At 35.4% G+C, this 108,803-nt stretch carries 94 protein-coding genes, 3 tRNA genes and 5 pseudogenes; 44 read left to right on the top strand and 58 right to left on the bottom strand.

Features of this window, described 5'->3' with window-relative positions:
* Positions 1-296: 296 nt before the first annotated feature.
* From LS64_RS13210 to LS64_RS06500, 3 genes are all read left to right on the top strand, one after another.
* Positions 297-1,706, top strand: a complete 1,410-nt coding sequence (locus LS64_RS13210; protein WP_034569622.1) for a TonB-dependent receptor — start codon at positions 297-299, stop codon at positions 1,704-1,706.
* Positions 1,624-2,679 carry a TonB-dependent receptor gene (locus LS64_RS13205; protein WP_237416246.1) on the top strand — a complete coding sequence of 352 codons (1,056 nt, stop codon included), beginning with the start codon at positions 1,624-1,626 and terminating at the stop codon, positions 2,677-2,679. The genes LS64_RS13210 and LS64_RS13205 overlap by 83 nt, the downstream gene beginning before the upstream one ends.
* Positions 2,680-2,826: 147 nt before the next feature.
* Positions 2,827-3,510 (top strand): acylneuraminate cytidylyltransferase family protein, encoded by a 684-nt coding sequence (locus tag LS64_RS06500; protein WP_034570282.1) that lies wholly within the window; start codon positions 2,827-2,829, stop codon positions 3,508-3,510.
* A gap of 2 nt (positions 3,511-3,512) precedes the next feature.
* On the opposite strand, the gene xseA is transcribed toward LS64_RS06500, so the two are convergent.
* The 10 genes and pseudogenes from xseA to LS64_RS13610 all read right to left on the bottom strand — a co-directional run bounded on the left by xseA (position 3,513) and on the right by LS64_RS13610 (position 12,482).
* The gene (gene xseA, locus LS64_RS06495) at positions 3,513-5,045 is read right to left on the bottom strand and encodes an exodeoxyribonuclease VII large subunit (RefSeq protein ID WP_118949238.1); all 1,533 of its coding nucleotides are present in this window, start codon (positions 5,043-5,045) and stop codon (positions 3,513-3,515) included.
* Between the two features lie 18 nt (positions 5,046-5,063).
* Positions 5,064-5,747: pseudogene (locus LS64_RS13955) on the bottom strand (methyl-accepting chemotaxis protein); the annotation flags it as partial.
* Positions 5,748-6,624: 877 nt separating this feature from the next.
* A tRNA-Asn gene (locus tag LS64_RS06485) sits at positions 6,625-6,699 on the bottom strand.
* 98 nt (positions 6,700-6,797) lie between these two features.
* Entirely contained in the window at positions 6,798-7,559 is a 762-nt protein-coding gene (locus tag LS64_RS06480) for an SDR family NAD(P)-dependent oxidoreductase (RefSeq protein ID WP_118949237.1), read from the bottom strand.
* A 39-nt stretch (positions 7,560-7,598) separates the two neighbouring features.
* Entirely contained in the window at positions 7,599-8,081 is a 483-nt protein-coding gene (locus LS64_RS06475) for a 3-isopropylmalate dehydratase small subunit (RefSeq protein ID WP_193554428.1), read from the bottom strand.
* 35 nt (positions 8,082-8,116) lie between these two features.
* Positions 8,117-9,217, bottom strand: a complete 1,101-nt coding sequence (ychF, locus tag LS64_RS06470; protein WP_034573175.1) for a redox-regulated ATPase YchF — start codon at positions 9,215-9,217, stop codon at positions 8,117-8,119.
* Between the two features lie 16 nt (positions 9,218-9,233).
* Positions 9,234-10,436 (bottom strand): agmatine deiminase family protein, encoded by a 1,203-nt coding sequence (locus LS64_RS06465; RefSeq protein WP_034573173.1) that lies wholly within the window; start codon positions 10,434-10,436, stop codon positions 9,234-9,236.
* A gap of 62 nt (positions 10,437-10,498) precedes the next feature.
* Positions 10,499-11,890: a glycosyltransferase family 9 protein gene (locus LS64_RS06460; RefSeq protein ID WP_052062630.1), complete on the bottom strand. Its 1,392-nt coding sequence runs from the start codon at positions 11,888-11,890 to the stop codon at positions 10,499-10,501.
* Positions 11,891-11,982: 92 nt separating this feature from the next.
* Positions 11,983-12,357: a type II toxin-antitoxin system death-on-curing family toxin gene (locus LS64_RS06455; protein WP_034573171.1), complete on the bottom strand. Its 375-nt coding sequence runs from the start codon at positions 12,355-12,357 to the stop codon at positions 11,983-11,985.
* Positions 12,354-12,482, bottom strand: coding sequence for a hypothetical protein (locus LS64_RS13610; protein ID WP_272916611.1), 129 nt, complete (start codon positions 12,480-12,482; stop codon positions 12,354-12,356). The genes LS64_RS06455 and LS64_RS13610 overlap by 4 nt, the downstream gene beginning before the upstream one ends.
* Positions 12,483-12,621: 139 nt before the next feature.
* Between LS64_RS13610 and LS64_RS06450 the strand changes: the two genes are divergently transcribed.
* The 3 genes from LS64_RS06450 to groL all read left to right on the top strand — a co-directional run bounded on the left by LS64_RS06450 (position 12,622) and on the right by groL (position 16,063).
* A complete protein-coding gene (locus tag LS64_RS06450) occupies positions 12,622-13,995 on the top strand; it encodes an MraY family glycosyltransferase (protein WP_034573169.1) in 1,374 nt (457 codons plus the stop codon).
* A 150-nt stretch (positions 13,996-14,145) separates the two neighbouring features.
* Positions 14,146-14,415: a co-chaperone GroES gene (gene groES / locus LS64_RS06445; RefSeq protein WP_034573167.1), complete on the top strand. Its 270-nt coding sequence runs from the start codon at positions 14,146-14,148 to the stop codon at positions 14,413-14,415.
* Positions 14,416-14,425: 10 nt separating this feature from the next.
* Positions 14,426-16,063, top strand: coding sequence for a chaperonin GroEL (gene groL, locus LS64_RS06440; protein WP_034573165.1), 1,638 nt, complete (start codon positions 14,426-14,428; stop codon positions 16,061-16,063).
* Positions 16,064-16,180: 117 nt separating this feature from the next.
* Here the strand turns inward: groL and LS64_RS13605 are convergent, their stop codons facing one another.
* The 3 genes from LS64_RS13605 to hslV all read right to left on the bottom strand — a co-directional run bounded on the left by LS64_RS13605 (position 16,181) and on the right by hslV (position 18,369).
* Positions 16,181-16,303, bottom strand: coding sequence for a hypothetical protein (locus LS64_RS13605; protein ID WP_272916612.1), 123 nt, complete (start codon positions 16,301-16,303; stop codon positions 16,181-16,183).
* 175 nt (positions 16,304-16,478) lie between these two features.
* Entirely contained in the window at positions 16,479-17,816 is a 1,338-nt protein-coding gene (hslU, locus tag LS64_RS06435; RefSeq protein ID WP_138127279.1) for an HslU--HslV peptidase ATPase subunit, read from the bottom strand.
* Between the two features lies 1 nt (position 17,817).
* Entirely contained in the window at positions 17,818-18,369 is a 552-nt protein-coding gene (hslV, locus tag LS64_RS06430; RefSeq protein ID WP_034573161.1) for an ATP-dependent protease subunit HslV, read from the bottom strand.
* Between the two features lie 171 nt (positions 18,370-18,540).
* Here hslV and LS64_RS06425 point away from each other — a divergent pair, with 171 nt between their 5' ends.
* Positions 18,541-19,113, top strand: a complete 573-nt coding sequence (locus tag LS64_RS06425) for a Crp/Fnr family transcriptional regulator (RefSeq protein WP_034573159.1) — start codon at positions 18,541-18,543, stop codon at positions 19,111-19,113.
* Positions 19,114-19,152: 39 nt separating this feature from the next.
* Here the strand turns inward: LS64_RS06425 and LS64_RS06420 are convergent, their stop codons facing one another.
* The 6 genes from LS64_RS06420 to LS64_RS06395 form a co-directional block, all read right to left on the bottom strand.
* Entirely contained in the window at positions 19,153-19,716 is a 564-nt protein-coding gene (locus LS64_RS06420; RefSeq protein ID WP_034573157.1) for a 2-oxoacid:acceptor oxidoreductase family protein, read from the bottom strand.
* Between the two features lie 110 nt (positions 19,717-19,826).
* Positions 19,827-20,840 (bottom strand): hypothetical protein, encoded by a 1,014-nt coding sequence (locus LS64_RS06415; protein WP_034573155.1) that lies wholly within the window; start codon positions 20,838-20,840, stop codon positions 19,827-19,829.
* The gene (locus LS64_RS06410; RefSeq protein WP_118988385.1) at positions 20,818-21,117 is read right to left on the bottom strand and encodes a hypothetical protein; all 300 of its coding nucleotides are present in this window, start codon (positions 21,115-21,117) and stop codon (positions 20,818-20,820) included. The genes LS64_RS06415 and LS64_RS06410 overlap by 23 nt, the downstream gene beginning before the upstream one ends.
* 92 nt (positions 21,118-21,209) lie before the next feature.
* Positions 21,210-23,045: a hypothetical protein gene (locus LS64_RS06405; RefSeq protein ID WP_034572859.1), complete on the bottom strand. Its 1,836-nt coding sequence runs from the start codon at positions 23,043-23,045 to the stop codon at positions 21,210-21,212.
* A 126-nt stretch (positions 23,046-23,171) separates the two neighbouring features.
* On the bottom strand, positions 23,172-23,756 hold the full coding sequence (locus LS64_RS06400; RefSeq protein ID WP_138127277.1) for a hypothetical protein: 585 nt from the start codon (positions 23,754-23,756) through the stop codon (positions 23,172-23,174).
* A 182-nt stretch (positions 23,757-23,938) separates the two neighbouring features.
* Positions 23,939-24,238: a hypothetical protein gene (locus LS64_RS06395; protein WP_052062585.1), complete on the bottom strand. Its 300-nt coding sequence runs from the start codon at positions 24,236-24,238 to the stop codon at positions 23,939-23,941.
* A 132-nt stretch (positions 24,239-24,370) separates the two neighbouring features.
* On the opposite strand from LS64_RS06395, the gene rpsT reads away from it, so the two are divergent.
* Together rpsT and prfA are read left to right on the top strand one after the other, a co-directional pair.
* Positions 24,371-24,640, top strand: a complete 270-nt coding sequence (rpsT, locus tag LS64_RS06390) for a 30S ribosomal protein S20 (protein ID WP_034572861.1) — start codon at positions 24,371-24,373, stop codon at positions 24,638-24,640.
* A gap of 112 nt (positions 24,641-24,752) precedes the next feature.
* On the top strand, positions 24,753-25,820 hold the full coding sequence (gene prfA, locus LS64_RS06385; protein WP_034572863.1) for a peptide chain release factor 1: 1,068 nt from the start codon (positions 24,753-24,755) through the stop codon (positions 25,818-25,820).
* A 45-nt stretch (positions 25,821-25,865) separates the two neighbouring features.
* On the opposite strand, the gene feoB is transcribed toward prfA, so the two are convergent.
* Positions 25,866-28,910, bottom strand: coding sequence for a ferrous iron transport protein B (gene feoB, locus LS64_RS06380; RefSeq protein WP_052062586.1), 3,045 nt, complete (start codon positions 28,908-28,910; stop codon positions 25,866-25,868).
* Between the two features lie 191 nt (positions 28,911-29,101).
* On the opposite strand from feoB, the gene LS64_RS06375 reads away from it, so the two are divergent.
* On the top strand, positions 29,102-29,896 hold the full coding sequence (locus tag LS64_RS06375; protein WP_202978604.1) for a glycosyltransferase: 795 nt from the start codon (positions 29,102-29,104) through the stop codon (positions 29,894-29,896).
* Positions 29,897-30,324: 428 nt separating this feature from the next.
* Positions 30,325-31,080, top strand: a complete 756-nt coding sequence (locus tag LS64_RS06370) for an amino acid ABC transporter ATP-binding protein (RefSeq protein ID WP_034571521.1) — start codon at positions 30,325-30,327, stop codon at positions 31,078-31,080.
* Positions 31,081-31,102: 22 nt separating this feature from the next.
* On the opposite strand, the gene LS64_RS06365 is transcribed toward LS64_RS06370, so the two are convergent.
* Both LS64_RS06365 and LS64_RS06360 read right to left on the bottom strand, forming a co-directional pair.
* Complete coding sequence (locus LS64_RS06365; protein ID WP_034574243.1) at positions 31,103-32,098, bottom strand: isopenicillin N synthase family dioxygenase; 996 nt, start codon at positions 32,096-32,098, stop codon at positions 31,103-31,105.
* 162 nt (positions 32,099-32,260) lie between these two features.
* Entirely contained in the window at positions 32,261-33,139 is an 879-nt protein-coding gene (locus tag LS64_RS06360) for a transporter substrate-binding domain-containing protein (protein ID WP_052062451.1), read from the bottom strand.
* Between the two features lie 178 nt (positions 33,140-33,317).
* Between LS64_RS06360 and LS64_RS06355 the strand changes: the two genes are divergently transcribed.
* Complete coding sequence (locus LS64_RS06355) at positions 33,318-33,839, top strand: ClbS/DfsB family four-helix bundle protein (protein ID WP_034571524.1); 522 nt, start codon at positions 33,318-33,320, stop codon at positions 33,837-33,839.
* A 53-nt stretch (positions 33,840-33,892) separates the two neighbouring features.
* Positions 33,893-34,414 (top strand): annotated as a pseudogene (gene murI / locus LS64_RS13805) (glutamate racemase); the annotation flags it as partial.
* Positions 34,415-35,441: 1,027 nt separating this feature from the next.
* Here murI and LS64_RS06345 read toward each other — a convergent pair.
* Positions 35,442-36,992, bottom strand: coding sequence for a hypothetical protein (locus tag LS64_RS06345; RefSeq protein ID WP_034571527.1), 1,551 nt, complete (start codon positions 36,990-36,992; stop codon positions 35,442-35,444).
* Between the two features lie 208 nt (positions 36,993-37,200).
* Between LS64_RS06345 and LS64_RS06340 the strand changes: the two genes are divergently transcribed.
* The 5 genes from LS64_RS06340 (at position 37,201) to cysE (ending at position 45,991) form a co-directional block, all read left to right on the top strand.
* Entirely contained in the window at positions 37,201-39,720 is a 2,520-nt protein-coding gene (locus tag LS64_RS06340; RefSeq protein WP_238699471.1) for a TonB-dependent receptor domain-containing protein, read from the top strand.
* A gap of 383 nt (positions 39,721-40,103) precedes the next feature.
* Complete coding sequence (locus LS64_RS06335; protein ID WP_034569546.1) at positions 40,104-42,197, top strand: methyl-accepting chemotaxis protein; 2,094 nt, start codon at positions 40,104-40,106, stop codon at positions 42,195-42,197.
* Between the two features lie 447 nt (positions 42,198-42,644).
* Positions 42,645-43,328, top strand: a complete 684-nt coding sequence (locus LS64_RS06330) for a chemotaxis protein (protein ID WP_034569548.1) — start codon at positions 42,645-42,647, stop codon at positions 43,326-43,328.
* A 149-nt stretch (positions 43,329-43,477) separates the two neighbouring features.
* Positions 43,478-45,181: a bifunctional phosphoribosylaminoimidazolecarboxamide formyltransferase/inosine monophosphate cyclohydrolase gene (locus LS64_RS06325; protein ID WP_237416244.1), complete on the top strand. Its 1,704-nt coding sequence runs from the start codon at positions 43,478-43,480 to the stop codon at positions 45,179-45,181.
* A gap of 9 nt (positions 45,182-45,190) precedes the next feature.
* Positions 45,191-45,991 carry a serine O-acetyltransferase gene (cysE, locus tag LS64_RS06320; protein ID WP_052062432.1) on the top strand — a complete coding sequence of 267 codons (801 nt, stop codon included), beginning with the start codon at positions 45,191-45,193 and terminating at the stop codon, positions 45,989-45,991.
* Positions 45,992-45,994: 3 nt separating this feature from the next.
* Here cysE and LS64_RS06315 read toward each other — a convergent pair whose 3' ends face one another.
* Positions 45,995-46,369 (bottom strand): dihydroneopterin aldolase, encoded by a 375-nt coding sequence (locus tag LS64_RS06315; RefSeq protein ID WP_052062431.1) that lies wholly within the window; start codon positions 46,367-46,369, stop codon positions 45,995-45,997.
* A gap of 91 nt (positions 46,370-46,460) precedes the next feature.
* On the opposite strand from LS64_RS06315, the gene LS64_RS06310 reads away from it, so the two are divergent.
* Positions 46,461-47,708: an argininosuccinate synthase gene (locus LS64_RS06310; RefSeq protein WP_052062430.1), complete on the top strand. Its 1,248-nt coding sequence runs from the start codon at positions 46,461-46,463 to the stop codon at positions 47,706-47,708.
* Positions 47,709-47,720: 12 nt separating this feature from the next.
* On the opposite strand, the gene LS64_RS06305 is transcribed toward LS64_RS06310, so the two are convergent.
* Complete coding sequence (locus LS64_RS06305) at positions 47,721-48,578, bottom strand: fumarylacetoacetate hydrolase family protein (protein ID WP_034571258.1); 858 nt, start codon at positions 48,576-48,578, stop codon at positions 47,721-47,723.
* 81 nt (positions 48,579-48,659) lie between these two features.
* Between LS64_RS06305 and LS64_RS06300 the strand changes: the two genes are divergently transcribed.
* The 4 genes from LS64_RS06300 (at position 48,660) to LS64_RS06285 (ending at position 53,801) form a co-directional block, all read left to right on the top strand.
* Complete coding sequence (locus LS64_RS06300; RefSeq protein WP_034571255.1) at positions 48,660-49,661, top strand: hypothetical protein; 1,002 nt, start codon at positions 48,660-48,662, stop codon at positions 49,659-49,661.
* 3 nt (positions 49,662-49,664) lie between these two features.
* Positions 49,665-50,282 carry a recombination protein RecO gene (gene recO, locus LS64_RS06295; RefSeq protein ID WP_034571252.1) on the top strand — a complete coding sequence of 206 codons (618 nt, stop codon included), beginning with the start codon at positions 49,665-49,667 and terminating at the stop codon, positions 50,280-50,282.
* Positions 50,283-50,355: 73 nt separating this feature from the next.
* On the top strand, positions 50,356-51,036 hold the full coding sequence (gene arsR / locus LS64_RS06290; protein ID WP_034571249.1) for an acid response regulator transcription factor ArsR: 681 nt from the start codon (positions 50,356-50,358) through the stop codon (positions 51,034-51,036).
* A 38-nt stretch (positions 51,037-51,074) separates the two neighbouring features.
* A complete protein-coding gene (locus LS64_RS06285; protein WP_034571246.1) occupies positions 51,075-53,801 on the top strand; it encodes a glycosyltransferase family 9 protein in 2,727 nt (908 codons plus the stop codon).
* Positions 53,802-53,859: 58 nt separating this feature from the next.
* Here the strand turns inward: LS64_RS06285 and LS64_RS06280 are convergent, their stop codons facing one another.
* The 14 genes and pseudogenes from LS64_RS06280 to LS64_RS06225 all read right to left on the bottom strand — a co-directional run bounded on the left by LS64_RS06280 (position 53,860) and on the right by LS64_RS06225 (position 64,594).
* On the bottom strand, positions 53,860-54,744 hold the full coding sequence (locus LS64_RS06280) for a menaquinone biosynthesis family protein (protein ID WP_081948298.1): 885 nt from the start codon (positions 54,742-54,744) through the stop codon (positions 53,860-53,862).
* A 78-nt stretch (positions 54,745-54,822) separates the two neighbouring features.
* The gene (asnB, locus tag LS64_RS06275; protein ID WP_237416243.1) at positions 54,823-57,021 is read right to left on the bottom strand and encodes an asparagine synthase (glutamine-hydrolyzing); all 2,199 of its coding nucleotides are present in this window, start codon (positions 57,019-57,021) and stop codon (positions 54,823-54,825) included.
* Positions 57,022-57,254: 233 nt separating this feature from the next.
* A complete protein-coding gene (locus LS64_RS06270; RefSeq protein WP_034569821.1) occupies positions 57,255-58,199 on the bottom strand; it encodes a thiamine pyrophosphate-dependent enzyme in 945 nt (314 codons plus the stop codon).
* Positions 58,196-58,345, bottom strand: a complete 150-nt coding sequence (locus LS64_RS12430; protein WP_160662249.1) for a hypothetical protein — start codon at positions 58,343-58,345, stop codon at positions 58,196-58,198. Before LS64_RS12430 ends, LS64_RS06270 begins: the two co-directional genes overlap by 4 nt.
* Positions 58,346-58,434: 89 nt before the next feature.
* Positions 58,435-58,584, bottom strand: a complete 150-nt coding sequence (locus LS64_RS12425; RefSeq protein WP_160659321.1) for a hypothetical protein — start codon at positions 58,582-58,584, stop codon at positions 58,435-58,437.
* 22 nt (positions 58,585-58,606) lie between these two features.
* Positions 58,607-59,836, bottom strand: coding sequence for a 2-oxoacid:ferredoxin oxidoreductase subunit alpha (locus LS64_RS06265; RefSeq protein WP_034571331.1), 1,230 nt, complete (start codon positions 59,834-59,836; stop codon positions 58,607-58,609).
* A 3-nt stretch (positions 59,837-59,839) separates the two neighbouring features.
* On the bottom strand, positions 59,840-60,253 hold the full coding sequence (locus LS64_RS06260) for a 4Fe-4S dicluster-binding protein (RefSeq protein ID WP_034571334.1): 414 nt from the start codon (positions 60,251-60,253) through the stop codon (positions 59,840-59,842).
* 37 nt (positions 60,254-60,290) lie between these two features.
* Positions 60,291-60,851 (bottom strand): pyruvate flavodoxin oxidoreductase subunit gamma, encoded by a 561-nt coding sequence (locus LS64_RS06255; RefSeq protein ID WP_034571337.1) that lies wholly within the window; start codon positions 60,849-60,851, stop codon positions 60,291-60,293.
* A 467-nt stretch (positions 60,852-61,318) separates the two neighbouring features.
* The gene (gene rsfS / locus LS64_RS06250; RefSeq protein WP_034571340.1) at positions 61,319-61,684 is read right to left on the bottom strand and encodes a ribosome silencing factor; all 366 of its coding nucleotides are present in this window, start codon (positions 61,682-61,684) and stop codon (positions 61,319-61,321) included.
* Between the two features lie 13 nt (positions 61,685-61,697).
* Positions 61,698-62,804 carry a nicotinate-nicotinamide nucleotide adenylyltransferase gene (locus LS64_RS06245; protein ID WP_034571343.1) on the bottom strand — a complete coding sequence of 369 codons (1,107 nt, stop codon included), beginning with the start codon at positions 62,802-62,804 and terminating at the stop codon, positions 61,698-61,700.
* Positions 62,801-63,058 carry a hypothetical protein gene (locus LS64_RS06240; protein ID WP_034571346.1) on the bottom strand — a complete coding sequence of 86 codons (258 nt, stop codon included), beginning with the start codon at positions 63,056-63,058 and terminating at the stop codon, positions 62,801-62,803. Before LS64_RS06240 ends, LS64_RS06245 begins: the two co-directional genes overlap by 4 nt.
* A 181-nt stretch (positions 63,059-63,239) precedes the next feature.
* Positions 63,240-64,061: pseudogene (lgt, locus tag LS64_RS06235) on the bottom strand (prolipoprotein diacylglyceryl transferase); the annotation flags it as partial.
* Between the two features lie 149 nt (positions 64,062-64,210).
* Positions 64,211-64,287: transfer RNA gene (locus LS64_RS06230), tRNA-Met, on the bottom strand.
* Between the two features lie 232 nt (positions 64,288-64,519).
* Positions 64,520-64,594 (bottom strand) — tRNA-Gln (locus LS64_RS06225).
* 138 nt (positions 64,595-64,732) lie between these two features.
* Between LS64_RS06225 and ribB the strand changes: the two genes are divergently transcribed.
* The 4 genes from ribB (at position 64,733) to LS64_RS06205 (ending at position 69,450) form a co-directional block, all read left to right on the top strand.
* Positions 64,733-65,890, top strand: a complete 1,158-nt coding sequence (gene ribB, locus LS64_RS06220) for a 3,4-dihydroxy-2-butanone-4-phosphate synthase (protein WP_034571349.1) — start codon at positions 64,733-64,735, stop codon at positions 65,888-65,890.
* A 113-nt stretch (positions 65,891-66,003) separates the two neighbouring features.
* The gene (locus LS64_RS06215) at positions 66,004-66,219 is read left to right on the top strand and encodes a 2-hydroxymuconate tautomerase family protein (RefSeq protein ID WP_034571352.1); all 216 of its coding nucleotides are present in this window, start codon (positions 66,004-66,006) and stop codon (positions 66,217-66,219) included.
* A 227-nt stretch (positions 66,220-66,446) separates the two neighbouring features.
* A complete protein-coding gene (locus LS64_RS06210; protein WP_118949230.1) occupies positions 66,447-67,460 on the top strand; it encodes an efflux RND transporter periplasmic adaptor subunit in 1,014 nt (337 codons plus the stop codon).
* 16 nt (positions 67,461-67,476) lie between these two features.
* Entirely contained in the window at positions 67,477-69,450 is a 1,974-nt protein-coding gene (locus tag LS64_RS06205; RefSeq protein WP_034571018.1) for an NAD(P)H-hydrate dehydratase, read from the top strand.
* 52 nt (positions 69,451-69,502) lie between these two features.
* Here the strand turns inward: LS64_RS06205 and nusA are convergent, their stop codons facing one another.
* The 4 genes from nusA to LS64_RS06185 form a co-directional block, all read right to left on the bottom strand.
* Positions 69,503-70,684 carry a transcription termination factor NusA gene (nusA, locus tag LS64_RS06200; protein ID WP_034571021.1) on the bottom strand — a complete coding sequence of 394 codons (1,182 nt, stop codon included), beginning with the start codon at positions 70,682-70,684 and terminating at the stop codon, positions 69,503-69,505.
* 129 nt (positions 70,685-70,813) lie between these two features.
* The gene (locus LS64_RS06195) at positions 70,814-71,344 is read right to left on the bottom strand and encodes a hypothetical protein (RefSeq protein WP_138127275.1); all 531 of its coding nucleotides are present in this window, start codon (positions 71,342-71,344) and stop codon (positions 70,814-70,816) included.
* Positions 71,277-72,008 (bottom strand): glycosyltransferase family 2 protein, encoded by a 732-nt coding sequence (locus LS64_RS06190; protein ID WP_052062396.1) that lies wholly within the window; start codon positions 72,006-72,008, stop codon positions 71,277-71,279. The genes LS64_RS06195 and LS64_RS06190 overlap by 68 nt, the downstream gene beginning before the upstream one ends.
* A gap of 85 nt (positions 72,009-72,093) precedes the next feature.
* Positions 72,094-73,017: a DMT family transporter gene (locus LS64_RS06185; RefSeq protein ID WP_034571026.1), complete on the bottom strand. Its 924-nt coding sequence runs from the start codon at positions 73,015-73,017 to the stop codon at positions 72,094-72,096.
* A gap of 129 nt (positions 73,018-73,146) precedes the next feature.
* Between LS64_RS06185 and LS64_RS06180 the strand changes: the two genes are divergently transcribed.
* Positions 73,147-74,442: a glycosyltransferase family 8 protein gene (locus LS64_RS06180; RefSeq protein ID WP_034571029.1), complete on the top strand. Its 1,296-nt coding sequence runs from the start codon at positions 73,147-73,149 to the stop codon at positions 74,440-74,442.
* 51 nt (positions 74,443-74,493) lie between these two features.
* On the opposite strand, the gene LS64_RS06175 is transcribed toward LS64_RS06180, so the two are convergent.
* The 4 genes from LS64_RS06175 to LS64_RS06160 form a co-directional block, all read right to left on the bottom strand.
* Positions 74,494-76,218 carry a GMC family oxidoreductase gene (locus LS64_RS06175; RefSeq protein WP_118949226.1) on the bottom strand — a complete coding sequence of 575 codons (1,725 nt, stop codon included), beginning with the start codon at positions 76,216-76,218 and terminating at the stop codon, positions 74,494-74,496.
* 186 nt (positions 76,219-76,404) lie between these two features.
* Positions 76,405-76,608: a hypothetical protein gene (locus tag LS64_RS06170; RefSeq protein ID WP_138127273.1), complete on the bottom strand. Its 204-nt coding sequence runs from the start codon at positions 76,606-76,608 to the stop codon at positions 76,405-76,407.
* A gap of 200 nt (positions 76,609-76,808) precedes the next feature.
* Positions 76,809-77,594 (bottom strand): gluconate 2-dehydrogenase subunit 3 family protein, encoded by a 786-nt coding sequence (locus LS64_RS06165; RefSeq protein ID WP_034573266.1) that lies wholly within the window; start codon positions 77,592-77,594, stop codon positions 76,809-76,811.
* A 294-nt stretch (positions 77,595-77,888) separates the two neighbouring features.
* The gene (locus tag LS64_RS06160) at positions 77,889-79,079 is read right to left on the bottom strand and encodes a succinyldiaminopimelate transaminase (protein ID WP_034573268.1); all 1,191 of its coding nucleotides are present in this window, start codon (positions 79,077-79,079) and stop codon (positions 77,889-77,891) included.
* A 328-nt stretch (positions 79,080-79,407) separates the two neighbouring features.
* Here LS64_RS06160 and fliP point away from each other — a divergent pair, with 328 nt between their 5' ends.
* Positions 79,408-80,235 carry a flagellar type III secretion system pore protein FliP gene (gene fliP / locus LS64_RS06155; protein ID WP_081948498.1) on the top strand — a complete coding sequence of 276 codons (828 nt, stop codon included), beginning with the start codon at positions 79,408-79,410 and terminating at the stop codon, positions 80,233-80,235.
* Positions 80,236-80,623: 388 nt separating this feature from the next.
* Here the strand turns inward: fliP and LS64_RS06150 are convergent, their stop codons facing one another.
* Positions 80,624-81,922, bottom strand: a complete 1,299-nt coding sequence (locus LS64_RS06150; RefSeq protein WP_034573270.1) for an RNA polymerase factor sigma-54 — start codon at positions 81,920-81,922, stop codon at positions 80,624-80,626.
* Positions 81,923-82,174: 252 nt separating this feature from the next.
* On the opposite strand from LS64_RS06150, the gene LS64_RS06145 reads away from it, so the two are divergent.
* A complete protein-coding gene (locus LS64_RS06145; protein WP_052062647.1) occupies positions 82,175-82,864 on the top strand; it encodes an RBBP9/YdeN family alpha/beta hydrolase in 690 nt (229 codons plus the stop codon).
* A gap of 4 nt (positions 82,865-82,868) precedes the next feature.
* Here LS64_RS06145 and surE read toward each other — a convergent pair whose 3' ends face one another.
* Positions 82,869-83,843: a 5'/3'-nucleotidase SurE gene (surE, locus tag LS64_RS12420; protein WP_034573272.1), complete on the bottom strand. Its 975-nt coding sequence runs from the start codon at positions 83,841-83,843 to the stop codon at positions 82,869-82,871.
* A gap of 95 nt (positions 83,844-83,938) precedes the next feature.
* Positions 83,939-84,736, bottom strand: a complete 798-nt coding sequence (locus LS64_RS06135) for a formyltransferase family protein (protein ID WP_052062648.1) — start codon at positions 84,734-84,736, stop codon at positions 83,939-83,941.
* A 292-nt stretch (positions 84,737-85,028) separates the two neighbouring features.
* Between LS64_RS06135 and LS64_RS06130 the strand changes: the two genes are divergently transcribed.
* A complete protein-coding gene (locus LS64_RS06130; RefSeq protein ID WP_034573273.1) occupies positions 85,029-86,264 on the top strand; it encodes a porin in 1,236 nt (411 codons plus the stop codon).
* Between the two features lie 49 nt (positions 86,265-86,313).
* On the opposite strand, the gene LS64_RS06125 is transcribed toward LS64_RS06130, so the two are convergent.
* Both LS64_RS06125 and LS64_RS06120 read right to left on the bottom strand, forming a co-directional pair.
* Positions 86,314-87,030, bottom strand: a complete 717-nt coding sequence (locus LS64_RS06125) for a hypothetical protein (protein ID WP_034573275.1) — start codon at positions 87,028-87,030, stop codon at positions 86,314-86,316.
* Positions 87,031-87,061: 31 nt separating this feature from the next.
* On the bottom strand, positions 87,062-88,648 hold the full coding sequence (locus tag LS64_RS06120; RefSeq protein WP_118949223.1) for a methyl-accepting chemotaxis protein: 1,587 nt from the start codon (positions 88,646-88,648) through the stop codon (positions 87,062-87,064).
* Between the two features lie 477 nt (positions 88,649-89,125).
* Between LS64_RS06120 and LS64_RS06115 the strand changes: the two genes are divergently transcribed.
* Positions 89,126-89,782, top strand: coding sequence for a bacteriohemerythrin (locus LS64_RS06115; RefSeq protein ID WP_118949222.1), 657 nt, complete (start codon positions 89,126-89,128; stop codon positions 89,780-89,782).
* A gap of 60 nt (positions 89,783-89,842) precedes the next feature.
* Here the strand turns inward: LS64_RS06115 and dcd are convergent, their stop codons facing one another.
* The 6 genes from dcd to LS64_RS13195 all read right to left on the bottom strand — a co-directional run bounded on the left by dcd (position 89,843) and on the right by LS64_RS13195 (position 96,509).
* Positions 89,843-90,409 (bottom strand): dCTP deaminase, encoded by a 567-nt coding sequence (dcd, locus tag LS64_RS06110; protein WP_034571159.1) that lies wholly within the window; start codon positions 90,407-90,409, stop codon positions 89,843-89,845.
* Between the two features lie 146 nt (positions 90,410-90,555).
* Positions 90,556-90,666, bottom strand: coding sequence for a type II toxin-antitoxin system RelE family toxin (locus LS64_RS13950; RefSeq protein ID WP_419879984.1), 111 nt, complete (start codon positions 90,664-90,666; stop codon positions 90,556-90,558).
* Positions 90,650-90,817: a type II toxin-antitoxin system RelE family toxin gene (locus LS64_RS12925; protein ID WP_202391503.1), complete on the bottom strand. Its 168-nt coding sequence runs from the start codon at positions 90,815-90,817 to the stop codon at positions 90,650-90,652. The genes LS64_RS13950 and LS64_RS12925 overlap by 17 nt, the downstream gene beginning before the upstream one ends.
* A complete protein-coding gene (locus LS64_RS06100; protein WP_034571161.1) occupies positions 90,817-91,038 on the bottom strand; it encodes a hypothetical protein in 222 nt (73 codons plus the stop codon). Before LS64_RS06100 ends, LS64_RS12925 begins: the two co-directional genes overlap by 1 nt.
* Before the next feature lie 39 nt (positions 91,039-91,077).
* Positions 91,078-91,761, bottom strand: a complete 684-nt coding sequence (locus LS64_RS06095) for a TaqI-like C-terminal specificity domain-containing protein (RefSeq protein ID WP_081948293.1) — start codon at positions 91,759-91,761, stop codon at positions 91,078-91,080.
* Between the two features lie 74 nt (positions 91,762-91,835).
* Entirely contained in the window at positions 91,836-96,509 is a 4,674-nt protein-coding gene (locus tag LS64_RS13195; RefSeq protein WP_238699470.1) for a type IIG restriction enzyme/methyltransferase, read from the bottom strand.
* A 146-nt stretch (positions 96,510-96,655) separates the two neighbouring features.
* On the opposite strand from LS64_RS13195, the gene LS64_RS06080 reads away from it, so the two are divergent.
* The 12 genes and pseudogenes from LS64_RS06080 (at position 96,656) to LS64_RS12770 (ending at position 108,432) form a co-directional block, all read left to right on the top strand.
* Positions 96,656-97,825: a glutathionylspermidine synthase family protein gene (locus tag LS64_RS06080; protein WP_034571165.1), complete on the top strand. Its 1,170-nt coding sequence runs from the start codon at positions 96,656-96,658 to the stop codon at positions 97,823-97,825.
* A gap of 113 nt (positions 97,826-97,938) precedes the next feature.
* Positions 97,939-101,739, top strand: coding sequence for a hypothetical protein (locus LS64_RS06075; RefSeq protein WP_118949221.1), 3,801 nt, complete (start codon positions 97,939-97,941; stop codon positions 101,737-101,739).
* 25 nt (positions 101,740-101,764) lie between these two features.
* The gene (locus LS64_RS06070; RefSeq protein ID WP_034573709.1) at positions 101,765-103,111 is read left to right on the top strand and encodes a hypothetical protein; all 1,347 of its coding nucleotides are present in this window, start codon (positions 101,765-101,767) and stop codon (positions 103,109-103,111) included.
* Between the two features lie 23 nt (positions 103,112-103,134).
* Positions 103,135-103,257, top strand: coding sequence for a hypothetical protein (locus tag LS64_RS13600; protein ID WP_272916616.1), 123 nt, complete (start codon positions 103,135-103,137; stop codon positions 103,255-103,257).
* 449 nt (positions 103,258-103,706) lie between these two features.
* Positions 103,707-104,498: pseudogene (locus tag LS64_RS06065) on the top strand (IS1595 family transposase).
* Positions 104,499-104,692: 194 nt separating this feature from the next.
* Positions 104,693-104,941, top strand: coding sequence for a hypothetical protein (locus tag LS64_RS06060; RefSeq protein WP_138127270.1), 249 nt, complete (start codon positions 104,693-104,695; stop codon positions 104,939-104,941).
* A 698-nt stretch (positions 104,942-105,639) separates the two neighbouring features.
* The gene (locus tag LS64_RS06050) at positions 105,640-105,861 is read left to right on the top strand and encodes a hypothetical protein (RefSeq protein WP_052062294.1); all 222 of its coding nucleotides are present in this window, start codon (positions 105,640-105,642) and stop codon (positions 105,859-105,861) included.
* On the top strand, positions 105,854-106,123 hold the full coding sequence (locus LS64_RS06045) for a hypothetical protein (RefSeq protein ID WP_052062293.1): 270 nt from the start codon (positions 105,854-105,856) through the stop codon (positions 106,121-106,123). Before LS64_RS06050 ends, LS64_RS06045 begins: the two co-directional genes overlap by 8 nt.
* Positions 106,117-106,317, top strand: a complete 201-nt coding sequence (locus LS64_RS12780) for a hypothetical protein (protein ID WP_052062292.1) — start codon at positions 106,117-106,119, stop codon at positions 106,315-106,317. Before LS64_RS06045 ends, LS64_RS12780 begins: the two co-directional genes overlap by 7 nt.
* A 413-nt stretch (positions 106,318-106,730) precedes the next feature.
* A pseudogene (locus LS64_RS06040) lies at positions 106,731-107,472 on the top strand (IS1595 family transposase).
* Positions 107,473-107,588: 116 nt separating this feature from the next.
* Positions 107,589-108,227, top strand: a complete 639-nt coding sequence (locus tag LS64_RS12775) for a hypothetical protein (RefSeq protein WP_193554427.1) — start codon at positions 107,589-107,591, stop codon at positions 108,225-108,227.
* Positions 108,228-108,237: 10 nt separating this feature from the next.
* Positions 108,238-108,432 carry a hypothetical protein gene (locus LS64_RS12770; protein ID WP_034570258.1) on the top strand — a complete coding sequence of 65 codons (195 nt, stop codon included), beginning with the start codon at positions 108,238-108,240 and terminating at the stop codon, positions 108,430-108,432.
* Positions 108,433-108,803 lie beyond the last annotated feature (371 nt).

The raw sequence follows: 108,803 nt of genomic DNA, 5'->3' as shown, positions 1-108,803 counted from the left end.
GTAAAGATTCTAAACTCTCAGTAATACTAGCCTTTGTAATAATAAATTCTAAATTATCTATCTTTAGGGTAATAAATGAGTTCATGGGTTTTTCCTTTTTGGTGGTTTTGTGTGAAATTATAACTTGTTTATAAGTAAAATATTTAATTTAAAAATAAGAGTATTTTAAAATATAATCAACTTTTATATTCATTTAAGGTTAAATTAACTATAATTACAAATAATTATCATTTTATATTCTTATTTTATATTTAAAATGATAAAAATTCTATTCATTTCTTACTAAAGGATAAAAAATGAAAATAGCACGATTGACACTAGGCACTTTAAGCATGTCTTTAAGTCTTATCACTTCGCAGATTCTATATGCTTATGATGATACAAGCGATAGAATCTACTATACACCATTAAGTGAAGCAGAAAAAGAGGAGCTAATAAAATCGCAAAAGATGAATGCGGTTGTCACTTCCGCCACCGGCTTTGACTTGCCCTTGAAAGATGAGCCAAAAAATATAATGGTTCTTGATAAAGATGAAATAACTAATAAAGGTTATCAAAGTCTAGACCAAGCCCTGCAATATAGCCCCCTTCTAACTTTCACAAATAGCGGCTTTGGCAATAATATCGACCTGCGTGGGCAAGGTCCAGATGCCAACCGCGCAGTCAAAGTTCTAGTAAATCGCGTCCCCATTTCCCTACTTGACACAAGCCACGGCGTGCCGCCCTACAATAATATCGATATTGAAGATATAGAATCTATCGAGGTTATCCCTGGTGGTGGCGCGGTAGTCTATGGTAATGGCACACGCGGCGGTGTGATTAATATCGTTACGAAAATGCCAAGCCGCGACTTTGCCCGCGTAGTGCTAAAGGGCTATAGTGGGGAAAAGCTAGGGCTGCAAGGGGGCAGTGCGTCTTTAGCCTATGGTAAAAAGGTGAGTGATAATTTGTTTTTACGCGCTGATGTTAGCGGTGGGTATAATGGGGGTGTGAGGAATGCTAAGGCTAATGTTGCAGCCTATACAAACGAGGCTTTTGTCAATGATAATGTTACAAATATTTACGCAGCGTTTCAAACTATTTATCAATTTAATGAAGATTCTAAGCTAGATTTTAATATCAACTATTCGCACCTTTGGACTAGCTATCCGCAACGACGTTTAACCTTAGTCACCACTACAGGCACAGGTAATAACGCAGTAACGACTGATAAATCTCAAGCCACTATAGAATCTGAAAGAAATAATCCAAGCACATATACTACAAAAACGCAAACTGACGCCGTGCAAACATCACTAAACTACACGCAACGATTCAGTGAATCTTTAAATTTTGATGCAATTTTATTTTATCAATTTTCTAAACTAAGATATACACAAGATGCCTATCGTGGCTCAGCCGCGAATCCAACAGGTAACTTTATAAGCTATGGTAGCGATGGCAAGGCTGGTTTTTTTAATCAAGGCGGTGGGCTAAATCTAAAGGTAAAATGGAAAACAGATTCTAATACCTTAATAGCAGGATTAGATAACGTGCTAGAAAATTCAAATCGCACAAACTACACTGACCACGCTCCTATGGGTAATCCAGCACTTTTAAGATATGCAATGGATATTAGAAATAATGCTACAAAATTATCAAATAGTATTTATGCCCTTGATACATATCAATTTAGTGAATCTTTCTCTTTGGGGGGGGGGGGGTAGATTTGAATACTCAAACTACTGGACTACAAACACTCAACAATCAACATATTCTGGGACACTTATCCAAACGGCGAATCTAAATAATCAAAATTTGTCTTTTAACTATCATACACAAAGATTCGGTTATGCTTTAGAATTAACACCAAACTTTAAATATAGTGATACAGGAAATGTGTATGCTAAAGCAGAGCTAGGCTTTATTTCTCCATCAGCTTATCAAATGATAAATGCTTACGACCCAACCATACAAGGAAATTTCGCACAATACATATTAAGAGAAAACACAGCAAATAATATAAAACCCGAACAATATATCACAGGTGAAATCGGTGTAAAAGATGAAATATTGCTAGATTCTATATCACTATTTGGCTCGGCTACTATTTTTTACACACATACATTTAATGAAATCTATGTAAATAATATAACTCACGGCGTATCTTATACTTATGGAAATCTAGGTGAAACGCAAAGAGCCGGTATAGAGCTTATTTCTACACAAAAGTTTTTTGATACAAGTTGGCTAAGACTTAGCGAAAGCGTTTCAGCCCTTTATACAAATGTGCTAAAGACAAATATAAATACCGCTCATTTGCAAGATAAAATGGTGCCTTATGTCCCTTGGCTAAAGGCTACTATTAATTTAGAAGTAGATGTGTTTAAAACAGATTCTATATTTTTAACGCTATTTTGGAATAACGCATATTATAGCCAAAGCATAGATACTACTACAAATGAATTTAGTGCCTTAGAAGGCGGCGGAACAACGACAAGTCAAGCTAGTAGTCATTTAATGAATAAAGGCGGCTACTTTTTAAGCGATGTAGGCTTGCTTTTTGGCATTAGCAACTTTAAAGTGAATCTAGGCGTGCGAAACCTATTTGACAGCTGGTATGCCACATATCAAAAATATCCAAACTACATCCCAGCCCTAGGTCGCTCCTACTACGCGGAACTCCGCTATTCATTCTAACCCCATAGATTTCATAGAATCTACCCCCTTTCTCACACAAATTCTATACCCCACATAGAATCTAATAATCTACTTTATCTTGTCATCTTAATAAAAATACAAAATGATAATGTAAAATTATCTTGTAGATATAACTAAAGGAATTTTATGCTTACACAAACAAAAACCCTAGCCATAATCCCAGCTCGTGCAGGCTCAAAAGGTATAAAAAATAAAAACTTAAGCCTTTTAGGTGGCAACCCACTGCTTTACTACACGATAAAAGCCGCAAAAGATTCTAAAAATATCGATGAAATAGTAGTAAGTAGCGATGGTGATAATATCTTAGAATACGCAAAAACCCAAGATGTTACAACACTAAAACGACCAGCAAAATTAGCCCAAGATGATACTACAAGCGACAAAGTAATATTGCATGTTTTAGAGCATTTTAAGGATTTTTCACATATTATTTTACTGCAACCTACATCGCCTTTTAGAAATGCTAGTCATATTGATAGTGCCTTTGCTAAATTTAGAAGAGATAGGGCTAATGCTTTAATTAGCGTTGTTTCTTGTGATAACAAGATTCTGAAGGCTTTTGTGCTAGATTCTAATAATTATTTAAAGGGCATTTGTAATAATTCTTATCCATTTATGCCACGACAAAAACTGCCAAAAACTTTTATGAGCAATGGTGCGATTTATATAATAGAATCTAAATTATTCTTAAAAAATCCTAACTTTCTACAAGAAAAAACTACATATTTTGAAATGGATATAGAATCTAGCCTTGATATTGACACTTTGCAAGATTTAGAAAATGCAAATAGAATTATAGAATCTAAATAACCCTACTCTACTCTCGCGCCAACGCTACCACTAGCATCCACTAGCTCGATTTTATCGCCACTTTTTAAGTCGCTTACTTGCATGATTTTATTATCACGCAGCACTTGCACGAAGCCTTTTTGGATGCGATTTTGCGGATTTGTGCTTTTTAGAATCTGCTCTAAATTTGTTAATCTCATTTGCTTTTTATCCATAAATGACTTTAACGCGCTATCAATTTCAATGTTTAAAAGCGATTTTTTCTGCGTTAAAAATAGCTTAAAAGTGTGATTTAGACTAGATTCTAAGCTAGAAATTTCTCCCTTTTTATTTCGCAAAAAAGTATTCAAGCAATCTTGCAAATTAGAATTTAGATTCTGTGATTTTAGTCGCATTTTTTCAATATTATTTGTAGGATTTAGCGCGTTTAGCTTTGATTTTAAAAGGCTAATTTCCCCTTTTTTATTAAAAATCATTAAGTTTATAGAATCTAATAAATTATGTTGCAAATTATTTAGCCGCTCTTTTAACATAGAAATTTTTTTAGCTGGGCTTAAAAGCTCGATATTTTTGCTTAAAAATAAAAAACTATCTTTCTTTTTAGCCACTAAATTATTTATATTTTGCCTTAAAAGATTGTCTAAATCTATAAGATTCATAAAAAGCGTATTTTTATCTGGTAAAATCATTTCCATTGCCGCACTAGGCGTAGGCGCGCGCACATCCGCGACAAAATCGCTAAGCATACAATCACTCTGGTGCCCTACCGCACTTACAACAGGCGTCTTACACGCTAAAATCGCATCTAGCACAGGCAACTCACTAAAGCAAAACAAGTCCTCAAAACTCCCGCCACCACGTCCTAAAACGATAATATCCGCCTTAAGATTATCCGCGTAGCTAAGATTTTTTGCGATAGAAAATTTCGCTGATGGTCCTTGCACAAGCGTGTTTATAAGGATAAATTCACAAAGTGGATAACGTTCTTGCGCAATTTTTTTCATATCTTGGATGGCAGCGCCATTTGCGCTAGTTAGAAAAATAATGCGTTTTGGGAATCTTGGCAGGGGCTTTTTTCGCGCGTCATCAAAATAGCCCTTTTTTTGTAGCTCTTCTCTTAGATTTTGATACTGCATATACAAGTCGCCAACGCCGCTATACTCGCAAGATTCTAAGTTTAGCGAATATGTGCCATGCGGTCCATAGATTTTTATAGGACCTTTTGCTATGATTTTATCGCCATTTTTTAAGCTTTTTGCAATGGGGGAATTTTTATATTTAAAACTAAAAAATATGCAAGAGAGTATAGAATCTTCATCTTTTAGCTTAAAATACATATGCCCTTTGCTTATGCCAAAATTAGTAATCTCACCCTCAACCTCGACATATCTAAAATCAGAATCTATAACGCTTTTAAGCTGTGCGGTAAGCTCGCTTACTTTTAGCGCCCTTTTGATTGGAAAGCTCTGAATCTGCGTAGTATGCGTAACGTTTTGTGTAAAATCAATAGAATCTAGCGGATAACTTTCATAATTATCTAGGGAATAATTTCGCATTTTGTGTCCTTTTAGATTCTATGCCACGTCTTTTGTGATGGATTTTGCACTCGTGTCGATTTCATTCACAATCTTTCTGCTTTGCGTTTCCATCTTTTGTAAATTATCTACTATGTAGTCGATGTCTTGTGTGGTAAGTTCTTTTATTTCTAACTTTTTAAGGGCGTTTGTTACACATTCTTGAATTATATGGCTTGCATTTTGTATATCTCGCTCATTTACAATTTTATATAGAATCTCTTTATAATTTTTATCATCAAATAGCGGTGAAATCGCATTTTTACTAAAATCTTGGGCTGGTTTAAATAGCTTAAAGCTAAGATAGGCATTTGATTTATACAAAATATGCTCTAATTTCACGCTATTTAGTAGCAAACTATTCTCAATTTCAATGAAAATTTGCTGCAGCATCGCACTTGATTTGCCAAGATTGCTAAAGACCTCGTTGAAACTGCTAATCTTACTTTGCGTTTCCTTAATAATATTGTAAATTTCTTGCGTGCTGTGCTGGATGTCATTAATTTCTTGCTGCATTGTTTGGATTACTAGCGAGATTTCATCAGTCGCCTTGTGCGTATTTTCGGCTAACTTTCGCACCTCATCGGCGACAACGGCAAAGCCACGCCCATGCTCTCCAGCGCGCGCTGCCTCAATAGCCGCATTTAAGGCAAGGAGATTAGTTTGCGAAGCAATGCCTACAATTAGCTGAATCACATTGCCGATGTCGTTTGAGCGTTGGGCGAAATTATTCACAAAGTCGTTATTATGCGTAATTAGCTCTAGCAAATGGTCGACACTGCTACTGACCTGCGCGATATTTTCGGTATTTTCATCAGCGATTTTTACTAAATCACTCACATTTTTTTGCACACTTTCAACCTCTTTTACATTTTGGGTCAAATCGTGGCTAATGTTTGTCAAATCGTGGTTTTGATTATCAAGGCTCATATTCATAAGTGAGCGCGCTAAGGAGTTTTGAATGCTCTCTTTTGCGCTAGATTCCATATCAGTTAGGCAAAAGTTGATATTATCAATATTTTTCATAAAATCGCCCTTAAGCCCTTCGCCTTGCGCCTTGCGGTAAAAGTCGTGTTTGCGGGACGCATTCACAGAAGTATTTACCTCGCGTAAAAAAGCCTCCAAATTATCAAGCAAAATGTTGATATTTTCGCTAAGTTGAATCAAATTCGCATCGCCTTGCAAGTGGATAATGCGGCTCTCAAAATCACCCTCCCTAGCGTTATTTGTCACATTTAGAATCTTGTCTAAAAACGCCTCTTTTTTGCCATGCAAAATGATGTAGGTTATCTGCAAGATTAGCCCGACAATGGCAATTAAGCCTATGTAAATATTGCCAAATACAAAGCCTAAGATTATTAGAATAAGGAAAATGATTGCATTTGATGTGAGTAGAATATTTTTGAACATTAAAAAACCTTTGATTTAAACATATAAAAATACACATTATAGCATATTTAAATGTGCTAATACGATAAATATTCTTAAAATGATTTTAATTGAATAATGTGTAATTTTTGCGTAATTTATAGAATCTTGTTATTAAAAGGAGTTTTTAGAATGGCTCCGGATGCAGGATTCGAACCTGCGACCAAGTGGTTAACAGCCACCTACTCTACCGCTGAGCTAATCCGGAATAAGAAATAAAAGATGTAATGATACTTTATAATTTCTTAAAAGTCAATGTTTTTTGATGAAAAAAGATAAGATTTAACCATTTTTAAAATCTAGATTCTAATCCTTACACACCGCTAAACCTGCGCTTGCCTGAATTGTCGGCATAACCTCAATCGCGTTAATATTAATGTGCGGTGGGAGAGTGCTAACCCAAAAGATGATTTTTGCGACATCTTGCGCGTGCAAGGGCTTTGTGCCTTGATAAACAGCATCCGCCTTAGCCTTATCCCCGCTAAATCGCGTCAGCGAAAAGTCGCTCCCATCGCAAAGTCCAGGCTCAATATTACTCACACGCACATTTTTATCAAACAAATCCGCACGCAAATTGCGACTAAACTGCTCCACAAACGCCTTGCTTGCGCCATACACATTGCCGCCGCGATAGGCATAATGCCCAGCAATCGAGCCGATATTGATGATATGTCCGCTTTTTTGCGCGACCATTTGTGGCAAGATTTTATGCGTTAGATACACTAGAGCGCTGATATTCACGCTAATCATCCTATCCCAGTCGCCCATTTTGCAGCTCTCCGCAGGCTCAATGCCAAGTGCCAGCCCAGCGTTATTCACCAAAATATCAACCTTAATATCCTGCGTAAATTTATCAATAAATGCCCTATCACACACATCGCCAACGCCCAAAATCACATTAATGTTTTTTTTCTTTTGCTCAATTTGCTCTTTTAGATTCTGTAAATTTTCTTTGCGTCTTGCGATAAGAAAAAGCGTGATATTATCGCAATTTTCCGCAAATTCCAACGCGAGATACTTGCCAAAGCCAGAACTAGCCCCTGTGATTAGGATGTTTTTGTTTGTCATTTTTTCTCCTTTATATATTAAATCATTAAACTCTAGATTCTATAATTTCGCTTTCGCATACGCCATAAGACCGCCGCTTTTTAGCAGTTCTTGCATAAATGGCGGAATTTCTTTAAAGCTATATTGCGTATTTTGCGTTTTATTTATCACGCATTTAGAATCTAAGTCAATTTCTAGCTCATCGCCCTCATTTATGCTAGTAATATCACGCGGCTCAAGCTCCAAAATTAGTAGCCCGGTATTAAACGCATTGCGATAAAAAATACGCGCAAAATAAGGCGCAAGAACCGCAGCCACACCAGCCTCGCGTATCGCTAGCGGCGCATGCTCCCTGCTACTCCCACAACCAAAATTCTCCCCAGCCACGATAATATCGCCCTTTTGTATTTCACTAGCTAAGCCAGCGCGAGCATCCTCAAAGACCTTTTTTGCCAGCTCCTTGCCATCGCTTGTATTAAGATAGCGTGCCGCAATAATCAAATCCGTATCGATATTATCGCCAAATTTCCATGCTTTTCCCATTATTTTCCTTTTGTTGAAAATTAGATTCTATAAATCTACACATTGAATCTAAAGTGCATTATGTCGCCATCTTGGACTATGTAGTCCTTGCCCTCCACACGCATAGCCCCGGCTTCTTTAGCCTTACTCTCGCCGCCATATTTGATAAAATCGCTAAAGCTAATGCACTCAGCGCGGATAAAGCCCTTTTCAAAATCCTTGTGAATAACGCTAGCAGCACGCGGCGCACTATCGCCACGGCGGATAGTCCATGCGCGCACCTCCTTTACCCCAGCCGTAAAGTAGCTAATAAGCCCAAGGTGCGCAAAACACTCACGGATAATCTGCTCTAAGCCGCTCTCTTTCACACCCATAGACTGCAGAAACTCCGCACGTTCGGCGTCTTCTAAGCCCACTAGCTCCTCTTCGATTTTCGCACAAAGTTTTATAGCAATCGCGCCATTAGTTTCCGCAAATTTTCGCACAGATTCTACAAACTTGTTATCGCTCTCTAACCCGCTTTCATCGACATTTGCACCATAAATAATAGGCTTATTTGTAAGAAACCTTAAGTCCTTATTTAACGCCTTAAAATGCTCATTTTCTAGCTTTGCAAAACTTCGCACAGGTTTATTAGTTTCTAAGTGCTTCATAAGCTCGTTAGCAATGTCTAGCTCGGCACTCCCGCCCTTTTTAGCCTTAGAATCTTTTTGCAACTTTTCTATCCTTTTTTGTAGCGAAGAAATGTCGCTAAAAAGCAGCTCTAGCTCGATAATCTCGATGTCTGCAATAGGGTCAATGCGATTTTCCACATGCGTAATGTTGCCATCCTCAAAGCAGCGCACGATGTGCAAAATCATATCGGCTTCCTTAATGTTTGCCAAAAACTGATTGCCAAGCCCCTCGCCTTTACTAGCGCCACGCACAAGCCCGGCAATATCGACAAACTCGATTGTGCTATGCTGGATTTTCTGCGGATTTACGATTTTAGCAAGCTCTTGCAAGCGAGAATCTGGCACAGGTACAATCGCCTTATTTGGCTCAATCGTGCAGAATGGATAGTTCGCCGCCTCCGCGTTTTGCGCCTTTGTTAATGCGTTAAAAGTGGTTGATTTCCCCACATTTGGTAAGCCTACGATGCCGATACTTAGTGCCATTTTTTTACCTTTCTATTTAGTGAATCTGCATGCTAACACAATGCAGGCTGCCATGTTCGCGGATTAGGGCTTCGCAATTTATAGGGATAATCTCATAATTTGGCAGGGCAGCTTTCATAATTTCAATCGCCTTAAAATCACTTGCCTTATTGTAAATAGGCAGCAGCAGGGCATTCTCATTTAAAAAAAGAAAATTCGCATAACTAGCGGGCAAATACACCTTATTATCCTTAGAATCTAAGCTCACCTCGTGCGTATTTAGATATTTTGCAATCTTAAAATACTTCGAATTTATCGCAAACTCGCCCTCATCCTCGCTCTCATCGACCCTAGATTCTAACAAGTCGCTTTTATCAATAGCATAATCGCAAAATGGCAGGGCGACAAGCTTAAAATTATGCTCTTTTGCTAGATTTTTTAGCTCATTTTCCATCGCATTTAAATCGCTAAAATGCGGATTACTCAAGTCATCACACTTGATATAACAAATCGTATTAGGATTAATAAATCGCGCTAAAGTATCTATGTGACTATCGGTATCATCGCCTAGTAACCCGCCATTTTCTAGCCACAAAACACGCTCAATATTTAGACTAGATTTTAGAATCTCTTCAATCTCGCTTTTGCTTAAATGCGGATTGCGATTTGGCTCTAGTAGGCACTTTGTCGTGGTTAGCAAACTGCCACTGCCATTATAATCAATGCTCCCGCCCTCTAGCACAAATCCATAGCTTTTCATAGAATCTAGTAGCCCCATTTTGTTTAAAGTAGCATTAATTTGATTGTCAAAATTTGCCGCAAACTTTAGCCCCCAACCATTAAAAATAAAATTTGCAAATTTATTAGGCTTACTCGCATTAGAATCTTCTTTAATAATATGATTTAAAATAGATTCTAAAATGCCGCTTTGCTCGAGATTTTGTGGGCGTGGTTTAATAGAAATCGCAATGCTATCACGTGCCCATAAATCATTACTTGGAATCTCAAAAATGTTACAATTTTTAGAATTTTCTCCCAAATCTTTTAGCACGTCATTTAGGCGATTTTTCACACTTATATCGCTTGGATGTGCGATAATATAGACATTTTCACGCTTTGCAATCTCGCTAATGATATTGTCATAACAATCACGCACATCATCCAAATTATCACTAAAATCGCAAAAAATATGCGGATAAATTAACACCACGCCCTTTTGCTTTTCCCACTCTGCAAACATTTTTGTCCTTTTTTGCTTTTAGAATCTAGATTCTATAAAATTAAGCTAAAATTATAGCATTTTTACACCAGATTTTTTCGCTCTATTTTGTTTGTATTAATTAGATTCTGTGTTATGTCAAGGACTTGCTGCATTGCGTTTGCGTTTTCTTTTTGGCTAATTTTATTTGTATCTTTGCTTAAAATCACATAACGTTTGTCGCGTGTAGCCCACTTTTTCGTGTCTTTACGCGAGTAGATTCCAAGTGTTGGGACTTGCAAATTTGTGGCGATGTGAATGGGACCAGAGCTTGGGCTAATTAGTAAACTAAGGTGCGAAATAAATTCAACTAAGTTAAAAATATCGTTATTATTTTGTAAAATAATTAGATTTTTTAGAATCTTTTGCGTGTTAGAATCTGTGCCATTTAAAACATTTATAAGATTTTTATGCACATTAGGATAAGTCATCACAAAGACCAAGACGTGCGGAAACTCGCAAAGATTTGCAATGATTTTCACATAATTTTCTAAGGTAAAACTAGCCCATGCGCTATGGTTAAAAGGATTTACACCGATTAGATAATATTTAGATTCTATATTTTGTATATTTTTATTTAAAAAATTAGAAATATTAGAATTTATAAGATTAAAATCTAGCTTAGATATAGAATCTATGCTAAATTCTAAATAGCTATTTTGGGAGATTTTAAAATCATTTGGAATCTTAGAATCTAAGTTAGAATATATTTTAGAATCTATAGAATCTGGCGGCTTAGATTCTATAACTTTTAAATTTTCTATATTAGTATTTTTAGAATCTAATTTACTAAAAATTATATTTTCTATAATATTAGATTCTATAATATTCTCCCCCCCACCGAGATTTTCTAAAATATTTCTAATTAAAAAAATATCACGTACAAGATTAAAAAATTTGCTAATATTTTCCTTATTTTCCGCATTTGTTTGCAACTTAGTTTTAGAATCTATTTCGCTTTGAGAGATGCTTTTAAGCCGCTCATGTGCTAGCTTTGGATTTATTTTTTTCACATATTCACAGATTATATCCACGTCATTAAAACCGCGATAACAAGGCTGATTTATAAAAATCGTCCTGCCCTTTTTTGAAAAAAACGAATTGAGTTTTGTGCGCGTAAAAAAGTGCTTAATGTTGGTAGAATCAAGGACTTTAACGAACTTCGTGCGGCAATTTGTCAGCACCACATAGTCCAAATGATACGAATTAATGAGCGGAATGTCCTTAAAATCAAGGCTTTCAATGTCCTCGCAATAATCGACATAATCCAAATTCCTAGCGATTTTACACATCAAAGCATTGCCAAACACGACAACTTCGGCGTTATAAAGATATTTCAGCAAGAAAAGCGGCTTTAACATACGCACATTATCGCCCACTGCATAATGGTGGATAAAGCCAACTCTTAAAGTTTTATTTTTACTAACTTTTTGCATAAAATACCTTTGAAATTTATAACTTAAGATTCTAAAAAATATGAAAAATTATAGCGAAAATGTTTTAGATTCTGTAAGTTTTAATGATACTTTTATTCATTTAAAAATTTTTCTAATATTTCTCTTAATTCATTTTTGCCTATCTTATCACTTGCCAAATCTACCACGACATTTTCTAAAATCAAGGCAAAATCTTCTTTGTATTTGCCATTTGCTTCCAAAAAACTCATACCTAAAAATATCGCCGTGCGTTTGTTTCCATCGATAAATGGGTGAAATTTCACACACGCAAAAACTATATGTGTCAATTTATCCAAAAAAGTAGGGTAAAAAGTATCAATTTGTGCTTGCTCTAACGCAGATTCTAAATATCCTATGCTTTCTTTATGATAGCCTTTAAGACCACCTATCGTGGCGATAATTTCATCGTGTGCGTTTATCGCCTCGCTAATATGGATGTAAATCACTTGTTTTTTAGCCTTTCAAATACGGCTTTTATTTGTGGTTTTTTAAGTTCATTTGACATTTTTTTCATTGCGTTTTGGACTATTTTTTTGCGTTTGCTTTCGCTTAATTTTGCTTCTTTTGGCATATTTTTCCTTTATTAAAATTATTAAATTCTAGCATATTTTTTTAGATTCTATATTTATTTTAAAAAGATAGAATCTTGCTTTGTGTTTTAGTTTTAGATTCTATAAAGTTATGATATTTGGATGTTTTCAAGGGGAAAAATGAGTGTTTTTGCAATGTTTTCTTTTGTGTTGTTAGGGCTTGTTTGTGGGGTGATTGTGCTTACTTTGACTTATATTTTATCGGTTAGTATGCGGATTTTGCAGGATAAGGCGCGTGGCAATCACTTTAAAATCCACACTATAAATACCACTCGCTGCGGTGGTGTGTGCATTTTTATCGCACTTATTATTATTGTTATGGCGGGGCTTGAAATTGATGTGGGGGATTCTAAAAACTTAGAAAATATAGAATCTAATCGCAAAATAGATTCTATAAATTATAATAATATAGAATCTAAAGTTATGGAATCTAGCAACAAAGATTCTAAAGAATCTACAAAACAAAAAGTAGATGTTTCGCTAAACGCTCAACATGACAAAAATATAGAATCTAACAACAAAGATTCTAAGATTCAAACCACGATAATTGCCACGCTTGCTGGGCTACATTTGTATATCTCTTGCTTTATCATCATTCAAAGCGGTATGCTTAAGGATACGAATAAATCAACTTCTATCACGCTTATTAATCTAATCCAGTGGCTTGGAATCTTGTATTTTAATTTTAGCTTTTTATTCCTTTATATAGATTCTATATATTATAATATTACTTACTTTTTTGCTAGTTTTATTATGATTTATGTAATTATTAATGCGTTTAATATGATTGATGGTATAAATGGTAATGCGATATTTACCGCGATTTTAATAAATATTTCGCTACTTTACACCGCACATTTGCAAGATTCTACATTTATCACATTTGTAGCGGCGATTTTGCTTGGCATAAACGTGGTTTTTGCCGCGTTTAATTTCCCAAAGGGGCTTATGTTTTTAGGCGATAGTGGGGCGTATTTGCTTAGTTTCACACTTGCCGCACTTCTTACTATAGGCATTCTTTACTTTGATTTTCCAAAGCTTTACGCATTTTCACTATTTATTTATCCTATTTGCGAGATTTTTACCTGCTCTTTTATCCGCGCTACAAAGGTGCAGAATTTCTCCATCCGCGAGCTACTTTTGCATTTATACGAGCCAAATAACTACCATTTGCACTACTTTTTATACCTGCGATTTAAGCATTACTCAAGCCTTATAATTGCCCTAATTTACGCACCTTTCATTCTTATAAACACTCTTTTTTATAAAGAAGATTCTATACTTTTCTTAAGCATTATCACATTTTGTGTGATTTATGGAATCTTATTTTACACCTTACGAACAAAAACAATGTATTTATATAATGAAATGCCACTAGATTCTAAAGCGGATTCTAAACTAGATTCTAAAGTAGATTCGAAAATAGATTCTAAAATGGATTTTAAAATAGATTCGAAAATAGATTCTAATAACAAACCAGCAAAAACTAAATAATTTATACAAATAAGCTTAATAAACTTTAGTGTATTTCACTCAAATTTCTTTATACTTTTTCACTTATATATTGACTTATTTACTAAAATTAATGTAATATTCTGTCACTTAAATTTTTAAGTGCTAAAAATTTCAATAAGGAGAAACACGATGGCTTTTAAACCACTAGGTAAAAGAGTATTAGTTGAGCGGGAGCAAGAAGAAAAAAAGACGGCTTCAGGACTTATCATCCCAGATAACGCCACAGAAAAACCAAGCATAGGCGTGGTAAAAGAGATAAGCAAAGAAGTTGAAAAAGCAGGTGAAATCAAAAAGGGCGATAAAGTGCTATTTGGCAAATACAAAGGCAGCGAAGTAAAGCTAGACAACAAAGACTATATCGTGCTAGATGATGAAGATATTTTAGGTGTATTAAAATAAGGAGAAAACTATGGCAAAAGAAATCAAATTCAGCGATGACGCAAGAAACAAAATCTATGAGGGTGTGCAAGCCCTAAGCAACGCGGTAAAAGTAACGATGGGACCAAAGGGGCGAAATGTGCTAATCCAAAAAAGCTATGGTGCGCCAACCATTACAAAAGATGGCGTAAGCGTGGCTAAAGAAATCGAGCTAAAAGACGCCTTGCCAAATATGGGCGCACAGCTTGTAAAAGAAGTGGCAAGTAAGACAGCGGACGCCGCAGGTGATGGGACTACGACTGCTACCGTGCTAGCACATGGAATCTTTAAAGAGGGCTTACGAAATATCACAGCCGGGGCTAATCCTATCGCGGTAAAACGCGGTATGGATAAGGCAAGTAGCCAAATTATCGAGCAGCTAAAAAAGGCAAGTAAGCCTGTGAAAGATAAAGCACAAATCGCCCAAGTAGCGACAATCTCAGCTAATAGCGATGAAAATATCGGCAAACTAATCGCAGATGCTATGGATAAAGTCGGCAAAGATGGCGTTATCACCGTGGAGGAAGCTAAGGGTATCAATGACGAATTGAGCGTGGTTGAGGGAATGCAATTTGACCGCGGATATTTAAGCCCATACTTTATCACAAATGCGGATAAAATGAGCACGGAGCTAGAAAATCCATATATCTTAATCACTGATAAAAAAATCACATCAATGAAAGATATTCTCCCTATCTTAGAATCTACTATGAAAAGTGGCAAACCGCTTTTAATCATAGCTGAAGACTTAGAGGGCGAGGCTTTGACTACTTTGGTAGTAAATAAATTGCGTGGTGTGCTAAATGTAGCGGCGGTAAAAGCACCAGGCTTTGGTGATAGACGCAAGGAAATGTTGCGTGATATTGCAATCTTAACAGGTGGTGAAGTAATAAGCGAGGAAGTGGGCTTAAACCTTGAAACAACTGATGTATCGCATTTAGGTCAAGCCGCAAGAATTGTAATTGACAAAGACAATACAACGATTGTAGATGGCAAGGGCAAGAAAAAGGCGGTAGAAGAGCGTATCGCACAAATCCGCACACAAATCGAGGCTACAACTAGCGACTATGATAAAGAGAAACTCCAAGAGCGTTTGGCGAAACTTAGCGGTGGTGTGGCAGTTATCAAAGTAGGTGCACCAAGCGAAGTGGAAATGAAAGAGAAAAAAGACAGAGTTGATGACGCGTTAAGTGCGACTAAAGCAGCGGTAGAAGAGGGCATCGTAATCGGTGGTGGCGCAGCTTTGATACACGCGGCTAATAAGATTAAGAAAGGTGATTTAAGCGGCGATGAGGCAATCGGCTTTGATATTATCTATCGTGCGATAAAAGCGCCATTAGCACAAATCGCAATCAACGCAGGATATGACGCAGGCGTGGTAATTAATGAAGTTAGCAAGGCAAAAGATAGCAACACAGGCTTTGATGCAAGTAATGGCGAGTATGTGGATATGCTAAAGGCAGGTATCATTGACCCGCTAAAAGTAACGCGTGTAGCACTGCAAAACGCGGTCTCAATCTCAAGCCTACTGCTAACCACAGAAGCGGCTATCACTGATATAAAAGAAGACAAACCAGCCCCTGCAATGCCTGATATGGGCGGCATGGGCGGCATGGGCGGCATGATGTAATTTCATGCCCCCATTATAATCATTGCGTAAGATAAAATAATCTTTACAACGCAACCCTTTGCAAAGATTTGCACTACATAAAATAATTTTTATAATGCAATCTTTATAACGTCCTTTTTATAACGCAGACTTTGTGTTACATAATGTAATCCCCATTTGTTTTATAAAATCTATTTTAGATTCTATATCCTTAAATAACTTTATAGAATCTAACTTGCAAGATTCTAGCTTGTAAACCAACTTTAAATCTTTTGTGAATTGATTTGCGGAAGTAAAGACACATTTAAATTAAAATTATTTTTATTCAATAGTAATGTTATGTAATGATTTTTGGATAATTTAAATACATACTTTATCAAAAATATTTTAAAAAATTTAATAATATTGTTATGGCAATTCAAAATAAACCGCACTTCTACAAAATATACCTAGCTAAGTCCACGTTTTCGACTAAGTTATCTAGGCGTTCTTTTACCATAGATTCTGTGATTACCACCTTTTGCCCTGCATAGTCTTCAGCGCAAAAGCTAATATCTTCTAGCACTTTTTCTATTGTAGTATGAAGTCGTCTAGCGCCGATGTCTTCGGTCTTTTCATTTGCTTGAAAAGATAATTTACTTAAAGCGCGAAGTGCAGAATCTTCAAACTCCAAATCGATTTTTTCCACGCTAAGAAGCGCTTGATACTGCCTTATAATCGAATTTTTTGTCTGCGTTAGAATCTTATAAAGTGATTCTTCATCCAACGTCTGTAGCTCCACACGCAGTGGGAAACGCCCCTGCAGCTCAGGTATCAAATCGCTAGGCTTACTAAAATGAACCGCCCCCGCCGCGATAAATAGTATGTGGTCGGTCTTTATCTGCCCATATCGCGTCTGCACCACGCTACCCTCGACAATAGGCAACAAGTCGCGTTGTACGCCCTCTTTGCTTGGGTCTTGCTTGCTTGAATCTTTGCTCGCCACGGCGATTTTATCGATTTCATCAATGAATATTATGCCGCTTTCTTCGGCTAATTTCAACGCATCAGTCTTGATTGCTTCAGAATCTAAAATCGCGTTTTGGGCTTCTGGTTTCAGGGCTTCTTTGGCTTCTTTGATAGTCATTTCACGCTTTATTTTATCGCCCTTTACATTTAAGGCTTTGATTAAAGATTCTTGCACTTTTATGATTTCAGCTGGCATGCTGTCATCGACTTTTTCGGCTTGTTTGGCGATTTCGATATTGATTTTCACATTATCCATCGCGCCACTTTTGACCTTTTCTTTCATTTTGGCAAAACTTGTCTCATATTCTTGCTTTTTTTGCTCGCTAACACTCGCTGGGAGCGGCGGGAGCAGCTTTTGTGTGATTTTATCTAGGACATAGTTTTCTATCTCTGTCCCTGCCTTTTCTTTCATTGAGTTTTGGAGCAAATTCACACTTGCAGTGACTAAGTCTCGCACCATAGATTCCACATCGCGCCCTACAAAGCCCACTTCTGTGTATTTACTAGCCTCGACCTTTACAAATGGTAAGCCCATAAGACGCGCCATACGCCTTGCAATTTCAGTTTTCCCAACGCCTGTGCTACCTATCATTAGGATATTTTTTGGCGTGACCTCTTCTTGCAATTCCTTGCTTAATTGTAAGCGCCGATAGCGATTTCTCAAAGCGATGGCGACCGCTTTTTTAGCATCGCTTTGCCCGATTATATACTCGTCTAGGTATTTTACGATTTCTCGTGGGGTTTGTGTTATGATTAATTCGCTCATTTTACTCTCCTGTAATTTCCAAAGTTTTGATATTCGTGTTTGTGTAAATGCAAATTTCACCAGCAATCTTTAAAGATTCTATCACTAGCTCTTTTGGCTCTAAATTTGCGTGTTTGTCCAAAGCACGTGCGGCTGAAAGTGCGTAATTACCGCCACTACCTATGGCTACAATCTTGCCATCTTCAGGCTCGACCACATCACCTGTCCCACTCAAAACATATATATTTTTAGAATCTAGCACAATCATCATCGCTTCCAGCCGCCGCAGATACTTATCTTTCCGCCACTCTTTACTAAAATCTATCACGCTTTTTAGCAAATCGCCCTTTTTACCCTCCAAAATCCGCTCAAACATATCAAAAAGGCTAAACGCATCCGCAGTGCTACCGGCAAATCCGCTCAAAATCTTGCCATTATAAAGGCTTCTAATCTTGTTTGCATTGCCTTTCATAATCGTATTGCCAAAGCTAACCTGCCCGTCACCGCCGATAATGCCATAAGGCTTACCATCCTTTTTTCCCACATAGCCCAAAATCGTAGTCGCATGAAACATATCTTTCCCCTTTTGGTTTATTTTATTGTTTGTTTTAGAATCTGGAATTATAGCTTAAAATTATTTATGAAAATTGTGCGTTTAGTATCTAGATTTGAGTTGGTAATTTAAACTTTAAAAATTGAGTATAGAATCTACATTTTAATTTGAGTTTATTTTCAAGGAAAAGCGATGAAAGATTCTAATAATTACATAGAAATCCTGCAAAATTTGGGTGTGAAAAAAAGGTATGATAAGGATGAAATTATCTTTTATGAGGGCGAACGTGCGAATAAGTTTTTTTTATTATTAAGCGGCAGTGTGCGGATTTATAAAAGTTTGGAGCTAGGCAGTGAGAAAACTTTGCATATTTTTAAAGCGCCTTGTTTTATCGCGGAAATGCCTAGTTTCAATAATGCGTTGTATCCTGCAAGTAGCGTGTGTGAGGAGACTTGCGAGATTTTAAGTATAGAATCTAGCGCGTTTAAAAAGGAGCTGGAAAATACGCAGTTTTGCCTTACTTTTATCGCGTCTCTTTTTTCAAAAATCCGCATTTTAGAATCTTGCATTGAGGCGAATAATCAAAGCTTGAGTGAGCGATTCTTGCACTTTGCACGCGAAAATAAAGCCACATTATCCACGCTTACGCAGCGAAAAATCGCTCAAATGCTAAATACAAGTGCGGAATCTCTTTCCCGCGTGCTAAAGGAGCTAAAAAAAGACAATAAAATAACCATTACAAAAGGGAAAATTAGCCTTGTGTAATTTTAGATTCTATAAACCCTGCCATACGCCAAATAAAATTTACGCAGGGATGGCTTTCAAGCACTCTAGGGCGTATTTTTTTCCTAGCTCGTAAGCCTTTTTATTCACATCGGCTACTTTTGCTGGGACTTTGCTTAGCATCGTTTCGATTACCAAGTCCTCTGGCACGCAGTTTGTAAATGTAACGGTTGCAGCCAACGCCACAACGCTTTGGGTTACGACATTTCCTACCTCTTCTTTCGCGATTGTAATAATGGGAATCTCATAAATCTTAAAATGCTCCCTATCCTCGCTTGTAGGCGTGACCAAATTTGGCTCGATAACCATTATACCGCCGGGCTTTACGCCATTTTTGTAAATATCATAGCTGCTCTGGGCAACCGACAACATAAAGTCAATGTCGCCATCCATCGCATACGGATACAAAATCTCCTCGCTATCAAGCAAAATATCCACCTTCGTAGGACCGCCGCGCACCTGGCTTGTGTAAGTGCTGGCTTTGACGCCATAGCCGCCGCCGCGGATTTTCGCCTCCGCTAGAATCTCACCTGCCAAAAGCACGCCCTGCCCGCCGACACCTGTAAATCGTAGTTGATATTCCATAATTTCTCCTTTTTGTTAGCGCATTTCAAAAAGCATATTTTATCAATTTATGCAAGATAGAATCAAGAGTTTTATCAAAATTCGCATAATAATAGTAAGGAATGTGTAAATTAGGGCATATTTTCCACTGCGTTTAAAAATGCAGTTACATCATAGTTTTTTATTTTTTCTTGCATTTTGGCAAAATAAGATTCTATATTTTGGGCGTTTAAAATGTGGCTTTGCGTGGCAATAGCGCGAAGTTGCAACACATTCATTTGCGGACTATAATGCTGGATGTCCTTAAAATTTGCAATATCATCAGCGAAATTTAAATCATCCAAGCCATAGATTCTAACATTTCTTAAATGCCGTGTATGACGCAGAAAAAACCTGATATTTTCCTGCCAAGTGGTAAAAAAAATCTCGCCTTGCAGCGCCCAAAAAAGTCGCGGATAAGTTGGCAAAATAATGTGAAACTGCGTTTGTGGATTAGATTCTAGAATCTTTATAAAGGGCGTGGCGAGTTCTTGCGAGAATTTGTTTGATTTAGTGATATTGCCCATTTCTAAGGGCTTTTCGCGTAAATTTCTTGCTGCAACATTGCCCTTGTTTTTAAGAAAATTTTGCAGCCCACCAAAATATTTCATAGAATCATCGCCCATCCAAGACACAATACTCTCATTAAAAATATCAAATTTTTTGCCCACGCAAGGCTCACTTTTTTCCCAAAGAAACGCGCATTTGATAGTTTTTTCATTAAAATACATTTTAAAAATTTCGCCAAAATTATTTGTGTATAAAAAGTCAAATTTGCTTACATCATTTTCATAGTGGAAAACCCACCAATCCAACGTTGTAATTACATTTTTTATAACTTTTTGCTTAAATAAATATGAAAATACGATATTTCTCTCATTTAATGTTGAACCCCACATTGATAGATTTACAAAAATGTTTTTTGATTGTATAGAATCTAGAATAGAATCTTGCAAATTATTAGGATTTTTAGAATCTAGAATATGATTAGATTCTATATTTTGCAAGTTTTGGTTAGAATCTTTAGTTGAATTTTTTATAGAATCTAGATTCTCATTTTCTATATTATATTGCGAGTATGTATTACCCCCCCCCCCCGTTGTCACTAATTACAGAATCTAGATTCTGTAATATTTTATTTGCATCTTTTGGCAGGGTATTTTCTAGCATTGATGTGCCTAAAATTACGCTATTAAAGTCATAGTTTTTTATTATTCCGGGATTTTGTGAGCGTAAATCATGGAAAAAAGTTTCATCACGCAAAAATGGCTTATGAAAAAGTTGCAAGGAATCGTAAAGATAAAGCAAAATAAATAATGTGACTAAAGCCACACAAGGCACAATTAACGCAAGAAACACAAAATTTTTATAAGTTTTTTGCATACCTTACCTTTAAGATTCTAAAAATTGCATTTAATTTAATTTTGTAATTTAGAACTAGATTAACAATGCAAATTAAAGATTGTTTAGAATCTCTACTGCTGGTTTTTCTCCAAATTGCCGTCTTTGTCAATGCTAACTTCAAACATATCGCTATCTTGCGTGAAAATCTTGCTTTCAATCGGTGGAAAATTGCGTTTCAAAATGATTTGATTATTATCTTTCCAGCTAGATTCTGTCGTTATCCTTGCGGTATTCAATAGCGCTTCAATCTCTTTTCCCTTTTGCGTATTCACATCACGCAGTTCCTGCAGTTTTGTCGCGGTATCTTTTTGCTCTTTTGTCTGCTTCAAAAGCATCACATACATCCCTAACGTCTTTTTAGTCTCAGGGTCTAGCTCGCTGCCATCCTTTTTACTCCTATCAATGACAGGCTTTAGATTCTCAATCACAGGCTTAATCTTATTTAGCCTATCTGCCAACGCCTTGCAAAAGCTCACACGCCCAGAAATCTCATTTTTCAGCAAAAAATCCTTGCTAATAATCGTCTGCAGCTCTTCTCGCTTGTCAAAATCCGCAAACATATCAAAAAATATCTTATTATTATTGCCATGAATCGCCTTTAAATGCAAACTTTCGCAGAATTTCACATCAGTATTTGAATGCAGTTTTGAAATCACAATCTTATTTCCCACGACTTTCGCGCCTTGCGCGTCTAGCACGTTGATATTTTTCCCAAAAACCTTGCCACTTTCTAGCTTGTCAATGTCGGCTTCTTGCGTGTAAAGCACGCCCTTGTGGATATTGATATTTGCCTCCTCAGCGTAAATTACGACACTTGGGTGCGTTTGCCCCTCGATATTTAGCTTTTTAGCACGTATTACGACTTTTTCGCCTACCGCGCCTTTGATATTTACGACTTCAGCCTCGATTACAGCGCCGATTTGCACGGCATCCTTGCTTTTATCAGGGCAGTCGATGGCGACTTCAGCGCCCTTTTCTAAGCCGCCTAAAATGCAGTTTGTCTTGCTAATTTGCTGAAAAGTCCCTATATCAATTAATCGCAACCCGGCTTCGGCAAATTCGACAATTCCTACGCCATCAGCCTCGTATTTTACGACATTTCCCTCTTCTATTTTCTTGATTCCATTTGCGGCTTCTGGCGGGGCTTTGTAGGCGAAAGTCCCACTTACGGCTTCTTTCATATCCGTTTTTCCATCGCTTTTTGGCGAGTTTAAAAAAAGATTTTTCATATCGATAAATTCGCCTTTGAGATTGCGTCCTGATGTAGGAATTGCCTCTTTAAGATAGAATCCGATGGGGTCGCCTTCTTTCACGGCATACAGGGCAGTTGGCAAGGCAGGTAAATTATTTTCCATACACCATTTTTCCTCTAATAAATTAGTAAATCCGCGATTTTTTATCCCAGCTTTAGCGCGCATAAATGTAAATTTCCGCTCCCGCATAACCGTGCAAGGCGGCTTAAAATGATCCGCGATAATCTTTTCAAGCCGCTTAATAATCTCCTCTAAATTCGTAATAACAATATTTTTTTGAATTAGCATAGATGTGACAAAATCCGCCATTTGCGGTAAAAAGTTCTCCCTATCATCAAGCAAAAGCCCCTCGCCAAAGCATATCGTAGCCTCCAAATGCCGATAACTAAAAGAGAAAGTTATCTTGCTAAAATCGTATTCTCTAGGCGTGATTTCCACATCAAAAGTCTGGTAAATTTCATCATTTGTTTGGTTATAAGATTCACGAAAAAAAGTCGGCGGTAACTCTCTGTTGTCCTTTTTGGTAAATGTGTGAATGGCGTTAATATGGATGTTGCAATCATTCAAGTTTAGCTCAGATTTCGTGCAAACTTCCATTAGATTTTTATTCCACTCCCGCACACCCGTTACCTTTTTGGTATTAAAAAAAGTCATCGCACACACCTTATATTTTCTTTAGTTATAAAAAACTAAATATTTTACTATATTTTTGGTTAAAGAATATTAAAAAGTGGAAATTGATTCTATAAAATTGGCGATTTTTTGCAAAATTATATTATTTTAGATTCTATGGATATGCCCACTTAAAGAGCGGAAGTCGTGGCGGAGTTTTTGATTTGGTAATATTTTACCTAAAAATCTTAGTATTTTTGTAACTTTTTGTTGATTATTAAGGCGTGGTAAATCTAGCCCTACTTTATCACGCGTATCAATAATTCCAAACTCAATATTGCTGTGGTCGTGCCTGTGATAATCTTCAAATGTGTAAATATTATGCTTTTTTAGCAGCATACTTAAGATTGTTTGGTCGTGGCGATTTTCGATAAATTCAGGGTAATTTGGAATCTTGCTAGGGCTATCATCGACTAGCTCAAAAAATTGCCAAAAAATCTCAAGCCATTCACGCATAAAAGCGATGGTTTTTTCGCATTTTTTCATAAAAATTGTCCCGCCCTTAGCCGTGCCACCATCGATATATTTTGGATTATCAAGCACGTCAAAGTACGCAAACACATCGCCCTTGCACCACACACGCTCTTTTGTCCAGTGCGATACAAAATTTGCAAGTGGCTCATTTTGCAAAATCTCAAGCTTTTTTAAAAGGCTCTCTTTGCCCGCTGGCACGAAACTACTGCCTATATCCACATAAAGTAAAATATCATTTTCTTGTATTTTATCTAAGCTTTGCAGAATAATCTGTGGCTTCCACGCCCAGTAGCCAAAGCCGCGAGAAAATGTGTAGTTTTTACTCAGCGGCAGGTGCTTTGAAGGGCTTGTATCGATTTTAAAAGTGCTAGATTCTATGTTTTTAGGATTTTTAGAGTGAGTTACCCCCCCCCCCCCGTTATTTGCGATGTTTTAGAATCTAAATTGTTTTTAGAATCTATAATGTTTTTAAAATCTGTTGCGTTTTTAGAATCTAAATTAGTTGCGAAATTTATAGTATTTTTAGAATCTAAATTGTAGATTTTATCCCTAAAATGCACCTTAAAATCACTCGCCAAATTGCACTCATTATAAATGAAAATATCTTCAAAAATGCCCATATCAAGAGCCTGACGATAGAATCTATACGCACTTGGCGCGAGATTAAAACTAGCAAAAGAGCAAAGGTAAATATTTGACATGTGTTTCCTTTTTTTGAAATTTTTTAGATATTTATCCTTATGTCAAAGAAAAAAGATTTTATCATATTTTAACAATTTTTATGCTAAAATTATCGTTTTAATTTTTCAAATTTTTAGAATATGGAGAAAAGAATGGCAAATCATAAGTCGGCTGAAAAGCGAATTAGACAAACTCAAAAACGCGAGGAGCGAAACAGATATTATCGCACTAGGATTAAAAATATCGCAAGAAATGTGCGTGAGGCGGTCGCTAGCAATGATGTGGCTAAGGCAAGCGAGGCGTTTAAAATCGCAAATAAGGAGATTCACAGCTTCGTTAGCAAGGGTATTTTAAAGAAAAATACGGCGGCGCGTAAGGTTAGTAGGCTAAATAGCCTTGTAAAAAAGTTAGCAAAAGCGTAATTTTTTGTGCGAAAAGTTAGAATCTAAAGTCTTAAAAATTAAGCAAAATGCGATTTTAGATTCTAACAAAATGCCCTAAAAAGTTACAAAATTTAGAATCTAAAGTGCAAAAATGCTAATTGATAAACTAAAGCCCATAATCGCTAGAAATGACGAGTTGAGCGAGCTTTTAAGCAAAGAGGAAGTGATAAGCGATGTCGCAAAACTAGCAGCCTTAAGCAAGGAAAAAAGTGAAAGCGATGAAATCGCAAATAAAGCGCGAGAATACTTGCAAACCTTAAGCGACATTGCCGAAAACAAGGGACTTTTGGATGATAAAGAGCTAGGCGAGCTAGCAAAAGAGGAGCTAAAAAATTTAGAATCTAAGCAAAAAGATTTGGAGGGCGAAATAAAGATTCTATTAATCCCAAAAGACCCAAATGACAAAAAAAACATATTTTTGGAAATCCGCGCTGGGACTGGTGGCGATGAGGCAGGGATATTCGTTGGCGACTTGTTTGGCGCATATTGCCGCTATGCAGATTCTAAAAAATGGAAGGTCGAAATCATAAGCAGCAGCGAAAACGCAGTCGGCGGCTACAAAGAAGTAATCGCGTTAGTCAAAGGCGAGGGCGCATACTCAAGATTGAAATACGAGGGCGGCACACACCGGGTGCAACGCGTCCCAAAGACTGAGTCGCAAGGTCGCATCCACACATCCGCTATCACGGTCGCGATTATGCCAGAGGTCGATAGCTTGGAGGTCAATATCAATCCAAATGACTTGCGTATCGATGTCTTTCGCAGCGGCGGTCATGGCGGTCAAAGTGTGAATACAACGGACTCCGCAGTGCGTATCACGCACATCCCAACGGGCATAACCGTATCGATGCAAGATGAAAAATCCCAGCACAAAAATAAGGACAAAGCGTTGAAAATCTTGCAAGCGCGGCTTTATGAAGCCCAAATGGAAGAGCAGGACGCAAAAAATAGGGAGTCGCGTAAAAATCAAGTCGGCAGCGGCGATAGGAGCGAGCGAATCCGCACCTACAACTATCCGCAAAATCGCCTAACTGACCACCGCATAAATCTAACGCTTTATAGTTTGGAGGAAATTATGCTAAATGGCGACTTAGACAAGGTTATCGAGCCACTTATCGCAAACGCCCAAAGCCTAGCATTAAGCGGGGAAAGTGAATAAATAATCTTTTTTCTAACATTAATAATCTTGAGCAATCTTGCGATTTCACATTAAAAGTCGCGTGATTTCATGTGCGATATAGGCAAAAAAGTAAGCCACAGCAGTGGTAAAAAGGAACAAATAAAGCGTGTAAATTTTCTTACCACTCTCATAAGTAAAGGCGATAGTTGCCGCAAAACAGGGAATATAAAGCATAATAAAGACGATAAATGCCACCGCGCTAGGTAAGCTCACATTCTTACGCAAGACCTCTTGCAACGCCTTATTTTCACTCTCAGAATCATTTGCCGCATCACCTAAGGCATACAAAACGCCTAAAGTAGTCACTACCATTTCTTTCGCACTAAAGCCTGTAAGCAAAGCCACAGATAGCCGCCAGTCAAAGCCTAAAGGTGCAAAAAATGGCTGTAAAAAATGCCCTATACGCCCAGCGATGCTATATTCTAGCTGCTCTTGCAACTTTGCATTTTCTAGCGAATTGATTTTAGATTCTATATCATCGTTTGTGGGGTCGGCAGATTCTATATCATTAACAGGGTGAGTGGGCGATAAGTTAGCAGATTCTATACTTTCTTTAGAATCTATATTATTAGATTCCATACTTTCTTTAGAATCTAGTTGCGAATTTTCTAACTTCTCAATCTCCACATCATACTTAGAATCAATCTCCTCGCTATGCGGAAAAGTCGCAATCGCCCAAATAAAAATCGCCCCAAGCAAAATCACGCTCCCAGCCTTTTTAAGAAACATAAAACACTTGCTCCACACGCTAAACCACACGACCTTAGCACTAGGCCAGCGATAACGCGGCATTTCCATTACAAAAGGCTCATTACTGCCCTTAAACGCGGTCATTTTCAAAATCTTCGCACAAATCATCGCAATCACCACGCCACCTAAATAAATAAAAAACAACACGCTACCAGCCGAGCTCGCAGGGAAAAACGCCCCGACAAAAAGCAGATAAATCGGCAGCCTTGCAGAGCAACTCATAAAACCGATAACAAACATCGTAATGAGCCTATCACTCTTATTTTGCAGCGTGCGAGTCGCCATATACGCAGGGACCGAGCAGCCAAAGCCCATCACAAGCGGGATGAAACTCTTGCCATGCAGCCCAAAACGCACGAAAATGCCATCAAGCAGAAACGCCACACGCGCCATATATCCGCTACCCTCCAAAATCGTTAAGCCCAAAAAAAGCGTAGCAATAAGCGGTAAAAAACTAAGTGGCGCACCCACACCCCTAATGATACCATCGCCAACTAAAGACGCCAAAGTCGCATTTGGTATATTTTCCTTCGCAAAAGTCGCCAAAAAATCGATGCCATCCTCAATGTAGCCCTTGAAAAATTCGCCCACAAAAAAGGTGAGCTGAAAGACGCAAAACATCAAAAATAAAAAAATAGGTATGGCTAAATAGCGGTTTAAAAGCACATTGTCGATTTTTTCGCTTAAAGTGTCGCGCGTTTTTGTTAGCGTTTGCACGGAGTTTGCGATTTGCCTTGCGGAAATTGCGATTTTGCTTGACATTTTGATTTTATTTAGCGTGTCAAGGGGGACTTTTTGCCATTTGATTTTTTGTGGTTGTTTGTTGCTATTTTGGGCGTTTATAGAATCTACATTGCCGTCATGTTGAGCCAAAGGCGAAACATCTACTTTGTTTATAGAATCTAGATTCTGTGTTTTATTAGATTCTATAGTTTCATTTGTGTTTTGTGTGTTGATGTTATTCTGGTTTGTGTTTGGGTTATTTTGGGCGTTATTTTGGAAAATTTTTATTTTATTATTATTTTTTGGCTCACATCCGCAATTTATTTTATGCGTTGAAATCTCGCTAAACTCGTCATTGTTTTTTTCTTTTATAGAATCTTGTCTGGAATCTAGATTCTGTAAATTATTAGATTCTGTAATTTCATTTGTGTTTTTAGAATCTAGATTCTGTAAATTTTTAGAATCTTTTTGATTATTTTTTATGGATGTAACATTTGTTACGCCCAAATATTTATCTTTAGAATCTAAATTTTGTAATCCATTAGAAATATCGCTATTTAGGGAATCTTGTTTGGATGTAACACTTGTCACGTCCTTAGAATCTTTAGAATCTTGCAAATTAGATTCTATATTTTCTTTAGAATCTGCAGTTTTCTCAAAATTCGCACTCGCAACATTTGTATCAATTTTACAAGTGGGTGGTTGGGCGGGAATAGATTTATACGAATGTTGCGAGTGCGAATTTTGCGTATTTTTAGAATCTAGATTCTTTAATCCATTAGAAATATCGCTATTTAAGGAATCTTTCTTGTATGTAACATTTGTCACGTCCATAGAATCTTGCATTGTAGATTCTGTATTTTTATTAGAATCTTTAGAATCTTGCAAATTAGATTCTATAATATTTTTAGAATCTTGCGGATTTTCCCACACTTTTATTTTTTTATTGCTAGAATTTGTATCACATGCCGGACAGCTAATTTTATGCTTTGGTAAATCAGCAAACTCACTAGAATTAGAATCTAAACTAGAATCTAAACTAGATTCTAAACTTATAGATTCCATAACTTTATTAGAATCTAAATTCAAACTTTCATAATATTTACACAAAGTCTCCATTAACAAAGAAAGATTCTCATTACTAGCCGAGCTAACCGCGACAACAGGGAAGCCTAGCAGCTTTGAGAGCTTTGAAACATCGATAATCACGCCATCCTTATGCGCCTCATCAATCATATTGAGTGCCAGCATCATCGGTCGCCCAAGCTCTTTAAGCTGCAAAGTTAGCACCAAATTTCGCTCCAAATTCGTGCTATCAAGCACATTCAAAATCACATCATACTCGCCACTTGCAAGAAATTGCTTGCTGATTTTCTCCTCCAGCGTATAGCCATTTAGCGAATATGTGCCGGGCAAATCGATGATATTTATAGCAAAATCGCCATAAAGCAGGCTTGCCTCCGCCTTTTCCACGGTCACACCGCTAAAATTCCCAACCTTCATCCGCGCACCGCTAATCGCGTTAATGAGCGAACTTTTCCCAACATTTGGCTGCCCAACAAGCACAATTCTAAAATTTTTAATTTCGTTTTTCATTGCATTCCCATAAATATAAATAAATAATATTCACTTGCAATTTTACTAAGATTTTGTTAAGTTTTATTTTGTTTTTTTTAAAAAAATGTGCTAGAATTTTGGCTTTATTTTGCGAAATTTAAAGGGTAAAATATGCAAGATTCCACGACAAATACGATAAATAATGGGGGGGGGGGGGTAAAACACTCTCAATTATCATTCCTTGCTATAATGAAAAGGCTACGATTGAAAATATCCTAAATGTCGTTAGTGGCGTGAAAATCAATTATCACAAGGAAATAATTATCATTGATGATTGCAGCAAGGATGGCACACGTGAAATTCTAAAAAGTATCGAAAATACTAACTCCATAGATTCTAAAAACTTACAAAATATAGAACTAAATCATACGAAAAATACAGAATCTAAACAAGAAGATTCTAATAAAATTACCCAAAAAGTTACAGATTTTAGAATAAATATAAAAGTGCTTTACCACGAAGTAAATCAAGGCAAGGGCGCAGCCCTTAGAACAGGCATAAAACACGCTACAGGCGATTATGTAATAATCCAAGACGCCGATTTAGAATACGACCCAAACGAATACGCAAAACTTCTCGCACCCTTTGAAAAGGGCGTAGCTGACGTGGTTTTTGGCTCGCGATTTGTTAGTGGCGATAGCCATCGTGTGCTATATTTTTGGCATAGAATGGGCAATGGGCTGCTGACACTTTTTTCAAATATGATGACAAATCTCAACCTGACTGATATGGAGACCTGCTACAAGGTGTTTAAACGCGATGTGATTCAAAGCGTGGAAATTAGGGAAAATCGCTTTGGTTTTGAGCCTGAAATCACCGCAAAAATCGCCAAAATAAAGGGCATTAGAATCTATGAAGTGGGCATTAGCTACTATGGTCGCACTTATGAAGAAGGCAAGAAAATCGGGGTAAAAGATGGCTTTCGCGCCATCTATGCCATAATAAAATATCGCTTTAAAAATTAGGAAAATTGAAAGTTTTTTATTCTATATTTTGATATTTAAAAAAGCTATATAATGATAATTTGATATTTTAGATTCTATATCCATCAAAACATTTTCGCTTTAAAATGATTAAAATATAGAATCTAATTTTTTTTACACCACTTCTTTTTACATACAAAATTTTGTAAAATTAAAAAATCAAAATATCAATTTACTAGATTTTAATATGTGAGATGAATTTATAAAATCTCATTTTATATGGTAATATAAACTCAAAATCTTATATTAAAGGTTGTGACTTTGGTAACTAAATGGCTTAGATAAACATAAAAGTCTATCAAAATGTAGGGACTAGCATCTAGACTCTAAAAAATACAAAAAATCTTAGATTCTATATTCACACTTTTTTTATACAATCATTTCAAAAATTTAGCCAAAAGATTCTAACAATGCAAGACATAATTTTACAAACCAAAAACCTTAAAAAAAGCTATATAGATTCTAAAAGTAAGAATAAAATGCAGATTTTAAAAGGCATAGATTTTGAGCTAAAAAATGGCGAGGTGGTCGCGATTATCGGTCCTAGTGGCTGCGGGAAAAGCACATTTTTGCGATGTCTAAACGGCTTAGAATCTATTGATAGCGGCGAGATTATTTTTGAGGGGCAGCGGCTAGATTCTAAGAGTAATTGGCGTCATATTCGCCAAAAAATCGGTATGGTTTTTCAAAGTTATGAGCTATTCCCACATTTGAGCGTTATTGAGAATATCACGCTTGCACCCATTAAGATTCTAAAGCAAAGCAAGGATGTTGCGCGGCAAAAGGCGATAGAATGGCTAAAAATCGTTGGCTTAGAATCTAAGATTGATAGCTATCCAAATGATTTGAGTGGCGGGCAAAAGCAGCGTGTGGCAATCGTTCGTAGCCTTTGTATGAGCCCAAAAATTATGCTTTTTGATGAGGTCACAGCGAGCCTTGACCCTGAGATGGTAAAGGAGGTTTTGGAGGTAATCCGCACGCTTGCAAATAACGGGATGAGTATGATTATCGTCACGCACCAGATGCGCTTTGCACAGGCGATTAGCGATAGGAGTGTGTTTTTTGATAATGGGCTGATTGCTGAGAGTGGAGATTCTAAGGAGTTTTTTAGCAATCCGCAAAACCCACGCACAAGGCAGTTTTTGAATATTTTTGATTTTGAGTAAGATTAATTTATAAATTGCAATCTTAAGCAAACTGAAATCTCTTAATCAAATCACTATGATGTCTTGCGGCGACATCTGGGTGTGAACGTATCATTCGCTTAAAATAATTCTCTGCTACATTTCGTAACAACGGATTTTTAGGGTCGGTATCCACGCCCTTTGCATCTTTTGCATACTTCTCTTTAAGCTGGAAAATCGGCACATTTTTATCAAGCTGCACACCTAAGAAATACGCCACTGAAAATCGCTCCTTTTCACTCAAATTCACGCGATGTATCGTAGCTTTCAAATACCCATTTGTCGCCATTTCCAAAAACTCGCCGATATTCACCACAAAGCTACCAGGTAGTGGCACGACATCTTCCCATTTACCATTTATTAACCCTTGTAAGCCTGCCTGCTCCTCTTGCATCACAAATGTGATTAGCCCGCCATCTTTATGCTGCCCCACGCCCTGCGTATTGCCATCAAATGCCGCTGGGTAGCGGATAATCTTTGAGTGCGCATAAGAATTTTGCCCATAAAGCTTATCAAACGCCCCACCATCAAGCTCCAAAGCCCTAGCAAACGCCCTAAGTAACGCCAAAGACGCCACTCCAGCCTGCCGCTGCCACTCGATAAAATTATCCTTTAACTCAGGAAGCGCAGCAGGATACTGATTTAGCCCCTCTAGTCGCTCCCAAAGTGGCGAGTTGCTATCCCATTTTGGCGGCTCTCTGTCGATTCCTAAATCGATTTGCTCGCGATAGTCCTTGCCCCCAGCGGTGTATTCGCCGCCCTCGCTTGAATAACCGCGAAATTGCGCGGAATTTAGCATAGAGATTTTTTCTTTTTCCTCTTTTGGCAGGGCGAAAAACTCACGGGCTAAACGCTGAATCTTCTTGCATAAATCCAAATCAATGCCATGCTCCACAAGGTAAAAAGTCCCTACCTCACGCGAAATCTTACGCAAATCCTCTAAATAATCCTCGTTATTTGGCTCTTGCAACTTTTTAAGGCTAATCTTTGGCAAATCCACTGACATAAATACTCCTTAGATTCTATAAAATTACATTTATTATAATATAAAATTTAATAAATTACAATAATATTTTTAAACATTATAGAATCTAGAATTTATATTATTAAAAATTTCAATTATTATAAAAGCAAATCATATTATAAATTTACAATTTCAAATCTATCTACTCAAATCTTTTCCAAAATATTGAATGCTAAGTTTGCTTAGTTCATTAGAATCTATCGCGGCTTTAAGAGCGGCGGAAACGCGGTCACGCAAGGCTTCATCGCCTTTATTAAATATAAAAAACACAGGCGTTTTATCGATAATTATATCGGTGGCTTTCAAATTGATATTTTGTGCTTTTGCGATGTTTATGGAGCTTATGGGTTCGCCGATTATGGCTTGTATGCGGTTTGAGCCTAAGTCGCTAATTAGCGTTGGCGGGTTTTTGTAGTATTTGATTTCGATTTTCAAATCGGGGCGAGTTTTTAGGTATTTTTCTAGATTCAAAGCGTAGTTTGAGCCAAGTGAGACGCCGATTTTTTTATTATTTAGCTCTTTTATGTCGGTGATTTGGGCGTTTTCTCGCACGATTACCGCGCTAATGTCGTTGAAATATGGGTAGTTTGAGAAAATGTATTTTTCCTCTCGCTCTTTTGTTTTGGTGATTTCGTAAGCTAAAATGTTAAATTTTTTAGAATCTAAGCCTACAAATATCGCATTCCACGGCACAGGATTGAATTTTATATCCAAATTTGAGTCATATTTATTAAGAAGTCTTAGCACATCGACATCATATCCTTTGAGTTCATTATTATCAACATAAGCAAATGGACGATAGGAATTTCCTGTGCCAACTTCTAGCTTTATCTTTTTACTTTTATCGATTTTAGATTCTATGTTTTTAGAATCTGTTTGGGCTATTTTAAAAGCCATTTTAGATTCTATATTTTTAGAATCTCCCCTCGCTGAATCTTTAGAATCTGCGGCATTTGCGATATTTAAAGTCGCAAAACTAAACATAAAAACAAACAAAAAACTAACAAATTTTTTCATAACTTTCTCCTTAAAATTGAATTTTAGAATCTAGATTTCACATTATTGTCACAAAAGAATGGGTAAATCTATTATTATACCACTACCACCCTTAAGCTATAGAATCTAAACGCGTTTCAAAATCGTAATTTTAACAAATAAATTGTAAGATTCTATATTTTTTATTCAAGGCAAAAGCGTGGCAAGGGCGAAAAATAAGGGCGAATTATTAGAATCTACGCAAAATGAGTTTGCAAAACTTTTTAAATTTATAGAATCTATCCCGCCGCGTTCGCAGATTTCGCCTTTTAAAAACGCACTTAAGGGAAATTCACGCGATAAAAACTTGCGTGATGTGCTTATCCACCTTTATGAATGGCACATTTTGCTGCTTAATTTCACGCAAAATATAACGCGGATTACGCCCCTGCCCTTTTTTCCAAATGGCTATAACTGGAAAACTTATCCTAAGCTAAACTGCGAGTTTCACGCAAAACATCAAGGCACGGATTTAGAATCTGCTAAGGCGTTGCTAATTGCTAGTCACGCGGATATAATGCGTAATATTGAGAATCTGAGCGAGATAGAACTTTTTGGCAAAAACTTCGCGTGGTGTGGGAATGTAACGCTTGGTAGCTACTATGTTTCAAGTGGTGCAAGTCATTATATTTGGGCGTTAAAGACGATAAAAGATGGGTTTAAGGGGGATTTAAAATCGTAAATTTAACAAATAAATTGTAAGATTCTATAGATTTTAACTTATGAAGTGAGAAAATGAAAAAAATAAAAAAAATCGGCGTATTTGACAGCGGTGTGGGCGGTTTGAGCGTCCTAAAAAGTTTGATAAATGAGATTAGTTTTGAGAAAATTATTTATTATGGCGACACGGCGCGCGTGCCTTATGGCAACAAGGATAAGGATACGATTGTGCGATTTTGCTTGGAGGCGTTGGAGTTTTTCAATCATTTTAAGCTTGACTTGCTTGTGGTGGCGTGTAATACGGCGTCTGCGTATGCTTTAAAGGCTATGCGTGAGTGCTCGGCTATCCCTATAATAGGCGTGATTGAATCTGGCGTAAAGGCGTTGTCTCGCCACAATTTGAGCTTTGATAGCGAGATTTTAGTCATTGCCACGGAGGCTACGACAAAATCGCGTGTGTATGACATCGCCTTGCGTAACTTAGGATATACAAATATTACAAATATCGCAACTAATTTGTTTGTAAGTTTGGTAGAAGAGAATATCTTTAAAGGCGAAGTTATAGATTCTGTATTTAATCATTATTTTGGTGAGATTTATGGGGTTTGTAGTAATGTTTGTGTGGGGAGTGAAAATGCTTCTTTTGTGAGTAAAAATATTTGTCATGGAGATAAAAATCTTTCTTTTGATGGTGAAAATATTTCTGGCGGAGATAAAAATGTTTCTTTTATGGATAAAAATGCTTCTGTCGGGGATAAAAATCTTTCTTTTGGTGATATAAATGTTTATCGCGCGATTAAAAAGCCAAAGGCGGTGATTTTGGGTTGCACGCATTTTCCCCTACTTTTAGAATCTTTGCGTGAATATTTCGGCAGTGAGACGATTTTTATCCACTCTGGCGAGGCAATCGCAAATTATATGTGTGAAAATTTCGATGTGGATTCTAAGGTTTTAGATTCTAATAATGTGAAAGATTCTATGGAATCTGTGGAATCTAATTCGCAAGATTCTAAAAATTCTATAGATTCTAAAGTTTTTATAGAATCTAAGTTGGGTGATTCTAAGGAATCTGCGGATTTTATAGAATCTAAGTCGCTAGATTCTATAAATTCTATTTTAAAATCTAATTTTTCTAAAGATTCTAAAGATTCTAAAGATTTATCCACTCAAGTTTTAGATTCTATAGAATCTAATCCAAAAGATTCTAAAAATTCATCCACGCATCTTTTAGATTCTATAGAATCTAAAAATTTAGAAAACATTACAAAAGTTGAATTTTTCGCAAGTGACAATGCAGCCAAACTCCGCCACACAGCCAAACTCTGGCTACAAAACACAAATTACAAGGATGTTGAATAATGTGCGAAATAATTACAACAAAAAAACTATATTTTTTAGTATCCCTGCTCTACTCTTATCTAAATAACATCACAGAATCTAAAAATATTACACTTATTTTATTTTTTAAAACTTGTTATATATAATTTACATATTTAGTATTCTTAATTTACTAAGAATATGTATTCGATGTTCTGGCCTAGTGTTGTTGCGTATAATTTAAAGGCAGATTCTATATAATCTAATCTTATGGTAGAAAAAATTAATATTATAGAATCTAAGAATGCTATTTCTCCCTAAAGTTTTGTTTAAACAAATTTGCCAAAGTGTTGCAAAAGTAAGTGTTTATATTTGGCGTGACTATAACATTTTTGGCATTTGGCGGGTTTGGCGGTGTTGCAAGCGTTACACACAGCTTATTATCCGCGATAATATAAAGTTTCACATAATCTGCCTTCTCATTCAAAATCATTGCATTTGTTATTTTCACATCGCTTTTTATATATTTTGACTGAAACGCACTAAAAAGGCACAGATTTTGCGTCCGCACACTTAGCATTGATGGATACTCGCAAGGCAGCCCATCGCTAGATTCTAAAAGGGCTTGCACCTTAGAATCTTCATTCATATTTTCTAGCTGCAAGGCAAAAGCCGCCGCATTAAACGCCTTAAAATAGCCATAAAAAATAAAATCCCTATAATTATTAAGCGGCTCATTTTCCCCCCTAGCACCATTGCCAACATTGTCAAACACATCCGCTAAAACTTCCTTAAGACTTCCGCCTAGCTTTATTTCATCCAAAGCCTCAAAGTGCAGGACTTCATAAATATAGTCATTTTTTATATTGTAAAATTCTTTAAACGCATAGTAGTTATAAAGTGCTAAGGTTACGAGTTTGTTAGGCTTTTTATTTTTAAGATTCAAAACCTTTTGTGTATGCTCTTTTCTCGCACCATCTGGACGCTCAGTCTCCACATTATTTGCAAAAGAAAAAAGCTCACCCCCAAAACTTTGCAATATCTCACTTTGCGAATTAATAAAAAACTCTTGGGCATTTAGGAAGTCTTGCTCACTCTCATAAAATGTATCAATGGAATATCTTTCCTCTTTTTCACGTGCGATTTTCACATTAAAATCTTTTTCAAACTCATTTATGTAAAACTTTATTGCTTCAAACGCCATTATATAGCTTAGAAAATATTTGTAGGCAATGATAAACTGCCTTTGTGTGTCGTCTTTTGTATAAGGGCTTAGCGTGTCAATAAATGTAAGGTTATTGTCCGCAAAGTCTTTTATGGTTAGGAGAATGCGGAGTTGTGGGGCTGTGTTTGTGGGCGTTTCATTCAAAGTAGGGTGGGCTTTTGCGGTATCAATGGTAGGGTGGTGGGCGGGCGAAAGGTTTTTAGATTCTATATTTGTTGGCGTTTGGGTTTTAGAATCTTGAGCGTTTTTGTTAGAATCTTGCGAATTAGATTCTATCTCACTAACGGGGTGGTGGGCGGGCATTTGGGTATTTTGCAAATTAGATTCTATGTTTGTGGGCGTTTGGCGTTTGGAATTTATAGAATCTTGTCTCTCTGTGTTACGCTCGGCATTTAGGTTAGAATCTTTACTTTTAGATTCTATATTTTTCTTAGAATCTTTAGAATCTTGGGCGTTTTTAGATTCTATAATTTTATTAGAATCTTGCAAAGTAGATTCCATAATCTTAGAATATTTTTTAGAATCTATCTTGTAATATCCACTTAAAATCTCATAAACCAAAGGCTTATAATCACGCAAACTCGCCGCATTAATAGCACCAACAAATATCAAAAAAATAACAAAACAACGCATAAAACCCCTTTTCAAAATGTGATAAAATTCTATCTTTATTTTGCAAAAATTATAGAATCTTAAATGCCAGATTTATCCTTGCTTTAAACAAAATTAATAAAAAATTACAACATTTATAGATTTATTAATTAAGAATGTGTATCATATTTAAAAGTATATTTTTTATGCTTGTTAAAATTATCATTTTAATTGATTAAAGGAAAAGGTTATGAAATCTAATAAAATATTGAATATTTCGGTGTTGTCACTTAGTGTTGTTGTGTGTAATTTAAAGGCAGATTCTATAGAATCTATGATTTCCCCCCCCCCCCCGTTGAGTATAGATTCTAAAAATGTAGAATCTAAAAGAGAAGATTCTAAAAATATAGAATCTATAAACTTTGCCTACGATAAAAATATAGAATCTAGCATTCTAACATTAGCCGATGCAGATTCTAATACCACAGCGACCACAGCGACTACAGCGACAAATAACAGCGAAGATGACGAAGTCGAATTTGACACAATTGAGATTAGCGGACAAAAGATTAAAGAAGCCGACAAAGCCTTTGTTACACCCGGGGCGACTAGCTCACGTGGTAAAGAAATCGGCGAGACAACACAAAGCATAGATTCAGTAATTCGTAGTATGCCCGGAACCTACACAAATACTGACCAAAGCCAAGGCAGCGTGCAGGTAAATATCCGCGGTATGACAGGCTTAGGACGTGTAAATACAATGGTAGATGGCGTATCTCAAACTTTTTTTGGGACATCCGCAGACCAAGGGGGCTATCACGCAGGAGGAGGCACTAGTGCGTTTGGGGCGACAATTGACCAGAATTTCTTAGCTGGATTTGATGTATCTCGCGGTAGCTTTAGCGGTGGGGCTGGTGGGAATGCGTTAATGGGTAGTGCTAACTTACGCACGATAAATGTAGATGATATTGCGACTAATACCTTTGGCAACTTTTCAGTGGGCGCATTAGGGCGAGTAGCGTATGGCACAAATGGTATAGGTCCTAGTGGTATGGTTAGTAGCGCATTTAAATTTAAGCCGCATGGAGATTCTAGCTCTCTTGGCTTTCTAATTGCATATAGTGGGCGATATATTACGCAGAATTATCGCGTGGGTGGCGGTGGCAGTATTAATCAAGGGAGTGATTTAGATGGCGATGGTGTAATAGACCCGGATGTAGGCGAGAGTGGTGCGTTTAATCCTAGCACACTAAGCCAAAATCCCCAAAGCGTGCTATTTAAAACCGAGTATAAACCAACGCAAGATTCAAATATCACCTTTCAATATCGCACATATATTAACACTCTTGCAGGGCGAAGAATGTTTAATAGCAATTATCAATTAAACGCAGGTTATAATCCGCATGATTCTAAGTTAGTGAATCTAAATTTTTTAGTAGCCTTTAATGATAGTAGGCAAAAATATAGTGAAAATAACACTATTTTTGGTCGCACTGAATCTAATCTAAGTGCGTTAAATCAAGCAACTACAATTGATTTAAATAACGTGTTTATTTTTAATTTTTTTAATATCAATTATACTTTTACGCCCGGGGTTAATGTGCTTTTAAATGATTATACAAATACAATGACTTCAGCTGGGGCAGATTCTACACCATTTCAACCAAAGGGAACGCAAAATCTAATTACAACATATTTAGATAATACATTAGAATATGATATTTATCGTTTAGATTCTAACCTTAATGTCGTGTGGTATCAGCTAAAAGGCTTTAAGCCTGTGTGTGAGAGCTATGTAACTAGCTGCTTTCCAAAAGAGGCTACGAATATAAATAATAAAAGTGTGTATTTTAACGCCTCAATTATGTTTAGTGCAAAAGTGCATGATTACTTTATGCCATTTATTAGCTATGCAAGGACAAATCGCGCTCCAAACGTGCAAGAAATGTTTTTTACAAATAATCAAGGAAATAGTATAAATCCATATTTAAAGCCAGAGACGGCAGATACGTTTCAAGTAGGATTCAATGGATATAAGCATGGCGTTTTTACGTCTAAAGATACTTTAGGATATAAAGCCGCATATTATTATACAAATGTAAAAAATTATATTTATAACAAAGGCTTTTTTGTAGAAGATGCAACTACAGGAGAAGCACAAAGCTTTATTATGCACTTAAATTGGGAAAATTTAGCTAGATTTCAAGGAATTGAGCTTGAGTTTAACTATGATATAGGCTATTTTTACTCACGTCTAGCGTATAGTTGGCAAGAGTTTAATCAGCCTTTTAGTGAAACGTATGCTGGAGATTCTATAGGCTTTGGCTATTCACGTCCATCAGCCCTGCCTCAAGATTATGGCACATTTGATATAGGGGCTAGATTTTTTAATGAAAGCATTATCATAGGCTCGATTATCAAATACACAGGGAAGGCAAAACGTATTAGCCCAATTAGCGATGATAGAAATAATAATCCAGCCAACCCAGATGATATGTTTCCAGAGATTCCAAGCCAAGATTTACCAAAGATTCCAACAATTTGGGATTTGTATATAGCGTGGAATCCTAGCAATTTCAAATGGGGAAAATATTTTAATGTGCGATTTGAAATACAAAACCTGCTAGATTCTAACTATATGGACGCACTAAATGCCTTTAACTCTTCGCCAAGTCAGGGCGGATATGATGCAAATGGAAATAATATATATCTATTCAATAACGCAGCCCGTGGTCGCACATACATCATCACCGCCCAACTTAGATTCTAATATCTTTTTATAGAATCTTTTTTAGCCCAAATCATAAAAGACTTCAAAAAGATTCTAAATCGATTATAAATTTTATAACTTATATATCACTTTTATTACTACAATACACTAAAATTTATATAATTTTATATTGCAAAAAGTTCTATATATATATATATATATATATATATAGTTATGAAAAATGTAACTTTATCTTGTTTCATTAACTTTTTTTACTTATAATTATTTTCCTTGTTTTTAGAATTAAAAAACAAAATCCTTACAAAATAGATTCTAAAAACAAGGTTTATTTTTTAGAAATCTAAAAACAAGACACAAAATGTCCATTTATATTTCTATAATGTAAGTTATAGAATCTATTTTACAATTCCAAAGGAGAATGAATGAAAATTCGTATAAATCTTGGCACGCGGCTAGTTCTTTGGCTCGTGTCAATTATGGTCGTGTGTATGGCGATTATGACAATAGTCGTGATGAATAGGAGTAGCGCACTCCAGCTAAGCGAGACAAAAAAGCTACTCTCAGCCATCTCAAATCGCTCCGCGGCTATGGTGGAGGGCTATTTCAACGAGGTCTTTGCCGCGCTAAATGCTAGTAAGCAAGGCTTAGAATCTCTAGTCCAAAGCGGCTACAATGACGACCAGCATGTGATGGAAGATTCACTAAAAAGCATTGCTGATGCGACTGAATGGGGAAATTATGTATATTTATACCTAAATGAGCCAACATATATAGGGGGAAATATTGCAAATCCTAAGCACAAATTGCCAAATGGCGAGTTTATGATTATCGTGCGTGATACTACGCCCGGCAAGGTTGGTGGCGTGGAGGTTATGCAGGCGGATATGAATCTTGTCAATTTGCCACTTGTGCAAGAAGCCTTAAAAACAGGTCGTGAGACTATCGGCACTCCACGTGTGGTAAAAATCAATGGAAATGATGTTTTGGGTGCGGCGGTAAATTTGCCCATTGTGGATAATAAGGGTAAGGTTGTAGGTGTGCTTGGCTCGTTTGTGGATTTAGACCAGATGAAAGATAATGTGCTAAGTAGTAAAAATCTAACATTTAAAGATAGCTATCAATTCTTAATGACAGACCAAGGCATAATCGGCATTCATCCAGATTCTAAATATGTAACAAAGCACATTACTGAAGTAAATAATAACGCTAGCACGGCGACTTTGCTTAGTGCGATAGGAAAGCATGAAAGCGGCATTTATGATTATACTAATCGCTTGAATGAAGAGGGCTTTGCAGGGCTTGCGAGCTTTCAAGTCGGCGATAACACAGGCAGCTTTTGGGGCATTGTGGTTACTGCGCCTGAAGAGTCCATTTTAGAATCTGTGCAGGTTTTGCGTTCTATTTTGATTTTGGCGGTGGTTATTTCGCTTATTGTTATCGGTGTGATAATTTATTTTTACATTCAGCTTAAGGTTATAAAGCGTATTAGCCATATTAGAGATGAGCTTTTTGGCTTTTTTAAATATATAAACTATGAGGTGAAAAATCCACCACAACCGCTGCATATCACAGCCTATGATGAGCTAGGGATGATGGCAGAGGCAATTAATACAAATATTGAAAAAACCGCGAAAAATTTGGAGCAAGATTCTAAGATTGTAGCGCAAGTAGCACATATAGTAGATAGTGCAAAGCAGGGGAAATTTGGCGAAAAGATTACAGAATCTAGTTTGAACCCGCAACTTGAAAGCTTGAAAAACTCAATGAATGATATGTCTTTAGCCCTTTATGAGTTAGTAGGGGATAACTTAGCAGAGCCAGGAGAGGTATTTAAGGCGTTTGAGGGCGATGACTTTACCGCGCGTATCAAGGATGCTAAGGGTATGGAAAATAGCATTAACGCGCTAGGAGATTCTATAAGTAGTATGCTACGCACTTCGGCTAGTTATGCTAGAGATTTAAAGTCAAAGTCAGTTGAGCTAGAGGAAGCGGTGAAAACTTTAACAGAATCTACTAATACACAAGCGTCATCTTTGGAGCAAACGGCTACGGCAGTAGAGCAAATTACATCTTCTATGCAATCAGTGAGTGGTCGCACAGGCGAAGTAATAAGCCAAAGTGAAGATATTAAAAATGTTATAGGCATTATCCGCGACATCGCAGACCAGACGAATTTACTAGCTTTAAATGCGGCAATAGAAGCAGCAAGGGCTGGAGAGCATGGTCGTGGCTTTGCGGTTGTGGCTGATGAAGTGCGAAAATTAGCAGAAAGGACGCAAAAGTCACTTGGTGAAATCGAGGCAAATACTAATATTTTGGTGCAGTCAATTAATGATATGGGCGAGTCAATTAAAGAACAAGCCGTTGGCATTAGCCAAATAAATGAAGCCATTTCGCAATTAGAATCTATCACACAAAAAAATGTGGATATAGCAAATCATAGCAAGGATATAAGCGGTAGCGTAGATTCTGTCGCCGCCCAAATCCTAGATGATGTGAATAAGAAAAAATTCTAGATTCTAAAAATGCTTTATCCTTACCCTTAGTGCTAATATATAATTTATTTTTAGCGTATTGTAACCACATAGATACATCTGTGGATGTTTGATATTAGACATAAATATCCATTTTAACTAATAAATTGACTGGATATTCATTGCAAGACAATCGCATATTAGATTCATTTGTCTTTTTATAATAACTTCCGTCATATTCCTTGACTACCGACTAGAATTTTAATGCATAGTCTTTGCATTCTTGATAAGCTAAAGCTCTTGCTTTTTTTTGCATATAATTCTTTATATATAGTCTTTATTTGCATTATATAAATTTTCTTAAAATTTATACACTAAATATTTTGATACGTTTTCATTATAAAGCAAAAATTTAATATTTTTATGTTATAATCATTGCATTTTTTTATATTTATTTAATATCTATTTAAGTTTTAGGTAGGAGTTTTTATGACACAAGATGAGTTAGATTCTATGATGAAAGGGGGCGTTGATAACTTGCCGCTAGATGCCGCAAGTGAGCCTGCACCCGCTGATGAGAATATCAAGCCAGAGTTCGTGGACCCCAATACCTACAAGCCAGAAGCGGATAAAAAGTGGCCACCGCCGCCGCCCACAGAGGAGCATAAAGTCGTCCATCAGCTAGATGATGTGACTAAAGATTCCGAGATTAAGATGTCGGAGGTTTTCGACCAGATTGATTCTATCGGCTCATCTGTGAGTAAAATTGAAAAAGATTCTAAAAAAATTGTGGAATACCTAAAAACGCAAGAGGAAATGCTAGTAATGCTTGTGGATAGCTTCCCTAAAATCAAGGCTTTTGCGACTTCTTTAGAGCAGACAAAGGGCATAAAAGCAGTCGTTGATGACATTAAAAACTTGGCGATGGATTGCAATGACGCGTGTATGCAGGCGATGGATATTATGCAGTATCAAGACATTCATAGGCAAAAGATTGAACGTGTTATTAATGTAATGCGCGCTCTTAGTCAATATATGAACTCGCTATTTGAGGGCAGGGGCGATGATTCTAAACGCGTGGCTTCGGCTACTTATATCGCTGGGGATAATCACGATGAGGTGGCAAGCGAGGGCGATATTGAGGCGTTGATTGCATCTTTTGGGAAAAAATAATAAGAAATAACTTTAATAACTTAAAAATTATGAATTTTAGAATCTAGCTTTTTTGTAAGTTAGATTCTATCAATATTTAGAATCTAAAAATTATTAATTTTAGAATCTTAAAAAGATTAGAATCTTAACAAGATTCTAAAAGGACAACAATGCAAAAATATGCGATTTTGAGCGTTAGTGATAAAAGTGGGATTGTGAATTTCGCGCGTGGGCTAGTCAAACTTGGCTTTAAGATTCTAAGCACCGGCGGGACTTTTAAGACTTTGCAGGATAATAAAATTGAGGCAATTGAGATTAGCGAATACACCGCTAGTCCCGAGATGTTTGATGGGCGTGTGAAAACGCTGCATCCAAAAGTTCATGGCGCAATCTTGCACCGCCGAAATAATGCGGTTGATTTAAGGGAAGTAGAGCAGCATGGGATTTATGACATTTGCCTTGTGTGTGTGAATCTTTATCCATTTAGGGCGACTACAAAAAAGACTGATAGTTTGAGCGAGATTATCGAAAATATCGACATCGGCGGACCTTCTATGATTAGAGCGGCGGCGAAAAATTATAAAGATGTGTATGTGGTCGTGGATAGTAATGATTATAATGCGGTGCTAGAAGTTCTAAATATTGAATATTCTAAGAGTAAAAGTTTTGAAAATTATAGCTTAGAATCTAAAAAGGCAAAAGATTCTAAAAAGTCGCAAACTAAAAAAGATTCTAAAAATACAGAATCTACTTTGTTGCAAAATACAGAATTTAACATTAGAAAAATCGATATAGACACCCCGCTAAACTTCCGCAGAATGCTTATGATTAAGGCATTTGAGCATACTGCAACTTATGATAGCTACATTGCAAATTATATGAATATGCGGCTAAATGCGAGTTTTCCGCGACACATTTTTATCACAGGTAAAAAGGTCATTACGACAAATTATGGGGAAAATCCCCACCAAAATGGCGCACTTTATGAGTTTGATGGCTTTTACACCCAGCATTTTCGCGCCCTTAAAGGCGTGGCAAGTTTTAATAATCTAACTGATATGAATGCCGCTTTGAAAATTGCTACAAGTTTTGGCGATACGCCTGTTGCGTGTATTGTAAAACACGGCAATCCATGCGGTTTTGCCCTGCGTGAGAGCCTGCTAGAATCTTACAAGGACGCGCTGAAATGTGATAGCGTGAGTGCGTATGGTGGCGTTTTGGCGTTAAATGGCGTCCTTAGCAAGGCGTTGAGTGAAGAGATTTTAAAGCATTATATCGAGGTTATTGTCGCGGCAAATGTCACAAAAGACGCACTTGATAGCTTTTCGCATAAGAAACGAATTAAGATTTTTGTGTGCGGAGAAAAGCTAGATTCTAAGGATAAAAGGCTATTTTTCCCGCGTGATATGTATGATTTTAAGCATATCGAGGGCGGCTTTGTGTATCAAAATAGCGATTTTATAGAATCTAGCGAGGTGGCAAATGCGACTTTGATGAGCGAAGTTTCCGCGAGTGATAGCCAGATGAAAGACTTAGAAATCGCCTATAAAATCGCCGCTTTGACAAAATCAAACTGCATAACTTTCGTAAAAGATTCTATGCTAGTCGCAATCGGTATGGGTATGACAAGCCGCGTGGATGCGATATATGCGGCGGTGAAAAAAGCGGATGAAATGGGGCTAGACTTGAAAGGGAGCGTGGTAGCTAGCGAAGCCTTTTTCCCATTCAAAGATAGCATAGAGCTAGTGGCAAAATATGGCGTAGCGGCAGTAATACAGCCAGGTGGTAGCATCCGTGATAAAGAAGTAATAGACGCAGCAAATGAACACAACATCGCCCTTTATTTCAGCCACAAACGCCACTTTTTGCATTAAGGGGCAAAAATGACAATTGATAATGAAAATAATATCATTGACAAAGAAAATCCGCCCTTTTGGACGCAGATTAGGGAAGATTTTAGCGTGCCAAAGGCTAAAGACCCCGCGTATAACGGCTTTTTGGAGCTTTTTTTCAACTATCAGGGGCTAATTGCTCTTTTCCATCATCGCATAGCTCATCGCCTTTACAAGCGTGGTTTTAAGCTGCTTGGGCGTATTATCATGGGCTGGGCGCAGTTTTTGACGAGTATGGATATACATCCGGCGGCGTATATCGGGCGGCGCGTGTTTATCGACCATGGCATAGGCGTGGTTATCGGCGAGACTGCGCAGATTGGCAATGATGTGACGATTTATCAGGGCGTAAGCCTTGGCGGCGTGAGCCTTGAAAAGACAAAGCGCCATCCTACGCTTATGAATAATGTCGTAGTCGGCGCGGGGGCTAAGATTTTGGGTAACATAGTCGTTGGCGAAAATGCCAAAATCGGCTCAAACTCTGTCGTGGTAAAAAATGTGCCAAGTAACGCTACGGCGGTTGGCATTCCAGCGCGAATTATAGGCGAAGATTCTAAAAAAGATTCTATAGAATCTAAGAGTGCTGATTGCAAAGAGCTGGTGACTACGAAGCTGCCTGATATTGATAAAAAAATGTTTGAATATATCCTGTGTCGCCTAAAAATCTTAGAATCTATGCTGCAAGAGCAGAATCTAGATTCTACAAAATGCAAGGAATATGAGAATCTAAAAGAGCAACTTGACAAACTAGATTCTATATATGATGAATTTTTGAAGGCGATAAAGAAGTAGGGCTTATTTTTCCATTGACTTCAACACCAGCGTTTTCGCACTCATTGTGTGCGTAATACTCACATCACACTCCTTAAAAATATCAGGCTTACTAATTGTTAGGCTCATTTTATAAATTGCCTTGTGAGTGTTTAGAAAGTGCGGTAGAATCTCGCTTAATGCGTCTTCTAATAGCTCAAATTTCCGCTCAATTACCATATTTTTTAGCTCATTAATTATCTCGCCATAGTCCAAATATCCACCAAAACTAGCCAAACTTTTATGCTTTGGATTGTAATAAATCTTAGAATCTAGCACCACATTTTGCGCCCTGCTACGCTCACGCGGCAAGATTCCTATGATTGCCTTAAATTTCAAATTTTTAATCTCAAGTAGCATTTTTTCTCCTTTAAACTAAATAAAACGCGAAATTTTATCAAAATTTTATGATAGAATCTAGCTTTTATAGAATCTAAATAAAGGATAACAAATGGCAAAAACCACAAAAAATACAGAATCTAAAACAAATAAAAAAATAAAAAAGGTAGTCCTAGCTTATAGCGGCGGGCTTGATACCAGCGTGATTTTAAAATGGCTAGGCGATACTTATGGCTGCGAGGTCGTCACATTCACAGCCGACATAGGACAGGGCGAGGAGGTCGAACCTGCAAGGGCTAAAGCCCTGAAACTAGGCATAAAAGCACAAAATATTTTTATAGAGGACTTGCGTGAGGAGTTTATCCGCGATTTTGTTTTCCCTATGTTTCGGGCAAACACGATTTATGAGGGCGAATACCTGCTGGGTACTAGCATCGCGCGCCCGCTAATCACAAAGCATTTAGTAGAAATTGCTAAGAAAGTCGGCGCGGACGCCATAGCGCATGGCGCCACAGGCAAGGGAAATGACCAGGTGCGTTTCGAGCTTGGCGCGTATGCGTTAAATCCGGATATTAAAGTGATTGCCCCGTGGCGTGAGTGGGACTTAAATAGCCGTGAGAAGCTCCTAAAATACGCTGAATCTGCGGGGATACCGATTGAAAAAAAGGCGAATAAATCGCCCTATTCAATGGATGCGAATTTGCTGCATATTAGCTATGAGGGGCAGATTTTGGAGGACCCAAATGTCGCGCCAGAGGAGGATATGTGGCGGTGGAGCGTTTCGCCTTTGAATGCGCCTGATAAGCCAGAACGCGTTACAATCGAGTTTAAGAGTGGCGATGGCGTGGCTATAAATGGTAAAAAGCTTAGCCCGGCGGCATTTTGGACGCGACTAAATGAGCTAGGCGGAAAGCATGGCATAGGGCGCTTAGATTTGGTAGAAAATCGATATGTGGGGATGAAGTCGCGTGGGTGCTATGAAACGCCAGGTGGTGCGATATATCTAAAGGCGCACAGGGCGATAGAATCTTTGACGCTTGATAGGGAGGAGGCGCATTTAAAAGATTCTATAATGCCACGTTTCGCGGATTTGATTTATAATGGCTACTGGTTTAGCCCGGAGCGTGAGGCGTTACAGGCGTTAATTGATAAGACACAAGAGCGTGTAAATGGCGTGGTAACTTTGAATCTTTACAAGGGAAATGTGATGGTAGTAGGTCGCAAGTCGCCAAACTCGCTATTTAACGCAGCTTACAGCACTTTTGAGGAAGATTCTGTGTATAATCAAAAAGACGCCGCAGGCTTTATAAAACTAAACGCCTTACGCTTTATCATCGCGGGTAAGGCTAAGGGGAAGTAGATTCTATAGAATCTACTTTATATAAGTAACAATCTCCCCGATGTTTTCAATCTCGCATTTCACCACATCGCCGCTTTGTAGGAACTTTGGCGGATTAAAGCCCATGCCAACGCCACTAGGCGTGCCCATCGAAATAATGCTCCCAGCCTTTAGCGTAAAATAATGCGAGAGCTCGCTAATCACATAATTTATGCCAAAAATCATCTTAGAAGTGTTACTATTTTGCCGCAATTCGCCATTGACATAGCTCCTAATGTTTAGATTCGTAACATCTATGCTATCCCGCAGCACGATAAAAGGACCAAGCGGACACGCACCCTCCAAACTCTTGCCAGCATACCACTGCTTGTGCTTTAGCTGCAAATCACGCGCAGAAATATCATTCATAATGCTATAGCCAAAAATGTGGCTGTGCGTGTCATTTTCACTCACATTTCGCGCATCCGTGCCGATAATCACGGCTAGCTCGACCTCATAATCAAGCTGCTTTGTCAAATTAGTGTTACAAAAAGTATCACCTGAAGCACTAAATTCATTCACCCTTTTACCAAAATACACAGCCTCCTCGCGTTTCCCATCAAAATTTTCCTTTTTAAATTTCATCGATTCCACCGCGTGCTCCATATAATTTATCCCTAAGCAAATCACATCTTGCAAGGGCGATTTTATCGGGGCTAAAAGCCTTACGTCACTAAGTGAAATAAGCGGATTTTGCGTGTTTAAAACCTTTGAAAAGCGCGTAAAATTAACAATAAATTCATTCATATTATTGCTAATATCAAGTGGCATAATGTGGCTCTCATCCTTTATTAGCCCCAAAAATTCCACGCCTTTATCGATATATCTGGCTAATTTTCCCTTCAATTCCATCATTTTCCCTTTATAAATTGCGAATTTTTTAAATCTTAAATAAAATATTTTATAATATTAGAAAAATTTTAGGCTAAATTTATGAATAATTTTGTAAAAATATTAGAAAAAATGAAATATTTGCAAGAATGTAAAAAAGTGTTACCTTTTGAAACTTTAGGACGAAGCCTTGCGTATAATTGTTACACTCCGCGACTAAATTTCGCTGATTTGCAGATTCTAAAATCGTATCAAAAAGTAACAATGAATTTGAATGATATTGAAAATTTGTTACAAAATTCTACAAATATAGAATCTAATGTTTTTGATTTCTTAGAATCTAATAATGTGGATTCTAATAATATTAGCAAAAATGAGAATAAAGTTATTATTTTTTTGCAGGATTCTATATCTCAAAATGATATACAAAATGATAATTTTATAGAATCTAGCAAGGAAGATTCACTAAAATTTATAGAATCTAATCGCACAAATTCGCAAGATTTTTTAGAATCTAAAAATTTAGATTCAGTCAAATTTATAGAATCTAACCCTAATAAAAACCCTATAAATATTATAGATTCTATAAGTATGCTTCGCCGACTAACTCCATATTTTATAACTTTTGATAGCATAATTATCGATTGCTATCAGGTCTTAGAAATCGCCATTGCTGGGGCTGATATGTTTATTTTTGATTATAGAATCTTTAGCGAGTTTTGCGAGATTCTTTGCTATTTAGATTCTAAAAATATGAGTTTAGATTCTATAAATTTAAGCAATTTTAATACGCAGAATTTCAAGCAAGATTCTAAGCAAGATTTTAAACACGCTTTTAACCAAGATTGCCAACACGATTTTAGCCAAAAAATAAAAAACTTTTCCCAAAATAACGAGCTTGAAATAGCAAATCTAACAAGCAATCTTGCAAGTGAAATTTTAAATCTAGCAAATAATCTTGCCCTTATCCCCATTTTTAAAATCCACTCTCAAAGCGACATAGAATCTATTAGCAAAATCTACAACATCGAATGTATTATTTGTGATAAAAAGTTAGAAAATTTAGAACCTTATATTAATTTAAATCAAACCAAAAAGTTATAAAATATGGAAGGTTTCATACTAAAAGTTACAAAAAGTATCAAAGAAGATTTGATTGTAAAAGTGCTGACAAAGAGCCATTTTTACACGCTTTATCGCTTTTATGGGGCGCGTCACAGCATTATTTACACGGGGCGTAAAATTGATTTTGAGATTGAATATCAAGGCGTGTATATGCCTAAATTACGCAACATTATGCACCTTAGCCGCGATTTTGAGCGCGATATTAATCGTGTTTTTATCTGGCAGCAATTCTGCACACTTTTAAGCAAGCATTTGAGTGAAAATATCGATGTGCCTAGCTTTTATTTTGACCTGCTAGATACGCACTCAAGGTCGCTAAATAGGCAGAATCCTAAGCGTGTGGTGATTGAAATGTTTTTGGAAATTTTGGAGTTTGAAGGGCGACTTTATAATGAAAAAACTTGCTTTCTTTGCGGGGCTACTTTGGGGGAAAATGTGGCTTTAACGCAGAGTTTTTTACTTGCATGTCCTGGCTGTGTGCTAGAGCCTGTGATACTAAAAAAAGACAAAATTTTAGAACTTTTTAGCACAAAAACTCTAATAAACATAACTGATGTAGAATCTACACAAATCTATGAAGTGATTTTAAAAGGGCTGTGAAAAGACTTATTATTCATTCTTTACAATTTATATTATAGAATCTAAATTTATTTCAAAATTCAAAGGTTGCGAAATGTTAGAAGTTTTAATGATTGAGGATGATGTCGAGTTGGCGGAGGTTTTGAGCGAATATCTTAGGGAAAATGACATAAATGTAACAAATTATGATGAGCCTTACACTGGGATGAGTGCGTTGGCGACTAAAAATTTCGATTTATTGTTACTAGACTTAACACTGCCGAATTTGGATGGCTTAGATGTGTGTAAAAAAGTAGCAAAACAAAAGAATATTCCCATCATCATCTCGTCTGCTAGAAGCGATGTCAATGACAAGGTCAAAGCCCTAGATTACGGCGCGGACGACTATATCGCAAAGCCTTATGACCCAAAGGAGCTAGTGGCGCGCATTCAATCCTTAATCCGCCGCTATAGCCAGAAAATGGCAGAGGAAAATAGTGCGGATAAGTCGGCGATTTTCCGCATTGATAAGGATACGCGTGAGGTGTATTTTAAGGATAAAAAGCTTGATTTAACGCGCGCTGAATACGAGATTTTAACGCTTTTGATTAGCAAAAAAGGGCATGTTTTTAGCCGTGAGGCGATTGCTATAGAATCTGAGTCGATTAACCCGGAGAGTTCAAATAAAAGCATTGATGTGATTATCGGTCGTTTGCGTAGTAAGATTGAGGAAAATCCTAAAAATCCGCAGTATATCATATCCGTTCGCGGCGTGGGATATAAACTCGAAGCGTAGGTTATAGAATCTACTTTTTTAAATCTTTAAGGATAAAAATGCGTGATTTGAGTTTTGGGATTATTTTGCCTATTGAAAAGTATAATAATGAGTTAGGAAAAGTTATAGATTCTATAATTAATCAAAAATATAGTAATTTTTACGCATTGCTTGTTGGGAATAATTTTTCACAAGAAATGTCGTTAATGTTTGAAAAGTTAGATTCTAGATTTATGTTTTTAGAATCTAAAAGTTTAGAATCTTCTTTTATGGAATCTAGTTCTTTAGATTCTAATGGCGTTTTTGATTATGCAAAGGCAAAAAATGTGGGAATTGAATTTTTTAAATCTACTATAGAATCTAATTTTGTTGAAACAAATATGGAATCTAATTTTTATAAAATAAACTTAGAATCTAGCCCTAATAATACGGGGGGGGGGGGGGCAAACACCCTTTATCACAATACTAGCAAAATCATAGAATCTAATACCAAAGATTCTAAGATTCAAAACATAGAATCTAAAGACACAAATTCCCCCCTCCATTGCGGAGGGGGGTCAGGGGGGTGGGTAAAAAACACTACTATAGAATCTAAAGAATTTAATTTGCAAGATGATAATACAGATTCTAAAAACATAGAATCTAAAATCCACACTTTTAAACTAAACGATAAAAATACGCTCCACACGCACAATAGCCACCTTAAAATCCCAAAAATTGATTATATTTATTTTGCAGATTCTAATATTTCTTTAAGGCAAGATTGTTTAAGCGAATGCAAAAAAATTATAGAATCTAACAACGACCAAGATTCTAATAATCCTAATAAAACACCCATAGAAATTATATATTTCAAAATATTTAATCATTTTAAAGATGTGGAAACTAAAGATTTTATGGAATCTTTGCTTTATAATATTGAGCATGAAGTGTGCGGGTTTAATTTTATTACACACTTGATGACGCAAGAAATACCTGATTTTAGCTTTAGTTATGATATTTTGATTAATTTTAACTTTTTAGTTACTAAAAATATAACTTTTATGGAAAATATATATGATTATATGAAACTTTTTAGCGTTTTAGTTATAGCAAACGCTAGTCGCATTTATATCTTTCCACAGAATCTTGCCTTTCAAATTTCAATGCAAAACATAGATTCTAATAATACCAAAGAAATCATCGCAAAAAGCTATCTAAATATGGCACTTGCTTTAAGTGCATTTTGCGAAGATTCTAAAGAAGATTCTAAAAACACAACAGAATCTAACCCCAAAGATTCCAAAGAAAACATAGAATCTAAAATTCAAGATTCCAAAGAAAACATAGAATCTAAACTCATTAAACAAAACATAACATCACTTTTCACATATCATTACTACACAAAAGCCCTAAAATTATTAGATAATAATCCAAGCGACAAAATTATAAATCAAATAGAATCTTTAAGTCAAAAATTCCAAAATATAAAACCTATCACTTCAAATAACAATAGCATAGAATCTAAACTAGGACAAGCAGTAAGCCAAGCAAAACGCAATATCAAACGCACCTTAAAACTACCATTCACTTTACTAAAAATCATAAAATCCAACAAAAACGCCAAACAACAGCAAGAAAATCAAACCCAAATCATAGAATCTAAAGACTACAAACTAGGCAAAGCCATCTTAGAATCTTACACCAAAAATCCACTAAGCTTTCTAGCATTACCCATAACCCTCCCACTTTTAAATCGAAAAATAAAAAAACAACTCCGCAAAGAAGCAAACAAAATCCATGAAATACAAATAAATCCACCCAACAAAACCAAACCAAAACTAATCATCAATCAAGCCGACGTAGGCGTAGGCGACTACTTAGGACTACGCCCACTTTTCCCACAAATACGAGAATATTACAAAGATTATGAAATCACATTCCTAGCCAGCCACCGCTACATTGACATTGTCAAAGAATATGACAAAGACTACATTGATGTGATAATTTACTGCGATATAAACGATGAGGGCAAGGTTTTTAGCGATTATAAAGCCTTTTTTGAAAGCAGATTCTATGATATTTTGCTATATCCTTACACAATCAATGACTGGTTTGTCCATTTAAGCGAGATTATAAAAGCAAAAGTCAAAATCCTAAACTACACAAATCCACTATTTTTAGGCAAAAATCGATGCGAAGAAAATAAAATCTACTACACAAATCAAATCTACACCACGCAAGATGACATTTTTGAAATCTATCGCTACAAAGAATTTTTCGAATCTCTTTTCGCCAAACCCCTCCAAACCCCAAGCATATCTCTCCCCTTAGACCAAGATAGATTTAGTAAAATCAACTTTGACTTTACCCAAAAATACGCCATTATTTTCCCCGGCACCACCGACATCCACAGAATGTATGACATAAACAACTACGCCGCACTAGCCGCCCATCTCCACCGCAAATATGGCATCATTTCCTACATCTTAGGCGCACCACACGAAGACGCCCTAGCCAGCACCATCACAAACGACTACATCATTAGCCTGTGTGGCAAATACAGCCTTGTGGAGATTCTATACATCCTAAACAAAAGCAAACTAATCCTTTGCAACGACAGCGGCGGATACCACCTAAGTATGTGTGTGGCTAGTAATATCATAGTGATTTCAGGTGGTGGCGTTTGGACTCGCTTTGTAAATTACCCAGATGAATTTAAAGTAGGCAAATTAGTCTCCACACCCCTGCCAAAGATGTCTTTGCTAATCCATACTACGAATATAACTTTAACAACGCCCTACTAAACTCAATCCCTGTCCGCCAAATAATTAAGCTAATCGACACAATCCACGCAAAAAGATTCTAACTATTACGGATTTTTTCATATTCTATTGGGATTAAATATTTCTCCAAATTTTTGCTTAAATCGCGATTGTAGATTCTGGCGTTGTAGCCGATTTCATAGAGTTTTTCAAGGGCATTTTTTTGCACTTCACTCATAGTTACAGAATCTTTATTCGCATAAAGGTCAAGATATTGCGAAAGTTCATTCTCATTTACACGCACAAGATGATTTTGCAATAGCATTTGAGACAAAGTTTTTTTATATTTTAAGCCGATTTCAATCGCTCTTGTTAGAATTTGCTCCAAATTTATCGCACGATTTAGCGGAATGCTTCGCCTTAGTGCCATCCCGCCAAGTGGCAGTGGCAGGGCATTTTCACCACTTAGCTCCTGCCAAATATCCCACAAAAACGCTTCCACCACAAGCTCGCTAGAAAAGTTTAGAATCTCCTCATGGATTAGCACGCCAGCATCGCACTCACCGCTAAGCACCGCCTTTTGTATCTCCATAAAATTCATAAAAACGGGGCGCGCGTTGGGATATTTCAGCAAAAAAAGCAGGGCATTTGTCGTGTATTTTCCACTTAATGCAACCTTAAAATTGCGTTTTAGCTGCGTTTGTTTTTTTTTAATAACTTTAGGTCCATAGCCATTCCCAAAGCTCATCGCCGTCCTAAGCAGTGCGTAACTCTCGCAAATATGCGGATACAGCCCAAATGAAATCGCGCAAATGTCGTATTCACCGCTTAAACACGATTGATTTAAACTCTCAATATCAAGGGCAAAATTTTGCAAAGGATAGGGCGAGCTAACCCAGCCAAATTTAATCGCATAATACATAAAAATGTCGTCCGCATCGGGGCTGTGGGCAATTGTGTAGGCATTGTTTTTCATTGTTTGCATTCTTAGACCTATAAACAAAATTCTAAAACACAAATTATATAAAAATAATTCATATTTGTTATTTGTATTTATAGAATCTTACCTTGCGTATTTTAGGCTTTTTTGCCATAAATATGGGTTTAAATCTATCCAAATATTATCTCCAGCGGTGTAGCTAGATTCTATACCATTGCAAATTTTAATGATAGAATCTTGCAGTTTTTTAGAATCTTTTAGTAAATTACATTGCAAAAAATCCCTTGAGTGAGCAATATCTAAAAACCATTCTTTTAATCCATTGTGATTTTTATCTCGTTGCATCCATTCAATCATAGGTGTGCTAAAGCCCATCTTAGACTTTCGCCACACTACAGAATCTGGCATAATATCACACATAGAATCTCGAATAATTCGCTTTGTATAAGCATAGCCATTTTTGCAAGTGCCTATTTTATATGAAAAAGGTAAGCTAAAAACAAACTCAACTAGCCGATAATCCATAAAAGGCATACGAATTTCCACGCCATTAATCATAGAATATCTATCATAGTTACGCAATAAAGTCGGCAAAACACTCACATCAAAAAGCTCATAAAGCCACTTGCTAAAATAATCTAAGCGTTTATATCCTTTGTGTAACGCATTTTGCCCCACATTTGGCATAGGCATTTTTCCCTTGATTTTACGGCGAAATAGGCGAAATAAAAGCGTCCTTGCTTCCTTTTTTAACTCCTTTTGGCTTAATGGGATAAAACGTGCGTCATTATAAATCTGCAACACTTCCTTTTGCATTTTAGGCGAAAACTTGCAATCCCAAATCGCATTTATCACATGCCCATACCCACAAAATAGCTCATCTGCCCCATGTCCATCAAGCGTAACGCTAACCCCACGCTTTTTTATCGCACCATAAGTGGCAATCATCGGCACAGGACTAGTCATATACACTTCCTCAAACATGTAAAAATATTTCTCTATATTATCCCAAAACTCAAGTGGATTAATCTCTAAAAACTCACCTTTAATGCCAATATAATCGCACACTGCTTTTGCATATTCGCTCTCATCTAGCTTCGTATCCTTAAAACACGCAACGCAAGCGTGCTGCCAGTCTTTACTAGCGCGTTTTGATTCTAAATGGTTTTTTGAAATATATGACATTGAACACATCGTAGCTGATGAATCTACGCCGCCACTTAAAGCCGTACCTATTCGCACGTCGGAACGCATCCTAATTTTTACTGCGTCTAAAAATAAAGCTCTAAATTCTTCTTGGGCGTCCTTATAGCTTGGAATCTTTTGTCGCAAATTATCCAAAATATGATAGTAACGTTGCGGTTTTAAATCGTTTGTAGATTCTATAGAATCTAGATTGAGATAGGCAAAATGGGCGTGTGGGAAACGCTCTATCCCTTCAATCAGGCATTCACTCGTGCTTTCATACTCAAAGATTTTGTAGGCTAGATTTTTGAAATTTTTAGCAGGATTTATAGAATCTAAAAAAGGATAAATCGCTTTCATTTCACTAGCAAAAATAAATGTGTTACTTTTAATATCGCTATTTTTACTAGCATTTTGCGGTGGGATAAAGGCGTAAAAAAGCGGCTTTTTGCCAAATCTATCACGTGAAAGAAAGATTCTATTTTTTCTATAATCAATAATAGCAAACGCCCACATACCATTGAATCTATTTAGACACGCCTCGCCCCACGCATCAAAACTCGCCAAAATCACCTCGCTATCACTATCAGTGTGGAAAATATAGCCCATAGAAATTAGTTCATTTCTTAGTTCTAAAAAATTGTATATTTCACCATTAAAAACTAGGGAATATAGAATCTCGCCTTTGTTTTGGTTATTATTTATGGAATCTTGTGGGTTAGATTCTATGAGTTTATTACTTAAAATATTATTGTTTATTGTAGAATTTATAGAATCTTTAGATTCTATATTTTGCGTATTTTTATGATTTGAATTTATAGAATCTAACCTGCTAGATTCTATCATTTTGTTAGAATCTTTATTCTCATTTTGTATAATATTATGATAAGGTGAGCTTACCCCCCCCCCCGTAACATTAGATTCTATAACCATTTTATTGCTAGCATAAAAGTGCATAGGCTGAGCCGCATTATTGCTTAAATCCACAATGCTAAGACGCGTATGCCCTAGAGAAACTTTGCCATTATGATACACGCCACATCCATCAGGACCGCGATGATTGAGAGTCATTAACGCAGATTCAAACAACTTTTCATTCACACCACCTAGAGTAATGCTACCTAAAATTCCACACATATTTATCTCCTTTGAAATTAGAAATTATAAAGTTGAAATATGAATATTTGCACTAAATTTTATAAGTACACGTATTAATCATTATTTACAACCTAATGTACAACTCACATGATTAAACATAAAAATTTTGTGTAAATTTATAGCTAAGCAATCTTGTAAAATATATTAATACTATATAATTTGTAAGATATTTCAACAACACAAGTGGGAATAAAAAACAGACAAACAACTCTCTATAACTTTGACTCTTCGCGGCGTTGGAGTAGTTCCCATCTATCATTTACATCTTTTTGGAATTGCTCTATTATGTGCTCATTTTCTGGTTTAAATAAATGTTTGAATCTGCCCTGGGCTGCCAAGTATTCACGCACAGGAATGACTTTTTTAGGGCGATAAGTGATACGAAGTTCATGCCCATCGATAATCTCATAAAGCGGAAACACAAGGCTATCCACGGCTAAGTCGCTCATCTCAACGGTGTTATTTGACTGGAATTTCCATTCAGTCGTGCAAGCACTCATCGCGTTTATGAAAGTTGGTCCCTCAGTGTCAATGGCGCGTTTTATCTTAGCATTCATATCTTTCCATTTATTTGGCGCAACTTGCGCGACATAAGGGCTGCCATGCGCTGCCATAATGGCTAGTAAATCTTTCTTTTTTTGCTTTTTACCATAGCTAGTAGAACCAGCAGGTGTGGTGCTAGTGCTAGCTCCAAGCGGCGTGCTACCGCTTCGCTGTCCGCCCGTATTCGCATAGACTTCATTATCCAAGCACACATAAGTAAAGTCATGCCCACGCTCAAAACAACCGCTAATCCACTGAAAGCCGATGTCATAAGTGCTACCATCGCCGCCAAATGCGACAAATTTTGGGCGTTGCCCTTTGTATTTGCCCTTTCGTTCCAACGCCTTATACATTGCCTCTGCACCGCACGCGGCTGTCGAGCCATTTTCAAAGCCTATGTGAATCCACGGCACATCCCAGCTAGTGTGTGGGAAAACTGCCGTTGATACTTCTAAACAACCTGTTGAGTTGCCTATTACAAGGGGACCATCGACTGCGTTTAGCACTTCTCTAATAATCATACCATGTGCGCATCCAGGACACAAAAGGTGCGCGCCTTCGAATTTGTCCGCAGATTTGCTAAATTGTTTTAGGTTTTTAAATTCTTTTGTCATTTTCTATCCTTTTTGCATAAAATTTGTTTTTTAGAATCTTTTTTAGATTCTATAATATATTTCACTTTTCTAAAATATACCCACCCCCTAACCCCCCCCCCCCAAATATTAATATAAATCAGGGAGGGGGGAATCCCACTTACCATTAAGGTAAGGAAAAAATAGGGAGAATAGAATCTAGATTCTAAAAACGCACACTTTTAAAGTGATGGATAGAATCTAGATTCTATAAATGTTAAAGAACGTTAGAATCTAAACAAGCGTTGGTGAGTGTATAGATTCTAGTATTTTGCGTGTAGTTTGGATTTTCCTTTTTCCCTGCGAGTGAGACTAGACTAAAACGTCTGTCGCAACGAGGCAGGGAAAAAGAAAATTCAAAATCCAAACGGAAGACGAATCTCCTTTGGCTAAAAATAGCTAAGTTTTGCGCCTCTAAGCCCTATCCACTGCTGTGCCTTGTGCGTTAGTTTCCCAGCCTTAGCATTAGAATCTAGCTCTTTATAAATATCCATAATCTCGCGAATTGTCAAATCCCGCTCACCCAAACCATAGATATAGTTTGATAAAATAGGCTTCTTATCATTGCCTAGATTTGCTTGATAAATCGCAGTGCCTACTTCATTAAACATATTTCCCATAGCCCCAGCAGGTGAAGATTTATCCATAATTGCCACAGCTTTCACATTTTTCAGTGCATTGCCTAGCTCAATATATGGAAAAGGGCGTAAGACGTGAATTGTTACAACACCAGCTTTTACGCCATTTTCACGCATTTTTTTCGCCGCCACACGCGCAGATTCCGCACTTGTACCGATTGCAAAGATAGCCACATCCGCATCATCCATATCATAAGTCATTACAGGATGATACTCACGCCCCGTTTTATCCTTAAACTCTTTAAACACACGCTCTATAACCTTTATAGATTCCATAATCGCCGCATTTAATTGCGCCTTATGCTCGTAGTGCCAGTCCTCTTCTGCTTGCGCTCCATAAGTGACAGGCTTACTAAAATCTAAAAGCGAATTTTTGACCTTATATTCGCCGATAAAGTTATAGGCATCAGCATCGCTTAAAGGGCGGACATTTTGCGCGGTGTGCGAACTTAGAAAGCCATCTTGATTTACAATAGTAGGAATGCGCACATCATAATCTTCAGCGATTTTAAACGCCATAAGGTTAAAGTCGTAAGCCTCTTGTGGATTACAAGTGCAAAGCTGAATCCACCCAGCATCACGGCAAAGATACATATCAGCGTGGTCGCCATGAATATTTAAAGGCGAAGCAAGGGCGCGATTGACAAGATTTAATACAATCGGCAAACGCATACCACTTGCCTGATAAAGCACCTCAACCATCAAAGCCAACCCTTGAGAGCTAGTCGCAGTCGCCACACGCCCACCAGCTGCTGCCGCACCTACGCAGCCACTCATTGCCGCATGTTCAGATTCCACAAGCACAAACTCACCATCAATATATCCATTGCTAATAAAAGTCCCATAATTTTGCACAATCGGCGTAGATGGCGTGATAGGATATGCCGCTACCACATCGATTTGCGCTTGTCGCAGGGCATGGCTTGCCGCTGTGTTACCATCCCACACTTCCACTTCGTGTAAATCATAAACTTTCGCCATTTTCTACTCCTTTACCTTTTTTTCTTTCGCTGGCCACTCTTTTATGGCGTCTTCAGTCGTCATAAAATCTTGGAACATAATAAGCGACTTAGGATTAGTAGGACACACTTCAGCGCACACGCCACAGCCCTTGCAGTGCTTGTAATCAACGCCCTTCATTTTCTCATCACGCACCAAAATGGAGCTATCAGGGCAATAAACCCAACACTGATAGCAATTTATGCAGTGATTTGTGTTATACACAGGCTTTATCGTTCGCCAGTGCGCGACACTTTGGGTATACATACTGCCATTTGTGTAGGCGCGATTTTCTTGATGATTTGCGACATTTTCCTCGCCATTTACGCTTGATTCAAAGGGGAATACGACAGCCCCGGGTAGTAAGTCATTCCAACCATTATTATTTGTATTTTCCATTATCTATCCTTTAAACACAGAATCTAGATTCTATAAACTATTTTACCTCGTCATACGCACGCTGAATAGCTAGCATATTTGCATCGATAATTTTTTGTGGCAATTTCTTACCCAAAACCTTTTTAAACGCCTCCTTAAAATCCTCAATACCAAGAAGCCCAGAAATCTTTATAAAAGCCCCAAGCATCGGCGCATTTGGTATCGGCTTACCCAAGCAGTCAAGCGAAATCTTAATGCAATCTAGGATATACAACTCGCGGCTTTTAAGCTCAGGCTTTTTTTCAATCAGCTCATCCTTGCTTAAATGCGTGGTGATGATGTATTTTGTCGTAGGCTTCTCATTCTCAAAAATGTCCGCGATAAATGTAAGCCCCGGGTCAATCACTAGCACATAATCAGGCTCCATATACTTCTCGTGATTTAAAATCGGCGTATCATCAAACCTATCAAACGCCGCCATAGTCGCACCACGTTTCGCCGAGCCATAAGTCGCAAACGCCTGCACTTCCTTGCCGATACCAGCAATCACATCAGCCAAGCCCTTAGCGCCGGTTACCGCGCCTTGCCCAGCCCTGCTATGCCATCTAATCTCTAACATATCATCTCCTTTCAACAATGAAATTCGTCTTCCACGTTATCCTTCACAAAAACTTTTCCCCTGCTAGTTGCGACAGCCAAAAAGGCTAGTCTCACGTCGCAGGGAAAAAGGTTTTTGCAAAATATATTTAAAATACTAGAATTTAGAATCCACTTACTACGTTAATTCTAAAGATTCTATATTTCTATAGAATCTAAATCGCATTTTGCATTTTAACATAACCCTAAAATGTATAAAAACTACACATTCTCATTTTTAGCCATAAAAAAGTGTTACAACTTAACAAGATTCATAACTAAATTTCACAAAAATTTTTATATTCATAAGATTATGTTAATTGAAATTCTACCAAACTTTTTACATTTTTGAATGTTTTTAAGAATCTAAACCCCCAAAAAATAATAAATTGTAGAAAAAAGAAACATTTTTTTATAGATTCTATAATTTAGGATATAAAAAAGCGGATTTTAATCATTTTTTATAGAATCTTTAAAATTTTTCTCTAAAAATTCGTCTAAATTGTATTTATTTCGATGATTTTCCGTGAAAATATGCACCATAATTTCGCCCAAATCAATAATTATCCAGTCCTCACTACTATCATCAACGGCGTAAAACTTCGCACCCAGCGGCTTTAAGCCCTCTTTTAAATACTCTAAAAGCGCCAAAGAATGCTTGCCAGCCATAGAAGTGGCAATCACCACAAACTGCGATATATAGCCCTTTCCTTGCAAGTCTAACACATTTATATCACTTGCCTTTTTGCTATCCAAAATCTCGATTATAGAATCTAGAACTTTTTTCGTAAATTGTTGCTCTTTTGTATCGCTCATTTTTGTCCTTTTATCACTTGTTTATTTCTAAAATTACAGAATCTCTAACTTTTTGTGGGATAAAATCAATATTAGATTCTATATTTTTTCTAATTTCAGTAGATGAAATGTTAAAATTAAAATCTAAAAGTGTAATTTTTATATTGTGTTTATTAGCAAAATCGTAATATTTTTTAGAATCTTTTTGATTAGATTCTATATTTTTTTTAGAATCTTGCCTCTTAGATTCTATATGTTGCAAATCTATTTTTTCCCCGCAAGGAGAATTTAAATTTATAGAATCTTTTCGCGTAAAAACTACAAATTCTGTAACTTTTTTAAGTTTCTCAAAATCTTTCCATTTTGGTAATTGAAATAAATTATCGCCACCGATTAAAAAATAAATCTTTTTTGCGTTGTAAAGATTTTTAAAATGCAGTATTGATTCTATACTTGCAACTGCCCTATTTTGTGCTATTTCATAATCGCTTATTAGAATCTTTTTTGCGATAGATTCCAAAAAAACGGGCGTTAGGTTAGAATCTTTGCTATTAGATTCTATATTTTCTAATTTTTTAGAATCTAAATTAGTAATTTCGTTATTTTTATAGAATCTAGATTCTATGTTTTCTTTAGAATCTTTAGTGTCCATAATATTAGAATCTAAAAAAACTTCCTTTACCCATTCTAAGCGAGTTTGTGGGCTAAAAATGCTAGAATCTTTTAAAGGATTTTGAAAAGTTGGCAAGATTATTAGTTTATCAATATCTAGTTTTTTTAAAGCAAGTTTTACCATTTCAATATGTCCATTATGAATGGGAGAAAAGCTACCTCCAAAAATTGCAATTTTTTTATAATTTTTATTAGAAATATCGTAATTTTTAGAATCTAAAGAATTATTAGAAATATTAGAATCTTTAGAATCTAAATTACTAACTTTTTCGCATAAATTATTGCTAATATTAGAATCTAACTTGCTAACTTTTTTGCCAAAATTATTAGAAATATTAGAATCCTTATAAATTTTATAACTTTTAGAATCTTTACTCAAAGTTCTAGATTTTATAACATTATTATTTTTATAACTTTTTTGCATAAAAATTCCATTTTTAGATTCCATAAAAGCCACTATAAAACTCACTTATTATCCTTAGAATCTTTATCTAAATTACCGCTAGATTCCAACCTTTTAGCCTTTTTTGCCAGCCACAAATATATCAAATAAAAGCTCCCGCATATCACAAATGCGCTAGAAAACACTTCAAAATATGAAAATGGGGCGCTAAAATCCCACACTTTTAGCCCAAAGATTTCAAATCCACCAGCAAAGATTCCAAATTTTAAAATATCAAAAAATCTAATAAAATTATAAAAATATTCTAAATATTCAAACATTATTTTTTCCTTTATTATGTTTTTTAGACTTTTTAGATTCTATAACTTGCGAGTTAGATTTTATAGAATCTTGCGACTTAGTTTCCTTAGAAACCAAATTAGAATCCAAATTAGAATCTAACTTAGAATCTCTCATCCCAAATTTCCACGTCCCACATTCAAAATTATTAGAATTTCCATAACTTTTCCTTTTAATAATTACTAATAATATAACTGCAACTAGCATCATAACCACACTTAGAATCTGCCCCATAGATAGATTCAAAAAATACACGCCCATTTGGCTATCTGGCTGCCTAAAATACTCCGCAATAAATCTTGCCACACCATACGCAAAGGCATACACGACTATCAAAAGCCCTTGTGTGCGTACTTTCTTAGCAGCAAAATACACGACAAAAAAGACCACAAAGCCCTCCAAAAAGCCCTCAATTAGCTGACTAGGATAGCGAATCGCGCCCTCAACATAAATTCCCAAAAACTGCCAATTTTCATTCGTAATAACGCGCCCATAAAGCTCCTTATTAAGAAAATTCCCCAGCCGCCCAAAAATATACGCCAGCGGCACGCTAAGGGCAATCAAGTCAAGGAGCGAGAGAATACTCACACGCCGCACATAGCTAAACACAAATGACGCCAGCAAAAAGCCAAAGACCGCGCCATGATAGCTCATCCCAGCGATACCGACAAACTCGCCGTCAATATAAGGATTAAACGCCTGCCAGGGCTGCGTAAGATAGTAAGCCGCATCATCGGTGTAAATTAGCAGATAGCCAAAGCGCGCGCCCACGACAACGCCAATCTCACACCAAAAAAAGTAGCTATCAATCAGCTCGCCTTGCAAATGCTTAAAACGTGGCATAGTGCGGGCAAAATACTTCGCACTAAAATACGCAATGAGCAGCGCAGCAACATACGCCATACCATACCAATGCACCTTGATTCCAAAGATTTCAAAGGCAATGGGACTAAAATGCGAATAAATTTCATTCCAATAATTCATAATGTTTAAAAATCCAAAAATAAAATAAACCAAAATTCTATATAAATTTTGTTGAAGTTTAAGAATCTAAATATAGAAATAATATATTTTTACCCATGAAATTTCAATTTTAAGCAATGCTGTCTATATTTCTTGTAATGTATACATTTTGGTTGCGGAGGAGGGATTTGAACCCACGACCTTTGGGTTATGAGCCCAACGAACTACCTGGCTGTTCTACCCCGCGATATAAAACTCGCTTTAAAACAATTTACAACTACAAAAAGCCACTTTAAACAATCGCAATTATAAAAAGTTACTACAAAAATTGCGATTATAAAAAGCCGCTTTAAACGTCTTTGTAAAACATAAAGCCGCTAAAATATTAGAATCTAATGTTACAAAATCACACAAAAGATTCTAAAAACTAAAAATATTGCTTAAAAAAAATAAATTGTTAATAAAATAATGCTTAAAAATGGCTGGAGTACAAGGATTCGAACCTCGGAATGGCAGGACCAAAACCTGCTGCCTTACCGCTTGGCGATACTCCAACAAGAAACAATCTAATTCAAAGAACAAATAAAAACGCAAACTATACCATAATTTTGCTTAAAAGTCAAATAAAAAAGCTATAATTTCACAAAAATAACCAAAAAAATGTAACATTAACGACACAAAAGGCACAAAAAATGTATAAAAAACGCGTAGAGGACGCCATCGAAGCCATAAAAAAAGGCGAAATGATTATCATAATGGACGATGAGGATAGGGAAAATGAGGGCGATTTGGTCATGGCGGGCATTTTTTCCACGCCGCAAAAAATCAATTTTATGGCGCAAGAGGCTTGCGGGCTAATCTGCGTTTGCGTCACAAATGAGATTGCGCGTAAGCTTGATTTACCCCCGATGGTGCGGCACAATAGTAGCAATCACGAGACGGCTTTTACCATTTCAATTGACGCACGTGACGCCAAAACGGGCATTTCAGCTTACGAGCGCGATATGACAATTCGCCTAATGTGTAAGGAAAACGCCACGCCGCAGGATTTTGTGCGACCTGGTCACATTTTTCCGCTTATTGCAAAGGAGGGTGGCGTGCTTGTGCGGACAGGGCACACTGAGGCTGGGGTTGATATTTGCCGTCTGGCTGGGGTTTTGCCCATTGCAGTCATTTGTGAGATTATGAAAAAAGATGGCACAATGGCAAGGCGCGGCGACAAATTCTTGCTTGATTTTAGCAAAAAATACAATCTTAAAATTTTGTATGTGAGCGACATTATTCAATATCGGCTTAATTATGAGAATCTAGTGAGCGAAATCTCGCATCAAAAGGTGAAATTTATGGGCGCGGATTCTATAAAAATGGAGTTTAAAGACCATTTGGGACGCATTCATACGACATTTTGTTTTGGGGATTTAGATTCTAATCTTGCCACTAGCACAAAAGGTAAGAAAGTTATAGAATCTAAAAGTAGTAAAGATTCTAAGTTAGTAGATTCTAAACAAAAAGGAAAAAAAGTTATAGAATCTAAAAGTGATAAAAGTTCGCCATTTGTGAAATTTCACGCAATTAGAAGCGATATTGATTTGCTAAGTAATGAAAAGGATTATGACGCCTTACTTCGCGCTGTAAAAAAGCTACAAAAAGATGGCGGATATTTGATATTTTTGCAAAATGACTTGCTAGATTCAGCCAAAAACATGGAGCATGTGAAAAGCTTTGGCGTGGGTGCGCAGATTTTGCGACTTTTGAATATCAAAAATTTTCGCCTTTTATCTAGCAATAAAAATGAATACACCGCCCTTAGCGGCTTTAATTTAAAGCTTGTTGAAAAAGTTAAGGTGTGAGTTAGATACTATAAAAGTGCAATTTATTATTTACCAAAAACTCACAATTTTCTTACAAAATATTGGAAATTTGATGAAATTTCCAATAAAAATTAAGACACTAAGGAGCAAATATGCCATTTGTTAATATTAGAATCACAAAAGAAAACGGAGAGCCTACCAAAGAACAAAAAGAAGCTTTGATAGATGGTGTAACAGAACTTTTAGCCAAAGTCTTAAATAAAAACAAGGCTTCAAGTGTGGTCATAATAGATGAAATTGATACGGACAATTACGGACTTGGTGGAAAAAGTATAACTAATGTTAGACAAGAAAACAAAAAAATATAATCTTAAAATATTACTTTTTAAAATACCAATACAACATTAAATATAAATAAGGCTAGAATCCACAATCAATTACCTAAAAAATTTGTGATATATATCACCACACTAAAATATTGCTATTATTCTTAAATTTTTAGATAGAATTGTGATATTTTTGGTGGATTTTTGCAATTATAATTCAAAGCAAAAAAAAAAAAAAAAATCTAGAAAATATAAAGGGCTATGCAACAATGAAATTATTGATGATATTTTTAGTATTTTTGAATTTTATTTGTGCAGATTCTAAAAATACTAACTTTATAGAATCTAAAAATTTCAAAATCCCTGTTGTCGCGGTAAAAAAAGAAAAAATAAGCGAAAGCAAAAGCTATTACGCAAAATTAGAGGCAGACCAAAGCCAAATTTTTAGTATCGTAACGCGAACCGATGGCTTTTTACAGCAGCTTTTTGTCTCACAAATTTATGAAAAAGTTAGGAAAAATGAAGCTTTATTCACATTTTATTCGCCTGAATTAATTGATGCTCAAAGTGAATATTTGGTTACATCACGTTATAATCACGGACATTTGGCTCGTCAAAAATTAGAACTTTTAGGGGTAAATAGTAAGGAAATTGCTAAGTTAAGCAAGGGTAAGATTCTAAATGAGGTAACTTTTTACTCGCCTATTGATGGCGTGATTTTCTCTAAAAATTTTAATGCTGGAAGTGGCGTAAAAAAGGGCGATGAGATTTTTAAAATTGTGAATTTGGATAGCCTTTGGGTTGTGGCAAATATTAATCAAGAGGATTTAGGCTTTATCCAAACTTTAGATTCTAAAAAGTTAGAAAATTTAGAACAAAATACTATAAAAAGTTATGTAATTTTGGATAGCTTTAAAAAGAAAATTCCCATAAAATTTGATATAATTTACCCAAATGTGACTAATAATTTTGTGCAGGTGCGTTTTATTTTGGATAATAAAAATGCTGAATTTTTCCCAAATATGTTTGCAAAAGTGCTACTTGAAAGTGTGCCAAAAGAGCGTTTAATCTTGCCAAAGTCTGCGATTTTGCAGAAAAATAAAAAAAACTATGTCTTTGTAGCAAGCGATGATGAGTTTATGGTGCAAGAAATTGAGGCTAAAAGAATTTTAGGGAGTGATTTTTTTGAGATTATAGATGGGCTAGAAGTGGGCGAAATTGTGGCGAAAAATGCGTTATTTATGCTAGATTCTGACGCACAAAATAACGGCGATTTTGAGTAAATTTAAGGGGTTAAAAATGCAAGAAATTTTTATTGATAAACGCGAATGTGATAAGATGTGTAAGGAAATTTATGGCGTTAGTAGTGAGATTATGATGGAAAATGCTGGGGGATTTTTGGCTCGATTTATCGCTAAGATTTTGAAAAAAAAGTTAGGATTTTTAGAATCTAGATTCTATGAAAGTCTTTTGCCTACTAATTACAAAATTTCTAATTTTAATAAGCAAAAAGATAGTAAAATCATAACTTTTCTTTGCGGTAGTGGTGATAATGGCGCGGATGGAATGGTAGCCGCTCGCATTTTAGATTCTATACTTAACAACCAAAAGGCAAGAATAAATGTGATTTTGCTAAAAAATATTAAGAGTGATTTATGCAAAATGCAGTGGGAGATTTTAGCTAAATTTGGGAATTTAAGCAGTATTAGAATCTTTGATTTTAGTTATTTTTTAGATTCTAAAAGTTTTGAAAAAGCTAATGTAGATTCTAAAAAGATTACTAATTATAGAATTTTTAAGCTAAAAAGTTTGATAAATAATAGTGATATAATTATTGATTGTGTTTTTGGCTCTGGCTTTAATAACACTAAAAGCACATTAAAAAATAATGAAAATTATCAAATTTTACGCGCTTGTCTTTCGCAAAATAAAGCGATTAAAATTGCCTGTGATGTGCCAAGTGGTTTGGGGAATAAGTTAGGAAATTTAGAACTTTGGAGCAAAATTATTAGTGAAGATTCTAAGATTATAGAATCTAGCAATTTAGATTCTATAAATATTAGTGAAAGTGGCGAAAATGCCGATATTTGCGATATTTTATGCAGTTTTGATTATACGATTTCTATGGGTAGTGGCTCGCTTTCTTTATATGATTCAAGACTAAAAGATATTGTAGGGAAAATTAAGATTGCACCCTTAGGTTTTAGTAAAATTTATTATGATAATGCTAAGTTTATAGAATCTAAAGTTATAGAATCTAGAAATATTTCTAATAAAAATACAGAATCTAGATTCTATATTTTGCAAAAAAGCGACTTAGTTTTACCAAAAAGAAAAAAACAAGATAGTAATAAAGGGAGTTTTGGTAACTCTTATATTATTTGTGGCGAGATGAGTGGCGCGGCGACTTTAGCGGCTAAAGCTGCCTTTAGCTTTGGGGCTGGGAAAAGCATTATTTACACAGGATTATTAAATGAAGATTCTAAAAAATCTTTGATTAAAGATTATGAAATTATTTATAGCGAAAAGTTAGATATTTTAGAATCTAAAAATTTTAAAAATACAGAATCTAATTTTATAGAATCTAACTCGCAAAAAACAGAATCTAATTCACAAAATCACGCTCAAAACGCCCTAGCCATCGGCATGGGAGCAGCCTTTGATAAAAATCAATATGAAAAACTTTTTGCAATTTTGCATAGCATTTTAGATTCTAACCCACACACGCCGCTAATTTTTGATGCGGATATGTTTTATCAAAATAAGCTTATTGAGATTTTAAAAAAGGGAGAAAATATCGCTCTAACGCCGCACCCAAAGGAGTTTCTAAGCCTTTTAAAACTTAGTGAAATTCTAAATATTAAGCAAGATTTAAGCTTTGTCCTTGAAAATATTCCAGCTTTAGCGTTAAAATTTAGCCAAAAATTCCCGCAAATCACGCTACTTGTGAAAGGCGCAAACACTTTTATTACGCATAATCGCAATCTTTACATTAATCCGCATGGCGATGTAAGCCTTGCAAAAGGCGGCAGCGGCGATGTTTTAAGCGGCTTAATCGTCTCGCTAATGGCACAAGGCTATGACGCATTAAACGCCGCAATTAACGCAAGCCTAGCCCACGCCCTATCCGCCAAACGCATTACAAAGGCAGATTCTAAAAACATATTAAAATCTAAAAAACCAACAAACCAAAATTGCAAAAACAAAAAAAACAAATACGCAAACTACGCTCTCTCCCCCCTAAAAATCATAGAATCCATACAAATATTATAAGTTATAAAAAAATCGACAATTCAACAAAGTATATCAGTGTAAATTCTAAAACCTACGAGTCATTCCCCTTAAACAACGACTCTAGCGCTTCTACGCCTAGTTTTTTCTCTTCTTTAGATTCTATATCTTTATTTTCTAATGCTTTAGAATCTAATTCGCTAGTAGGTGTTGGGCTTTTCTCCGCGATTTCTTTTATCTCAAAATCAAAGCCTGTGATAAGACTTGCAAGGCGGATATTTATGCCCTTTTTGCCGATTGCTTTGGACTTTTGGCTTTGAGCTAGCTGGATAATTGCGATAGGTCGCTCATTCTCACTTAGCCTATTTCGCTCGATTTTAACAGAGATGATTTGAGCCGGACTTAGCGCTTTTGCTATAAAAATCTCAGGCTGCTTTACATACTCGATGCAGTCGATACTCTCACCATTTAGCTCCTTACTAATCGCGCTAATTCGCACGCCCTTAGTGCCGACCGCCGAGCCTATCGGGTCAATCTTTGGGTTGTTCGTAAAAAGGGCGACTTTTGCCTTTTCACCGGGGATTCGCGCGACTTTATAGATTGTCACTTCGCCATCTTTGATTTCTGGCACTTCAAGCATTAGTAGCTCCTCTATCATCTTTGGCGTGGTGCGGGAAAGCTCGACTTTTAGCCCATTTTTCGTGATTCTAGCCGATTTCAAAATGCAGCGAATGCTCTGCCCGATTTTGAATTTCTCGCCCTTGATTCTATATTTCATCGGCATATACGCCAGCACGTCGCCTATTTCAAGCGATGTGTTGCCGTTATCATCGATATGCACGACATTTGCGGTGACCAAATGCCCGATTTCACTCTCAATTTTCCGCAGGCTCTCTTGCTCACTTAGCCGCTGAATCTGATAGCCGATGTCTTGGAAAATGTGGTTTATCGCGCTGCGATTCATCGTCTCTAAGTCGATTTCATACTCTAGCTCATCGCCTGCTTGCACGCTGCTAGCAAGCTCACGCGCACTACTAAGCGGGATGTGCGTAGATTCTAAACTCGACTCAAACTCGCTATCCTCGCACACTAGCATTTTTTGGGCAAGTCGCAAATCCTTGCTTTCAGTGTCGTAAAACGCCGTGAAATTCGCATTTTCATCGATTTCTTTTTTCGCCATTTTTATCATAGAATCTTTAATAGCTTCGATTACTTGCTCTTCACTCACGCCGTTTTCAGTGGCTATCATACCGACAATATCCATTATTTTTTCCATACTCTCGCCTTGTTTTGTAGAATCTAAATTGCTGAATTTTGTGTTTTTGCTAGATTTTATTACGCAAAATAAAATTTTTGATTATAGCAAAGTTTTATTAATTTGTTTTGTGTAAATTAGATTCTATGACTATTTTAGATTATACACATCAAATGGGTCTTTTAGTAAGTTTTGCAGGATTAAGGATTCACTAAATTCGCTTTTTATATCAAAGTTTTGCAAGCCTTTTGGATTATTTAGATAAAGTATTATTGTTTCTAGGAAAAGAGCCATGTAGTGGCAGTTTATTTGTTTTAAATCGTTGCTTCTACTTGTGATATTTCCTATAAAATTCCGCAATCCACACTCATTTTTGCCACTTAGTGTAAAAAAGATTCTAGAATCATTTATACCCCATTGTAAATATGATTTAGGTAAAGTTCCATAATTATTTTCTCGTGTTGATACTTGCAATGGCTTTATTTTATAATTATATATCTTATATCCATAATGCACAAGCCTAGCTAAAAAAAACATATCTTCACTAGGATAAAAATCATCATCATGATAGCCACCAAACTCTATGCACTTTTTTTTGTTGTGTAATCTTGCGTTAGGATATATAACAAATGGCTGAATGATAGGATTCCCCCCCCCCCCCATTATTATTAGGCACACCAAACCAGCCCCAAGCACCCATAGCTCTATCTAAATAAGCATTAGGAATAAAATTGCGTATAAATTTATGTCGTTTTTTAAAATTGTGTATGCCATGCGTTGTTATACATCCTATCAACGCCGCGTCCGCATACTTATCCATATCCACTAACTTTCTCATTTCTTTTAAATAAGGTGGTAAAAGCATATCATCGCTATGCAAACAGCACATCCACTCACCTTGCGATAATAAAAAACATCGATTCCAATTCCCAAAAAGCCCCAAATTTTCCTTATTTTTATAATATGAAATTTTCCCCTTATAATCTTTTATAATCGCGTCAAACACGCTATTATCATTAAAATCATCAGTATTTTCTACGACTAAAATCTCATATTCTTCATCAAAATCTTGATTAAGTGCTGAATCTATCGCCCTTTTAAGCTGCTCTATTCGCCTATAATTTGGTATCGCAATGCTAAATCTAGGCTTACTTTTCAAATCCTGCTTAGCCAAACACACAGATTCTATATGTGCCTTAGGTGCAAAATTATCAATTTTTCTATAAAAAATAGAATCATCAAAATCTTTCTCAAAATGTCTAGCATATTCTTTGTCTACTTGAAAAATAATATCCAATTGTTCTTCTCTACTCAAATCACTTCGCTTTGCTTCCAAATAACTCATAATACATCCTTATAGAATTTGAGAGCAAATTATACAATATTTTTATAAAATCTAGCTTTTTAGGTAATGCAAAACATATAGTATCCTAGACTTCTTTCCTTATCTTCCTTAAATCCTTTAAAAGCGAGGGTAGGGCGATTAAGATTCCAGAAAAAATAATCAAAATGATACCGCTAAAAGTCATTAAGTTTGGCAGGGCGTCACCTAGCAAGATTCCAAACAAAAGGCTAAATAAAATGCGCGTATAATCAATTGGCGCGACAATTCCAACGGGGGCTGCCATATAAGCGCGATTTAAAAACACCTGCCCTAACGTGCCAAAGCCGCCCATTAAGACAATCATCCACCACTCACGCACCGCAGGGACAACAAATCCACCCACGCCAGAAATAGGCAAAAACATCCCACAAAAGCCTAAAATGCTATTCCCCACGCCAAAGGCAAAAATAATAAACATGTTGCTAAAATGCTCTCCTAAGCCGCGCAGGCTAACAAAGGCAATCGCAAGGCTTAAACCACTAAAGATTCCAACGGCGACATTAACTAGCGAAATGCCATTTAAACGCGGATTACTAATTAGCAAAATACCTACAAAGCCGATAATCGTAGCAAAAATAATAGGCAAAGTTAGCTTTTCTTTTAAAAAAATCGCACCTAAAATCACCGCGTAAATAGGCATAGTCTGGGCAAACGCAGCCGCAGTCCCAAGCGGAATCGTGCTAATATTATAAAAAACCGCCAAAAAACTTAAGCCACCCATAACCACGCGTAAAAATAGGCTAAACCAGCCACCGGGCTTATAAGTTTTTTTATATTTGCGATTTTTATGCGTAGAAAAATTGTAAAGATACATAGAGCCCACAATGATAACCATAATAAGAGAGCGGAAAAACACAGATTCCATCGGCGGTATCCCATCATCGCTTAACGCTTTTGCAAAGGCATTCATTAAGGCAAAGCAAAACGCAGAAAGCAACATAAACATAACGCCAAACGTGATATTACTCATGTTTTTAGCCTTTTCTTTAGCCTTTAATGTATAAAATCTTTTAAATATAAACTATTTATTATATATTAAAACACTTAAGATTTTATGCTAAAATCCTGCTTTTATATCCCACATTTAATAAGGAAAAATATGTTTAATATTGTTTTAGTTTCTAGTAGAGAGTATATAAAATACGCCGCTGTAGTTATTACAAGTGTAGTGCATAATACTGATAAAACCAAAAAATTTAAGGATTTTTTTGATGAAAATTTGCCGTGTATGAAAAATTTGAGTTTGCAAGATTCTGTAAATAATACGGGGGGGGGGGGGGGATCTATAAAATCTAATAATGAGATTCTAACCTACCACGCCCTAGATTACGACACTTTAAGCGATTATGAAAAGCAAGAAGGCTACATTTTTCATATTTTCACACAGAATTTAAGCAAAGATTCCAACACAAAGGACCAAAGTTTAGAATCTAATTTGCAAATACTCCAAGATGATTTAAATAAAATCTATCCTTGTAGCATAAAAGTGCATTATATTAATGATAGTTTGTTTGAAAATTGCGAAAAATGGGTTGGTGCTTACGCTGTATATTATCGTTTAAGAATTACTAACGAAGTAGATTCTAATATTAAATATGTATTATCTTTAGAGTGTGATATGCTTGTAAACGCCGATATTCGTGGACTTTTTACTATTGATATGGAATCTAAGTTTGCTTATGTTGTGCATGATTATTTTTTTCACACACAAAAAATTATACAACACAAATACAATAAAGATAAATTTCTAAACTATGATAAACATTACTTTAATGCAGGTTTTATTTTTTTTAATTTAGAATCTTGTCGCAACATCAATATATGGGAACAAGCAAAACAACTTTTCAAGGATTATCAAATGGACTTTGCAGAGCAAGATGTATTTAATTATATTTTAAAAGGCAATGTCGGTATTTTAAGCCCTTGCTTTAATTATATGAGCTTTGCTTTTGGAAATTATCCTATACGCATTACAAAAGATGAAAATCAACAAAATTGTGATATGTATTACACAAGAAAACAGCTAGAATGTGGCTTAGAAAATGTTGTAGTCTATCACTACACACCATATAAGCCGTGGTCCCCACCAATAGATTCTAAATATCCTAGTAGATATAATTATGCTAAAGTCCTAAAAGCTATACATTTATGGGAAAAATTTGCCAAAATCACGCCTGTGTATAGCGGCGAGATACAAAATGTTTTAGATTCTATAAAAGAAAATGAGTTTGACAACTACACAATTTTCATCGCTAAAAAATTAGAAAATATAGAATCTAATTCCAAAAAAGACTTAGAAAATTTAGCTAAAAAAATACGAAAAAGAATGAAAATACTAATAATATCTCAAATATCACTATTTACAATTATGATATTATTAATTTTCAAGATGTAAAACTATAAGATTCTAAGTATTTAAAGCACAAATTCTATCTACTACCCTACTCTACCCCAAATTTCGTGGGTTTTTGCGATATTTTAGAATGCCCTCAGCGGCGCGGTAGGCTAAAGCTCCCGCAGTATCGGTTGGATTATATCCGCTATTATTTTGGAAATTACCAGCGCCAACTACAAAAAGATTATCCGTATGCCAGTGTTGCAAATAGTTATTTACCACGCTTGTGTGCGGCGAAGCACCCATAGTCGTGCCGCCTGTGTTATGCGTAGATTGATAAGGCACAATGCTATAATCGCTAATATACGCACCTTTTTTGATACTTTTCACGCCATCTAATTTCAAAGCCACTTCCGCACATTTATCCACAAAAAAGCGTTGCAATTCCCTATCTTGATTAGTAAAATTATACGTCATTCGCAAAAGCGGCACACCATAAGCGTCCTTATAAGTTGGGTCTAAGTCCAAATAGTTATTTTTATGCGGCAGGCTCGCCCCTTGCGCATACACATTGATATTTCGCGTGTAGTTATAATTTAGCGCCTTTTTATACGCCGCACCCCAGCTTGGAGTTCCTGCTGGGACATTATTTTGCAGTTGTATTGGGCGATTTCCCATTTGAAATGCTGAAATCATAGCTCCATGCAAAAATTTCACATTTGAGTGGTCAAAATTATCCCCATTAAAATCATCACAAGTAGTCCCTAACGCACCAGCGCCCGCAAATGTATTAAACTGCTCATCAAAAAATGCCAAAGTAGCCGAGTTCATTTGATAGCAATAATTTCGCCCTAACGTGCCTTTGCCTGTTTTTGGGTCATATTGCTCTCCTATTTTGCTAACCATTAATAGCTTTGCATTATTTAGCATATAGCTACTTAAAACCACGATGTCAGCGGGTTGTATAAACTCTTCCATTGTTTTTGTATCGACATATTTTACACCTGTAACCTTATTTCCCCTTTTTAGAATCTGCACTACATTTGCCTGCGTCCTAATAGTGTATTTCCCACTTGCCATAGCCTTTGGGATTACCGTGTTTATGGGCATTGCTTTGGCAGAATATTCACAGGCAAATCGCTCGCAAAACGCGCAATACGCACAAGGGGATAAATCCTGCCCATCAGGGTTAGTATAAGAACCACTTGAGTTACTCGCAGGGACGCGATATGGGTGCAAGCCGCAAGTTTTAGCCGCCTTAGCAAATTTCCTTAGAATCTTAGTGTCCTTCAAAGGCGGCTGTGGATAAGGGCTAGAGCGAAATGTGCCAAGTGATTTTTCAAGCGGATTAGCTTCCCCACTTACCCCAGCAGTTTTTTCAAACTTATCATAATAAGGCTCCATTTCCTTATATGTGATGCCCCAGTCCTCAAGCGTGTAGTCCTTGCCTAGCTTATTTCCATATCGCTTTTGTGATAGTGTTTTAATTTGAAAGTCATAGGGTAAAAAGCGAAAAGTCCAGCCATTCCAGTGCGTCCCAGAGCCGCCGACATCTGTGCCTAGCAGGAATGAGCCCATTTTACGCATCGGCACAGCCACTTCACGCGGAGTGTGGCGAATCGTAACGCTTTCTTTACTACAATCCTGCATAAGACCATAATTTATACCATATCGCCACTCATCATGAATCATCGCAAAATTATCGAGCGTCCGCATATTTCCACGCTCTAAGCTTAGCACTTCAATGCCTTGCTTAGTTAGCTCTGCTGCGATAATGCCGCCAGTCCAGCCAGCCCCGATTGTAACAACATCTACTTTTTTTAATACTTTTGCCATTTTTCTTTCCTTTCACAATAAAATTCGTCTTCTTTTGCAAAATACTAGAATTTAGAATCTCTTACCAAGATTCTATCTTTTATTCTAGATTTTAAATTTTTATAGAATCTAGATTCTATAAATTCTTAGAATCTTTTTGTTTAGATTTTATAGAATCTATGTTTTTCAACAAAACGATTTTAGATTCTATTTTACACATTGCGCAAAAAAGTGCATATCCCCCACCCCGCGCCCCCTTTGCAAAAAAAAGCAGCCGCTTTTTTTTCTAAAAGGGGGCGAGCCCCGCTTATCTGTCGCTTTGCAAAAAAGCAGCGGACGCACTTCTGCGTCCTTAACCTGCTTTTTTGCACTGTGCGACAGGCGGGACTCACAAGGTTTCGTGCTTCGCACTTTTTTATTAATTGTCGAGCTACGCTCGACGTTCTTTTTTTTGTTTGCTTCTTGAGATTCTAAAAATTTATAGAATCTAGATTCTATATTTCGTCATTGCGAGACGAAGTCGAAGCAATCCATACAACACAAAATAGTTTGCCACGATTTGCTACGCAAATCTCGCAATGACAAGTTAGATTCCATAACTTTTATAGAATCTAATTCATATCCACAAGCCCTTGTGGCTCAACCTTTTCATAACTATCGCTATCAATAGAATCCGAATAGCCAAGCTGTGCGCCCGGATACTCCATCATTTTCCAGCCCTGCATATTCAAATTCCCTTTATAAATCGGGTCAGCTAATACGCCAGCCATAGTCATATCACGCAAAAGTGTGAAAAATTCCTTGCTAGAAATGCCCGGCACAACGCCTTTATTTGCTTCAAAGTCCTTTAAGATTCTATCTTTTTGACTATCATCAATATCAGCAAAGCCCTTTTGGAACGCCTTTTGCGCGGTATCCTCCAGTGCGTGAATACCTAGCAAGAAAATATCGCGGCGATACATCGGCGATTGATAGCCATACTCCGCTTTAGCCGCGCGAAAAGGTCCTTGCATATACTCACGCGCGTTAAATCCATACGCACCAGCGAGCTGATTATCAATGAAAAAAGGCACTTCAAGCTCAATCGCGCCAGGTCCGCTCTCATCTTTTGGATAAATTCGCTCGCACGCCGCGCTAAGCACGTCAAATTCAAGCTGCTGCTGAAAAAACATTCGCCCACGCACATTCACCGCCGGCGGACAAGTGTTACTAGATTCCACACTGCTAGAACTTGCATCGGCTAGATTCGTAACATTTGCATTAGAATCTGCACTAGCCACGTTTTTAGAGCCGTGATTATGACTATGCGCACTTGCTAGATTTGAGCTAAGAGCCGCGCCCCCAGCCAAAAGGCTAATCTTAAAAAAATTCCGCCTATTTATCACCTTATCATCCATCCTAAATTCCTTATAATAATTTTCGCAATGAAATTTTACAACTAGATTCATTAACCAAAAAAAACATCACACATTTTTTCCAAATTTTCCACCACAAAAGTAACTTTTTGAAACACTCCAAAACAAAATCATTACCATTCGAAACAAGATAATATTATTTTTTAAAACATATAAAACAAAACAATATGTCGAACTTAAGAAAAATTATCGCGGGATTACATTATTTTGTATCAAATAAAAAATAAAATAGATATAAGAATTACATAAAATCTATTCATAAATTTAAATTCTATCTTATTTATTCACACACTTATGATTTTTGATAAAACCATCATAAAAATCCTTGATTTCCTCTAATGCGGGGCGCATAATCTCTGGCTCTTTGCTAAGGGCGATGCGAACATAGCCTATGCCGCCGTCATTTCGCCCTAGATAGCTGCCCGGAAGTGCGATGTGTCCGCTCTTTTCAAACAGCTCCTTGCAAAAAAGCTCGTCATTAAAAAGCTGATTTTCATTCAAATGTATCTCGTTGCAATCCTGCACCTTCAGCCACAGATAAAATGTGTAAGGAAAAATGTTACAATTTGTAAAAATCTCGCTTGCAATTTCCAAATTTTTCGCAAATTTCTGGCGGATAATCTCGGCATATTTGCTATCGCCCCAGCCACTCGCAGCCGCACGTTGCAGGGTTAAAGGCATAGAAATGCCAAGATAAGTGCGAAAAACCTTGTAGGAAGATAGAATCTTACTATCACCAGCGATAAAACCGCTACGCAGCCCGGGCGCAGACAAGCGTTTTGAAATCGAATTAATCGCAAAAACATTCTTAAAATCCTTATTCCCCACCTTGATACTAGCCTGCAAAATGCTAGCCGGCGCGGATTTCGTCCACACCTCGCTATAACATTCATCATTAATGAGAATGAAATCAAATTTTAACGCCATCTTAACCCACTCTGCCAACTCATCCACGCTCAAAGCCTGTCCGGTCGGGTTATTCGGCGAGTTTAAAATCACCATATCCACATTTTTGGCGTCCTCATCGCTAAGATAGGGCTTGTAGTCGTTGTATTCGGTAAGCGGCATGTAAATCGCTTGGGCGTTATTTGCGATTTGCGCGCCCTCATAGATTTGATAAAAGGGGTTGGGGAACGCCATAAGCGGAGAAGTTTTTTTATTTTCTAGGAAAATAAACTGCGGAAAATTAAACAACACTTCGCGTGAGCCAAAAGTTGGAATGATATTTGCGGGGCTTAAATCTAGCTTAAATCTCTGCTTTACAAACGCGATTTGAGATTCTATCAAATCCTCTTGCAAAGTGGGATAAAACCGCGTTAGCTCCGCATTTTCCTTGATAGAATCTATCACACTTTTTGGGGCTTTGAAACCGGGCTCACCGATGCTTAAATTTAGCCCCTCTTTTTTGGGCGTAGAATCTTTTAATAACGCACGTAGCCGCTCGAATGGATAAGGCATAAATTTCATTTTTCACCTCGATGTCATTTTTGGGTTTATTGTTTATACGATTGAAAAATAAGATTTTCTCAATAAAATTCTACCACAAAATATCGAATCTTATATTTTGTGAAACTTAAAATTGCATTAATTATAAATTTTTGTAAATCAATAAATAAAATTGCATAAATATTCTTAACTTAGGAGAAACGAAACCATAGATTGTAAGATTATTATTCTTAAAGTAAGCTGAAATTATTAGAATCTAGCAAATTTAATTCATAGATTCTATGCTATAATTAGCATTTTTTAGAATTTATAATAATTTAAAGGCTATAATTTGCAACGCAAAGCACGGATATTACTTTACTTTTTTTTATTTTTTGGCATATTTGCGACACTTTTCACATCACAAACGCTAAGCGCCGCGCCCACAGATAGCCAATACAAAGTAAATGGCGTCCCCATCCCGCAAGTCGATTTAAGCATAAATCCGCCCAGCACGCCAACGCAATTAGTCACCACGCTAAACATCGTAATCCTGCTAACCTTGCTAGTCCTTGCGCCATCATTGCTACTTATGATGACAAGTTTCACGCGCATTTTAATCGTTTTAGGCTTCCTTCGCACAGCGCTCGGCACACAGCAAAGCCCGCCCACGCAGATTTTAGTAAGCCTAGCCTTAATCCTAACATTTTTCATCATGGAGCCAGTCGTGCAGGACGCCTACAACAAGGGCATAAAGCCCTACATCGCCGAAGAAATCGGTTATGAGCAAGCATTCGAAGACACCATCCGCCCATTCAAACGCTTTATGCTATTAAACACGCGTCACAGCGACATTGCGTTGTTTTACAAAATAAGAAACGAAACCCCCCCACAGCTAACCAACATCAACACGCAAGATGACCTACTAAAAGTCACCGACAGCATAAGCCTAGCCATACTCGTGCCATCATTTATGATAAGCGAACTCAAAACCGCTTTTCAAATCGGCTTCCTACTTTATCTGCCCTTTTTGGTTATTGATATGGTAATCGCAAGTGTCCTAATGTCAATGGGTATGATGATGCTCCCCCCTGTAATGATTTCCTTGCCTTTTAAGATTCTAATATTTGTGCTAGTCGATGGCTTTAACCTACTAGCGTGGAATCTTGTGCGTAGTTTTAGTTATACAAGTGGTTAGTTCAAATATTCACGCACAATTTACCTATGCATATTTACAGCAAGAATTTAATAGTAATGGATGGTTAATAAAAGCGTCTTTTAACGCGTCTTTTTGCGTGTTTCAAATCATTGATAGCTTGAAAATATAGATTTATTTTTAAAAGTTTTTGCTGAAAGTTACAGAAACAATCCTATTTTACGTGATATGCACGAATATACTTTGATTTTTTCTAAAGGTAATAAAAGATTCTATAAGTAAAGAAAATTTTATAAAATGGAATTCTATTTGGCATTTTAACGCTGTGAGTGCGAAAAAATAGCCCAAAAATAATTACACTCTATCTACTAACTCTACGCTCTCTAACTCCTAACGAGATAAAACTCATAGAATCTAAATAACATTAAATTTACATACTCATCTCATACATCCGTTTGCGTTGGCTGCTGCCTAAGATTCCTAGTTGTTTGCGATATTTTGTGATGGTTCTACGCACCATTTTTAGCTCAAATTTTTTCTCAATTAATTCTAGAATCTTAATATCGCTCAAAGGCTTTTGCTTATTCTCATTTTTTATCAAATCATTCAAAAAGTCCTTAATGCTCGCATTTGACGTATCGCCATCAATTGCCGTTGTAAAAAAGCTTTTGATAGGGAAAATGCCACGATTGCACTCTAAAAATTTATTCGCAATAGCCCGCGAAATCGTGCTAGGCGAGTGCCCAAACTCATCGGCTAAATCCTTTAACTTCATAGGCTTAATCTCGCCGCCTGTAAAAAAATCATACTGATACTCAATAATCATAAGCCCGATTTTACGAATGGTCGCGCGCCGCATATCAAGGGCATCCACAAGGTCGCGTGCCTCTTTCATTTTGGTCTTAAAATAAGAATCTTGCTCGACATTTTTCAAGGTCGGCTTCTCAATAATCATACTAGGATAGTAGCTCTCATTCAAGGACAGCTCGATATTATTGTCCTCTTGTGTGATAATAATATCAGCTATCACCACGCTAGAATCTTCTTGATAATCAAGGCTAGGAATGCGGCGAAATTTCTTAATCACATTCATAATTTTTTCATAATTTTTATACTTTTTGAATTTGACATGATTTTCAAGATTTTTAATAATCTGCAAGGCAATGTCATAATCCTGCCCCTCTAAATCACTCACATCAAGCTGGAAAATAAGGCTCTCCTCAAAGTCCTTAGCCCCGATACCGCTAGGCTCTAAATGGCAGAATCTCTTTCTTATTTTCTCGACTTCTTCAGGGCTAGATTCTATATTTTTCTCTTTTAGTGCGTTTAGAAATTCATCCATATCGACATTAAAAAAGCCCTCATTATCAAGGCTATACACGATTTCTAAGGCAATATCTTGGCTTCTTTGCGTTGGGAAAAGTGGCGGTGCGATTTGCTCTTCTAGCGTCTCCATTAAGCCCTTTTCATAGATTGTAAGCAGCTCGATTTTATCGCCGATTGAGTTTTTAGGATTGTGCAAACCACGCGTGTTGTTTTTTGCTTGACTTGTTTTTTCTTGCAGACTTTGGGTGAAACCAGATTCTATATTTAGGCACGGATTATCCTCGCTAATCTTACTAAGGGTCTCTTCTAGCTCATTTATGGGGCTTTGCAGGATGGGCAGCCAGCTTTTTAGCGTGGAAGATAGCTTAGTTTTCGTAGCGATGTTTTGTCGTAATGTAGCCATTTTTATTTTTTTATCCTTAAATTTCTTTAGAATCTTGTCCTTAAATTTGGAATTGTAGCAAAAAATGTTTTAAGATTAGAGTTTATATAATTAGATTCTAAACTTTTATAGAATTTACTTTATGCTTACCAAAATATTATATTCTTTTTATAATTAAAGTTGCCTGATTATAGTGCATTAGATTTAAAAATACTAAGGAAAATTTGTTATAATTTCTATAGGAACACATAAATTCAAGTTGAAAGGTTTGTAATGAAAAAGTTGGTGGTGTTGTTTAGTATTTTTATGCTTTGTTCGCAATGTTTTTTTGCAGTAGATTCTAAGCATATTAAGGATTCAGAATCTAAAAAAGATTATAAGAATAAGCAAGTGATTATCGTGCATGGTTTTGCGGCAAATGCCGATAAACACTGGTTTAAATGGCTTAAAAATGAACTAGAAAAAAACAATAGTGTAAATGTGAAAGTTCTAAATATGCCAAATAGTGAAAATCCAAATTTGCAAGAATGGTTAAATACATTAAAAAATGAAGTGCAAAATTTGGATGAAAATACTTATTTTGTGGGGCATTCACTAGGTTGTATTACTATTTTGCGATATTTAGAGAATCTAGATTCTAAAAACTCTAAAAATTTTAAGGGTAAAATTGGAGGTGTTTTTTTAGTTAGTGGTTTTTATGAAAGTTTGCAAATACTACCACAGCTTGATAGTTTTACAAAACCTACTTTAGATTTTAGTAAGGTTAATTCTAGAGTAAAAACTGCTTTTGTATTTTCAGCTAGAAATGACGAAATCGTCCCTACCACTTTAAGTCAGAATCTAGCGACAAAACTGCAGGCAATATTCATTCAAACACCTACGGGCAAACACTTTATGGATAGAGAAGGTGTTAATACTATGCCACTACTTTACGATATAATCATAGATTCTATAAATAATTAACAATTTATGATTTCAATATAGAATCTAGCGCGCGAATATCCTCATAACTTGTAGAATCTAGCTGCATAGGTGTAAGCGAAATATAGCCCTGATTTATCGCCTCAAAGTCGCTAATAATGCCTAAATCACGTAGGTTGTAGGGCGTGGCATTAAAATAAGGATTGTTTGCATTATCACGCTCATGATACCTAAAAGGATTCATTGCCATGTAGTTGAAAGTGTGTCTGCGTGGGCTTTCATACACGCTAAGAGCGCCATTAAAAAGCCGATAGCCAAGCTGGGTCACACGCACGCCCTTGCACGCACTAGCCGCAATTGCAGGGACATTCACATTCAAAAACTTCCTGTGCTTAATTTCATACTTGCCACTTAGAATCTTGCTAGCCAAATCCACGATAAAGTCGAGCGCCAAGCTAAAATCGCGGCTTTGCGTCTTAAAATCCTCGCTAAAATCATCATTGATAAACTGCGAAATCGCAATGCTAGGAATGCCGTGAATTGCGCCCTCCATAGCCCCCGCGACCGTGCCAGAATATGTAGTGTCCTCGCCCATATTCGAGCCGATATTTATACCAGAAATGACAAGGTCGGGCTTAGTAGGTAAATTATGATTTTTAGAACTTTCAGTGGCTTTAGATTCTAAATTATGGATATTTTTGCTTTTATTAGATTCTATACTTTTGGCGTTTTTAAAATCTTGATTTGCATCGTGCGTATCAAAATTAAAAAGTCGCCGCATTCCTACATACACGCAATCGCTAGGGTTTCCATCATCTAGTTTGTAAAAATCATTCTCAACTTTGATTAGCTCTAAGGGCTTTTGCACGCTTAAGCCATGCCCACATGCTGATTTCTCATTTGCTGGGGCTACTGCAATCACTCGCGCAATTTTACTAAGAGCGTCTCTTAGCTCAATAAAACCCTTGCTAATGTAGCCATCATCGTTTGTAATAAAGATTATTTTTTTATTTTTTGACATTTTTGTCCTTTTAGTTAAAAATATTTTAAACCCATAAGTGTAGCTAAAAAATTTAAAATTATTTTTTATGAAAGCGTAAAAAACTTATAGAAAAACTAATATTTAACATCCAACTTAGGATTAGTATATAACTTCACATTTGGTTTATTTTGCAAATAGTTTTTTATCATATTGTGTTGCATATTTTCATTTATTTTTTCAATGCTAGATTCTGTAAAATCTTTATTTTTATATAATTTGCCATTTTTATCTTGCGGTTGTTTTATAGAATCTAGATTCTCAAAATTATTGATTATTGCAATGTAGTAATAAGCGATTTTGGTTATAAGCCGATTGCCGATTTTGTGTATATCATCGTTTTCATAAATATCCGCTTGTATTTGATGGATAATTTCCCCTGTGTCAATGCCACTATCCATATACATAAAGGTCGCACCAACATATTGCAATTCATTATTTACAAAAGGGAAAAAGTTAGTCCCACTCCCACGATAATATGGCGACAAGCCTAAATGCACATTTAAGATTCTATGTTTAAAGGCATTTAGCAAAGGCTCCTTAATAATGCTACATCCATACGCGATAATCAAATCAGGATTTAGAGAAATTATAGAATCTATATGTTTTTGCTCATTTATTTCGTTTTTTTGTATAAAAATGGGATTTGAATAATCAGGAGTAAGTTTAACAAATGGCTCAAAAAAATCTTTTTCGCTTAAGTCTCGATATTTCAAATGCTCTTGCTGAATCTTGCTTGTAGCATACTCATAAATTCTATTGCTATGCGTTTCGCAGTAGCTTTTTAGCACTTTTATATTGCTATTTAATGCGGTTGCCTTTCGCATAAATGTGTGTCGCAAACTATCACTTGTTAAAATTACGATTTGTTTCATTTTTTACCTTTTTGTTTTATGAGTAATAGAATCTGTTACTTTTCGTAATCTTATTTTTTTATGCAGCTTAGATTCTATACATTGCGTTAAATGTGTGTTTAATAAGCTAGATTCTATTGAAAAATTATGATTTTTTTATATTTATATGTGAAAAATTATGATTTTTTTATATTTATATGTGAAAAATTATCACAATATAATATTTATTGCAAATAAAATCTAAATTTTAAGAAAACTTTAAGAAATATTGCAATATAGTAGTAATACTTTAATCATAAATAAAGGAGAAAAAATGAGAATTTCAAAATGGTTAATGAATGGTTTGGCTTTGTGTGCTATTAGCACTCCGCTTAGTGCTTTGGAAGTGTATAACAACGAGGAAAAAGGGGCTAAGGTAGAAGTATATGGAAATATCCGTGGATATATCATGGAAGGTGCTGCGTATCGAAGTCGAAGTATAACTACTGGTGATAATGACACTGGTATAGGTGCTGTTACAAATAGAAACTGGAGTACAGGCTGGAATATGGGGTTGCAAACAAATTCAAGACTTGGAGCTAAATTTACTATCGGTAAGTTTTTAGGGCATATTGAGTTAGGTTTGCAAGAGCCTGGAATCTTAGGCAGTAATAATGATGTAGGCTTTCGTTTAATGTATGGTCAATATACTTTTGGTGATTATGGTAAAGTTACTTTTGGAAAGACAAATACACCTACGGTTGTTACAGGATTTGTGAATGATGTAATGGCTACCGATAATGGTGCGTGGGGATTTGGTGCGTTGCCTATTTCTGTGCGTAAGTTTCAGCTACAATATTCTATCTTTGGTGCAACTATAGCATTAATTGAAGATAACCCAGGGGAATTAACCAAAGTTCTAGCATCTGTAAATACCACTGGGAATCTAAGAAGAAATCTAATGCCTAGAATAGCCCTAGCATACGATTATAAAGGCGGAAGTCTTGAGGCTAAGGCTGGATTATCATATCGATACATTAACGCCACAGTGGCAAATGGTAGCGGAACAAACTCTTTTCATATCCTAGCAGCTGGAAAATATCATCTTTTAAATAAAAAATTGTATATATCAGCTATTGCTCACTATGGCTATAATGCTAATGAAGAACGTGTAGTGGGATATATGGGTGGATATAATCACGCAGCTATAAATAGCTATACTAATCTTGCATTATTTTCAAATATAAATGTTATAGGTGTGTATGCAGAAGGTGGATATGCCTTAAATGACAAAATATCTCTTAGAGTAGGAGCTGGATTTCAAACCGCTTTTGACAAATACAATACAGCTAATAACGCACAAACAATATCAACAAACATAACAAGCTATATGGTAATGGCTAACCTACCTGTAAAAGTAAATCAATACATAACTTTAACACCACATATAGGATATTATGGCACAGGTGTATCTAATAATGTTTCTGTTAATGCAAATAACACAAGCACAGATACACCACTATCGCTAGGTGGGTTTGCAGCATTAGTTAGAGCAGAGTTTAATTTTTAGGGTTCAAGATTCTATAATTTCTTTAGAATTTTATCTATATATAGAATCTCTAAAATCTATATACAATTTCGACCTGCCAACCATAAGGAAAACTTTTATTTATGGCATTATACATATTTAATGAAGTAGTATCTACGCTACTTGCTATACTAATATCATAGTAAAATAAATATGTAAAAAATCCTCCTAAAGTAATATTAGAAAAATTATATTCTAACCCAATCTTAGAGCCAAAAAAATATATAGCCGTTATATCTGTATTTAACGGCATGTAAGGATATATTGATGTATCATTTACTTCACTATATTTTTCTGGCACCAATATATTTAGTATTAATCCTATCTTAAAGGCAAGTCCCACATTATTACCGAAAGGAAAATAATACCCCGTAAGCTGTTCTAGATATAATGAGTAATCATAATCGCTTGTTAGTACATTCGCTCCAAAACCAAGTCTTGTATCACTAAGAAAATGTAGAGTGTGTCCAATATACTGATAAGAGCCAAAAATACTTACAGAACCCATATTTACATTAGTTTTTATATTTGCATTTCTATATGGATAACTTGTTTCTTTTACATCCCATACGCCACTTGCCTGCAATATATCAAATGCAATGCCAATACCAAATGTAGCTCCAAGCATAACATTATGTTTTATTGTTTTAGAATCTTGTGGCATATTATTATCACTAAATTCTTTATTTGTTGTAGGTATAGCGGCATAACACATATTAATAAGGCATAATAAAATAATTTTTTTCACTATAAACCTTCTATTATCAGTCATTTCGCTATCACGTCTTAAACTTCGATATGGAATCTTCTAGCATTTGTGCCTTTTGCGTCATATCATTTACGACATTTTGTATGTTGTGTCCTACATTTTGGTTGCTTGAGCTAAAGCGTGTGATTGTTTCCATCATCTTATTTAAATCTTTTATGTGATGTGCGATGGCATTGCTTATTTCTTGCAAAGACAACGAATTATCCTTTGTAACCTGCAATTTTTGCTTTGTGTTATTTGCATGTTCGATTAGCGGGGCGGTTTTGTCGGTTATTTCGTGCATTTTTGTCGTTACATTTGATATGGTTTGCTGCACGTCAGCGACACTTTGAGTTACTAGATTCACATTTGAGCCGATTTCTTCTAAAGACTTTTGCGTTCGTTGGGCTAATTGCTTTACTTGGTCGGCTACTACGGCGAAACTCCTGCCATACTCCCCAGCTCTTGCGGCTTCTATTGCTGCATTTAGCGCTAACACATTTGTTTGCTCGCTAATATCTTTGATTAATGCCAAAATCGAGCGGATATTATTCGCATTTTCACTCAAATGGTCCATATTTGTGATGACTTGCTCTTGCTCGCTAGCAGATTCTGTGATTAGATTTATAGAATCTTGCAAATTCCCCACAAATTCATCTAAGATATTTCCCGTTTCTGTAATGTCATTAATTGTCTGCTGTGTCGTGCTTTCCACCACATTTATTTGATTATCAATATCTTGGGTAAGTGTGCTAACCTTATCCACGACTACAAATTGCTCATCGCTATTTTTACTTAGAATCTGTGCTATTTCATTTAGCTGCAGACAAGTTAGCGTATTTTCTTCACTCACGCCTTTGCTTAGGGCGATTGTATTTTGTATTGTTTCGATAAATTTATTGACATAAAGGGACGTTGTGCCGATTTCATCTTGGCTTTTTATTTTTATACGTTTTGTTAAATCGCCACTGCCGCCCTCTGTCAGCTCTTGCGCCATCCCTTTTAGTTGATTTAGCGGTGTAACTAGCTCTTTATTAAAGAAAAAGTAAAGGGCGACAAGGGCAAGGATGCTTGCAATCACCATAGTAATTAGCAAATAATGCTGCGTTTCATCAATTTGGTCATAAGTGCTAGCAAGCGAAATCTTTAGCTCTAAGACGCCTAAAACATCATCTGGCTTGGCATTTGCGTGGCATTGCATACAAGTCTCATTTGCAATCAAAGGCTTATGCAGCACAAAGCCCTCTATTGACTTATCCTCCACAATACTAGCCTGTTTAGATTCAAAGATTCTAATAATATCAGCGCGTGTAGTCTGCTTTTCATCAGGGCTATAAATCTCATTTACAATATTGCTACGAAAAATGCTAACGCCCTGCACGCCCTCAATCTCGCCTGCTTGCTTTAGCCCAGCATCCATTATCTCTCTATCGCCAAAGTTCATCGACATTCGCACGGTTTGGAATATAGAATCTCCTAGCATATTTGCAATGCTTATGCCCTCTTTTTGCGCGACCTTGTCATAGCCATTTGAGATAATCACATACAGCCCACTAAAGCCAAAGATAATGAAAATAAAAAGCGTAAATAACACCTTAGCCCTAAAAGTCTTTAACATACACTACCTTTTACATTTTTGTGATTGTATATTATACTAGAATCTAGCTTTTTAGTTTATATTTTTTAATTTAGAATCTTGTAAGGGAAAATGCAAAATAGATTCCAAAGTTTATAAATTTTTATAATTTAAATCTTAAAGACTTATAAGTTTTGTTTTATATTGTGCTTTACATTTATTGAATTTTCTTAAATTTTATCATTTTTTTCTCAAAATTAAACTTTCTTTAAAAAAGAAAAGGATAAAATAAAGGTTTAGCAAAATATGCAATTTTGACCCATAAGATTCTATAATCTTAGAATCTAAAAGCAAATTAGATTCTATAAACTTAGAACTAAGCAGAATCTTAAGAGTAAAAATGTAGAAAAAGGCGAGTTTTTTTAGGAAAATTTTCGCATTTTTAGCATTTTGTCATACTTTTTGCTAGTAGATTCTAATATTGTTGTTTTGCGAGATTTCACTTTAAAGGGAGAGAGTATGTTATTAGCTTGGGATGATAAGTATAGTGTGAATAATTACCTGATTGATGAGCAGCATAAGAAGCTTTTTGAGCTGGCAAATATGGCTGATAATATGATAGGCAAGCAGACGAACCCAACTGAGATTAAGAAAATGTTGGCGGCGCTTTTTGAGTATATGCGGACGCATTTTAGCGATGAGGAGGAGTATATGCGTAGCATTCAATACCCGATGCTTGAGAGCCATCAAGAAAAGCACAAGCACATCGTTAGCGAAATGACAAACCTTGTGAAAAATATGGGCTATGATTTTAAGCAAAAGCTTGTGATTATCATGGAGCAGTGGCTGCTAAATCACATTTTGAAAGATGATATGGGCTATGCGCGATATGTCGAGGAGATGAACCAGGAGCGGGCAAAAGCCGCTGCGAGTGCGAAAAAGGATGACGCCCCGACAAATACGCAGCATAATGATATGCTAAAAAAGGCGGTTATGGAGCCAAAGCAAAAGCAAGCCCCAGCAAAGCAAAAGCAAAAAATGCACATGTATACCTGCCTGTGCGGGAAAACATACAATATCGCTCCTGAAATCCACGCTAAGATTCAAGCAGGCGAGGGTGTGAAATGCCCTGACTGCACGACTTTTATTAAGTATATTACGGATATTGAGGCGTAGGTTTGTGTGGGTTAGAATCTAGATTCAAAGTTATCAAGAAAAATCTATTTTTGGTATATCCTAGCGCATTTTAGGGAGTGTTATGCCCTTTTGATATTGATATTTCCCGCTTTTATCTTTGTAGCTTTGCTCGCACACGCTATCGCCGCTAAAGAAAAGCACTTGAGCTATGCCCTCGTTTGAGTAAATCTTAGCTGGAAGTGGCGTGGTATTTGAGATTTCAATAGTTATATGCCCCTCAAACTCTGGCTCAAAAGGCGTCACATTCACAATAATGCCACACCTAGCATACGTGCTTTTGCCTAGACAAATACAAAGCACATCACGCGGTATGCGAAAATACTCAATGGTGCGCGCCAACGCAAAAGAGTTCGGCGGGACAATGCAGTAGCCAGTATCGCTAGTATCGACCTGCACGACATTTTTCTCATCAAATTTCTTAGGGTCGACAAGCGTGGCGCCGATATTTGTGAATATCATAAACTCATTTCCCACGCGAATATCATAGCCATAACTTGACAAGCCAAAGCTAACCACGCCTTTAGCTATTTGGCTATCCACAAAAGGCTCAATCATCCCGTGCTGCACGCTATTTTCTCGTATCCAAGTATCACTTTTTAAGCCCATTTTTTCTCCTTTTTAGAATCTATATTGTAGCTAAGATTCTATGAGATTTATTTCATCTTGGGTTAAGTTGTAGAGTTGGTAGATTAGTTGGTCTAGTTTAGATTCTAAAGAATTTATAGAATCTTGTTTAGATTCTAAGTGCAATATTATTTATACACATCTTTTCTATGAGCGATTTTTACAACATATATGATTTTTTCACTATCTTGCAAGTCACAGATTATACGATAACTGCCAACTCTATATCGCAAAACCACTTAGATTATTTACTAAAGCTTTGCCTTTACTGCGTGGATTTTCAAGCTTTTCTAACTCTAAAATAAAAGATTTTATACTTTTTTGGGTATTAGAATCTAGCTTTTTAAACTGCTTTTGGGCGTCTTTGTCAAATAAAATTTCATAAGCCATTAAATACCCATTTGCTTAAATAATTCACTTGATTTTACGCACTCATTTTTGTTGCGATTATTTCTAGCATTTAGGGCATTTTTGTAGTCTTGCATATCTTGTAAATATTCTTGCAAATATTCTAAAACAGCCTCTTTAGCGACATCTTCACTGCTTTTATTTTGCTCTTTTGCAATGTGTGACAATTGCTCTCTTGCTTCCTTTGATAGATTTAGTGTCATATTATTTCCTTTATAGAATTCTTTTATTGTGTATTTTATCTATGATTCTATGAGATTTATTTCATCTGTGGTTAAGTTGTAGAGTTGGTAGATTAGTTGGTCTAGGTTAGATTCTAAAGAATTTATATCTATATTAGAATCTTTTTTAGATTCTAAAGAATTTGTGTTGTTTATAGAATCTTTGAGTTTAGATTCTAAGGATTTTGTGGGGTTTATGGAATCTAAATTTTTGTCATTGAGAGATTTAAATTCGTTAGAATTTAAATCGTGGCAATCTACTTTGTCGTTATTATGGATTGCTTCGGCTTCGCCTCGCAATGACGCTTCGTTTTGTGGATTGCTTCGTTTCACTCGCAATGACGAATTAGATTTTAGAATCTTATCTACTAATGTGATTATTTTTTGGGCTAGGGTGGGGTTTGATTCTATTTTTGGTATGGGGATTGTTTCTAAAAATTGTTTGCTCATAGTTAAGGCACTCGCCCCTAATGTAGAACATACATAATTTAAATACCAAAGTGATAATTTTGAATTTAAGATTCCTAAAATATATTTTAGATTTCCCCCGCAAATCATAAAGCAGGTTTTATCTAAAAAATATCCTTTGTTGTCAAATATGAAATTTACGCCACGTGTCGTTTCTGGATACACGATTTTCCCTTCGTATTCTAGTGTTGGGATTTTTAAGTCGTTGCAGAATCTAAAGGCGTCTTTTATTTGCATTTCAAAATTATTTAATAAAAGTTTGACTAAATTTAGTGATTTAGATTCTATTGCAATTATTAGAATCTGGGCTATTAGGAGAGAGAGAGAGAGAGAGTGATTTGGTCTATTTCATCTTTATTTAAATCATAAAGTTTATAGATTATAGAATCTAGTTTAGATTCTAAAGCCCCTGTATTTTGATTTTGCTTTTTAGATTCTAAGATTTCATTTACAATATCTGTGATTTGCTTTTCTTGCTTTGCGTTTATTTTTGGTATGGGTAGGTTTTCTAAAAATGCCTTTTTATATCGAAACGCAGAGCCTAAGCCGCCGCCTGCATAAAAAGTCTTAAAGGCAAAAGTGACAATTTTGGAATTTAAGATTCCAAGTAAGTAACGCAAATTTTCGCCGCTTAAAATAAAGCTAGTGGCTTCGGCGTAAAAATGACCGAATTTAAAGTCTCCATTGTCTAAATAAAATTGTGGTTCTTTTTGGACGATTTCGCTATATACGATTTTTTCTTTATCAAAAAGCGGTAAGTATGCGCAATTTCTAAGGTTATATGGTGTGTTTCCTTTGTCGCTTCGCTTCGCTATTTGTGGATAGAATCTATCTAAGTGATTTTTTAGTGCTGGATATTCATTTATATCTATCGGCGGGGGTTTTTTGTTAGAATCTAGCTTGTAGCCATTATGCGTATTTATCACCCACAAATTATCCCACTGATAGCTATATCGCTTTATATCGCGACCGCGCAAAATGGGCTTTATTAGTAGCTTTGTTCGTTTATATTCATTTAAAAGTATGTGATTTTTGTCATTGCGAGATTTAGATTCTATATTTTTGTCATTGCGAGAATCTGCGTTAGCAGATTCGTGGCAATCCACTTTGTTGTCTTGTGGATTGCTTCGTTCGCTGTCGCTCACTCGCAATGACGGAAAAGTATTTGTAGTAACAGGTAAAAGGCTTTTTTGTGTATTATCACATTGCTTAAGGATAGAATCTCGCGTAGCTGTAGTGATGATAAAGGCGGGGTTATAGCCTGTTTTGATTCCATAATTGATAGAAATATCCCATTCTTTTAAGGGGACGCCTTTGCTTTCTATCTTTGCTTTTAAGGCGTGGATAGCAGGGGGAGCGAATATAAAAGCCTTGCTACTTAGGGTATTTGTCTTTAAAATCATTTCGTTTAAATACTCGCTTAGATTCAAATGCAGTTTTGTTTCTAAGTCTTTTAGCTTTGTGTTTAAATCGTTTATATCTTTTGGCTGGCGATAGATAAAGGTTTTATTGTTATCGTCATTGCGAGAATCTGCGTTAGCAGATTCGTGGCAATCTATGTTTGTATTTGTAGATTCTATGGATTGCTTCGCTGACGCTCGCAATGACGATTTGGCGTTTTTATGGATTGCTTCGGCTTTTTCAAAGCCTCGCAATGACGATTCGCTTTTGGATTCTATAGAATCTTTGTTGTCTTTTGAGTTGGTAGAATCTATAGAATCTTTTTTATCTATTCCCACCCTGCCACCCTTTGAAGCGGTAGATTCTATGGATTGCTTCGCTGTCGCTCGCAATGACGATTCGCTTGGTTTTTTATAACTTAAAATGCCTACATCCACGGTGGCAGCGTCAAATACCTTTATACCATTTAGCTCTGTATAGCTTAGAATCTGCGTTTGGTTTAGTAAAAAGGCTCTTAGATTCTCACCATAATTTGCACGGCAAAACTTATTACTTGTAATCATAGAAAAGATTCCATTTGGCTTTAGTAGATTAAATCCTAGCTCAAAAAAGTATGTGAAAATATCACTCGTGCTGTTATAAATCGCATATTTGCTTAGGGCGTCTTTTAAATGCCTTATTTTTTCTTGTCTTATATATGGTGGATTTCCTATAATTATATCAAAGCCTTCAAAGTCGCCTTTAGAATCTAGCACTTCAGGAAAGCAAAATCGCCATTCAAGTGCATCTTTATACATTTCACCGCTTTCTATAGAATCTAGCTTCTTTCGCTCTAGTGTGATTTTACCAAAGGATATTGCGGCGGCTTCTTGCTCTTGCTCGTTTAGGGTTGGATTGCCAAAAAGATTTGCTGCGTGGATTTGCAAACCATCAAGCAAACTTCTATTATCAAGCATAAAAGTGCCAAAACTTTTAATGTGTGCGTCTATTAAAGATTCTAACTTTTCTTTTTGCTTTGGATTTTTAAGCGTTATGGTAAAGCTTTGCTGAATCTTTTTTATTTGAGATTCTAAGTCGGCTTTATTTATGGGCGTTTGTCGCAGTGTATTTCCTGTTTTGTATTCTGTGACTAAGGCTTTGTAGGTTTTGATTTGCTCATTTATATTTCTTATATGTTTTAGTGAATCTTGCATATTAAAGCGATGTATTAAACTATTCCCACATTTGATATTTATATCAATATTTGGTAGGGTATTTAGATTGTGATATTTTTGTGTATTAGATTCTAAATAATAGCTGTTTTTAAGTAGCTCTATCCATAATCGCAAACGCGATATTTCACATGAATTATTATTTATATCCACACCAAAAAGGTTATTTTCAATGATGTTTTGTTTTAGATGAAATAGCTCTTTTTGCAAGTTTTGCATTTGAGATTCATTTAAGATTCTATCATTTTGTGGTTTTTCATAAATGAAATTTTTACCTGTGGTTTTATCAATTATTTGCAATGTATCGTTATTTAGAAATACTAATGCGTTATTTAGGCAAAGTCCTAATTTAAAATAAATATTTATCATTTCATTTAGCATACTTACTAAAAAGTGCGCACTTCCTACGCTTGGGTCGCAAATCTTAATAGATTCTAGAATCTTTTTGTATTCATTCTTAAGCGTGATTCTATCATCGCTATCATCTAGCTTATCTTTTAAGGCATCTTTCAAGTTAGCAAAATCTTTTGCTTTAAATTTATATTCATTAGTAAATCTTTCTATCACAATAGATTCCAAAGCTTCCCTACACATAAAGCTAGTAATAAAGCTAGGCGTATAAAAGCTGCCATCTTCATAACCATTTAGCTTTTCAAATATCAGTCCTAAAGCACTAGAGCTAATCAAATCTTTATTATCCGGCATAAGCCCATCTTTAGTCATAATCTCAATGCCAAAATCAAATGAATCTAAGAAAGTGAAAAGATATTCTAAGAAATTAACTTCACCACTTTTAGCCTTTGCATTTTTATCCTTTACCTGCGTGGCGTGGTAATAATCTAGCTTTAAATTATCCTTAAGATTAGAAATATCAAGTGAATTAGATTCTATATCGCTTTTTTGAAAAAGGCTTGAGTTTAGATATGGTAAGTATTGAAATTTCGCTTTTAAATCATCTCGGTTTTCATAGTTTTTTGCAAGGCATTTAAAGAATAGCTCGCTAAAATCTTTAAAATTTGTAATTTTTTGTAGGTTTAAAAAGGCTAGTTTATAGTCTTTATTGAAATTTATTAGATTTGTTTCGACAAGTTTTAGAAATAAGATTCGGTTAAGCCAAAGGATTATAAGGGCTATTACATCTTTTAAATCGTGTGGTTTGTTAGAATCTATTAGGCTAGATTCTATATTATAATAAAGTGTGCCTTTTTTATTTTCGCTCTCTTTGCTTTTTACTATTTTTGTTATGCCTTCTTCTTCCTTTTCGCTAAGTCCTAAGATATAAAGCAATTCGTTATAGAATCTTACATTTAAAATATTTGCATCATTTGGATTAAATGTATCGCATAGGAATTGCTCATTGAAGATTCTATAAAGTTGTTTGTAGTTTGGGATATTTTTAGAATCTGTTTGTGGTCTGTCGTTTTTAAAGTTGGGTGGTAGGGCGTTTTCAAAATGGGGTGGTCGGGTGGGCATTTGGGAATTATTTAAAGGTGGCAGGGCGTTTTTAGAATCTAGATTCTGTAAATGGGATGGTTCTTTGGGTGGCTGGGCGTTTTCAAAATGGGGTGGCAGGGTGGGCGATAGGCTTTTAGAATCTAGATTCTGTAATTTATTAGAATCTACACTCACAAAAATCGCATTAATTTGCGGCTGGCTAAGTAAATCATTCTTATTTTTTATAGAATCTAAATAAGATTTAGAATCTAAAATCGCCTTGCACTCACTATAAAATTTATCTGTATTAATGCTTAGATTGCCCTTGCAACGCTCTTTTAGATTTTTAAAACATTTGTTATCAAAAAATAAAGATTCAAAATTATTTATATCATTATTGTATCTATCAGCAGGAAATCCATTAAAAATATAAAAATCATAAAAATTTGTAATCACTACAAATCGCGGCATTTCCCCTTTAAATCGCGCGATAAAATAATACAAAATCGCTTCATGCAGCGCCTTGCAATTCACATTTTTTTCACTAAACATTTCGTTTTTATTTTCAAACTTTTTGGCTTCAAAAATGGCTTTCAAGGATTTGTTAGAATCTTTGCTTTTAGTGTTTTCTATGCTTGAAGTGTTAGAATCTAAATACACGCTTAAATCAATCTCGCTATTGCCCTTTAGTTTATCGCCAGATTCTACATTTAAGCCGCAATTTTTCAAAAAAGGCTGCAAGATATTTGAGATAATGGAGCGTTCATTTTGGCTTTGTGAATTATGCAAATTGTGGATATATTTATCAAGGCGGCGTTTAAACGTTTCATATTCATTCTCATTAATCAAACTTTTTTGATAAAAAGGACTTAAGCTCTCCCCAGCAGTAAGTAAATTTACCCGCAACTTCTCCACCATATTTACACTATCCGCACTCATCTTTCCCACGCCCTTTAAATCATAGAATCTAAAAGCAAAATTATACTTAAAATGTTAGAATCTACTTATGAAATCCTTTATATTAACTAGGTTTCACAAACTTAAGGCATAATTTTTCTTAGATTCTATAATTTTAAGGACACAAAATGAAAATCACAACATTAAAGCCATTTAATGCAAAAGAATTAGAGCAAATCGGGCTAGAGTGGCACACAGACCCTGATAATACGCAGTATATTAGCAATGAGCTGGTGCATATTAGCGAGAGCGAGGCGGAGGCGTATTATGAGGCGTGTAACGAGCTTTATGATATGTATGTGGAGGCGGCGCAACACGTAATTGACAATAATCTTTTTTATGATTTAGACATACCAAATAGCCTTGTGGATATGATTGTGGATAGCTTTGAGAATGATGTGAATTGGCACATTTATGGGCGTTTTGACCTTGCGGGTGGGCTTGATGGGACGCCTATTAAGCTGCTTGAGTTTAACGCGGATACGCCTACGATGCTTTATGAGAGCGCTGCTGTGCAGTGGGCGTTACTTAAGGCAAATGGCTTTGATGAAAATAAGCAGTTTAACAACATTTATGACGCAATTAGTGAGAATTTTAAGCGGCTAATTACCTTGAGTGATGATGTTAGCGACTTTGAGGAGAAGTATCAGGGCTGGAAAGTGCTATTTTCTAGCATTCGCGGTAGTAGCGAGGAGGAACGCACGGTGCGGTTTTTGCAAGATATGGCAAATAATGCAGGGCTAATTACGAACTTTTGCTATGTGGATGAGACAAATCTTAGCCCAACAGATGGCGTATTTTATAACGATGAAAATTACGAATTTTGGTTTAAATTTATCCCATGGGAAAATATCGCTATTGATGAGCCTGAACTAGCCCTCATTTTGCAAGATATAATGAGAAATGAAAAGGCGATATTGCTTAATCCAGCTTATACTGCGTTGTTTCAAAGTAAGCGGATTCTAAAAATCTTGTGGGATTTATACCCAAATCATCCGCTGTTATTAGAATCTAGTTACGAGCCGCTAAATAAAAAGCAGGTGCAGAAACGCTCCTTTGGTAGAGAGGGCGCAAATGTGGCGATACTAGATGCGCAAGGTCGCCCTATCAATAGCAAAGAGGGCGAATATGGCAATCACAAAGCCGTTTTCCAAGAATTTTACCCGCTAAACTCAAACAATGGCAGCTTTTATCAAGCAAATGTCTTTTTTGCGTATGAATCTTGCGGCTTAGGCTTTCGCAAAGGCGGGGAAATCATGGACAACTATTCAAAATTTGTTAGTCATATAATTGATTAGGTTGTGTTAGTATATAGAATCTAATTGTAAGGTTTAAAAAATTCTAATGGTATTAAATTATTTGCTTTATTAATATTAAGATATAATTTTGTCAAAATAAGGATTAAAAGAATATGCTAATAAATACTAAAAAAGAGCTTATAAAAGAGATTAAAAATTTATTAAAGCCAAATAATGGATATTTAATAAATAAAATTGATTTTATTTGTCCAAATTTTAATGAAAAATTTACCAAAATAGCTTTTAAACCAAAAAATTTAGGACAAGAAATTTATAAGCAATTATTATCTATAAACAATATCAAACAAACACATATAACAATACATTCTTTTGATGAACTTATTGAAGAGCAAATATTTAAGGGGAAGTATAGGCAATACACAAATCATAAAATTAATATCATACGATATTACAACAAAGATAATGATATTATGAATATCTTTACGGAGCAAATTAGAAAATCTGCAGGACTTACCAAAAAGTATGATAGTTTAGCTGATATGCTAGACGACATTAAAGATATAAAACAATTATCCCTGCAACCTTTCAAAGAAACAATTATTAAACATATTGAAAATATCATAAATGAATCTATTTTGTTTAATGATATTATCAAAGATGGTGATAAAGTAGAGTTAGCAAGAATAATAGATACACTAGAAAACTATATAAAACAAGCCATACAAGATAAAGATAATGAAAATTTAAAAAATATTATAAAAACAATATGTGGTGTTGTTTTGGTATTTATTACAGGTGGAAGTGCGAGTATTGTGCTACTAGGATTATCTGCTAGCTTACTTGCATCACTACTAGATTATCAAATACTTCAAGATAAAAAATATCAATATATAAAAAATCCAATTATAGAGTTTTTATCCACAGAGTTAGCTATGTATATACAGCTCACAAATACTAGGCTGCTATCTTGTATACTTATTGTAGAAAGCACAATGGAAAATGACAATAATTCTAAAATAGAATTTATAGATTTATCTGGATTTAACCTTAATATAGATGATACATTATTGTCTTGCTCTCAAAACATTGCCCTTAAAGGAGAATTTATATACAACAAAGAGAATAAAATAGATATACTCAAGTTATTACAACAATATTATATATCTATACCACCTATGATAAAAAGTAGTGCCTTTGAAACTAAAGCATTAAATATATACAAACAACAAAATAAACAAAAAGAGCGAGATATTAAAAAACATTTATTGCTTGATAGTATTATAGAAGAAACTAAAAGGCTAAATCACCTTGTTTATATAGAATCTCCGCATTTTAATTCTGCCTTATTAGCTGAAATCTTTAATAACAAAAACACGCAATATCCTAATAATCACATAACAAAAATGGCAAAAAACTATCTCTTAATCACAAATGCCCCAAGCAAGTATAACGCAAAACTTACAGAAACAATCACAAAAACTATCACAAACAATAAAATCAAAGATGATATAAACAATCACGAAAAACAACATATCATAATAAACTATCAAAACAAACAATCAAGCTACAACACAAAAAGAGATTATAGCACTTATAGGATAGAAGTAGAAAAAAAGGATGATGAGCCTTATTTACTCCAACTTTCAGCATTTGTAAGAGTAGATGATAAAAAAGTAAAAAACGCACTTGTTGATAGCAAAGAGCATAAACAAATACAACAAGAATTAGACGAAATAAACAAAGAATTGAGTAAGGGTGATATGGGATATACACCAAGTAGCGTAGAGTTTAATTTACTAAGTGAAAGACGCTCAATAAAGGAAAATTTAGATTTTCTAAAAAATAGCTATGGCTTAGACTATATAGAATCTTTTTTTAAATCCCCAAAAGAAATGCAAGATATTATTACTAATGAAGAGCAGATAGCTAAAGACTATCTTAATCAATTACAAAATTTTCATAATGGTAATAAAAAATTAGATAAATCTTTACTATCAATCTTTACTCTTTTTTATGGTTTGTATATATTTAAAATAAATTTTCTAAGTTTTAAATTAGAAAGTGATATAAAAGATTCAAAATTGTCTAACTCTAAATATCTTAATATTTCTTGCCTAAAAAAAACGTGGAAATTTGATATACCCTATTCACAATCAAATCATAATGTTACAATAGCAGAAGAATTACAAAGTAAATTGTTACATACTACATTAACACAAAACATAAATCTTAGCCAAGATTTTATAGATTATATTAAAGAGTTTATGAATACTTATATTAATGAAGATGCAAAAATACTTGATAAAGAAATACAAAAAGATATGGGAGTTGATTTTGATAAAGAGATAAAATTACAAGAAGCACAAATTAAAAATTATGGTGAAAAATATGTTGATATTATACACAAAGAGCGAACCAAAGAAATATTTTATACTTCAATGTTAAAAATATTAGGAGCGATATGCCCATTTATAAACTTTACACATGAAAATATGATTGATGCCACAAAGCATTGTATTGCTATTTTTATTCAAATCATAACAAATAAGGGCTTTAATCCATTGTATCAAACATTACTAACAGAAATAGGGATATTTTCACTTTTTTTATACCCTACAAGCATACGTGTGCATATTGGAATTAATAGTGATGTTAAAAATATATCAAAAGCTTTGGATAGCAATATAACTTATATAGATAAAATAAAAGCAAAACTAACAGAGCTATCAAATCTAAAAAATAAAGAGTCTTTGCAAAATTTCTTTAGAGGTTTTGCACAAGTAGAACTAAGGCACACTAAGGCACAACTAGCACACTTTGAAGCAAAAACTGCCTTTATACTTGATACCATTGATAGTAATGTAAAACATTTAGAGCTTAAAGCTATAAAAGAAAAACTTATAAATACTATGACTTCTACTTATGATAAAAGACTTGTTAAAAAGATTTGCTTTACTTATAGTGGCGGTAAGCCACAATCTTATCTTTTAGGTGAAATTCAAGCGCGAGAAATTTTCTTTCAAGCAAAGCAATTTTATACTAATAAATTTATATATTCATTCAAATTAAATCTTGTTGCCGTAGCTATAGATATAGGATTAGATATTATTTTAGAACAATATTTCAGCACACATTATGAAGCCTATAAAAGAGAATATGATAGTATGATACACAAGCGATATACATTTTATTATGATTTACCATATGCGGTAAAAAGAAATGAAAAAGTAAAAGAAAAAGAAAGGCATTTTACTTACTACCCTATGCTTATAAATTCTAAGTTTATATCTTTTGATATGAAATCTATGATATATGGCACAGAGCTTTGCACAGGTGGGCTTACTCATCACATAGGCTTAGCTTATCATCTTAAACAAAATAGACCTTATGATAAAATTATGGAATTTACAATTCGCAAACTCCTAAGCTATATAATCATTGATGAAAAAAGAGGAGCAAAAGACATAAATGATATAGAGCTAGATATAGATAAGCAAATACCAGATTATACCTGGTTTAATCATAAGGATATTAGCAGCAATGGCGATATTATAGACAAAGAGCCAAATATAAGCATAGATAATATACTTAAATATCAAGTGCCAAAAAGTGATGACCCAGATAGTCTTTATATGCATTTCAAAGCTTTAGAAGAAGATGGCAAAAAATCAGCTATTGATTCTTATAATGAAGTCTTGACTATTTTAAATGATTACAAAGACTATTACTTTACTCACACAAGAAAGTTTAATAACAAAGGTGTAATGCTAAGCTATAAAGATGATAAAAACAAAGCAAGGAGACTTTTAGAATGTTTAAATACCATAGGACAAAATAATATTAGGGCGTTGTATGTGGGAACAAGCACTTACAGCAAAGGCAAAAAACGCCCCAAACTCATAGGCAGACTAGCTACCACGATAATCATGGAAGATGGGCTATGGCTAGGATAGAATACAAAATACAAGGATAATGGATATGTGGCTATCAAGTAGCGATAAAGACAATGATAAAGTAATGAAAACAACGCAAGATATGTTTAATAATAATATAGGATTAGATTCTCATGGCAATGTGATTTTAAAGGATTATAGTTTTGATTTTACGACAATTTTTGATAATGAAGTTAAAAAGATTCCAATCACAGATAAAGAATTTTTAAAACAAGATGCTCTAAGAGCTACAAAATTGTTAAATGAGACAAACAAAATCATACAATCTTCCCCTTACGCCAACTACAAACCAAACTATCTAGACCCAAACTACCATACAGGACAACAATCTAATCTATTAAAATTTAAAGAAATACAAAAACTTTATTATAAAGACCCAGTAAAAGGAACAATAGCTCCATGGACTAAGAAAGAAAAAGCATATTATGAATCTTTAAAGACAAAAAAAGAAAGATATAAATATCTTGTTATTAGAAGTGGCTTAAGAAGTGCAGTAATAGATATACCCTTTGATGCTATAGGTGGAGTAGATGAAAATGGTAGAGTGATAAATAAAGAATATGAAGAAATCTTTTATCAAGTAGATATTAATAAAGATACTCTAAAATCATATTTATTTAGGCAAGAATGGGGTATAGCAGCAGGGATACTAGGCAAACCAGAATATCTTTCAAGAGATAAATTAGGTTTTCAAGCAAGACATATACAAGCCCTAGTATTACAAATGCAACTTGATGCAACAAGCACTGATTTTATGGGACGAAAAGAATATGAAAGTTATATAGAAAATATCATAGGCAATCAACGATTAGGCTTAAGGAAAAATCCTTTACGAAAACAACAAGTTGCAGCCATTGCTAAAAAAATTAAACCAGATAAATTTGGTATGCTCCCATATATAGATGAAATCATAGGAGTAGATTGGATAATGGATTTTAGCAGAATTGATGTGCATGGTGATATAATTGAGGAGATTGATGTTTTATTGGCAAATGGATTATTAAAAGACCCTAGAGATTCAGATTCTACAAACGAAAGTAAAATAGCTTTTGCAGAAAAAGCAAACTTTTTAATAAAAAGAAGAGCTGATACTTTAGCATTAGATATTCCATACTTGCTGGACATTGAAAATCCCGAACTAGAATATGACATTATAGAACTTCATGCTAAAATCATGGCAGTAACACCCCCACAAGGCTACCCAAATGCTCCAACTTACTATATCCCTGAATATTTAGAGGGACTTTATAAAGAAGGTAAACTAGATTCTAAGCTAGACCCTAGAATCCCAGCAATATATAGAGAATCTTTCCCTGCTGAACTTCGTCAAAAAATACTAGATTATGCTAAAATACATAATATTAAAGATTAAACTCAAATACAAAGGTGTTAATTATGTTTAGGAAGTTATATAAAAAAGAAAGTGGGCTTTATATCTTTGATGAATTTTTATATCAAGATATTAGAGCAAATAGAGCATATAATGATGAAGAAGTAAAGACTTTGCCTAATAGATAAAAATTGATGATACTAATATAGCACAAAGATATGATTTTAAGAGAATTAGAGTTTAAGCAATATGGTTATTATTTTATAGATTCTCAAGGTAAAAAGCATGTTATTTTGTATGAAAGATGATTTTATTACAGAGCATGGTTTTGGCTAGGTGGTGATTAGAGTTGGCGTTTTTATTGATATACTACTAAAAAAATGGGTGGGGTTAGTATAAAAAATAAATTTATTCTAAGGGATAACAAATGGGTAAAAATAAAGAAATAATAGAAAATCTTAAGACTGTGCATATTGTGCTGATGCTAGTTATGCAAAGTTACATTATATTTATGAGAATAAATACCACTCAAATCCAAAGGAAGAATGGAAAGGAATAGATGGTATAACTTTAGGTGATAAAGATTTAAAAAGAAAGGCTCAAGACAACTTAAGCTCTTTTAAAGGAGCTTTAAGTTATGATTACACCGATGAAAAATGGGTAACATACGTTCACGAATTTCGGAGGCTAAATTTAGAGAGATTTTGTGGCATTTTTGTCTTGATATTACTAAAGAAACTGCGTTTTGAGGCGGTAAAAATCGCTAAAATTTGCAAAATTTCTAGAAATTCTCTCAATAAAATATTCAAAGAAATTCGAAAATTGATGGCAAAAGAATGCGAAAAAATTTCACAATTAAAAGGCGAAATAGAAGTGGATGAATCCTACTTTGGACCAAAAAGAGTGAAAGGCAAAAAAGGTAGAGAAGCTAGCAAAAAAACGCCCGTTTTTGTCCTTGCGGAATTTCATGGTGTGCTAAAACGCAATGGAAAGGTATATACGCAGATTGTAAAAAATTGCTCCAAAGATGAACTAATGCCGATAATAACGCAGTTTTCTACCCTTAAAGATTCTATAATCTATAGCGATACGTGGAAGTCTTATGACGCTTTAGTTGATTATGGAGCGCTAGCTCATTACAGAGTAAAACACAGCCAAAATGAGTTTGCAAATGGTAAAAATCACATCAATGGAATTGAAAATTTTTGGGGTTATGCCAAGCATCGTTTAGCAAAATTTAAAGGTATAAAAAAAGAAAATTTTTACTTGCATTTAAAAGAAACAGAAAGCGTAGCTTCTTTAGAAAACGAAGTTTCTTTAGTAATTTAGATATAATGTCAAAACGAAGTTTCTTTAGAAAAATGAAGGCAAAGATTTGTATAAAATTTTACTAAAATTGATTAGAAAATATCCGCTTAAGTTGTCTTGAGCCATATTTATTATATTTTTATTGATTATGTTTGTAGTATTTGTGTTATGGGCACTTATCAAAATTATATCTGTCATTTTGATAGCACTTAGTAATAATAGATTACAAAAACGCACAAGTATGGTTATTGGCTCTAGCTTTGTAATATCGGTATTGTTTATAGTGATTGTGGATAATATTGGCCGGGGTGGTTTGTGCCTTATTCATTTCAACCTAGCCATTACAAGTTTGAAGAAATGTATGAATTAAATGGATTGCTAGATAATAAAGAAAAATACAATAAACTTTTAGGATATTATAGTAAAAATTTGGATAATTTAGATTGGGGCAAACTAAATAAATGGTATAAGGAAAAACTAGATTTTAAAGATTATTTAAGTGATAGATATAACTATAAAATTACAATTAGAGATAAGTTTTATCCTATAATGGAAATATATTAATAGCGACATAACAACAAAGGATAATATAAAAAAAATGATACTAACATGTAGATATTATATTGATCCTACTTTTAGCAAAAATGAAGTATTTTTGCGGTACCAATAGTGATATAAGAATAGGCTATGAGCAATAAGAAACAGATAGAAAAATTAAAAGAAATGGCAGAACTAGCCTTGGGATAGTTGCGACACTTTTATCTAAATTCTAAGGTTATAGAGTGCAGAAGTTAAAAAAGATTTTATAGAATCAAATTAGGCTTTTGCTATAATATCTCAAGACATAAAATCTAAAAAATACACACTATCTTTTTACAATAGAATCTAAATAAAGGAAATAAATGTTATTTATCATAATGTTTTTGCTTATAATCTTTACTTTATCTTACCTTATATGCTGGATTGTATATAAAAAAGCCTTTAAATCACACAAAAAAGTTTCAAAGATTTTAGTGTTTATTGTTGCTGTGGGATTAATAATATTTTATTATACGCCATATTCACTTTATTTAGAGCCTAGTTTTTGGAGGTTTAAACAAATGTGTGAATTAAATAAACTTCCAGACAATAAAGAAAAATATAATAAAATCTTAAGTTATTTTGATTTGAGTTTGGATAGTTTGGATTGAAATAAGATTAGAGACAATGCTATAAAGCTACTAACAAGTAGCACTTACTATAAAACAAAAGAAATAAAATATATGACGCAAGTCGCCAATAAAAACGATAATTCATTGTGGTTTTATGGTATGCTTAGAGATTTTTCGTTAAAAAATATGGATAAAATAAAAATGAGAATATCTGGCACTTGGCATACAAATCGTTATTTATTAAGGCAACAAGGAATAGCAACTTATAGGTGGGAATGGGAAGAAGAAACTATAAGCTGTTCTAGTAGATTTTTAAGGGATAGCAATGAATAATAAAGAGCAAATTAAACGGCTAAGAGACAATGCTGAATTAGCGTGGGCAACTTATGGGTATTTTAATTTTTTGGGCAAAAGATTTATTGATAAGGATAGCTATGGAAACAAAAAAGACACTATCATCACCTGTACCGATATTTTAGACATGACCTCAAAGGATATGGGGTTAAAGATACAGGTTGGTTGTTTGATAATAAGCTTAATGGTGATATGTCTCCCAACCAAGCAAAAAGATTTTTTGAAAGATATGAATTGCTAGAACATTTTACTAAAAATAACTCAAAAGGTTTTCATGCTTGTTTATTTACACATAAAGATTCTGAACAATATACACTAGCTATTCGTGGTAGCTATGATACAAGGGATTATATAGAAGCTGATTTTTGGAATCTATTAACAAAAGGGCAAGTGCCACAAGCATACTACGAAAATATACTAAACTTCTTTATATAGAGTGCATAAGTCAATATCCACAAATAAAAGCTCAAATTCTCTCACACTTACAGGGCATTCACTAGGTGGGTATTAACTCAAACATTTGTGTTAGATTATAACAATAAAGGTAAAGGCTACTTATAAAAATATTAAAAATACTTTATATTTGCTGGGTTATATTTTGGGGCTTAGGCTGTGTCATTGGTGGTGCCATGGGACATAATGCAACTTTTTTGGGAATGCTGTATTTATTTTTTTATTAATCTTTATGCCATTATTTCCATATTTTTTTTATTTAATATATGAAAAGATAAACAAGGCTAAGAGATTATTTCTTGTTGTTGTTTTGTATTTATTGTTGTTGCTTTGTGTTATTTTATATTATTTTAGGCTCAAGACAACTTAAGCTCTTTTGTAATGGGCTTTAAGTTATGATTACACCGATGAAAAATGGGTAACATACGTTCACGAATTTCGGAGGCTAAATTTAGAGAAATTTTGTGGCATTTTTGTCTTGATATTACTAAAGAAACTACGCTTTGAGGCGGTAAAAATCGCAAAAATTTGCAAAATTTCTAGAAATTCTCTCAATAAAATATTCAAAGAAATTCGAAAATTAATGGCAAAAGAATGTGAAAAAATTTCACAATTAAAAGGTGAAATTGAAGTGGATGAATCCTACTTTGGACCAAAAAGAGTGAAAGGCAAAAAAGGTAAGGTAGAGGGGCTAGCAAAAAAACGCCTGTGTTTGTCCTTGCGGAATTTCATGGCAATTTAAAACGCAATGGAAAAGTATATACGCAGATTGTAAAAAATTGCTCTAAAGATGAGCTAATGCCGATAATAACGCAGTTTTATAGCCTTAAAGATTCTATAATTTATAGTGATACGTGGAAATCTTATGATGCTTTAGTAGATTTTGGAGCATTGGCGCATTACAGAGTGAAACACAGCGAAAATGAGTTTGCAAATGGTAAAAATCACATCAATGGAATTGAAAATTTTTGGGGTTATGCCAAGCATCGTTTAGCAAAATTTAAAGGTATAAAAAAAGAAAATTTTTACTTGCATTTAAAAGAAACAGAATTTAGATATAATACTAAAAATGAAGGTAAAGATTTGTATAAAATTTTACTAAAATTGATTAGAAAATATCCGCTTAAGTTGTCTTGAGCCTATTTTATACTATTTTTTGAGTTTCATAGCGATAGTTTTTTATTTTATCTAATAAATACTATTGTATGTATAGCAATATTTATAATAATTTATAAAAACAAAAGGCAATCAAAATGAAACAAGTAATCAACAACCTCAAAGACTATGCTGAACTTGCACAAGCAAGTTATTTTTATTTTGATTTATTAAAAGATTCTAATAATATTCCTAGGAATATTTATGAATTAGATTCCATGGGTAATAAAATTGAAGATAAAAGCTATCCAAGAGGATATAAAGAAGTAGAAATCACTATAGAACACATAGTAAGCAAAGAATATCAAGGACAAGAAGTATTGGTTAATTTAAGGCAAGATAATACTTGGCAGTCAAACTTGCTAAATGCAATAGATGATAAAACTAACTCGGATAAACTCAATGGAGAATTTGGAGAAATACAAGTAAATATAATAGTATTTAAAGGGGCAAATATGAAAAGCAATACATTCTTAATTTTATTGATAATTTATGGAGTTTTTAGTTTGTTTTTTACTTTTGGGTTTTATGGATTAATAGGAGATTTACAAAAGGCTACTCATTTTTATATAACACTCATGTTAATTCCATTATTTCCATATTCCATAATTTTTTTATTAAAAGATATAGCTCGAAACTTTGCTGTATGGAAATTAATAAGTATAATATTATTAATAATGTCTGCTTATATCTATTTTATAGATAAGTATGATTTTGCACTATTAAGATATTTATAAAGGACGATAAATGAATCATAAACAACAAATTAAAAACCTAAGAGATAATGCTGAGTTAGCTTGGGCAGCGTATGGGTATTTTGATTTATTTTTAGAATTTAAAAATACATATTTTTGGATTCTAAATTATACTTTTTTAATCTACAATATCGTTATACACGCACTTTTAAAGCTAAAAAAAGCAAGTTTAGAAAATTGTTACTAACAATTTTACTAACAACTTTGCATATTTTAAGCTATCCTTAAGATTTCAAATAACATTAAGATTTTAGCAACTAAAAATCTTAAATGAAATTATATCAAATCATTACAAAATAAAAACTTAAATGAAAATTAAATTAAGAAAATTTTAAGATAAAAGTAGAAATAAAATATTAGATTCTATTCATTCCAAAATTAGAATCTAGCAAACATTAATCTTAGAATCTATTTTTATTCTTTTGTGTGTAATCTTTAATCACAAACGCATTAAGCTTCTTAGATTCTAAATCATTGCTAGAATCTGCATTTGTCAATATAACCTTGCATTCCACTTTAAAACGAGTTTTTGCTATATTTGCTAAATCACTTAATACA

It is taken from the genome of Helicobacter saguini, assembly GCF_000762875.2.
Taxonomy (GTDB): Bacteria; Campylobacterota; Campylobacteria; order Campylobacterales; family Helicobacteraceae; genus Helicobacter_A; species Helicobacter_A saguini.
The sequence above is the reverse complement of the archived record's forward strand: the minus strand, read 5'-3'. Positions and strand labels throughout refer to the sequence as shown.

Coding starts and splice junctions, on each gene's coding strand:
- LS64_RS13195 (WP_238699470.1), bottom strand. CDS start 96,509: ATGAGTGCGGATAGTGTAAATATGGTGGAGAAGTTGCGGGTAAATTTA.
- LS64_RS06475 (WP_193554428.1), bottom strand. CDS start 8,081: ATGGGAAAAGCATGGAAATTTGGCGATAATATCGATACGGATTTGATT.
- LS64_RS06160 (WP_034573268.1), bottom strand. CDS start 79,079: ATGAAATTTATGCCTTATCCATTCGAGCGGCTACGTGCGTTATTAAAA.
- ribB (WP_034571349.1), top strand. CDS start 64,733: ATGTATAAAAAACGCGTAGAGGACGCCATCGAAGCCATAAAAAAAGGC.
- LS64_RS13600 (WP_272916616.1), top strand. CDS start 103,135: ATGTTTAGGAAGTTATATAAAAAAGAAAGTGGGCTTTATATCTTTGAT.
- LS64_RS06185 (WP_034571026.1), bottom strand. CDS start 73,017: ATGAGTAATATCACGTTTGGCGTTATGTTTATGTTGCTTTCTGCGTTT.
- LS64_RS06410 (WP_118988385.1), bottom strand. CDS start 21,117: ATGCAAAAAACTTATAAAAATTTTGTGTTTCTTGCGTTAATTGTGCCT.
- LS64_RS06050 (WP_052062294.1), top strand. CDS start 105,640: ATGACGCAAGTCGCCAATAAAAACGATAATTCATTGTGGTTTTATGGT.
- LS64_RS06310 (WP_052062430.1), top strand. CDS start 46,461: ATGGCAAAAACCACAAAAAATACAGAATCTAAAACAAATAAAAAAATA.
- LS64_RS06120 (WP_118949223.1), bottom strand. CDS start 88,648: ATGTTAAAGACTTTTAGGGCTAAGGTGTTATTTACGCTTTTTATTTTC.
- LS64_RS06360 (WP_052062451.1), bottom strand. CDS start 33,139: ATGAAAAAATTTGTTAGTTTTTTGTTTGTTTTTATGTTTAGTTTTGCG.
- LS64_RS13210 (WP_034569622.1), top strand. CDS start 297: ATGAAAATAGCACGATTGACACTAGGCACTTTAAGCATGTCTTTAAGT.
- LS64_RS06480 (WP_118949237.1), bottom strand. CDS start 7,559: ATGACAAACAAAAACATCCTAATCACAGGGGCTAGTTCTGGCTTTGGC.
- rsfS (WP_034571340.1), bottom strand. CDS start 61,684: ATGAGCGATACAAAAGAGCAACAATTTACGAAAAAAGTTCTAGATTCT.
- LS64_RS06465 (WP_034573173.1), bottom strand. CDS start 10,436: ATGTTTGCAGAGTGGGAAAAGCAAAAGGGCGTGGTGTTAATTTATCCG.
- LS64_RS06215 (WP_034571352.1), top strand. CDS start 66,004: ATGCCATTTGTTAATATTAGAATCACAAAAGAAAACGGAGAGCCTACC.
- LS64_RS06130 (WP_034573273.1), top strand. CDS start 85,029: ATGAGAATTTCAAAATGGTTAATGAATGGTTTGGCTTTGTGTGCTATT.
- LS64_RS06240 (WP_034571346.1), bottom strand. CDS start 63,058: ATGTTTGAATATTTAGAATATTTTTATAATTTTATTAGATTTTTTGAT.
- hslU (WP_138127279.1), bottom strand. CDS start 17,816: ATGAGCGAATTAATCATAACACAAACCCCACGAGAAATCGTAAAATAC.
- LS64_RS06285 (WP_034571246.1), top strand. CDS start 51,075: ATGCGTGATTTGAGTTTTGGGATTATTTTGCCTATTGAAAAGTATAAT.
- LS64_RS06305 (WP_034571258.1), bottom strand. CDS start 48,578: ATGGAATTGAAGGGAAAATTAGCCAGATATATCGATAAAGGCGTGGAA.
- recO (WP_034571252.1), top strand. CDS start 49,665: ATGGAAGGTTTCATACTAAAAGTTACAAAAAGTATCAAAGAAGATTTG.
- LS64_RS12770 (WP_034570258.1), top strand. CDS start 108,238: ATGAATCATAAACAACAAATTAAAAACCTAAGAGATAATGCTGAGTTA.
- feoB (WP_052062586.1), bottom strand. CDS start 28,910: ATGAAAAACGAAATTAAAAATTTTAGAATTGTGCTTGTTGGGCAGCCA.
- LS64_RS06340 (WP_238699471.1), top strand. CDS start 37,201: ATGAAATCTAATAAAATATTGAATATTTCGGTGTTGTCACTTAGTGTT.
- LS64_RS06100 (WP_034571161.1), bottom strand. CDS start 91,038: ATGACACTAAATCTATCAAAGGAAGCAAGAGAGCAATTGTCACACATT.
- LS64_RS06145 (WP_052062647.1), top strand. CDS start 82,175: ATGAAAAAGTTGGTGGTGTTGTTTAGTATTTTTATGCTTTGTTCGCAA.
- ychF (WP_034573175.1), bottom strand. CDS start 9,217: ATGGCACTAAGTATCGGCATCGTAGGCTTACCAAATGTGGGGAAATCA.
- LS64_RS06075 (WP_118949221.1), top strand. CDS start 97,939: ATGCTAATAAATACTAAAAAAGAGCTTATAAAAGAGATTAAAAATTTA.
- LS64_RS06175 (WP_118949226.1), bottom strand. CDS start 76,218: ATGGCAAAAGTATTAAAAAAAGTAGATGTTGTTACAATCGGGGCTGGC.
- LS64_RS12925 (WP_202391503.1), bottom strand. CDS start 90,817: ATGGCTTATGAAATTTTATTTGACAAAGACGCCCAAAAGCAGTTTAAA.
- LS64_RS06190 (WP_052062396.1), bottom strand. CDS start 72,008: ATGAGTTATTTGGAAGCAAAGCGAAGTGATTTGAGTAGAGAAGAACAA.
- LS64_RS06420 (WP_034573157.1), bottom strand. CDS start 19,716: ATGGAATATCAACTACGATTTACAGGTGTCGGCGGGCAGGGCGTGCTT.
- LS64_RS12430 (WP_160662249.1), bottom strand. CDS start 58,345: ATGGTAAGTGGGATTCCCCCCTCCCTGATTTATATTAATATTTGGGGG.
- LS64_RS06315 (WP_052062431.1), bottom strand. CDS start 46,369: ATGCTACTTGAGATTAAAAATTTGAAATTTAAGGCAATCATAGGAATC.
- rpsT (WP_034572861.1), top strand. CDS start 24,371: ATGGCAAATCATAAGTCGGCTGAAAAGCGAATTAGACAAACTCAAAAA.
- LS64_RS06135 (WP_052062648.1), bottom strand. CDS start 84,736: ATGAAACAAATCGTAATTTTAACAAGTGATAGTTTGCGACACACATTT.
- surE (WP_034573272.1), bottom strand. CDS start 83,843: ATGTCAAAAAATAAAAAAATAATCTTTATTACAAACGATGATGGCTAC.
- LS64_RS06325 (WP_237416244.1), top strand. CDS start 43,478: ATGCAAAAATATGCGATTTTGAGCGTTAGTGATAAAAGTGGGATTGTG.
- LS64_RS06335 (WP_034569546.1), top strand. CDS start 40,104: ATGAAAATTCGTATAAATCTTGGCACGCGGCTAGTTCTTTGGCTCGTG.
- LS64_RS06080 (WP_034571165.1), top strand. CDS start 96,656: ATGAAAATCACAACATTAAAGCCATTTAATGCAAAAGAATTAGAGCAA.
- LS64_RS06300 (WP_034571255.1), top strand. CDS start 48,660: ATGAATAATTTTGTAAAAATATTAGAAAAAATGAAATATTTGCAAGAA.
- LS64_RS06450 (WP_034573169.1), top strand. CDS start 12,622: ATGAGTGTTTTTGCAATGTTTTCTTTTGTGTTGTTAGGGCTTGTTTGT.
- LS64_RS06115 (WP_118949222.1), top strand. CDS start 89,126: ATGTTATTAGCTTGGGATGATAAGTATAGTGTGAATAATTACCTGATT.
- hslV (WP_034573161.1), bottom strand. CDS start 18,369: ATGTTTCATGCGACTACGATTTTGGGCTATGTGGGAAAAAAGGATGGT.
- LS64_RS06205 (WP_034571018.1), top strand. CDS start 67,477: ATGCAAGAAATTTTTATTGATAAACGCGAATGTGATAAGATGTGTAAG.
- LS64_RS06330 (WP_034569548.1), top strand. CDS start 42,645: ATGACACAAGATGAGTTAGATTCTATGATGAAAGGGGGCGTTGATAAC.
- LS64_RS06210 (WP_118949230.1), top strand. CDS start 66,447: ATGAAATTATTGATGATATTTTTAGTATTTTTGAATTTTATTTGTGCA.
- LS64_RS06460 (WP_052062630.1), bottom strand. CDS start 11,890: ATGCAAAAAGTTAGTAAAAATAAAACTTTAAGAGTTGGCTTTATCCAC.
- LS64_RS06280 (WP_081948298.1), bottom strand. CDS start 54,744: ATGCAAACAATGAAAAACAATGCCTACACAATTGCCCACAGCCCCGAT.
- LS64_RS06045 (WP_052062293.1), top strand. CDS start 105,854: ATGAATAATAAAGAGCAAATTAAACGGCTAAGAGACAATGCTGAATTA.
- prfA (WP_034572863.1), top strand. CDS start 24,753: ATGCTAATTGATAAACTAAAGCCCATAATCGCTAGAAATGACGAGTTG.
- LS64_RS13205 (WP_237416246.1), top strand. CDS start 1,624: ATGCTACAAAATTATCAAATAGTATTTATGCCCTTGATACATATCAAT.
- asnB (WP_237416243.1), bottom strand. CDS start 57,021: ATGTGTGGAATTTTAGGTAGCATTACTCTAGGTGGTGTGAATGAAAAG.
- LS64_RS06095 (WP_081948293.1), bottom strand. CDS start 91,761: ATGCAAATAAAAGACGCCTTTAGATTCTGCAACGACTTAAAAATCCCA.
- LS64_RS06260 (WP_034571334.1), bottom strand. CDS start 60,253: ATGGAAAATACAAATAATAATGGTTGGAATGACTTACTACCCGGGGCT.
- dcd (WP_034571159.1), bottom strand. CDS start 90,409: ATGGGCTTAAAAAGTGATACTTGGATACGAGAAAATAGCGTGCAGCAC.
- groES (WP_034573167.1), top strand. CDS start 14,146: ATGGCTTTTAAACCACTAGGTAAAAGAGTATTAGTTGAGCGGGAGCAA.
- LS64_RS12775 (WP_193554427.1), top strand. CDS start 107,589: ATGAAACAAGTAATCAACAACCTCAAAGACTATGCTGAACTTGCACAA.
- LS64_RS06180 (WP_034571029.1), top strand. CDS start 73,147: ATGTTTAATATTGTTTTAGTTTCTAGTAGAGAGTATATAAAATACGCC.
- LS64_RS06425 (WP_034573159.1), top strand. CDS start 18,541: ATGAAAGATTCTAATAATTACATAGAAATCCTGCAAAATTTGGGTGTG.
- LS64_RS06265 (WP_034571331.1), bottom strand. CDS start 59,836: ATGGCGAAAGTTTATGATTTACACGAAGTGGAAGTGTGGGATGGTAAC.
- cysE (WP_052062432.1), top strand. CDS start 45,191: ATGACAATTGATAATGAAAATAATATCATTGACAAAGAAAATCCGCCC.
- xseA (WP_118949238.1), bottom strand. CDS start 5,045: ATGCGAAATTATTCCCTAGATAATTATGAAAGTTATCCGCTAGATTCT.
- LS64_RS06165 (WP_034573266.1), bottom strand. CDS start 77,594: ATGGATGATAAGGTGATAAATAGGCGGAATTTTTTTAAGATTAGCCTT.
- LS64_RS06395 (WP_052062585.1), bottom strand. CDS start 24,238: ATGTCAAATATTTACCTTTGCTCTTTTGCTAGTTTTAATCTCGCGCCA.
- groL (WP_034573165.1), top strand. CDS start 14,426: ATGGCAAAAGAAATCAAATTCAGCGATGACGCAAGAAACAAAATCTAT.
- LS64_RS13610 (WP_272916611.1), bottom strand. CDS start 12,482: ATGCCAAAAGAAGCAAAATTAAGCGAAAGCAAACGCAAAAAAATAGTC.
- LS64_RS06070 (WP_034573709.1), top strand. CDS start 101,765: ATGTGGCTATCAAGTAGCGATAAAGACAATGATAAAGTAATGAAAACA.
- nusA (WP_034571021.1), bottom strand. CDS start 70,684: ATGGAAAAAATAATGGATATTGTCGGTATGATAGCCACTGAAAACGGC.
- arsR (WP_034571249.1), top strand. CDS start 50,356: ATGTTAGAAGTTTTAATGATTGAGGATGATGTCGAGTTGGCGGAGGTT.
- LS64_RS06255 (WP_034571337.1), bottom strand. CDS start 60,851: ATGTTAGAGATTAGATGGCATAGCAGGGCTGGGCAAGGCGCGGTAACC.
- LS64_RS06405 (WP_034572859.1), bottom strand. CDS start 23,045: ATGACTTTTTTTAATACCAAAAAGGTAACGGGTGTGCGGGAGTGGAAT.
- LS64_RS06370 (WP_034571521.1), top strand. CDS start 30,325: ATGCAAGACATAATTTTACAAACCAAAAACCTTAAAAAAAGCTATATA.
- LS64_RS06345 (WP_034571527.1), bottom strand. CDS start 36,992: ATGCGTTGTTTTGTTATTTTTTTGATATTTGTTGGTGCTATTAATGCG.
- LS64_RS06500 (WP_034570282.1), top strand. CDS start 2,827: ATGCTTACACAAACAAAAACCCTAGCCATAATCCCAGCTCGTGCAGGC.
- LS64_RS06270 (WP_034569821.1), bottom strand. CDS start 58,199: ATGACAAAAGAATTTAAAAACCTAAAACAATTTAGCAAATCTGCGGAC.
- LS64_RS06150 (WP_034573270.1), bottom strand. CDS start 81,922: ATGGCTACATTACGACAAAACATCGCTACGAAAACTAAGCTATCTTCC.